Here is a 113,215-nt window from a genome sequence, read left to right as displayed (position 1 = left end):
CCGTGCTCAAAGCGCCGCCGCCGATTTTGGATGCTGCACCCGCCACCTTGCTGCCGACACCGAGGACGGTAGAACCCACTTTGGACTGGCTGACGGTCTGCCATGCATTGGACAGCCCATTTCCAATGACCGTCTTTCCTGCACCGAGGAAATTTTTCACTCCACCGGCCATACCTCCAAGGTCAAGACCGTTCGGTCCTGCAATGCCGGAAAGAATCTGTCCCGCAACACCGCCGGTCTTGGCGATAAATCGTCCAACCGGATTGCCGCTTCCGAACCCCACCAGAGCATTTTTCAGACCGCCCAGCGATTGCCCGACATTGGAAACATACCTACCGGAGCCGGAGTTTTTCAGCACGCCCAGCAGGCCACCGTTCGTGCTAGCTTCCAGCACATCATTTACAAAACCGGTGTTTCCTTTCTTGGTTCCGCTTCGCAGGCCCTTGAAATTTTTCAGTGTTGCCCAGATGCCGACACCAGCGCCGTCCAACGTCTGCCCAATTTTTCCAAGGCGCGTTGTGGGCTGCTGCGCTCCGGCACCGGCCATCTGAACGCCGTACTTTGCATTTTCAGCAAACATTCCGGCATTCGATTCTACAAAGGATGCGCCACCAACTGCCCGTTGGATCAGGCTTGTGGGTGTCAGTGCGCCCATCAGATTTCGGACAGTGATGCCTCCGAATGTTCCGCCTGGGGCACCGCTCGGTTTTCCGCCGATTGCAATGTTCCCGATGGTGTTCAGCAGCGAGGAACCTGTGCTATAAGCCGTCGGTGCAAAGCTCATAGCTCCGAACGCCGCGACTATGGCAGCAATGGCCCCTGCCACTTCCGGCCCATGCTCTGCAGTGTAGTCGATGCCCTTCTGGATCCACGGCAATGCCTCCTGCGCCGCATTGCCAATTCCAAGCAGCGCGGAGTGCAACATCGGCAGAATGCCATTGACGATGTTGCACAGATCTGGCAAGCTCTCGGTGATACCGTTTGCTATGTCGATCCACATGGATGTCAGTTCTTTCTTTGCCGGAAGGAACTGATTGCCCACATTGATAAGCAGGCGGTCTGTCGCATTACTTGCCATCTGGCTTACCGCTTCGCTGGTGTCCAGACGAACAAGCAATTCTTTCTCCATGCTGCCGCTGTATGCGCTGGTATCACCAGCCATAAGCAAGGCATTCTGGAACGCAGGCAAGTTGCCCACAATTTTTGAAACGCCCTCAATGGCCCACTGTCCAAACAGTGTCTTGATGGTCGCAGTCTGCTGGTACTTGTCCTGTTTCGAGATCGCCTCAAAGACTTTGTACAGAGTGCTTGCTGCACCATCTTCTCCGTTCGGCCCGGTGGACTGCATATCCTTTGCAATCTGCACAGGATCAAAACCGAGTTTGTTCCATGCGCCCACCTGCGCATCCGTTGCACTGTTGCCAAGGGTGATGTTTGTAAACACACGGTTCAGGCTTGTTCCAGCCTTTCCCTCATTAACGCCCATAGCCAGCATGGTGGCTGCCAGCGCAGAGGTCGTGTGCAGGTCAACGCCGGCTGTCTGGCCGACACCGCCGGACGTATTCACCACGCTGGCGATTTCCGCCGCCGTGGTAGCCATGTGGCCGCCCAGATAGTTGATGGAATCTGCAATGTCGATAATCTGGTTGTGGGTCTTACCAAAAGCGGTTTCCCACTTTGCCATATAATCGGCCGCAGACTTTGCATCAATGTCCCACGCGGCAGCTAGCCGGGCCGTATCGTACAGGTAGCTTTTTTCTCCGGTTTGCTGGTTATCCAGAAAGATTTGCTCATAGCTCTTACCGGACTGTCCCAGCGATGCGGCGATCTGCGCCATCTCGTCCCGTTTGATTGGGACCTGCGTGGTCATCTTGAGGATCGCGTCCTTCATGGTGGCACGCTTTTCCGGGTCAATGCTGCCGTCATCGTTCATGATGCCGCCAACATACTTGACTGCATCTGCCGCCTGGGCTTGGTATTCCTCTGCCATGGAGGTTGTCTTTTTAATCATGACAGCGGACGCAGTTATCAGCGTCGCCATGATTCCCAGTCCGGTTTTCCCGATTACGCCCAGAGTGTTTGCTACCGTGCTGCCCAGTGACTTGGTTCCCGTCAATGCGTTTGCCAGATCACCGGTCAGCCCCTTCGTCTGCTTTATTGCAGTTACAAGGGACGGGTCCACCTTGCCCATGATGCGGATGCTGAGGTCTAGTGCTCCATTTCCCGCCATACGTCTGCCACCTCGTTACACAGATCCACCAGCTCCCGCCGGGGCAGGTGCAGCAGATCCGTCATGTTGGAATGCGTGGCAATGGATAGCTGGATAGCCGCTTTCCGAAGTCCTTTTGCCCCGCCTTTTACTCGAAAAAATCAGAGTTTACAGCATCACGCAGCTTAACCGCCTCGCACAGCGGCAGACCAGCAAAGAAGTCCACCGGGTAGCCGGTGCCCATGCTGGCGATGATGCAGCAGTACAGGTAGTTGCGATGCGTATTCACCGGTGCAAATCCGCCCGCAGCCATACGGTTTTCTGCCATGGATTCGCTCATAGTGTTCAGTTCGCCCACGCCGGACAGGTCGATGCCGTCAAAGGTCTTGCCCTTCAGTTCCGCCTTTTCGCTGCCCTCGTAGGTGTAGGGCGCTGCAAACTTCAGGGTGTGAGATTCCAGCTGCTTTTTCACTTCATCGGCGTTCTCGCTGTTATCCATGCCCTTGATAACCGCTGCCTGCACTTTCTTGATCTTGCCGCGGGGCATGAGCTTGAAGAACTCCACCGGCTTTCCAGTAGCCTTAACAGCCATTTCCTGTGCAAAGGAAGTGGTCATTTCCATCGCGTACATGGCCGCCGTCTCGTTGCCGATGCTTTTCTGAATGTCGATCAAGTCCTGCACGGTCATCTTCTCCATGCCGGACAGATCCAGGCTGTCGTATTCCTTGCCCTCGAACTTATAGGGTTTATCGAACTTCACGATATTGTCCATTGCTGTTTCCTTTCTCAAAAGAGAATCAGCCGCCCCACGTCCGGGACGGCTGACTTCTTCATGTATCGGGTTTAGATAAGAGCGTTGATCTCGGCACGCATATCCTCGCCATCAACATAGTAGCGACCCGCAAACTTGTCGATGTCGATAACGGTAGTGCCGTCAACCTCCATCAGGTAACGGGTGACTTCCAGCGTGGTGGTGCTGCCCATGGTGTCGGCACGCTTCAGCTTGCCGGGATCCAGCTCCTTGGGACGACCACCCAGGACGACGCGCAGGCCCTTGTAGGTGTAGCCGCCGTTCTTGTTGTCGTTCTGCATAGCAGCACGCAGGGTAATCTGGATGTTCTTGTTGGGGTTCATCATCTTGGTGGCGTAGCTGTACATGGTGTTCCAGTTCAGCGTTGCCTCCATGGATTCAAACTGACCGGGCACGGGAGAATCGACTTCGCCCGCAATGCCCATGCCGGACACGGAGGTGGTCTTGTTCTTGATCTTGGGCAGGGTGACTTCATCTGCCAGACCAATGAGCAGGTCATCTTCCGTATACGCATTGTAGTCATTGATGACCTGGGGAACCAGGTCGCTGGAAATATTCAGAGCCATATGTCATTCCTCCTGCTTACAGAGACAGAGCGGAGGTCAGCGCGCCGGCCTCGTACTCCATGGTGTTATTGATCTGCTTAAAAGGCGGGAACGGCGTGCAGAACTGATAGAAGGAGTAGTGGCCTGCAACCAGTTCAGCGGTCGTGTTGCGGTCGGGGTCTGCCTTCATGCTGTAGCTGGCGCATACCTCGGTAGAGACATAGACACTGCCCTTCATGTTCTCGCTGTCGATGATGGACTGAAGGCGCTTCTTGTTCATGGGCTTATCCAGCTTGCTCATGTTGTCCAGAACAAAGCTGGTCCAGGAGTGGTTGAAGAAGCGGCGGACACAAAGGAAAGCGTCCTTCGGGTCGGTGTTTTTCGGGTAGCAGCAGGTCTCATTGCCCCACACAACAAAGTCGCCGGATCGGATGAAGGTCGCCACGCCCTGCTCATTCAGCACATTGCCCTGCTCCTGATCCATCAGGACTTCGGTGCCATCTTCCAGGCAGGCGGAGGAAATGGGTACGCTGACATTGGATGGGCTGGCATTGGGCGTGTCGTTATACAGGCTGTCGTTGTAGACTGCCGCAGCAGCAGCCAGAGAGCTGCCGCTGTAGATGGTGCTGCCGATCTTGCCGTACAGCCACAGGGCATATGCTTCACGAGAAGTTGCCCCCTGCTTCACCTTCTGGTTTGCAACGTCGGTGTACTTGCGTGCACCGGAAGCAGAACTGTCAATGTCAACAAAGCACACAGCATCGAAAACGCCGTTGATCTTGCGGCACTTTGCCTGAAGTGCAGCACACACCATAGGATCCTTGGAGAAGCGGGGTGCCAGCAGAATGCCAGGAACCATGCCCAGCTTGGGGAATACCTGTCTTACCACTTCCAGGCCGGTCTCTGCTCCGGTGGCCGCATTCACGCCGCCCACGATGTCGGCAGCGGTGATCTTGGCCGGGTCCAGAATGGAGCCGGAAACAGTCAGGGACGTTGCGCCGTCGCCTTTGCCGCCGTTGACCAGGGCGATGCTCACAGTGCCATCATCATTGAAGCTGGCCGAATAGTCCTCGTCCGCCGTGAGCACGGTCTGCTCCTTCTTCACGACCAGCTTTTTCAGCAGGATGCCGGTCTCGTCAATCTCTGCAATGCCGTCATTCACCTGAACGGTCTTGTTGGACAGTTCAGTGATGTGCTTTGCATTCGCAGGATCCAGGACATTGACCACGACGATAGGGGAAATGCCCATCACCTGAAAACTGGCGCTCACTGCCTCACACAGGGTATACTTTGCAAAATCGTCGGAATAGCCCACTGCGGCGGCGGCTTCTTTGAAGGTATTCACCAGCAGCGGCGTGTTCACCGCTGCTTCCGGGTCATCCAGCATATTAACGGGGGCCGTACCCACAACGATCTGCAGGCCGGAGTTGACCGTTACCGGAGCGGTGACGCTGGTCGCTGCTTCGGTCTTGTTAAAGCCATGCGAAATAGCCATCTGTCATATCCTCCTTACTTCATCAGGGCAGCAGCCTTGTTGCAGAGAATATTTTCTCTGGTGCCGTCCTGTTCCAGTTTCACCCGCATTTCAGCGAGTTTGTCCAGCGGAACGATCAGTGCTTTCAGAAGCGGCACCTGTTCCACTTTTTCTTTCAGCTTGTCGGGCAGGCCGTCCACGAAAACCGTGTACTGCGGTGCGATGCCCTTGATGGTCGGGCCGCAATATGCCACGGGAACCTGCACCTGCGCTACGGTCTGTTCAGGCTGATTTTCCTGAACTTCTGCCGCTGCTTTCTTTTCAGTGCCCATATTAAATCAACGCCTCCACTTCTTCATTTTTCAGTGCGTTCGGGGTCTTGCAGATCAGATTCACAATTCCCCAGTAGTAGTGATCCATGTCATCGTCTGAAAGCTCCCACTTTCTGGGATAGCCAACCTCAAACGCTCCACCGAAAACCGGCTTGCGCTTGAAGTGCTGCATAATCGCTTCCTTGATGTTCACGGTCTCCACATACCCCTGCCGATCAATTCCACGGTCATAGCTGCAAATAACCAGCTGCATGAGAACCAGCTGCGGATCATGGTCATTATCGACCTCGCCGCTCGATTCGATTACGATGATGCAGGGGTACATGGCATCGTTTGTGTCAATGTCATCATCGTTGTCCGTCTGGGTAGGCAAAAACTGCTTATAGATCTTGAGGGGCTTTTCCCCTTCCTGCCCGGTGAACATCATGCCCCGGAACAGTTCTTCCAGCTCGTCCATCATGGCTTGCTGGCACATTTCGCTGGTATAGCCGGTGATTTTCTCGGCCATATCAGATCACGCCCTTTCGCTTTGCATTGGCAATCAGCTGCCGGATGCGCCGTTCGGTGTTGTCCTGAAGCATCTGTTCCACGGTCGTTTCCTGCATTTCCCACACAGTGCGGTGCATCGCAGAGCCGGAAGGGCTGGACATCGTGACCAGCTTTTCGTTCGGCTTCCAGCGTTCTTTTCCACTCTCGGTGTAGTCTTTGTCAGCAGGTACGCCCAACTGGCGCTGCACCATGCCGATGTGCTTCGACTTAAACTGAACCAGGAAGCCCTTGCTCTTTTCACTGGTTCCGCTCAGGCCGATCATCGGGTTTCCTTTCAGAACGTGTGCCTGAAAAACAGGCGGCGCATTTCGGACAGACGGACCCATGAAGGGCTTTGTGGGGCTGGTTCTGAAATAGCCCAGGTCTGCCCGGAATGCGCCGGGGTCGTTCTTCATGATGGCGAGGATAGCCGTCGGGTGGCGGTTGGTCGCTCTCTGCCGCTGACGCAGATCTTCGATCATACGCCTGCCAGCCGCGTTGAGGTCATAACGGTTCTTAACCTCGGTCAGCATCAGCTTTCGCGTCTGTCTGGCCGTGGTGTTGACCGCCACCTTCAGCGCTGCCGGGGTCTTGTTCGACAACACGCCAAGGGCACGGGACACTTCTTCGTCATTGACGGAAACCGTCATGGTGGAAGCGTCGTAGTTGGTATGGAAGTATGCCACCTTACCTCACCCTTTCCAATTCCATCCGGTAAACTCCCGCCTTCAGGGAGCAGGACTTGATTTTGTAGTCCCGCTTCTTATCCAGTGTGATCTGCTTACCGTTCTTTGGCATCGGGCCGTAGTCTTTCTGTTTCACGAACAGCAGCAGATCGGCCTTATACATTCCCTGGTCAAAGGACTGTTTTGCTCCGCCCTCCCAGTGCGCCGCACGTTCATTTACGCCGGGGTGCTGGGTAATGCAGAGCATCTGCTTATCATCTATGTAGCGTTCTTCTGCAAACTCGTTCAGGTTGAAGAACACCGTTTCCACATCCTGCGCCACATAGTCTTTGAACGTAGGGAGCGGCTTCGGGGTGTCCGGTTCGCCGTAATTCTGGTCAACGTCCAGCATATCAGCAAACCTCAGCTACCAGCCAGGAATCTACCTTATCAGGGATCAGCAGCGGGTGGCTCTGAAGCTCAATGAAGCGACGGTCGGGACGATGCTCCACATAGGTGCGCAGCAGACGGTCGCCCTCAAAGCTGTGCCAGTTGCCGCCATCATCCAGATAGTTGCACAGGCCGTAGGCACGCATGAAGTTTGCGTTGCTGGGGATCATCAGCACCATGTTATCGGGAATCAGCGGCTTGGTCTCGCCGGTCGCGTCATCCAGATAAACTTCGTCGTAGCCGTAAACGTCCACACCGGGCAGGTTCAGGTGACCGTAATAGGTCAGGCCACCTTCCAGCTCTTTGGGTGCCATGGAACCGATGTCGAAGCGGCGCTTGTCCATCAGTTCCAGAATCTTACCGTCAGCCATGAAATTGTCGGCTGCAACCTTGCCCATGACGACCATATCTGCGTTGGCAAAGCCGTTACGGCTCACCAGCTGCTTCCAGTCGCGCAGATTGCCCCAGGGGTCAGCGGCGGACTTGCCCCACTGCTTCGTGCCTTCAAGAGTGATCTTGTTGCCAAAGCCGAAGTCGATGACTTCATCCACTCCCTTGCCCTTGACCTTCAGCTTGCCGGTGGTAAGCACCTGTGCGGCCATCCACTCTTCGCGGCGGGTGGTCATGTCGTTCAGCTGGTTGTATTCCTCAATCAGCTTTTCTGCTGCACGGTCTGCCGGGGTGCGGCCAGAGAACAGATCTTCACCGGGCAGGCGTTCCATGTACTGGTCTGCCGTGCTGATGGTCGCCGGGTTGATAAGGGGCGGTGCATAGGATTTGGTCTCGTAGCCCTCGCTCTGCACGATCTCGCCGCCAACCAGCGGATGGATGAATGCAGCCATCTTGCGATTGCCCTTGACAATATCAATGTCAACGCGGCGGGTCGGGAAGGTTTTCACGTTGGAGAAAAAGCGATCCCGCAGAAACGTGCGGATCGGCGGGGTGGTGCGAACAACCTCGATCAGGTGCCGAGGCTCATAAATGCTTACTTCATTAGCCATAAATGTTGTCCTCCTTACTTCAGGAAAATGCCAAGATTGCGCAGAGGAACTTCAACGTCGTCTACGCTCACGTTCTTCGGCAGCACAAGGCCAGCAGCGAAAAACTCACCGGTCAGATAAATCGGCACTTCTTTGTCTGCCTCTGCACTGTCAGCGGTAATACCATACAGGCCGGTAAGAGCCGCCTGACCTGCACCGGCTGCATCTGCAACCGGCTTCACTTTGCCGCCCTCGATCAGAACAGGGGCGTGCGCCTCGACCGCCGCACTGGCCGTCTTGGTTGCCTTTGCGATACCAATGTCCACGCCAGCAATGAAATACTTCGGCGCGGTGCTGAAATCTTTTCTTGCAAGATCCATGCTCATGGTTCTTTCCTCCTTACTTCACACCGTTTGCCTTGCGGATCGCGGCCAGGAAAACGTTTGCTTCCGCGTCCTTCGGATCCGGGTCAGCGGGCGGCGGATTGGTGATGTTGTTCGCGCCGGAAGTCTGGGCGTTGGCCTTTGCCTTGTCCAGATAATCCTTGCTCTGCTTCTGCTGCTTTGCCTTCATGCTGGCAATGACGGCCTTCGCAAAGGATGCGGAATCAATGGGCTTCACAAACTTCGCCTCATTCGCTTCATCCTCTGCGCCGGGCAGAGTGGCGTTTTCGATCTCCTGAATGCGGGTGCGCTCGGCATTGATAGCCTCGGTCTCGATCTTGGCTACCATATCCGGGCACGCCTTGCGGAGATCGTCCACGGTCTTGATGTCCTTAATGTCCATGTCTGTTACCTCCCCATGGGTTTTGTTCCCCGGCTGATCCGCCTGGGGTGTATTTTCAGGCTGGGCCGTGGTCTTATCCACCACCCGGCTTCTGACAAAGTTCGGTGCTTTGTTGAACGGGGTGTTCATACTGATGCTGTTGACGAACAGGATGCCGTTGCGGTTCTCCACAACAGAATCGTCCGCTTCGTCGTCCACCTCGTCCACAAAGCCCTTCTCCTTGGCTTCCGTTGCCGTCCACCAGTTCGTTTCATCCATCCACTTGGCGCATTCGTCCTCGGTCTTGCCGGACTTCTTGGCGTACAGGGTGACGATGCTGCTGCGGATGGTTTCCAGTGCTTTCAGGCAGTTGTTGAGATCCTCTGCGGTCAGGTAATCGCAGACACCCATACTGACCGGATGCACCATGTAGCTGCTGTCTGCCGCCGCCACCACCTTGTCTGCATGGCAGGCAACAATGGTTGCTGCACTGGCACACAGGCCGTCGATGTGGGCGGTCACGGTGGCCGCGTTGCGTTCCAGCATATTGCCAATGGCCTGTGCTGCAAACACATCACCGCCACCGGAGTTGATGTACACGGTGATTTCTTTCACATCGCCCAGGGCGGCAAGGTCATCCGCAAACCGTTTCGGGGTCGCGGCATCTTCCCACCAGCTGCGCTCGGAAATATCGCCGTAAAGCAGAAGTTCCGCCTTCTGGTCATCACCGGCCAGATTGCGGAACTGCCAAAACTTATCATTTGTCATCTTCTGGTTCGTCCGGGAATTGGGTTTGCTCATTTAGCCCTACCTCCTTCATTTTTTCCATTTCGCTCTTGCGCTGCCTCATGTTTGCCCGCCAGTTTCCACCGGTCATCTGTGCAGTTTCCTGCTCATTTGTGCTGATGCCCTGCTGAACACGCAGAATCGCCGCCTCGATTTCTTTCTTGGCATCCAGATTGGTGCGTGCAGGACCGTTCCATGTGCAGCCCATGTAGGCTTTCGCCACAGCCTGGTCGTCAAAGAAGCCGGGCGCATTGATGCGCCCACGGGCTACTGCCTCGGCAAACCATTTTTCGTAGGCCGGCTGGCAGAAGTCCGCTGCAAAGCTATCCCGCAGCACACCGCAGGTTCGCCAAAACTCGTTCAGTGCGCCGCGGCTTGCGGAATAGTTGGAACTGAATTTCTTGTAAAGCACCTCACTTGGGATCTCTACGCCGGTCGCTACCTGATTGGACATGGCCGACATGAAGCCGTCAAAGGTCGTGGTCGGATGCTTCGGGTCGAACGTATCCGTGCTCTCTCCCGGTGCAAGGTCGAACACCGCGCTCGGTGCAAGGTCGATGCCCAGTTCATCGGGCGGGGTGTTCGGGTCCTCCGCCTTATCCGCCGGTTCCTCGCCGAACGGTGCCTGACTGGTCGGGTTTTCATGCTTGATAAACAGCGTGATGGACGATGCCACGATAGCCGCCGCCAGCTCTGCTTCTGTGTATCTGCCCATCTGTTTCAGCGTGGGCAGCACCGGAGCCAGCAAGGGCACGCCGCGCCGCTGCCCGGCACGCTCCCTCTGTGTGACGCACAGAATGTTCGGCTCTCCCGTTTCGGGGTTGCGGGCTTCTACCCGCGTCCATGTCAGCGGCACCGTGCTGTCGTAAGCCAGCGGATGCCGACTTGCTATCCAGTACGCCACCACCGCGCCGTCCCGGTTCGTTTCCACGCCCTGCACGATCTGGAACACGTCATGCTTGTCTATCGTGCATGGTGCCATTATGTCCGTGCGGTCAGGGCTGCAAATCAGATCAGCCTCGATCAGGCGCAGCCGCAGAGCATACGGCCAGTGCGGATGTTCGTCGAACTGCACCACCGCAAACACATCGCCGTTCATCAGGAAACTGGTGAACGCCAGCGTCTGCAACCGCCAGAAGTTATCCATGCCAGCAGCATCGCAAAGGGTGCTGTCCGCCCAAAGTTCAAATTCGCGGGAGATCTGCGCCTGCAATCTGTCTGCCTGTTCCTCGTTCAAGTGCAGATAGTCCGCATCCACCTGCGGGGTCGGCACAAGGCCGCTGCCCACCACGTTGGTGCGCAGGGTCTTGATGGCACCCGTTGCCAGAGGGATGCCCATATAAGCATCCCGGCTCCGTTTGCGCAGAATATCAAGATTATCTTCGATATCCTCTTTTGCGCTGCCGCCGCCAACGTGCCAGCTTCGCATAGCGCGGGAAATGCGGCTTGCTCCATAGTTTCCGTAGCCGGTACCGTTGTTTATGACAGACAGCGCCGTGCGGGCCACAGCGCGGCGATACCCCTTTTCGGGGGAGATTGCCGCAATGGCCTTATCAAGGAAATTCGCCATGTGCTCCACCTTCCTTACACGTCATGCGGAGAGAAGTGGTAGATCCGGTTTCTGCCCCGGCCCCTTTCCTCCGCTTCCGCTTCAGCCACTTTCTTTTCCCAGAAAGCAATGCTTTCCCGGATCTGTTTCAGGCTGGCGCGGGTCAAGACCATCTGCTCGATCTGGTAGCTCTGCCCGGTCGATACGGCAGCCTCAGCTTCCAGCCACATATCAAGGTGCCGCTGGGCGGTCTCTTTTGAAATAACAGGCATTGGTTAGATACCTCCCGATCTCCTTCTGCGGTACTGGCGCTGTTGTGCAGGACGCTGTGCATCCTCACCGGGGATTTCCAGACCGGGCGGGTTGCTGATTTCCAGCGCAGCCGTCGCGTAGTTCCGCACGTCAAATGCTTCGTTACGTTTCTGCGCCGGATCCTTCAGCTCCCACCGTTCCACTTTGCGGCCAGACTTCCAGCGTGTGACCTTGTGTTCCGCAGTAAGCATCTTGAAATAATTTTCGTCATACCCGGCATCTTCTGCCGCCGGGAAGTGGCAGTAGTTTGGGCCTTTGATAAGCACTTTCAGCCGGGCAAGGACGTGGTTCTTGCCGGTATCAACGCCCAGCGTAAACAGCTCGCCGCCTACGCGGTTGTTCTTTGTGGGGTTGCGCAGGTATGGTACGTCCATACCGCCACGGCCTTTGATGGGCCAGATGTGCCGTTCCTCGCGCTCTTTGCAGAACCGTATGACCTGATCCGGGAAGTGGCCGCCGCTGTCCATGCAGACACACCGCAGGGACAGTTCCGTGCCGTCCTTCTTTTTCCAAGTCTTTGATAGGAAATCGTCCAGATCTGCCCAGACCTGCCCACGTTTCAGGTCGCCGTAGATGCGCTGATACCGGATGCCCCAGCTTTCCTTGCCGATGCCCCAGCCCACGACTTCGGCCTCGAAGCGGTTATCCTGGGTATCGACACCAGCCGTCAGGTACACTACGCCGTCCGGGACTTCGGCCTCGTAGAACTCGCGGCGGTCCAGCAGGTTGTTTGCCTCCACCGCTTCGCCCGGTTCCTCCCACGGCAAGCCCAGGTCGGTGTTCACAAAGACCTGCATCTTCTCGTAATCGCCGCGCTGTGCATCCAGGTCAGCGGCAATAAAGTCCTCCACGATCTTGTCCCACCCGCAGAGGGTCGAGCCTATCTTGTTCATGTGGAAGCCCCGCACCGCCCGTTCCGGGTGCTCTGCGTGCCACTTGCCTTTCAGGCTGTTCTTCTTCCAGCGGTATTCGTTGTCAAGGCAGCCGCACTCGGCGCAGCGGTATTGCACGCCGCCTTCCGGCCACTTGTCTTTATCGAATACCATGTTGTCCCAAACAAAGGGCTGATAAAAGCCGCAGTTCGGGCAAGGCACCGTCCATTCCTCTTGGGTGGATGCGTTGAACTCGTCCAAAATGCGGCTGTTGTTTTTGTCGGTGGGGGTCGATACCAGCACCGTCTTGTAATCCCAGTAGGTCGTTTGACGCTGCTCGGCCAGCATGACCGGGTCGCCTTCTTTGCCGGCGCTGGCTTTGTAAGCGTCCACCTCGTCCGCCAGCAGCACCTTGATGGGGCGGCCGCGCAGATCGGTCGGGGCGTTTGCGCCAACGATGGTCAGTTGACCACCGGCGAAGTTCTTTTTCATGATCGTGTTGCCGGAGTAGCGGCTCTTGTTATCCACAAGGCCCCGAAGCACCGGAGTGTCCCGGATCATGGTAGCCAGACGGTCTTTGCTGAAGCTCTCGCCCAGGTTCACCGTAGGCTGCACGATCATGATAGGGGCCGGGTAGTAGCTCATGTAGTACCCGATGGTATTCAGGATCAGGCCGTCGGTCTTGCCGGACTGGGCGCACATCATGGCTACCACCTTGCGGATATGGACATCCCCGATGGCATCCATGATCTCCCGCTGGAAAGGTGCGTTGTCCGTATTCCAACGGCCTTGTGCTGCGGATGCTTCCGCCGACAAGCGGCGGTAGTTATCTGCCCACTGACTAAGGGTCAGGTTCGGGGGCGGCTTCAGCGCACCCAGCGCTCGGCTGAACATCTGTGCAGTCTGCGGTTCCAGGTGGATCATCGCCATTGCTGCCGCCGCCTTTCTTCACACAGCCGCCGAACGGGCAGAACTGCTGGATCTCATTCATCCGGGTGCCCCAGACACAGCCCCGGCATTTATTCTTCCTGCTCATCTTCGGGTTCCTCCCCCGCTGGTGCTGCCAGCGCAATTTCGGGGTCACTCAATTCCACAAGTGCTTCCTGCACTGCTTTTTGCAGAATGTCGTGGGCTTCCGCCGGGTCGGTCAGCTGGGCCATGGTACTTGCGTACTTAGTCGGGATGGTTTCCAGCCGGTTCTTGAAATTTGCAAAGATGGTTTTCAGGGCGCGTTCCACGTCCTCGGTGCGGTGCAGGTCGCCTTGGGCTTCCTCCATCCGCATTTTCTCGATCTTGCCGCGGGTTTCCTCCCTCTCGGCACGGGCAGCAACAAGGCGGGCTTGATCGTCTTTGTTGCCGATCTTGAAGTTCAGGTATTGCCGGACGCAGACCTTCATGTCAAAGACACCGGGCCGGACTTCGGACAGCACGCCCTGATCCCGCAGGTTCCGCACCTGACGGTCAGTGATGCCCAGCCATTCGCCAACGGCCTTACTCGTGTACAGCATCTTTGTCACCGTCCCCCGGTTCTCCGATCTCGCCGGTCGCCCGGATGCGCAGCAGTTCAAGCCGCTGCTGTTCAGTTTCCAGGTGCAGCTTGTCCATTTCGTTTTTCTGCATCTGGGCCGCCGCAGACAGGATGCGGCCATGAATTTTGTTCAAGGCTTCCTGCAGCTGCAAGATACGCTGTGCCGGGGTCTCCTTCTGATACATACCGATCTGCTGGTTTGCGCCGTCCCGCTTCCGCTTGCCACGTCCGCCGGGTACTCGCATATCCATGACGCTGGATGTAATCATCTGGTCAGGCGGTAAAGCCTGATACTCTTTGATCTTGTCCAGAATGTACTTTTCCCGGAGCAGCAGTACACCGATTTCGTGGGAAGTCAGCTCGGTGCTGTTCCGGGGCGCATTCTCTACGATCTGTTTTTCTTCCGGGGTGAGCTTGTCAAAGAAGATGGTCGCATAGGCTCCATCCTTCATTGCATTCTCATTCCCGACAGGTGCCCCGCCGCCGGGGTTGCCCACGGCGTTTTTGTTTCCCGGCTGTCCGCCGGGCTTCCGGGGTGCGGGCGGGTCCCACCCGTCCTTTGCCTTCCAGCGGCGGACCGTATCATATTTAAGATGGAGATCGTCCGCCAGCTGCCGAAGATTCACTTCTCCGTCTTTCTCCATCCGGGCAATGTACTCAGCGCGGGCGGCATCGCGCTCATCGCTTCGCCTTGCCATTTGGTTTTCCTCCAATAAAAAATGCCCCGTCTGGCAAATCATCCAGGCAGAGCATTCAGTTTCGCCGCCGGTCCTGCGGCATTTCTTCGGGTCGCTTACAACTTGTAAGCAACAGTGTATGAAAAAGGCCCCTCGGTTCGCCGCCGTGGGGCCTCTCTCCATAATTCCACTGTACTAAGTATAGCACCAAAACCGTCTTATAACGTCTTATCTTTTGGCGGTCGGGGCTTTCAAATGTAAACACTTTATGACATAGCCACCATTTTGCCAGCCCCGGCAAGATGGTCTATCCCGATTTTGTTGACCTCAACAAGATCACGCCGGAATGATTTGTTGACACCGGCAAAACGTGAGTTACTTACAAATTGTAAGCGTCCACCATCCCGGTGACGTTACCGCCATGTTTGCCCCGGACTTACAATTTTTTGACCTGTACCCCCTTTTTCGGGTGTCAAAACGCGGAAGCCCTTCAAAAAATTTTGAACCTAGAAATATTTTGGGGCTTCGGAACCCGCACCGCGCCCGCCGGCGGGGGGCAGTACCTTTCCGGCGGCGGGGCCGGACGGGGCGACAGCAGGCCGGGCCGGTGCCGGGCCGCCGGTGGGCGGTGCCCAGGGCAGCGGCAGGCCGTCGAGGCGGAGAAGGAAGGGGGCAGGGGGTTAGATAAGGCGGCTATAGCCTAGCTATTGGCTATACTGCAAAGGCCATATGCCGGTCAGGTAAAGAATCTGACCCCTCCGGCGGCGGGCTGCGGTGGGTGTTTTTTGGCTGTTGGCGGGGTGATCTGCTGCGGCAGGTGGGCGGCAGGGCTGGCGGGGTGCGGTGTCGGTAGGTGCTGGCGGTGGGCTGCTGGCTGCTGTGAGGTCTGGCAGGGTGTGCAGGCTGTGCAGCTTGTGGGCTGCGGGGTCATCGGTGCGGCGCTGGCGGTGCTGTTGGTGTCGGTCTCCTTCTGGCTGGCGGTGCGGGTGGGCGGGGTGATCTGCTGCGGCGGCGGGGTGCCGGCGTGGTCATCGACCGGGCCGGGCCGTCACTGATCCGCACCGATCCGGCAGGCGATCCGGTGCAGCGGGCAGGCAGCAGGGCCAGCGGCGGGAAGATGGGCAAAAGAAAAAGGCCAGGGCAGACGGCGCGGCGTGCGCTGCTGCTCTGGCCTTTGGTCTGCACTGGTGGCAATGGTTCCGGCGGGGTGCGTCCCGGTGCCGGTGGCGGGGCTGATCTGCTGGCGGTGCCGGTGGGCATGGTCAGCGCTGGCACCGTTCCCGCTGTCGGCGTTCCAGCGTCACGGCTGGCGCTGGCGGTGCTCCATCCGGGTCAATTTTGCCGTTTGCCGGAGGGGTCAGATTCTCCACCTAACGGGAGTGAGAAGCAGGTGTAGGGCTTTAACCTAGCAGGCTAGAACTCTCCCCCAGTAACCCCCTATAGTCCCCCTTCTTCCCCGGATTCCGCCGGGTCGATCTCTAACGGCTGCCCTTCCTGCTGCATCTTGGCATTGAGTGCATCAAGTATATAATTTTGCAAACTTTTTCCGCTGGCAACAGCTGCGGCACGGATTGCCGCGCCCTTGCTCCGTTCCGGGCGAATCGTGATACTGTCCCGGCTTGCGTTATATTTATAGCTTGCCTTTTTGTGTGCTTCTGAAACGGCCATTTTATCACCTCTCTTGTTTATTTTATTATATATTATAAGGCGAAAACCGTCTACGGTCATCTTGCACAATGCGCCGGGCTGAACCGTCTACGGTTTTTATGAGTTTCTACAAATTGGCCGAAAGGGGCTTGACTTCGTAACCGTCGACGGTTAGACTAAAGCCACAGCAAGCGAGCCGGACAACAGTCGGACGGTTGCGAGTAAGCCGAAAGGAGAGCCGACACATGAGCATTGAATTTTTCAAGCTCCCCGCCGCTTTGAAAAAAGCGATCTGGGCCGCCTACCTGGCAGAGTGGAAAAAGAAGCAGGCAGCAAAAAAGCCCGCCACCCACTAAAGCAGGTGACAGGCTTGCAAGATGAATTTTCCACAACGCATCTTGTAAGCCAGTTTACCACCGAAAGGCGGTAAAGTCAAGCGGATGCCCTGGCAGGGTCGCACCGCTCAAACAAAGCGGCCCCGCCCCATAGCCCCGGCAGCCCGCCGGGGCAAACCTGAAAAGCAAAGGAGCAAAGAACATGAAACTTTTGAACGCTGCAAAGAAGATCACCACCGCCGCCGCACTGGCGGCCGCACTGCTGGCAGGCACCGCACCAAAGGCTGCGGCGCAATGCCCCTACACCGTCGGCCCCCTGGGCCGCTACATCGCCCCGGCCATTGTGCAGGGCATGACCGCCACCGATGACGGCGCGGTTGAAGTCTGGTGCACCGACGCGCTGGACGGTGACGACTGGTTTTTTACCGTCGATGCAAAAACCGATCTGCGGATTTATGACCGGGTGCAGCTGGTAGTTGATGCCAACGGCACCCCGGACAATTTCGCAGATGACAGAGTGGTTGACGCTCTGTTTTGCCATGACTGCACCGAAGATTGAAAGGAGCCCGCGCCATGATGACACTTGAACAGATCCGCCAGCGCAACAAGGCAGAGAACGCCGCAGCCCAGCGCCTGCAGGCCGCCGGGTATCGGCTGGAAGGATGGGACCCCCGCACCGGGCAGCGGATCGCCGCCCAGATCACCGGCGAGAACACCAACGACGAACGCCGCACGTTCTACAGCTTTCCCACCTGGCAGGATGCCGCGGCCGCGCTTCTGGGCTGAATGCCCACCGGATGCCCTGGCAGAGCCGCACCGGACAAAGCGGCTCCGCCCCACTACCCCGGCAGCCGCCGGGAGATCATCCCGAACATCAACCACAACGAACAAAGGAGAACGAACCATGAAAGGCATGACCAACAATCAGATCATCATGAACGAAGCCGCGAAGCTGGACCCCGCCACCCTGCACGCCATCGCCACCGCGCACCACACCCCGGAGCAGATCGCCGCAATGGCTGCAAACGCAGTCACCACCGACGAGAACGGCGACGAACAGCCCGCCACCATCGCAGACGTTGAAATCATCCTTGCAGCGGCAGAGCTGCACACCTTCGATCACTGGAAGAAAGAAGGCAAGAGCGTCAAGAAGGGCGAAACGCATTTGATCGAATGCTACCTGTGGAAGTACACCACCCGCCCCAGCAAGGCCCAGCGGGAAGCCGCTGAAGCCGAAGGCAAGGAAGCAGCCCCCGCGCCGCATTTCTACCCCACGAAATCGCACCTGTTCAGCTGCTTGCAGGTACACGACGCAAAGCAGGCCCCCGCCGGCCGCTTCGGATCTGTCGCCGCCATTATGGAGTATAACAAAAAGCTGGCCGCAGAACGCAAGGCCGCAAAGGCAGCAGCAGAGCAGACCGCCAGCACCCCGGCCCCCATCATCACCGAAGAACACCACGAATTGCCGGAGCTTGTGCACGTCGATCCGCTGCCCACGAAAAAGGCCAGCAAGCCCGCTGCCACGAAAAAGCCCGCCCCGGATGTGCTCCGCAAGGCAGAGCGGGAAGCAAAGGCCGCTTTCCTGGCTGTCCCCGAAACCGACCGCAAGGGTCAGGCCGCCGCGCTGGATGCCTGGCGCAAGACCCGGAAGGCCGTAGAGGACGCAAAGCAGGCCCCCGCCGCCGTAGCCGCGCCGGATGAAGCACCCGTGAAACAGCTGGACTTTGAAAGCATCGCCGCCGGGCTGCTGGCATGACCCACCACCACGAAACCGGATATTTTGGCAGGGCTGCACCGGGCAAAGCAACCCCGCCCCACTACCCCGGCAGCGCACCGGGCACGAAAAACAGAACGAAAACGAAAAGGAGTTTTTGCAATATGAAAAGAGCAACCAGCACCCCCGCCGGGCTGAACGTGAAGAAGATCACCGCCTATCTGAAAGGGCAGGCAAAAAGCCGCAACGCCGTTCGGATCACCTGCCAGAGCGGCAGCGTGTACATCATCACCGGCTATGCAGCGTTCAAGCTGCCCGCCATCCTTTACCGGGATGTTATCCAGCCCGTGACCATGCAGGACGCACCCGCCGACGGCGTGACCATCGTTTCCAGCGATGCCGGGTTTGTGGTCAACGATCCGCACCAGCTGACCGCCGCGCAGATGTTCCAGAAGTTCAGCGCCTGCAAAGAAGAAGTCAAACGCACTTCGATCTTGCAGGAAGTCGAAGCAAAGGGCAAAGTCTGGGGCATGTTCCGGATGTTCCGCAACGGATCCCGGCCCATCATGATAAATTCGGAGTATGACGCTTTTGTGGATCATCACGAATTTGTTTACCACAGCAGCAACAGCCCGTTTGCGCCCATCCTGGCAACGGACACCGTAGACCCGAAGAAAGCCGCCGTTTCCGTGCTCATTGCCCCGATGAAGGCGAACGACGAAATACAGCAGGTATGCAACCGCCTGTTTGCATGATACGAAAGGAGAACGAAATCATGAAGAAGTTTGACAACATCTTTGAACAGGCCCGCGAGATCATCCGTCAGCAGTGGACACTGCAAGACCTGCGCCGGGAAGCCCAGTGCACCGGCAGGCCCGAAGCGGTCCGCCAGCAGATCGCCGCCGCCCGGCTCCGCCTCATCTGTGCCCGCCGCGGCTACCAGCTCAACGCCTGACACGAAACCGGATGCCCTGGTAGGGCCGCACCGGACAAAGCGGCCCTACCCCACCGCCCAGCATTCCGCCGGGCATATCACGAAACACGAAAAGAGGTTTACACCATGACCACCCCAAACGATTCCCTGGACTTCTACCCCACGCCGGACAGCCTGGCCTTTGATATGGTTTTCTCCCTGCGGGAAGTAAAATCCGGGTTCACCACCTACCCGAAACCCATCCTTGAACCGTCCGCCGGTGATGGAGCACTTGCGCGTCAGGTCCATGCCCTGGCGTTCAACGTCCACCACGACTATAAGACCGGCGAGGTTGACCGCTACGACAAGGAAAAGGCACGAAGCGCAGAGCTTGACTGCATCGAGCTTTCCAGCGACTTCCGCGCCGTGCTGAAGAAAGACGGTTTTCGGGTGGTGCATGATAACTTTCTGACCTTCCGCCCCACCACGAAATACGCCGCAATCGTCATGAATCCGCCTTTCTCCGCTGGTGCCGCGCACCTACTCAAAGCGCTGGATGTCATGCAGGACGGCGGCAAGGTGCGGTGCCTGCTGAACGCCGAAACCCTGCGCAACCCCTGCACCAACGAACGGAAGGAGCTGGCCGCAAAGCTGGAAGAGCTGCACGCCACGGTAAAATATATCCCGGATGCGTTCAAGAACGCCCGCCGCGCCGCCCGCGTGGAGGTGGCGCTTGTGTCGGTGGACATTCCCGACCGGGAGCCGGTGAGCCGGATCCGGCTGGATCTGAAAAACGAAACCGCAGAGCGTTTGAAAGAAAACCCGGAGTTTGCCGCCCTGGTATCTTCCGACCCCATCACGGCAGCCATTGAGCGGTACAACGCCGCCGCAGAGGGTGTGCGCCGGATCTATGAAGAGTACAACGGAATCAAGTCGTTGTTTTCCTCTGCCGGCGCTGGTAAGAAAGAAAACCCTGTGATGGCTTTCACGAAATCTTATAACGACGCTATCCGGGAACTGCGCGGGATGTACTGGAAACAGCTGTTTGAAATGCCGCAGCTGTTCGATGCGATGACCTACGAAATGCAGCAGGATTACCAGAAGCGAATCAAAGAGCTTGAAGGCTATGACTTCAGCGCGTACAACATTCTGACCGTCCGGGAAGAAATTTCACGAAATCTTCTTTCCAGCATCGACCACGAAATTATAAAGCTGTTCGACGACTGGACGAACCTGCATTATAACGACGAGTACAGCAAGAACGTGCATTATTACAACGGCTGGTGCACGAACTCCGCGTACAAGATCAACCGCAAGGTGATTTTCCGCTGCAACGCCTTTGATACATACGATGGGCGTTTCTGCCCCCGGTACAACGCAACAGGCCATGTTGCCCAGATCGAGCGGGTGCTGCACTTCCTGGACACGAACGGCAAGCCCTACAATGGGGACGAACTCCGCGCCGTGCTGGATGCCGCCGAAAAGAGCGGCCAGACCCAGAAGATCCAGCTGCACTATTTCACCGCCACGTTTTACAAGAAAGGCACCTGCCACATCGAGTTTACGAACACGGACGTTTTGAAGTCCTTCAACCTCTACGCTGGACAGCGCAAAGGCTGGCTGCCGCCCACCTACGGCAAAAAGAGCTATCACGATATGGCCGCCGCAGACCGCCGGGTGGTTGACAGCTACGAGGGAGAGGCCAGCTACACCGACACCCTCACCCGGCACCTGATCCCCACGCAGAGCACGTTTTTACAGCTGAACGCTTAACACGAAACCGGATATTTTGGCAGGGCTGCACCGGGCAAAGCAACCCCGCCCCATCTTCCCGACATTTACGTCGGGAACATCACGAAACAGAAAGGAGGTATTTTCATGGTTCGATGTTGGATATACTCCGCCGGGCCGGATCAATGCCAATGCTACAACGTGGATGACGAAAACTTGGCTGATCTGGCAGCACAGGCGCAATTCCTAGAGGACTTCCGCGCCCAGCGTGCAGCAAACCCGGCTTTATACCGGCAACTGCTCAATATGCTGGTGCCCGCCGCCGATGCCATTCCCATGCGCAACTATACCGGCCTGCCGTTCTGACAGCCAGCCCCGGCAGCCGCCGGGAGTATCGCGAAATCCAGTATCACGAAAAGGAGCAGCAACCATGAAGAACCAGAGCACCAGTGCCCGGAACCGGTGACAGAACGTCACCACTTGACCGTGCCCCGCCTCTCCGACCTGGTAGCTCTGCCCACCGTCCACGTCTGAGCGCAGACCCGGAAGCTCTGGCAGGGCAGGCACCGTAAAGTAGCCCCGCCCCATCTTCCCGGCAGCCCGCCGGGGTCATTCTGGTGCCTCTGCACGAAATCTTCTTGCCTTTTATTGCTTTTGTTTTCGTTTTGTTCTATCATGACAGTAACGAAACACGAAAAGGAGGTTTCCCGTTATGACTATGATTCCCGCCTTCGGCCCCTGGACAGAGCATCCCGCAGACACTGACGAAGAAAAGCGCCTTGCCAGCGCCCAGCAGAGCAAGACCAGCCCGCTTTCCGTGGACAAGGAACACGAAACCGGGGTTTTCTATGGATCCGGTAAAGAGCCGTACCAGACCAGCCTTGCAAGCTGCACCTGTAACGATTTTGTAAAGCGCAAAAAGCCCTGCAAGCACATTTTCCGGCTGGCTATGGAGCTTGGTATCATTGATGCAGCCTATAAGACGGGCCGCAGCACCGGCGAACGAAACGAGGCGCAAATCAGCTTTGCAGACAGTGTTGCTCTGGTGGAGCAGCTTTCCGACGCGGCACAGAACGCAATCAAAGATATGCTGTATTACACCAGTGAGCGCATCGACGACCGCCAGAAGCCTGTAACCTGTCACGATCTGGATCTCGTGCCGGAGCTGCGCACGTCGCCCCTGCTGCACGAAAACCCTTACCCGCTGGCAGAGGTATTGAACGATCTGCCCAAACCGCTGGTTGTGCAGATTTTGAATGCAGTCCACCGGGACGACAAGCCCAAGCGAAACGCCGCAAAGGCTGCGATCGTGGAATGGCTGGTGCGGAATGTGCCCATGCTGGCAACGGAACTGCCGCCGTGCGCTTCCTTCTCCTTTGTTGAGGTGTTCGACAAGGCCCAGAGGGACGTTTACAAGTATCTTCACCGCAAGTATGACATGGAAACGGATTGGTATTCCGGTGTTCAGTACCCCGCCGGGTCTGGTCTGTTGAGCGAAAACGAACTTGTTTTCTACTTCCCGGATGACCGGATCACCGCCGCGCTCACGAAACGCGGTTTCAATCGCTGCCTGAATGGGTACATCCCCACGAAATCAAAATAGAAAGTTTTGTGTTCAAAATATCATATCTTGTTTGCAGATTATGATTTTTCGTACACGAAATTCACTTTTTTGTGAATGAATTGGACTTTTCCGTGCTCAAAACTTCAACTCATTCACGAAAATCGCACGAAATGGAGCATTTTCATGGACGAAGCTGAATTTTTTGCCCCTTGGCGGCTGGTCGCTGCCTTTGCTGATGGCTCCCGGCTCTTGTTCGACGGATTGACTGAAGAACAGGCACGGGAAGCGATGGAAGCTGCCCAGGAGCAGCACGGAGACATTGGTTACTGGAACCGGGTCACGGATCAGAACTATGAGGACGGCAGATACTACAAAACCATCCCCGAACCGCCCTGCGTGAACGTCGTTGACTTCACCGGTTACGATGGGCCGCTCGACGAAAACGGTTTTCCTGTCGGCCTGATGGACGAAATCGCCCAGAACGCCAAAGAGGAAGGCCGGGATCCGAACGAACCGCAGATCATCTTCAAGCGCAACGCTCCGCCGGATGACCAGCCGCCACACGAAAAGTAAATCACGAAATCCAAAAAGCCCGCCAGGTCGATGACCTGACGGGCTTATGGTGTTGAAAGGATGGTTTGTATGAAGTTAAACATGGATTGCGTCCGCGCTGTTATGCTCTGCGTGGAAGAACACACGGATTTTGACCACTATTGCTACTTCATTCGCTATGCAAGGGCCGATATTCTTGATATGCTTTGCGAAGATCCTACTGATCCGCCCGCTTATCAAATCGAGCTTGAATCCAGATTTGACAATGACGACATTCTTTATTCCGTGAAATACTGTGCCGAATCTGGGCTTATCGCCCTTTGTGCTGGCTCTCACCCGGAGCAATACCGTGTCAATGTCCGGGAATTGACCCCCGCCGGGCATAACTTTCTTGAAAATATCCGGTCTGACACAAATTGGTCGAAGGTCAAAAGCGTTGCCAAAAAAGCCGGCGCTCTCAGCGTCGATGTGATAACCTCCATCGCAAAAGACGTAGCTGTGGAAGCGGCCAAACATTTTTTAGCCAACACCTGACCAGCCTGCCCACCCCAGCATCGTCAAACTCGTGCCGGATTGCTTCCTCGTTATACCACGTCTGTTTCTCTTTGATCCCGGTCTTTACGATTTCTTTCGTGATGGTTCTGACGGCATATTCCCGCAGGCTTATCATGTCTCCTTCAAGCTCGATTTTGATTTTCATTTTGCTCTCCTTTGCACAAAACCCGGTAGGCCAACTGCCCGCCGGGTTATTTCTATGCCTGTTTTCAGATTTTCGGGGTAGTCGTGTTTGTTTTTCTGCGGATGATGGACACGATTTTGCGGAAGCGCCTGCACATGATGTTCCGCAGGCCGCCTTGCCTATAAGATAATATCGCCCTCCGCCCAGGCATCCGCCCGGCAGCGTTCCTCGCGCGTGTTTAACGCACGCGATAATAAAGCGGCGCACTCCGGGAGCCGTTCCAGGTTCCTTCCCAGCTGTGCAAGAGCGACGTTTCGCAGGTACTTCAAGTGCTGCACACTGTATGGAACTTTCTGCTGTACTTCGTGCCATTTTTTGTGGCTGATGTAGAACTCCGTTAAAATCAGATTGTGGCCACTGTCCAGCCGGTTCATTTGTCCTCGGATAATGTTCTGATCTTCCAGCAACACAGCCCGCTGCCGTTCCAGCTGACGCAGTTGGTCTCCAATGCCCAGTTCATCCATCCGGCAGGCCATCGCCGCCGTGCTGTCCCCAGGTGTTCCGCCGCGGGGCATTCCATCGGTGCCCATGCCCTGCATGGGGTCCACTTCATCGCTCAGTGCGGTACACTGACGGCGGATGATCTCTATCCGCTGCGGGATGTCCGCATAATATTTCAAGATTGCCTCCGCCTCGTGTACTTTCACTGCTCAGTCCTCCCAAAAAATCAAAAATCTTTCTTGAAAAGGGGTTCTTCGAAAACGGGTTCTTCACCCTTGACGCGCTCAACCATGGCACCCACGCCGTAAATGTCCTCAATGACACGGCGCAGACGATCATAGGCAACTTCTTCTCCGCCATCGTCCACCCAGCCGAGGAACTGCTGGTAATTTTTCTTGATTTCTTCCTTCACGGTCTCAATTTGTTCAGGGGTGTACTCCATTTCTTCCAGCGATTCCACAAAGAAACGAACGATCATCTTTGCCGCGTCCCGGCGTTCAGCCAGAACACGCAGCTTTTTTTCAGAGCCTACCAGACCACCCGCCGGGAGCCAAAATTCTTCCGGCATCAGGTGGGCAGTGCGTGCTTCCAGCCGCTTGAGGGCTTCCGGTGCACCGTACTTGTCGTGATCCATGATATACCTGGATGCAGCATTGTTCATCTTCAAGGTCAGGAGCGTAGATTCTTTCTCGCCCCAGTCCCAGAGATCATGTGCCGCGGCAACTGCGCAGTACGAAACGACCTGCCCGATTGCCTCACGGTTCAGCGTCGTGCGGTGCTTCGACTTGCCGATGTTGATTTGCTGATTCACTGCATTCTGGATGCTCTGCCGGTAGAATGCTGGCATCCTTGCCCTGCTTTTTCCCATGATGAATCCTTTCCCGCCTGTTCGGCCAGGCGCTTCCACTTTCTGATTTCTTCCGCCGTATCTGGCGTGATATGCTCAATAAACCGCCAGTGCTGCGGTTCTGCCACAAGATCGATAAACATACGGCGGCGGTGGATGTAATCACGCTGCTGCCGCCGGGTGAATTTGCTTTTCACTTCCACCACCTCAACCGTGCCATCAGCATAGGTCAGCACAAAATCCGGGGTATAGTGCGCCGCCGGGAGCTTCACATTGCCGTATTCTTTTTCCGGCAGCATAGTAAACCTGCGGTGCAGCTCTACCTTCACGACCTCGCCACTCTGGACTTTGGGCAGAACAGTTCCCATGTAGTAGTCATACTCGCCCCGGCTGTCAAACTCGTGTCCGGTCGATCTGGCGGCATTCACAGCGGCTTCCAACGATGCAGGTGCAGCTTTGCCCCCGCACCTTCTCTGTGCAAGCTGCTTTTCCGCCTGCGCACGGTAGCGCGGCGGCAGGTCGTCCAGTTCCAGTCTGGCGCTCATGGCTGGTTCCTCCTGTTCTTCCACCGGGTGTCCGGCTTCTTTTTCAGTTTCACGATCAGGTGCTTGGTGTTGTTTCCCGTGATGTGCTGTTCGCACTCGCGCAGGGTATAACCGGGGTATTTTTTCTCCCAGTATTCACGATCATCCGGCAAAGCAAACGCTTCGTCAAAGCGCTTGCGGCTCCATCTGGTGTCGTTCGGACGCGGGGTTTTCGGCTTTTGCAGCCCTTGGCTCTGTCGCCAGCGCCGGATACGGGCGCGGGCTTTCGTCATGTAGGTTGTCAAGCGTTCAAAGCTGGAACAGGTCAGATCGATAGGTTCAACTTTCACAAGCCCCATCGGCCGCCCGGTGCTGTCCCGCCACAAGTCCTTGATCTCCTGCCATGTCAGATTGCCTTGCAGGATCGCATGATGGTGGTGTCTGCCGGTAACTTTCCCGTCCTCATCCATCACGCTGTACTCTGCAACCTGCATCCACTTGGATGCTTCTCGACCCATCTTTTTGCAGAAGCGCTTCAAGCGGCGAGTAAAATTCGTCCAGTCCCGGTCTACTTGGTCAAAATCTCCGGGTGCTGGCTGGTGGTTGTGGTCGTATGTAAACGTGACTGCCCAGTCGCTTTCCCCGAAATTCGTATAGGCCAGCTGGCAGAAATACCGCCTTGCTATCATGTCGTTATACTTCTGCTGCGCAATGGAGGTTGCCAGCTCTCTTTTGCGGCGGGTGCTCGCGGTGTGTTCCTTGTCCGTTGTTTCAAAGAGATCCACTTCTGCATAATCGGATGTTCCGAGAATGTGTTTCTGCTCCCGAATGTACCATGCCCGCACCGTTCACTTCCTCCTTCCGCAAAGTTCTACTGGGATTTTCTTTTCTGTGGACCAAACACACACGGCTTCGCAGGGCAAGGGGGATACAACGCCGGGCAGGTCTTTCTAAGTTTCCTATTCCATCAAGCCCTACAGACCCGCCCTCGTTTTCTCCCCCTTGACCCCCGCTTTCCCCGGCTTGTGTTCTTCTGTGGTCGCTAGATTAAGTTACACATACAAGCCCCTTGCCGCCTCGTCAGGGCGGCAATTTAACGACGGGCTTGCTTAATTCTTGATTAGAGCTTGATTAGTTTACTTCGTAGTCACCGATGCTGTTTTCTTCCGTTCTGACTTCCCAGCACTCGCAGGTGTCCTCCGGGTCAGTGAAGTCGGCACGGTTCGGTGAATTGCCGTTGAAGCATACCCAGGTGTAGCCCTCATGCCAGCGGCAGGTGCAGCAGGTTCTTTCAGGTTCCATCATCCTGTGTTCCTTTCGTCACGGTTCTAGCAGTGTGTGGCAAATCGGACAGGCGTGCGGTTCCCAATCTGTCCTGTACCCGCATACCGGGCACTCATACCAGCCGTATGGAAACACACCGGTAGCGTCATAGAATTCACGCTGCCATTTAAGTGGTTTCGGCAGTGGGGTGCCGATCGCTTTCGCAAATTGGGCGGCCCGCATAGCAGTTGCAATGGCATCCCTTGCAGGTTTCAAAGAATCGTGTTCTTCCTTTTTCTGGGAGTTATCTGTCTTATCCTCCATGTCGGCCGCCTTCATAAAAACGATCCATCGTTTCGCGGTACACCTTGAAGCACTCCGGGCACAAGTCACCAACTCCAAAGAAGTCCCTCGTTTCAAGCGCCCACCCATCCAGTGCCTTCTGGTCAAACCGGCCATCATCAAACCGTTCTGCAAATACCTGCTTCCGGCAACGGTTGCAGATAAACATTGCTCCGTTCTGTCTCATTGCACTTTCTCCAACTTCATAACCTCAAAATCTTCAAGATTCGTGTGCAACTTCTTCCTCTCGATCCCGAACTTTGCCCTTGCTCAGTGCCAGAGGACCACGTTTGACGAATGGGCCAGATATGTTGTTCCGTTAATTTTGACCTGTAACTGGTCGCCTTCATAATCGTTCCAGCTATCCACCTTGCCCTCAATTACGGTTCCATCCGGCATTTTAATCTGTGCCTGCGAATATTCGTAGGTCAAATCAATTACCTGCTTGTTGCATCCCGTCATCAGCAAAACGCTTGCCGCCGCAGATGCTCCCACCATAAAAATCTTTCTCATTTCTTTGCCTCCTGCTTTTCATTGAGTTTTACTACCGGCTGCGGCTGGTCGCTGCGGTTCAGCGGCTTATCAAAGCACACATTCCATGGATCGCCCTCCGGCTTGTCATGCCATGCCAGGGCGTGGCGAATGGCAAGCCATACCTGTTCTGCCCGGTACGGCACCTTCATTACGTCTGAGGTCGGGGCCGGGAGAACGCATCTGCTGTACAGCCGTTCCATTTCTAGCAGCATGGTATTTCTGCGGCCTATCGCAACATTAAAAGCGTTTTTACGCTGTTCCTCGCTCTGAAACGCATTGTTTTCCGCGTCCGAGTAGAATTTTGCAAAGCACAAGTCTTCTGCCAGATCCCAAAACTGTCCCATGTGCAGCCGCAGATACCACTCGCAGGCAGTCTGCACAGCCTCCGCCACTGGGCGGCTCATGGTCAGCGTGATGGTCTCGATTTCGGTAGGTGCGTCATTCTTCTTCACCATAGTGCGGATCCTTTGCCCCCGGCCAGTGACGGCGCTGGCTGCGCTCAAACTTCCGGGCCATCGCTGCTGTCTGAATAGCTTCCACGGCCAGAGCAACAGCCCGGTCATATACACCCTTCGTGGAAATCTGCGGATTGTTGGAGTAAACATTCATCCACATTGCATTGAGTTCCTGACGCAGACCGTTCATTTCCTGCACAGCTTCCACGACTTCTTCTTGGATGATTCCCGCGCCCTCATGTGGCCCAGCAAACATCCGAAACTTCTTATTGGCAGCGGCCAACTCGATTTTGACCAGCCGCTTCACGTCATTTTTTACCGCATCCATGATTAGCCCTCCGTCCGGCTCTTGATTTCGGCCAGCAGGTCATCCAGCGGAACATCGGAAAGCGAAAACCCGGCCTCTCTTTCGTCCTCGACAGAGACCAAGAGTGCAGAGGAAAAGCACAAAACGGGGCGAACACCATAGGAGTAGTTGTACCAGTCGCCGCTGCTGGAGCCATCCGAATTGACGTACCAGACGTAGTCGGTGTAGTAGGTGTACGGAGAGCAATTCGGCGTACCGTAAGGCGTTGCCAACCACCACGGCGCATCTACCTTTGGGATCAGCCGCCAATATTTTCCGTACCCGCGCAGGGTCAACAGGCCAATCCTCACTTCAAAGATTCCGTATTCGTTCTGGCCGGTCGTGTCCTGAAGGTCGATTCTGAGCGGAATGAATGTACTCAGCGGAGTGCCGTTCTTTGTAAACTCTGCCAGGCAGTTACCCAGATATGGCATAATCTCGCTCCGGCGCAGATCGTTGGGGCATTCCGGGTCGTCGCCGTCGCGGAACGGCATTCTCGTCCAAATGTCCTTTGCCAGTACAAGGCAGCCGTGTTCGTCCGCATCCAGCTTCACAAACTCCTTGCCCAGCGCTCTGAAGATGCCACCATTTTTCACATCACCCAAGGTTACACTTTTCAAAATCTTGCTCATCGTTATTCCTCCACTAAAACCACATTGGCCCAGCTGGTCTCGTATGTTTTCCCGTCAATCGTGACTTTCACGATACGATCATTGTGTGCAAACGAACTTACCTTGTCCGCCCGTCCTTTGTCCAGTAAAGTGCCGTCCGGCAGGTAAACATATACCGTCTTGACCGGTTTTTCACCGCTTGCTGTGCCCTTGACTGCTTCACACCCAGTCAGTGTTACGCACAGCGCGGCAGTGCAGGTGGACAAAGCCAGCAGTTCCAAAGTCTTACGCATCGTTTTTGTCCTCCTGCTCGCTCAAGTCCTCTACATCGGCAACATCCTTTGTCTTTTTCACCATATCTGCAAGCTCACGCAACCCAGACTTTGCCAAAGGTTCCAGCTTTACAGGAAGTACCGCACCGCGCACCACCATACCGTCTTTGATAACATAGTAGCGGCTACCACTTGCCATCTTTCGGGCGCAGTATTTGAAATATCCGCTCTTTCGGATCTCGTCCGCCACCGGCATGATCTGCTTTGCATCCACAAAACCGACCGTTCCCGAAACAGGCTCGATCATTGGAACCAGTTCACACCCGCAGTACCGGATACCGATTCTTCCGGTCACGCAGTCCATTTCTCCGTCTGCCGTGTCGTCCAAATCCATCCCTTCGATGTGATGGAGATCATCCGGGCAGTCATTATCAAACTCGATGTCTGCCCATTCCTTTTTGCTGATGCCCAGGAGGGTTGCCAACTCACTTTCATTTTGTGCCTTCGGAAATCCGGTCAGCGGGAAGATTGCCGTTTTGGTTCCAATGTACAAATCATAGGTTCTGCAATCGTCATAGAACACTTTGTAGAGTTTACAGTACCCATCTGCCTTAATGAGCTTTGCGATTGCTGCCAGCTTCATTTGCTTCTCCTTTCAATTTCGATAGCCTGAACTTCAAACTTTTCGTACTCCGGGTAATGATTCTCGGCCTGCTCCTTGGCTTTTTCAACAGCCTGTTCGGCGCTGTCCGCATCCAGCCGGTACGGCAGCCAACCCGGCCACCCACCAGCACCGGTCGCTTTCAGCAAAATGTAGTACCTCTGCATCGGTGTGTTCTCCTTTCAGTTTTGGGCAATCCCGGAGTTGAACCGGGCCGGGCCTGTTCCCATGCTCACAAAAAAGGCCGCCGCAGCGGGCGGCCTGTGTCAGGAGTTGTGCGACCTTATTTTCAAAATTTTCTTTGCTTCCTCTGCGTGGAGAAGGACGCTGTCCCGGCAGGTCATACCCGGTTCTTGCAGCTCATAGAGTTTGCACTCTTTCGTGCATCCCTTACTGCCTTTTCAGGCCTGCTCATTACACGTTATAAATCGTTCGGACAGAATCCGTGTCAGCGTTTCATTGTCCATCATGCCACCAGATACAGCCAAAGGAATTTAATCAGTGCGGCCGGCACAAAGAAAATCAATGCTGCCCACAGTGCCACAGCCGCCAAAGCCATCAGAATGCCCAGCGTTTTTACAAGTCCTTCCATACTTTTCCTCCAATTACTCAAGTTCATCTCCCCACGCATCCCATCCGGTTGCGTGCTGGCGGGCAAACAGTTCGATTCTCGGCACATCGCCCAGCAATTCCACAATACGCTGTCTGGCTTCATCCGGTTTTACGCTGTGCGCTTGTATAGGGGATTCGATTACCTGGTGCACTGTATGGCTTTTGACCAATGCTTTTGCCTTGAATCCCGGCGTCACTCCCAACAAGCAAACCTCTGCATTTGCACGAGTGTAAGCACCCATTCCATAAAAGTTTCCGCCCGACTTGTATTTTTTGATCCAGACGAATGCCGCCGTTTTGTATGTAAAGCCCCATGCGTCCATAACCTTCAGCGCATCTGGGATGGTTGGGAATGTCGCCCACATGAACAGCGCGCATCCCTGCCCCCCCCCGCAAGCTGGCGAACGGGCAATGCGCAAATGTCCTCAACGGTCATTGTGTGGTAGTGCTGCGCTGCGTTCCCGCGGCTTTTTGGTCCAGTTCCATGCTGGCGGTAACTCCACGGCGGATCTGCGTAGATCACCGCGTACTTCTTTTCCGGCAGTTTCATTTCTGATTCTCCTTGAAGCATTTATCGCTTCGCAAAATGCAAGTCTGATCTGCAATCACTGCCCGATCATCCCAGTATTCGTTTGCCCCCACTTTTCTGGTGTCGTTCCTGAAGAACTCTTTCCAGGAAGGCAAGTTCTCGTTGACTGCATCAAAATGCAGTCCCCACCTTTCGCAGGCGGCAACGGCTTCTTCCAATTCTTTTCCTTGTCTGCAAGTCCAGAGGATCAGCCCGGCGCCCTTAGCTTGCTGTTTCTTGGCTTCGTCAATAATGTGCAGAATCGGCTTTCCGATGTTCGGGTACTCATTCGTGCATAAGCATCCATCAAAATCAATGGCGATTGCTTTCTGCATTTTTACTCCGCCTCCTGGATGATCCAAACTCTGTGCTGTCCGTAGCCATCCCAGTTCAGTGCATCTTTGTGGCTGCCGGAAACGGCAACATCCAGATGCTTTCCTTTTACGCTGGCTCCGGTATCCTGAACGATCCGCACTCCTACATCCTCGATATAGAGGACAGTCCCAAACGGGAACACGTCCGGGTCTGCCGCCACCGTCACATCAGCTTCCACGGGGGCACCGCTGGCTGTGATCCCGGTTCCTGTTCCGCAGATGTGCTCTCGCTTTTCGGTGCAATAGGCTGTACAGAGAAAATCTCCAGCATCTTCAACCAGCAGCTTCCCATCCAGCCGGTCCCGTGCTTTCAGAGAATCCCGCAAGGTATCTGCATACCCGGCAACTTCGCCTGCCGCGCCTTTCCAGTCCTCGTACATGGACTTGTAGATATCCCTCTGTGTTTCCAGATCCGTGATCCGGTTCTGCATCAGAGCGGCTTTCGTGCAGCTTGCAAGTTCCGCCGCAAGAAGCGCCGCAATGATTGCCTTGCTTATCGTTTCTACCTTCACGTCTTTTCGTTCCCTTCTGTTTTGTCGAATGTGATTGGTGCGTGCCCATGCTCTTGTGCTCGGAGTGTTCCGGTCATCCCATGCGTAACTTCCATGAAACCGCCGCCCTGGTCATTCAGCACCGTATTTCTTAACTCAAATAGCGTCTGATCTTGGTGCGTTGCCAATGTTGCCGAAAGTTCTTCTTGGACAAGCGGTCCCTTTCCTCCGCCGTCACATCCGCTGCGGATCTTCATTGTGTAGGCTTCCCGCTGCCTCCCCCCCCCGCAGGGTTTTGTTGCCACCATTCGATCATGCCATGAATAGCAGTCAGTAGTAAGTCCTGTAACTTCTTCCCCCTGCGGGATGCACGGTTCAAAATTCCATTCAGTGCCTTTTCGCTCAAAAACGACCACTCCGGCGGATTCTCTACGAGTATCGCAGACAGCATATACTCTGCGCCGGCGCTGGGGGATTCCCCACCATTGAGCATTGACAATTCGATAGGCAACAGCTCCGTAGTTTGCGAAGCCCCCCCACTTGCCATGTTGGAGAATAGACTGATCTGCTCTACCTCCGGCAAACTCTCTGAGGTGTAGTAATTCGTTGAGGACAACTTCAAAATCCTTTCCTTTGTTCGATGACAGGGCACCGGGCACATTTTCCCAGATGACGAACCGTGGATATTTTCCGCCGGTCGCCAGCAGCATTTCCCAGATAATGCGTATTGCCTCCCAGAACAATCCAGATTTGGCACCGTTAAGTCCGGCACGTTTTCCTGCAATGCTCAAGTCCTGACATGGGCTTCCGAACGTTATGATGTCAACCGGTTCAATCAGAAAGCCCTTGATGTCCGTAACGCTTCCAAGATGCTTCATGTTCGGCAGATGCGTCTTTGTAACAGCAATGGGGTACGGCTCTACCTCGCTTGCCCAGACCGGATGCCCGCCGCACATTGCGGCGCACAGCGGCATTGTTCCGCTTCCATCGAACAGGCTTCCCAGCTTTATTTCTCCGGGCGGCTTTCCCAGTTCGCGGAACGCGTTCTTTACAAAGAACAATGCGTTTGGTAGCGCCATTCCGTTGCCCCACATTGCGTACTCTGCCGCCCTGCTGTGCAGGCCATCATGCCAGCGCATCAGGGCACGCCTGCCTTCTTCGCTGTCTGCCTGCATCATCTTCCGGTTCGGCTTTTTCCCCTTGATCTCGCAGTCCTTTGTGTAGACCTCACGCCAGAACGGCAGTTCCCGCAAGTCGGTCAGTGGTTCAATTTCTGCCCATCCGTCCGGGAAGCCTTGCAGTCTGCCACACTCCATCGGAATCAGTCTGCGCACGATCCAGTCCGGCGTTTTTCTTTGGGCAACTTCCGGGCCGCTTGATGTGCCATCATTTTTCTTCGTGAGAGTAGCCGCAGTGTTTCCAATAACGGCTCCGTTGTAGAGGTCGATGCCGACCGTATTTTCAGGCAGCGGTTGGAGCACCGGATTTATGTAGTTCAAACTCCATCCTCCTTCTCCCTTTGCCTGAAGTGTTCCGCTGACCTCTCCACCAAGACAGTGATGTCTTGCATCGTAGGCAACGGCGTGCCGGTCCACCGTGTTCAGTGTGAACGAAGCGTTTTCTCTTACTCCGCATCCGTTCTGATTGGTATTCCGGTCAACGAAATTTCCAGCCATACAGTACGCCCCGGCCACGATAGGCGCTTCATGATCGCACGTTAGGCATGGGCAAGTTTCGTTCAGTGTGTCCGCCGATGCCTGACCGGATGCTCTGCAAATTACCGGCCCGCTTTCACAGATTTTCATTCTGCCCCCCCGCTGACCAGAATCGCCTGCGATCTCATAGCCGATGCACTGTTCAGCAGTGAGGGTGCCACACCATCCACGCTGTAAACTCTTGCACCTTGCGGAAATTCCGGTGTCAGACATTCAAGTTTCATTTCGCTTTCCTCACTTTTTCTTGCACGGACGACCAGCATCGAACTGGTACTCCTGCTCATGGGGGATTAGGTCAGAAGCAGGTTCATCCATTATGCGTCCGCATATCAATCCTGCCCGGCAAGAGAGTACCGGGCAGGGCGGCCGTTGCAGTGGCCTACCGCTTTTGTCCTGGGCGGATCAAACAGGGCATTTCTGCGCTCATGCTGCGGCGCACCCATTCCCGTCAGCTCCATGCGGGTGCGTCTTTCGCGGAAATGGCAGCCCGGTCTTTCACCGGGCTTGAACGGAAAGGAGGACGCTGCTGTACAGCACCATTCCGCTATGCCGGACGGCTGATTTCCTGACCGTACCGTCTTCCATGGAAAACTCAACTCGGCGCATACAGGGTCCGGCCCTGCTTGCAGCGCTCAATGCCTAGAAAAAGCGCCATGCGCCATATAAAAGCAGCCCCGCTTCTGCGGTGCAGGGCTGCTTATTTCACGGTTGAGAAGAACCATGCTTTGTATCAGCGGTATTGTTTTTCTCGTAGTGCTCGCACTCCACGTTGTAACCACTGCAAGGCGCGCACCGGGCTGTGGTTATCTTGAATGTGTGCTTGCACTGTTCTTCAGTACCCTTTTGTTTTCCCTTGTGCAGGGATACTCTGGTATGTGTACTTCTTGCCAAGCTCTTGATCTTCCTTGCTTTATATAAATAGATGTTTCGGCCCAAAGGCTTTGGGTTTCGACGCTTGTCCTGCACCGCTTCCCAGCGCACCGGTGGATTGAAGTTTTTCCGCAATTTCATCCAGATTTTGAAACTGCTGAAGTCGCTTTCCCATGTTCCGAATGTTTCATCCATCCACTTGAACATTTCTTTTACGGCTTCTGGCAATTCAAATTTTCCATCACATAGGGGTCCCGGCACTTCCTCAACATCCGGCATGGTTGTCGGCAGTTCTATTCGCTCACCATTCGGAAGATCATAGTAGGCGGTGCCTCTGCTCACTCTTCTACCTCCATGATGTGCGTTGCGATCATGTCAGCCATGTGCAGGCACAGGGCTTCCGGGCAGCGGTCGTATACTTTGCTGAGCGTTCCCCAGTCCTGCTCTCCGCTATATGCTCCCATGTGCCACCTGATTGCCAGGGCTTCCGTGTCGGTCAAGAAAATCCAGTCTTTGATAATGCTGACGGATGCTTCACCGTGTCCCATCAAGTGACTATCTTCATAACGGTAACTGCCATCCGGCTTTTTGATGTACTGCCCAGCCTTGCAAACGTCATGGAGTAACGCGGCGGTCAAGACTGCGCCCTTATTGCATTTTGCAAACTGCGGCATCTTGTCGCACAATTCCAGGGCAGCTCTTGCCACATTGAGAGAATGCAGCACCAGACCGCCGGGGACATTCAGGTGATGCTTCGCGCTGGCCGGGGAATTGTAAAAGTCCAGTTCTTCCAGCACCCGCATCAGTGCCATACCGCCGCGCCTACCCTCAATAGCCCGTACCAAAAGGCTGTTGAACTGGTCTTTCAGCGAGATTCTTGTTGCTTCATCCATAGGTCGTTCCCACCTCTCAATCCCAGTCCCGGACTTCATTGTTCCAGTCATAAGCCTTTTTGACCAAAGTGTCCAGCAACACCGGCACTGCCCATGCAACGGCAATGAGATCTGGGTTGTAATTGATTTTGAACAGCCAGCAGACACCCCAGATCAGGGTTGAAAAAATGCCATACAGCACGCCGAACACCAGCAGGCTTTCTCCCAGGTGCAGCGCATCGCGGCGAAAGCGTCGCCAGTTGAATGTCTTGTTGAAGTTGTTGATTGCTCTGTGAAGTTTTTCAAGAATCATTTTTCTTTCCCTCCATGTGAAACAGGCTTGTTTGACTTGTGTACTCAGAAAACCGTTCTTCTTCCAACTGGAAATAGAACGGATCAATTTCAAATCCGATAAAGCCAAGCCCTGCCTCATATGCCGCTATGCGGCTACTTCCGCTTCCGAGGTGGGTGTCAAGGATCTTCTGCCCTGGCTCTGCATAGTTTTTGAAAATCCAGTCATAAAGAGCAACCGGCTTCTGCGTTGGGTGGATTCGCTTTTCATTCAAGCTCTTGTTTCCCTGCATGGTGTCGCCTTCTGTGATGCTTTTTCCCTGCATCATGCCGGACCACATATACCGGAACATTCTCACTGAGGAAAACAAATTTGTCGCCGCAATCTCGCAATCTGAAAAGCTAGAATTTCCATTGCACTTGTCCCACACGATCCGTCCGGTAGCAAACTGGTAGTCAAAATAGTTGCATCCCCATACAATATAGTGGCGGCACACTCGAAACAGCTCCCTGAAATACTCCGGCTCTGGTTTACTCCAAGCAGGAGAGACGGGGTAGTCACGGTGTACGCCTATTTTGCTGACTTTGGATCCGTAAAAGCCTCTGCGTTCCGGGCCAGAGAAATACGGCGGATCCACAACCGCCAGATCAAAATAATTATCCGGGAACAGTTCCATTGCTGGCAGGCAGTCCACATTGTAGCAATGGTTCAGCTTGAACACTTCTCCCATGCCTTACTCCGCCTGGCAATCCGCCCGATACCTGAGCCGCTGCTTTGCGTTGTATAAGCGTTGCTGCCCAAGCTCTGCACTATACCCTGCGCGGCCATTGGCATCCATCTTTCCAGTGTCGCCGCGCTTCAGTTCCTTATAGATGGTGGAATAGTTGAAGCTCATCGCCCTGGCAATTCCGGCAACGCTCTGTCCAGCATTGTACCGAGCTTCCAGCGCCTTGCGGTCATCCTGCGTCATGTGTTTTGCCATTCCTGTTCCCTCGCTTTCCTGAAAAATGCGCAAAAAAAATAACGCAAGAGAATCCGCTAAGATTTCTCTTGCGTTTTCTCTTGCGTTTATTTTACAAATTCAGCGCGTTTTTATGCCAGAAGGTCCAGCATTGCGCACAGCCGGGCAAAGATGGCGGCGCTGGAATGTTCCGTGCTCACCTGCCCGTCCTGCAGCACCACAATGGTGTAGCGCGGCTGCTGCGCCGGGTAAAACCCTGCGAACCACAAGTTTTTGCGTTCCGTGCCATCCGGTGTGAACTGCCCGGTCTGAGCGGTACCGGTCTTGCCGCCAGCCCCTTCTTCCAGCCAGGCAGCATCCTGTGCGGTGCCCTCTTCCACCACCTGCTGCAGCATTTTACGCAGGAGCGCTGCATTTTCCGCACTCATCACCCGCCTTGACTGCGGATGTGCAAGCGTTTCCAGCGGCGTACCGTCAGTCTCATCCACCGAGCCACACACGAAGAAAGGCGTGCGGTACACCCCGCCGGAAGCAATTGTGTTCATCATGGCGGCGATCTGTACCGGTGATGCCAGCAGACCGCCCTGCCCAAAGCTGAAATTTGCCAGCTGGCCGCTCTGGGCAAGCTCCTCGGCAGACGGCAGCTTTCCGGCATCGGCGTGCAGCGCACCTGCCACCGGCACCTCCTGCCCGAAGCCAAGCTGCCGAGACATCTGCAAAAGCGTCTCTGCCCCCAGCTGCTGCCCCAGCCGGATAAAATAGCCGTTGCAGCTTTTTTCCAGAGCCGCAGTCATGTCCACCGTTCCGTGCGGAACACCGCCTGCGCAGCGGAAGATCTGTCCATCCACCACCACCGCACCGGTGCATTCGTACTCCGGCAGGATGCCCTGCTCCAGCGCTGCCGCAGCCAGCACCGGCTTGAACACTGAACCCACAGCATAGCTTTCCAGTGCGCGGTTCAGGAACGGACTGTCCGGTGCATCCAGACTTGCGGCAAGGTCATCCGGGTCATAGCCCGGTACGCTGACGCTGGCGCGAACCGCAGCAGTGGCCGTGTCCAGAACCAGAATGCAGCCGCTGGTCATGGTGTCTGCGGCCACCGCTTCGGCGGCACGCTGCACCGGGCGGGAGATCGTCAGCTGCACGCCAACCGCACTGCTGTCCTGCCGGGTGAGCTGCGGTGTTTCCCCGGCCCGCAGCCGTCCTTGTGCTGTGACCGCGCACACCAGCGTGTCATGCTCCTTTGTCCCGGCCAGCTGGCTGTCCAGCGCCTTTTCCAGCCCGGCAGTGCCGCGGCCTTCTGCATCCAGATAGCCGATCAGATGCTGGCACAGCGGAACTTCTGCGCAGCGCCGTGCCGTTGCAAAGCAGCGTATGCCGCGCCCGGAAAGGTCGCGGTCCACTTCCAGCAGAAACGGTGCGGAGCGGTTGCGGTTCCGGTACAAAAGTGCCTGCCCGGCACTGTCCGTAAATGCATACAGGCGTGTGTAGTTGTTTTCGCCCGGGAAGCAGAGGACAAGATACCGCGTTTCCAGCCCGGTGAGAAGCAGGCCGCTGTGATCGTAGAAACTGCCCCGCCGGGCAGGCAGCGAGAGCCGGACCGTGCTCTGCGCTTCGGCCCGGGCAGCATAGGTATGGTTCTCTGCCAGAAAATACAGGCGGCACAAAACCACCGCAAACCCCAGCAGAACAGCTGCATGCAACGCCAATACCCGTTTGCCGGACATCTGCTCACCCCTTTTTGATAGAGTGGGCTGCATCTGTGGTTTCTATACAAAAAGAGACGGGGTCTCCGAAGAGATCCCGTCTCCATAAGGTACTTATTGAGTAAGCACGTCTGCTGCTTAGTACATGCCGCCCATACCGCCCATGTCACCGCCTGCAGCAGCGGGTGCAGCAGGGGGTTCCGGCAGATCAGCGACCAAGCTTTCGGTGGTCAGCACCATCTCAGCGACGGAGGCTGCGTTCTCCAGAGCGGAACGGGTGACCTTGGTGGGGTCAACGATGCCAGCAGCGATCATATCGTCCACAAAGACCTCGTTCTGAGCATCAAAGCCGTAGTTGGGCTTGTTGGCAGAGATGATCTTGTCGATGATGACGCTGCCTTCCAGACCGGCATTCTTAGCGATCTGGCGCAGAGGAGCTTCCAGAGCCTTCAGAACGATCTTGGCACCGGTGCGCTCGTCGCCCTCCAGCGTGTCGCACAGCTCACGCACAGCGGGGATCGCATTGATAGGAGCAGTGCCGCCGCCAGCAACAACACCTTCCTGAACAGCAGCCTTGGTTGCGTTCAGAGCATCCTCGATGCGCAGCTTCTTGTCCTTCATCTCAACTTCGGTAGCAGCGCCGACCTTGATGACGGCCACGCCGCCAGCCAGCTTTGCCAGACGCTCCTGCAGCTTTTCACGGTCGAAATCGCTGGTAGCGGCCTCGATCTGGCTGCGGATCTGAGCGATGCGGGCTGCGATGGCGTCCTTATCGCCTGCACCGCCAACGATGGTGGTGTTCTCCTTGGAGACCTTCACCTGACGGGCATGGCCCAGCATCTGGACGGTAGCATCCTTCAGCTCATAGCCCAGATCGGAGGAGATCACGGTGCCGCCGGTCAGGGTTGCGATATCCTGCAGCATTTCCTTGCGGCGGTCACCAAAGCCGGGAGCCTTGACAGCGCAGACGTTCAGGGTGCCGCGCAGGCGGTTGACGATCAGAGTGGACAGAGCCTCGCCCTCAATGTCCTCAGCAACGATCAGCAGTTTCAGACCGTTCTGCATCACCTGCTCCAGCAGAGGGACCAGATCCTGAATCACGCTGATCTTCTTATCGGTAATCAGGATGGCGGCGTTGTCCAGATCAGCCACCATCTTGTCGGTATCGGTGACCATATACGGGGTGAGGTAGCCGCGGTCGAACTGCATGCCTTCCACGATCTCGTTGTAGGTCTCAGCGGTGGTCTTGTTCTCCTCAATGGTGATAACGCCATCGGAGGTGACCTTCTCCATAGCCTCGGCGATCAGACGGCCGATCTCGGGGTCGCCTGCAGAAATGGTGCCGACGCGGGCGATATCGTTGCTGTCCTTCACCTTCTGGCTGTGAGCCTTGATGGTCTCAACAGCCTTGGCAACAGCCTTGCTCATGCCGCGGCGGATATCCATGGGGTTTGCACCGGCGGTGACATTCTTCATGCCCTCGGTGACCATGGCCTGTGCCAGAACGGTTGCGGTGGTGGTGCCGTCGCCTGCTGCGTCGTTGGTCTTGGTAGCGACTTCACGCACCAGCTGTGCGCCCATGTTCTCGAACTCGTCCTTCAGCTCGATCTCCTTGGCAATGGTCACGCCATCGTTGGTGATGACCGGTGCACCGAACTTTTTGCTCAGCACCACATTGCGGCCCTTAGGGCCCAGGGTGATCTTAACGGTGTTTGCCAGGGTATCGATACCGGCACACAGTGCCTTGCGGGCATCCTCGCCCTGCTTGATCTGCTTAGCCATAATCAAATCGCTCCTTTAAAGCTCAATTTTCAAATATCAGAGGGGAAACCGCTCAGTCCTCAACGACTGCCAGGATATCGCCCTGACGGACGATGGTGCACTCTTCGCCGTCCACCTTGACCTCGGTACCGGAGTACTTGCTGGTGAGGACCTTGTCGCCGACCTTCACAGTCATCTTGACTTCCTTGCCGTCCACAACGCCGCCGGGGCCGACAGCGATGACCTCAGCCACCTGAGGCTTTTCCTTAGCACTGCCGGTCAGGATCAGACCGCCCTTGGTGGTCTCCTCAACCTCAACAGCCTTAATGACAACACGGTCTGCAAGAGGAATGATCTTCATAGTTCTTGCCCTCCTATAGTAAAAATATAATTTAAAACTTTGCTGTGTCCAAAGGGCCTCATGTTGGCTCTTTGATTCTTTAGCACTCCATTTCTCTGAGTGCTAAGTGTATTGTACTCATCTTGACCCGAAAAATCAAGACCTTTTTTGCTTCTTTTTGTTAAGAATTTATGACAGATGAAAAAATCAGCCGTACAGCGAAAAAGAGACAGCTTTCTTCTTGGACAAAAAAGCTGTCTCTTCTTCTGGTTTTTCATGTTCGGCCTGCACTCTGTGCCGTTCTCTGCGCTGCAAAGCGCTCAAAAGCAGGCTTTGGCAGAAGGATGCGCCCTGCCAGCGGCTGTACCTGTACAGTGATCTGCTCCTTGGGTGCGCATTCACCGTCTGCCGTGGCAACGATCGGCCCGCGGCCATCCGCAGCGCGCAGGCTCACCTGCTTTGCGCGGCGGTAAATGAAGTACGGCTCTGCAGCCCTGACGAGCTGACCGTTCTGGAAGTGCTTGCCGCTCTTGTACATTCCCAGCAGCTTTGCAATGGTCACGCGGCTCACCTTGCGGATGATATATACATCCAGCCAGCCGTCGTCGGGCTGTGCTTCCGGCGCTGCATAGAAGCCGCCGCCATAGGTGCGGCCATTGCAGATGGCACACATCAGGCAGTCCACATCCAGCGTTTCACCATCGATGGTGTACTCCACCCTGCGGCCAATGTGTCCGCACAGCTGTTCCACAATGGAAAGCACATAGGCCATCTCGCCGCCGCACAGCGGGATGCGCCGGAACTTCGGGATGCCGTAGGCAACCTGCGCATCCAGACCGGCAGCGCAGATGGTGGCCGAAAGGCCAAGGCTGGTCTGCATCAGATCGATGCTCACCGGCCCACCGGCCAGCTGGGCATCCAGATCCAGAAACTCTTCCTTTGTACCAAAGGTGCGCAGAAAATCGTTGCCGCTGCCAAAGGGCAGACAGCCCACGGCTGCATTTGTATAGCCATAGATCCCGGTGAGCGCTTCGTTGAAGGTGCCGTCGCCGCCGGCAGTGAAGACCCGCAGTTCTTCCCCGCTCTGCCGGGCCTGCTGCGCAGCGGCATTGGCCAGCTCCCGGGCATGACCGGCGTGATTTGTGACCTGAATGGTATACTCTTCCGGCGCAAGCCCTGCACGCGCGGCGGCAGCATTGAGCTGCTGCGGCAGCGTACGGGTGCAATCGGCCTTACCGGCAGTTGGGTTCAAAAGAAATAATGTGCGCATGGACTTCCTCCTGCAATTCTGTTGCTTCTATGATAACAGAAAACCAAAAGGATGCAAGAGCCAATCTCACAATGTCCCTGCCCCGTACGCACAAAAAAGGAGCGGATGTCTCCGCTCCCTTCGGGGGGATGTTTACTGTTTGGGGAATGCCTTATTCCATGTCTGGATGACCTTGAATTTCGGGGTCCATCTGTCGGGATCGAAATCCGCATCCAAATAGCCCTGCTCCACGCACCACTGTGCAGCTTTGGCTGTTTCGGGGTCCGTCATATTGGCAAAGGCAGAAGCATTTTCCGGTTCCGGAAAGCCCGCCGTCTGCCAGACCAGTTTTGCCAGCTGGGCCTGATTTTTGGGGATCGCCGCGCCCTCGGGCAGAAGATCCTGCAGCATCAGTTCCGTGATGATGGTGTAGCCGCCAAAGACAGCAGCACCTGCAACAGCTGCTGCCACAAGAGCCCCTGCGGCATCGGAGCTGTCACCGCCCGCACTGGAATCATCCGGGATGGGGTCCGAGATGTCCGGGATGATGGTCAGGCTCTCGTTCAGGCTTACGGCGGCATTTTCATAAGCAGGCGCTTCTTCCAGTTCTTCGCCGTCCAGCACCACAGTGTAGCCCGCGCCTTCGGCCTGCTTATAGGTCAGTTTTAGTTCCAGAGGAGAGTTCCCGGTTTTATTTTCCAGCCTCAGCGTACCGGCGCAATCCACATTCAGATCTGTTCTCCTCTCCTGGGAATCAATATCGACGCTTACATTGTTTGCACCGGAAATATGGACGGAATTTCCCAGTTCACCTTTGACCTTGATGTTCGGATTTTCGTTGCCTTTGAAATCCACCGGAATCTCAAGATCGCCCTTAAGATCGACCGTGTATGTCTTGCTTGCAGAGTCATAGGAAACGGTCATGTTTGACATGCCAGCCGGATCCTGCGGAGTATTATCCGGGGTAAGCAAACCGCTACCGGTGTAATATTCCCAGAACACCGTCGGTTCGCTGCCGGTGTAAAGTTCCCAATTCGCCGTCACTTCCACCGCATGGTCTGGCATGGTAAAGAAAAAGGCCGTATCTGTCGGGTCATCGGTAGTTTCTACGTCAGCCGGGAAAAACCAGCGGTTGAATTTCAGGCCCTTTTCTGGCCGGGAGCTTTTCACCCATACAGTTTCACCTTTGTAAAAGGTCGTGTTATTCTCAGAGTTATCGAGTTCTCCTCCATGCACTGTTACCGGGTAGGCAGGTGCTTTCCGGACGCTGATATAAGCTTCCGAAGGATACCAACTGCGCCATACGCAAGGATGGATACGGCTTTCAAACTGTTCCGTTTCTCTGTTGCTGCCGACATAAATCGCCTTTTCGCCACTACTAGAAGAAACGCAGACCGATATCCGATCACGGATCGCCTTGCCACCCTCACCCGTTGCGATCAGGGTCAGATCACCGCTGATATCGTCAATATCCGCTCGATCTGCCACCATGGTTTCACCGGTTATGGTCACGTTGTGTGCACCGGCCACGGTCAGTTTTCCGCCGACAGCTGCGCCGCTTTCTGTTTTCATCACTACATCAACTTCACCCGCAGCGGTAGGATTTACCTTAATCGTCAGATCGCCGGCAACTGCCTGCAGGATCGTCAGGGTGCTGGCATCCGTGCCGCTTGTAAACTGAATCGGGATATTATCGACCACGGTACTGTTGACAAGCACCCTCTGGCCGTTGACGGTGATACCGGTATCTCGCCCTTCATCTTCCTCGCTCAAAGCGGCAGTACCGTTCGTCAAATTTACCATATCTGCCGCAGCGGCATTGCCCGTTCCGTCCGGGGCCGCAGCCAATGTTGGCAGTGTCACCGACAGTATCATGGCCGAGGCCACAACTGCCGCCGAAGCGCGCTGGATAAGCTTGTGCAATTTCATACAGATTTCTCCTTTTTTGTTCCGTTTTATTTACGGGGGGGGGGTATGCTTTGAGGGAAGCATACCACATTTTAACAAAAAATGGAACAAAACCTGCGTGAATCGCGCCAAAAGCTGCGTGAATTGCTTCCGCCCGCCCCCTGCAGACAAAAAATACCGCCCCGGGTCTTGTAACTCAGGGCGGTCCTTTTGAGCTTCAGATGCTTTACAGTGTTGCGGTTTCGTCCTCCCGCAGGACGATAGCACCATCCGCCGAGCAGTCCGCTGTCCAGTGCTGGCCCACGCAGGCCGTGCCGGATGCGATCTGATCCGCAAGTGCCTGCTCCACTGCCCTGTCCACTGCGCGGCGCAGTTCTCTGGCCCCGTAGGCAGAGCGGGCCTTTGCTGCCAGCGCCTGCCCTACCCGCGGTGTGTGATGCAGCTGGTAGCCGCTGCGGGCGGCACGCTGCTCCAGCTGGCACAGCATTTTTTCGGCAATGGCGCACAGGCTGTCGTCGGCCAGCGGACGGAATACGATCATCTCGTCCAGACGGCCTGCCAGCTCTGGCCGGAACCACTTTTTTGCCTCCTCAATGGCCTGCGCAGACTGCTTTTCAAACACGGCTTCGCTGCCCGCCGCAAAGCCCAGCGGCGTGCTCTGACCCGCCAAAAAACGTGCGCCGAGGTTTGAGGTGAGCAGTACGATGGTGTTGCGGAAATCCGCCTTGCGGCCCATGGCATCGGTCAGCTGGCCATCTTCCAGTATCTGCAAAAGGATGTTCTGAATGTCCGGGTGTGCCTTTTCGATCTCGTCAAACAGCACCACACTGTAAGGGCGGCGGCGCACTGCTTCGGTCAGCTGTCCGCCCTCGTCATGGCCCAGATAGCCCGGCGGCGCACCCAGCAGCCGGGCAGCGGTGTGCTGCTCCTGATACTCCGACATATCAAATTTGAGCAGGGCTTTTTCGCTGCCGAACCAGCTGACCGCCAGCGCCCGGGCAAGAGCCGTTTTGCCCACTCCCGTGGGGCCAAGAAACAGCATGGCACCCATGGGCCGGCCCGGCTCGCCAAGACCGGTGCGGCTGCGCCGGATGGCACCTGCCACCGCAGCCACAGCCCGGCTCTGGCCCACGATCTCGGCGTTGAGACGTTCTTCCAGCTTGTCCAGTCGTTCCCGCTCCTGCTCACCTACCCGCTCCACCGGCACACCGCTGGCCTGCGCCACCACATGGGCGATATCGTCCGGCATCAGCGTGGGCTTTGACTGCTTTGCCTGCTCGGCCCGGATGCGTGCCGCCGCACAGGCTTCGTCCACAAGGTCGATGGCCTTATCCGGCAGAAAGCGCCCCGGCAGATACCGCACCGAAAGCTCCACCGCAGCCTGCAGCGCTTCCGGCGGAAGGCAGACATTGTGGTAGCGCTCATAGCGCGGCGCAAGCCCGTTGAGGATATCCAGCGCCTGCGCGGGCGTAGGCTCCTCTACCTGCACCTTGCCGAAACGGCGTTCCAGTGCGGCATCCTTCTGGATGTGGGTGCGGAACTCTTCGGTAGTGGTAGCGCCGATAATTTGTATCTCGCCCCGGGCCAGCACCGGTTTTAAGATGCTGGCTGCATCGATGGCACCCTCCGCTGCACCGGCACCCACGATGGTGTGGAACTCGTCCACGAACAGGATGGAGCTGCCGTCCCGCACCAGCTCTTCCAGCAGGTTCTTGAACCGCTCCTCAAAGTCACCGCGGTATTTGGTGCCCGCCACAAGGCTGGCCATATCCAGTGCCAGCAGACGGCGGCCCTTGAGCGCACGGGGCACACGATCCGTGGCAATGCGCTGGGCCAGCCCTTCGGCAAGGGCGGTCTTGCCCACGCCCGGCTCCCCCACAAGGCAGGGGTTGTTCTTCTGACGGCGGCATAAGATCTCCACCATGCGATCCAGCTCTGCTTCTCGGCAGAACACCGGGTCCAGTTCCCGTTCCGCAGCACGGCGGGTCAGATCCCGGCAGTACTTATCACTGGCGCGGCTGCCGCGCGGCGCACTGACCGTGGTCCGCGTCTGATACGGCAGTACGAACTGCCCGGACAGCTGGCGGCATTCCCGCACGGCATCTGTGAGCTGCACGCCCATGGATGCCAGCAGGATGCCTGCTGTGCAGCCGTCATCCTCCAGCATGGCGCAGAGCAGATGTTCCGGCTCGGCCCGGTTCAGGTGCGCGTTCTGTGCCCCGATGATGGCGTAATCCATGGTGCGCTTGAGGTCCGGCGCAAGAGCGTAGCGGTCCAGATGCAAAGCCGGTGCGCGGCGGCTCTCGGCCAGCTGACGGCGCACCTCTGGTTCCCGGATCTGCTTGCCCTCCAGAAACCGTGCTGCCGCCCCGTGATCCTGCTGCAGGATCGCCAGCAGCAGGTGGCCGGTATCGGCTTTTTCGCAGCCAAGGTTCCCGGCAAGCTCCACCGCACTGCGCAGCAGCTGATCCGACTCGTGCGAAAAGCCCTTGTACCCGCCAAAGCCAAGTTTTTCCCAAATACTCATTTGCCCGCTCCTTGCTGATGAAATTCGTTTTCACAAGAAGTATAGCCCCGAAGCACAGAAAAAAAACATCTCTTTCTGTCGGGATGGGAAAACAAAAAGGAGATACCCGCAGGCATCTCCCCTTCGCTGTTTGATTTTTCAGTCCATTTCGGCCAGAGCCTTTTTCAGGTTCTTGGCGATCTGATCCGGGCAGCTGGTATTGCGGAAACCGCAGAGCGTGCCCTCCATGCGGTCGATCACATCTTCGGCCTTCATGCCCTTGACCAGACGGCAGATGCCCTTCAGGTTGCCGTTGCAGCCGCCAATGACTTCCATAGACGCAATGGTGTGGTCATCGTTCAGCACAAAGTTGGTCTGCTTGGAACAGGTGCCGCTGTTCGGGAAGCTGAATTCCTTGCTCATAGTTCAAAATCCTCTCTTTTTGACAGAAATCCCGACGAAGATCGTCTGCTTCTATTATAGAGCAGCGTGTCGGAATGTCAATGTGACCGGGTCACACATCAATACCGCGGCGCTTGTGGGCCAGCTCCAGAATGCGGGCCACCTGATCGTCTGCCGTGGTACAGGTACCCACCGGGTGCGGCACCTTGTGGTTTGCACCGTGGAAGTCCGTACCGCCGGTATGGATCAGCCCATACTGCTCACACAGAGCAGCACACTCGGCCCTGTCCTCCGGGCTGTTGCGGGGGTGCTCCACCTCAATGCCGTCGATGATGCCCTCTTTGGCAAGCTGACGCACCAGCGGCATGCTCTTGTAAACGGTCGGGTGTGCAAATACCAGCACCGCACCGGCAGCTTTCGCCGTGGCGATCACTTCCTGCACCGAGGGATACTTTACCTGATGCAGCACCACGCCGCGCGGCTCCCAGCCAAAGAGATAACTGTACAGCTTGCCGTACACAGCATCGCACAGCCCCAGCTGGTGCAGCGCTTCCATAATGCCGCTTTTGAACAGCACACCGCTGTCCTTTGCGTATTCCAGCGCCTGTTCCGTGCGGAACTGCGGGTACAGCGCTTCGATCTCCTTTGCGCTTTGCAGGCCGCACTCGTTGCGGCGCTGGCGCAGGATGTCGCAGTGCTCCTTCAGTTCCCGGCTTTCCGGGTCCGGGAAGTAGCACAGCAGGTGCACGCGATGCCTATGCTCATGGTCATAGCCGGTCAGCTCGGTGGCCGGAAGCAGGCGCACGCCGTCCTGCACAGGGTGCTCATAGCAGTAGTTCACGCTGAGCAGGGTGTCGTGGTCGGAAATGGCCATGGTGTCCAGCCCCGCACGCGCCGCCATGAGCGGCAGGCGGTGGATGGGTACAGAGCCATCGGAACAGGTGGAATGGTTGTGAAGATCGCCGGGCATGGAAAACGAACCTCCCAAGAAAGCCAGAGAAAGGCTTCCCCCAAAGAGGAAGCCTTCTATCATATCAGTGCTTATAGAAATTGATCAGGCAGCCGTCGGCCAGGATCTTGCGCTCGTCGGCGGTCAGCGGGGCCATGTACAGGCTGAACTCTTTTGCAGTGTCGCCCAGCACATAGGCCTTGATGTCCTGCAGGTCGCCCTTGAGGGCCTCGCGGACATTCGGGATAAAGACATAGTCGCCCAGACCGAAGGGCGTTGCGCCCACCAGCTGCAGCGGCAGCATGCCCCAGTTGATGAGGTTGGAGCGGTAGCGCTTGGTGGCGTACTCGGTAACGATGTTGGCACCGGCCCCCAGCACACGCTGGCAGCTGGCCGCCTGCTCACGGGCAGAACCATCGCCGGGCTTGACGGCAAAGATGGTGGATGCGATCTGCACATCGTTCCAAGTCAGGTTTTCGCAGCCGGGCACCTTGTGCAGCTGGGCCAGCACCTCGGCGCTGCCCTCGCCTGCACGGCGGGCCTTTTCTTCGGCCTGCACGGCCTTGGCACGGCCCACATACTCCGGGTCCTTGCGGCTGAGGGTGAACTCGGCCAAGCCCAGAGGATTGGAACGGTAAGACGAAGTCTCACCGGAGGGGATCAGCTCGTCGGTGGTGGTGACAGGGTCGGTGATGTAAGATGCCACCTTCAGCAGCAGGTTATCGCCCAGCGGTGCAATTTCGGGCCAGTCCTTGATGTTGGGGCCAAGCTTGAGCAGGGCATCGTAATCGCCCTTGCCAAAGCCCTGATACACGCGGGTATCGTAGCTGGAAGGATCGTACTGATACTCCGGCACGGTGGGATCATAGTCGATATCGGTAGCCGGGGTCAGAATGCCGCCGTTGGCCGTGGTGGCCGCAATGCTGCGGGCATCCATCAGTGCCACACCGGAAAGCTGGCCGTTGCCGGGCTTGGAGCCTTCGCGGCTGGGGAAGTTGCGGGTGGTATGGCGGATAGACAGCGCGCCGTTGGCGGGCACGTCGCCTGCGCCGAAGCAGGGGCCGCAGAACGCAGTGCGGACGGTGGCACCGCTGGCCATCAGGTCGTGGATGACTCCGGTGCGCACCAGTTCCATCATGATGGGCTGGCTGCCGGGATACACGCTCAGGGCGTAGTCACCGCAGCCGCCGGTGTGGCCCTTGAGGATGGAGGCAGCTTCATAAATGCTGTCGTACAGACCGCCTGCACAGCCTGCGATCACGCCCTGATCCACACGCAGTTTACCGTTTTCGATCTTGCTGCACAGGTCAAGGCTGACATCCTTGCGGCCGATCAGCTTCTGCACATCCTGCTCGCAGGCATGGAGAATATCCTCAAGGTTTGCGTTCAGCTCTTCAATGGTAAATGCATTGGAGGGATGCATGGGCAGTGCGATCATGGGGCGGATGGCAGAAAGGTCTACCTCTACCACACCGTCGTAATAAGCAAGGTCGGCCGGAGCCAGCTTCTTATAGTCGGCGGCACGGCCATGCACCGCAAGGAATTTCTGCGTCGTTTCGTCGGTTTCCCAGATGGAGGACAGGCAGGTGGTCTCGGTGGTCATGGCATCGATGGCGTTGCGGGTATCCTGACGCAGGGACGCAACGCCGGGGCCGACAAACTCCATCACCTTGTTTTTGACATAGCCGCTCTTGAACAGCTTGCCCACCAGCGCAATGGCCACATCGTGCGGGCCGCAGCCTGCAGGCAGAGAGCCGGTGAGATAAATTGCAACAACACCCGGACGAGCCACATCGTAGGTGCGGCCCAGCAGCTGCTTTGCCAGCTCGCCGCCGCCCTCACCAATGGCCATGGTGCCCAGAGCACCGTAGCGGGTGTGGGAGTCCGAGCCAAGGATCATCTTGCCGCAGCCCGCAAACTTTTCGCGCATGTACTGGTGGATGACCGCCAGATGCGGGGGCACAAAAATGCCGCCGTATTTTTTGGCGGCGGACAGGCCGAAGCGGTGGTCGTCCTCATTGATGGTGCCGCCCACGGCGCAAAGGCTGTTGTGGCAGTTGGTGAGCACATACGGAATGGGGAATTTCTCCAGACCGGACGCACGGGCCGTCTGGATGATGCCCACAAAGGTGATGTCATGGCTGGCCATGGCATCGAACTTGATCTTCAGGTTTTCGGCATCGCCGCTGGTGTTGTGGGCCTGCAGAATGCTGTAGGCCATGGTGCCGGTCTTTGCGTTCTCGATGGCTGCGGCATCAAAGCCCTTTGCTGCCAGTGCGGCGCTTGCTTCGCCGTCTGCAGGCACCCATTCACCGCGGGCATAGTATGCGCCGCCGGTGCTGCACTTGATCATATCCAACATCTCGATTCGCCTCTCTTTTTGTATTTCCCGCCCGCCCTATCTTGCGGGCACTGCCCCAGCAGAGCGGTACGCTGCCCGCTCTGCCCTCTTCTGCCGCGCTGCCAAAGCACGCGGCTACGGCCCGGAAAACCGTATCTGAAGGTTATTATACCATGAAACCACGGAAAGAAAAAGCACTTTTTACAAATGAATCGTGAATGGAGGATGAAGAGACGGGCTCCGTGCTTTTTCTTGACAAAGAAGCCATTCTATTGTATTATTATTAGCGTTGTATGCCGCTGTGGTGAAATTGGCAGACACGAGGGACTTAAAATCCCTTTCTGGAGACAGAGTACGGGTTCAACCCCCGTCGGCGGCATAAAAAGACCCCCCCAAGCTTACGCTTGAGGGGCTTTTTATTTTGCTTATTTTACACCTTGCCGCCGTGCAGCTCTGCGTACATCTTGGAACGGCACTCGGCCACAGCCGGGGTCATGTTCACATAGTGCTTATGCGGGCACTCCAGACGCAGTTCGCTCTCCCAGGTCTCCTCGGTGAGCTGCTTTGCAATGTAGGCCTTCTTCTCTGCGATCGAAGGCAGCTCAATGGCCAGCTGACCATTCAGCACATGCGGCACCAGCAGCTTTTTGACCTTGGTGGGGGTAATGGTGACGGTGCGCTCGATGGCATCGGAGTCCAGATTGACCATCGTGACGGGCTTGCCCGCCTCGATGACTTCATCATCCATGGCGATCAGGTCACACTGGGCCTGACCATTTTCATCGTAGAGGCGCCACGGCATCTTCTTGCCCGGAATGATGGCCTTGCTGGCGGAATCCGAGCACTTCATCTTGGGAGTGTAGCTGCCGTCCGGCTGCTTGACCGCCACCAGCTTGTACACCCCGCCGAACACGGGGTCGGAAGCAGAGGTGATCAGGTTTTCGCCCACGCCGTAGGAGTCAAAATGAGCGTGCTCATACAGCTCCATGTTGGCGATCTTCTTTTCATCCAGACCATTGGAAGCCACCAGCTTGATGTAAGGCTTACCGGCCGCATCCAGTGCCTTGCGCAGGCGCTTGGAGCCGCGGGCCAGGTCGCCGGAGTCGATACGAGCGCTCTTGACGCGGCGGTTCGGGTCGTTGGGGTATTTCTCGATGAGGTAATCGTCCAGTTTAATGAGGTTGGGCAGACCGCTCTCCATGATATTATAGGTGTCCAGCAGCAGACTGACCGAATCCGGGTAGGTATCGGCAAAGGCCTTGAATGCATCAAACTCCGTGGGGAAGAACTCGATGAAGCTGTGCGCTACGGTGCCCACAGCCTTGACCTCCGCGCCGAACTTCATCTCGGCCAAACAGTTGGCAGTGCCCACGCAGCCGCCCAGAACAGCAGCATATGCACCATCGTTGCCAGCGCTTTCGCCCTGCGCACGGCGGGTGCCGAATTCCATCACGCTGCGGGGCGTGTGGGTGTTCAGGCCGGTGACGCGGGTAGCCTTGGTGGCGATCAGACTGTGGAAGTTCATGGTCTGCAGCAGGTAGGTCTCGATCAGAATTGCGCCCACGAGGTCGCACTCGATGCGCACCATCTGCACATGCGGGTATGCCACCGTGCCCTCGGGCAGAGCGTACATGTCGCCCTTCCACTGATAGGCGCGCAGATACTCGCAGAATTCCTCACTCATGCCCTTGGTGCGCAGCCACCAGATATCCTGTGCATTGAAGTGGTAGTTCAGCAGGAAGCGGGTCAGCTTGCGCTGACCGGCGCTGATGGAGTAGCCCTGAGCATCCGGGTTCTTGCGGAAGAACATATCAAACACCAGCGTGGTGTCCTTGAATCCGTGCAGGAACAGGCAGTTTGCCATTGTAAATTCATAAAAATCCACGACCATTGCGGGGTTGTCGTAGTCCTCATCTGGAATATAAGGCACAACCTTGATTTCGTCCATGAACAGTATCCTCTCTTCTTTACACCCGGCAAAGGCTCCTTGCTGTCCCCTGCCGTTCTGACCTGTGGGAAGGTTTGCGCGCCTGCCTGTCTTGACAGTGCGTTTCTATCATGATATCACCAAACGCAGAGCGGTGCAAGCATTTTTGGAAAATCCCGGTCGATTTCCGGTAAGAAAAAGCCGCCCATACACAAACAGCACGGGCGGCTTTCGGAACAAACGTGTTAACCGTTGATGATATTGGGGGTAGCATTCTTCAGCACAACGTCGTGGCTGCCGCCCTCAACGATGGAGGTAGAGGAAACCACGGTCAGCTTTGCTTTCTGCTGCAGCTCCGGGATGGACAGAGCGCCGCAGTTGCACATGGTGCTCTTGACCTTGTACAGAGTGGTCTGCACACCGTCAGCCAGAGGGCCGGCATAGGGCACGTAGCTGTCCACGCCTTCCTCAAAGCTCAGCTTGCTGGAACCGCCCAGATCGTAGCGCTGCCAGTTGCGGGCACGGTTGGAGCCTTCGCCCCAGTACTCCTTCATATACTGGCCGTTGATGCGCACCTTATTCGTGGGGCTTTCGTCAAAGCGGGCAAAGTAGCGGCCCAGCATCACAAAATCCGCACCCATGGCCAGTGCCAGCGTGATGTGGTAATCGTGGACGATGCCGCCGTCGGAGCAGATGGGCACGTAGATGCCGGTCTCCTTATAGTACTCATCGCGGGCCTTTGCCACCTCGATGACAGCGGTAGCCTGACCACGGCCAATGCCCTTGGTCTCGCGGGTGATGCAGATAGAACCGCCGCCAATGCCGATCTTCACGAAGTCTGCACCAGCCTCGGCCAGGAAGCGGAAGCCCTCGGCATCCACAACGTTGCCTGCGCCCACCTTGACGGTATCGCCGTAGTGCTCACGGATCCAGCCGATGGTGCGGCTCTGCCACTCGGAGTAACCCTCGGAAGAGTCGATGCACAGCACATCCACACCGGCATCCACCAGTGCGGGCACGCGCTCAGCGTAATCGCGGGTGTTGATGCCTGCGCCCACCACATAGCTCTTGTTCTTATCCAGCAGTTCGTTGGCGTTCTTCTTGTGGGAGTCGTAGTCCTTACGGAACACCATATACTTCAGGTTGCCCTCGGCATCCACCAGAGGCAGGGTGTTGATCTTGTTATCCCAGATGATGTTGTTGCAATCGTGCAGGGAGGTGTTCTCCGGTGCAGTGACCAGCTTTTCAATGGGAGTCATGAAGGTGGTGACAGGGGCATCATCCGGGGTGTGGTTGATGCGGTAGTCACGAGATGCAACAATGCCCAGCAGCTTGCCGCTCGGAGTGCCATCGGCAGTGATGGCAATGGTGGAGTGGCCGGTGCGTGCCTTCAGCTCCAGCACATCGTGCAGGGTGGCAGTGGGGGCCAGATTGGAATCGGACACGACATAACCGGCCTTGAAGCTCTTGACGCGGCGCACCATGGCAGCCTCGTTCTCAATGCTCTGAGAGCCGTAGATGAAGGACACGCCGCCCTGACGGGCCAGTGCAATGGCCAGCTTATCGCCAGAGACCGCCTGCATGATAGCGCTGATCATGGGAATATTCATCTGCAGGGGGCACTCCTCCTCGCCCTTGCGGTACTTGACCAGCGGGGTCTTGAGGCTGACAGCCGTGGGGATATTCTCTGCAGAGGAATAGCCGGGGATCAGCAGATATTCACCGAAAGTGCGGGAAGGTTCTTTATAGAAATAAGCCATGTTCAAACTCCTTTTCTCTTAACGCATCAACATCAATCGGATTCATGTTTGCAACCTGTAAATTGATTGTATATACTGTACCACAAAGCCAGCCGGAATACAAACCCCCGCCGCGCCAAACTTTGTAAATGTCCTTTGCAGAAAAACAGGCAAATTGCCCACCAAAATGGCGTAAGGTCATACTTTCCCGCATGAGAAGCCGGTTTTGCGTGATTTATGGATGCAAAAAAGCTCGTCCAGAACGGACGAGCTTTTTTGCACACGAAGCGGGATACCGCCTGTGCGGCACATGGATCACGACTGTGAAGGAGAACAGCCGGAGGAGGAGAACCTGTGCCCGATATCCCAAAAAACAAGAAGAAAAAGATTTCACACTCAGCAGGGTCGTTCACCCTTGCTGTAACCATATTGTAACTCTTTTGAAACCATTTTGCAATAGGGTTTTGTAATTTTTCTGTAATTTCTTTTGTTAACTTTTTGTAGACACATACAAAACCCCTGCCAGAAAATTTCCGGCAAGGGCTTTGCAGATCATTCTTTATTTCCTTAATAGCACTTTTTTGCAAGCAGTGAAGCCTTCCGCTTTTGCTTTCGATAATGTAACCTTTTCCGGGTCTTTCATATTGCTGCAGGTAGACTTGCTGTGATATTTTTTGCCGCCGTGCGTTGGGACCCAGACCATCTGCTCCGTCTTTTTGCCGGCAGAAATGGTCTGAACGGCTGCAGTGGACGGCTTGCAGACCGCAGTCTGTACACTGGCGGCAGATGCTGCCGGGCACAGCAGACTGAAGCACAGTGCCAGAACGGCCGCAAGGACTCGGAGATGTTTTTTCATTTGTTTTATCCTCCTTTGGACAACGAGAAGGTCCTTCTAATAAAAGAGTACTCCCTGTTCCTCAGAGGATGCAATTCTCAAAATGCGCCGTTTTTTCTGCACAGGTGACGTTTTTTGCATTGCTCGCTTATTTTCAGCTAAAAGCGGCGCAGCGGTTTTCTTGAGAGATCAACGATTTACACGTTTGTCTTTCCCACCTCCAGATAGCACTCAAAGCTGGTCTGGCCGTTGTGCTTTCCGATCACATACCAGCCATCCGCCGAAGGGGCATAAAACACCTCTGCCGTTTCTCCCATCGGGATCTCGCGGTGGTAGTTGATAGAAGCAAATGTCACGGGGCCTTTGCGCATCACTTCCAGCGGCAGCGCATCGCAGACAAGGTCCAGATAGAATGCGTTGTTCAAATGGCCGTTCAGATCGCACTGGGAATAATGCACCGTCCACTCCCCTGCGCTGGTCAGACCATCCTTGCACTTGTGCAGCTGCAAAGGCAGCTCGCCCTCCACCGTATCGTTCCAGAAATTCTCCACCGTCCAGCCCGGCTCCCGCAGGATACGGCCCTCGGCAAGGCTTGCCACGATCCAGCGGCAGTCCACCATAGCCACCTCTTTGCCCTCGGCATCGGTCAGGGTGGTGATGCGTTTGACGGAACCGTGTTTGCTGACCTGCGCCCGGGAGGTAAGGGTCAGCGTTTCGGCACGCTGGGGCACACGGTCAAATTTCAGGGCCTGCTTGCCCACCAGAAAGGTCACACCGCGATCTTTGAAGAACTGGTCATCCATACCAAAGGCGCGGGCGTGGTCTGTCGAAATCTGCTCCACATAGCGCAGCAGGGCGCTGGGCTTGAGCAGGCTGCGGAAGTCGGCATCTGCGTTCATGACTGTCATGGTCTCGGTGTAAAAGAACTGTTCCATGGTTTTTCCTTTCTATAAAAAGAGACCACTGCACGTTGTTCTGTGCAGCAGCCTCCTTTGCGTTTAATACTGATTGCGGTTGCGCCTGCGGACCTTGCGCCAGATGTTGAAGCAGGCCAGCGCCACCATGGCTGCCAGCAGCGCAAGGAACAGCAGACTGCTGCCACCCTCGTCGTAGCTCTTCATTTCGCTCCACTTCACGTCCAGCTCGCTGTTCACATCGTCGCTCAGGGCAGTGAACACCTTTTCCTTGGCGGCTTTCTCTTCGGACGGATAAGCGATCTCGCTCTCCTTCAGATCCTCGTCCAGCACCTCCCACACATCCTGCATGGGGGTGGTGTAGCCGATGTACTCGGCGTTTGCCTTGCCGATGTCCGTCTCACACATGAAGTTGATGAACATTTCCGCAGCTTCCTGATGTTCACTGGCAGCAGGAATGGTCATGCAGTCCACGGAAAGCACGCTGCCTTCCTCCGGGAACACCCATGCAAGGTCGGGATTATCGTCGATCATGGTGATGGCATCGCCGGAGTAGTACACACCGACGGCTGCCTCGCCGCCGATCATCTTATCAAAGATCTCATCCATGACGTAGGCCTGCACCAGCGGTTTCTGAGCCTTCAGCTCTTCCACCACCTCATCCACCTCTTCGGTGGACTGCGGGTTGATATCGTGGCCGCTCTTAAAAGCAGCAATGGCGTAGGCATCGCGGCTGTTGTTGAACATCAGGATATTGCCTGCGTACTGCTCGTCCCACAGGTCGGCCCAGCTGGCAGGCGCTTTGTCCACCATGGTGGTGTTATAAATGATGCCGGTGGTGCAGAGCATATAGGGCACGGTGTAGGCATTCTGCGGATCGTAATCCGGATCCACGTATTCCTGATTGATCTTTTTGAAGTTCGGGATATTGTCGTAGTTCAGAGGCTTGAGCATCCCCTCGGCAATCATTTTTGCCACCATGTAATCCGACGGAATGACCACATCGTAGTTGGCTGCACCGGACTTGAGCTTTGCGTACATGGACTCGTTGGAGTCGAAGGTGGTGTAGTTCACCTTGATGCCGGTGAGCTTTTCAAAGGCCGCCACCACGTCCACGCTGTCGTCCGAGCCGTTGGAGATGTACTCGCCCCAGTTATAGACATTGATGGCCATGTTCTGGCCCTTGAAGCGGGTCCAGTCGTAATCGTCCGACACCGAGACATCCTCGGTCACCTCAATGGTGCCGGCGGCAAAGGCGGGCATTGCACAGCAGACCGTCATTGCCAGCGCCAGCAGCAGCACAGCAAAACGTTTCATCACACGCCCTCCCCTCTCAGCGCCTTCTGGTCGCGGCGGTAGCTGCGGCTCTCCATTGCGTTGGAGATCAGAATGATGCACAGAATGACCACGAACATGATGGTGGACAGCGCATAGATCTCCGGGCTGACCTTTTTACGGGTCATGGAGTAGATGGCGATGGGCAGCGTTTCCACCGTGCCGCAGTTGAAATAGGAGATCATGAAGTCGTCGATGGAATAGGTCAGGCAGATGAGGAATGCCGACAGGATGGCCGGGCTGATCTCCGGCAGGATGACCTTGAAGAAGGCCTGCCTGGGGTCGCAGCCAAGGTCGAGCGCTGCCTCATACAGCTTGATATCCAATTGCTTGAGCTTGGGCGTGACGTTGAAGATGACATACGGCACATTGAACGCGATATGCGCAATGAGCAGCGTCGGGAAGCCCATGATGGTATCCGGCAGCCAGGAGACACCCCCGGCAAAGCGCTGGTAGGCCACGAACAGCAGCATGAGCGAGATGCCGGTGATGATCTCCGGGTTGACCACCGGGATATAGGTGATGTTGGTAACGACAAGGCGGCTCCCGCGGCCCATGGACGCAATGCCCAGACTTGCCGCTGTACCCAGCACAGTGGCAATGACCGCAGAGATCAGAGCCACTTCCAGCGAGACCAGCAGCGCATGCAGGATGGAGGAGTTATGCAGCAGGCTGGAGTACCACTTGAGGGTAAAGCCGGTGAAGAGCGAATAGCCCTTGGACTGGTTGAAGCTGAATACGATCATGTATGCAATGGGCAGGTACATGAAGCAGAAAAACAGCACGATATAGACGCGCTGCATCAGGCGCAGATGTTTCGTTTTCATCAGGACACGCCCTCCATTTCATCTTCATCAAAGCTGGAGGTGAAGCTCATGCACAGCAGCACAATGATCATCAGCACAAGGCTCATGGCAGAACCCACGTTCAGGTTGTAGCTGTTGCCAAGGAACTGCATCTCGATCAGATCGCCAATGAGCAGGTTGGAGCCGCCGCCCAGCATACGGCTGATAACAAAGGTGGACACCGCCGGGACGAACACCATGGTAATGCCGGTGCTGATGCCGGGCACGCTCATGGGAATGAGCACCCGGAGAAGGGTCTTGGTGGTGGAAGCGCCCAGATCCTGCGCAGCTTCCACCAGACTCTGGTCGATCTTGGTCATGCTGGTGTACAGCGGCAGGATCATATAGGGCACATAGTTATACACCATGCCCAGCACCACCGCACCGGAGGTGTTGAGCATATTGAAGGGGCCAAGGCCGAACACGCCCAGAACGGCGTTCACCGGGCCGTTGATGCTGAGCAGGCCCATCCATGCATAGGTGCGCAGCAGAAAGTTCATCCACATGGGCAGCATGACCAGCATGAGCATGATGTGCTGCTTGTTCACCCGCAGGCGGGAAAGAAAATAGCCCACCGGGAACGCAATGACCAGACAAATGACCGTGGCAATGAGGGCCAGCAGCAGGCTGCGGGCAAACACCGAGCCGTAGCCGCTGATGGAGGTGAGGTTATCCAGCGTGAAAGCTCCGTTTGCATCCGTAAATGCATAGTACACCACGATGATCAAAGGCACCACTGTGAACAGCGTCATCCATACAAAGTACGGATAGGCCAGCTTTTTATCGTAAATCTTCATCATTGCGGCTCACCCCTCTGAACGCGCCATAATGTGGATCTCGTTGGGGCCGATGCGCATACCAATGGTCTCACCGGGGGTGCAGGCGCGGGTGGAATGGATCAGCCATTCGCGGCCCTCGCACTCCACATGCATCTCAAAGTGGACACCCTTGAAGATGACATCGTTCACAACGCCGACAAGCTGGCCTTCCACAGGAGAGACCACCTCGATATCCTCGGGGCGCACCACTACCTGCACGCTCTGCTCGCGGGCAAAGCCGCGGTCCACACAGGGGAAGTCCACGCCGGAGAAGGACACCAGAAAATCCCGGTGCATCACGCCGTCCACAATGTTGGAATCGCCAATGAAGTCTGCAACAAAGGCATTCTTCGGCTCATTGTAAATATCCTCCGGCGTGCCGATCTGCTGCACCTTGCCGCCGTTCATGACCACGACGGTATCGGACATGGTAAGGGCTTCCTCCTGATCGTGGGTAACATAAATAAAGGTAATGTTCATTTCGCGCTGCAGGCGCTTCAGCTCCAGCTGCATCTCCTTGCGCAGCTTGAGGTCCAGTGCGCCAAGGGGTTCATCCAGCAGAAGGATCTCCGGCTCGTTCACCAGACTGCGGGCGATGGCCACGCGCTGCTGCTGGCCGCCGGACATCTGGCTGATGCTGCGGCGCTCGAAGCCTTTCAGGCCAACAACTTCCAGCATGTTGCGCACCTTGCGGCGGATGGTCTCTTCGTCCATCTTTTTGAGCCGCAGACCGAAGGCCACGTTCTCGAACACGTTCAGGTGCGGGAACAGTGCGTATTTCTGAAAAACGGTGTTCACCGGGCGCTTATAGGGCGGCACGCCGGTAATGTCCTCACCTTTCAGCAGCACTTTGCCGGAATTGGGTTCCAGAAAACCTGCAATCAGACGCAGGGTGGTGGTTTTGCCGCAGCCGGAAGGGCCCAGCAGCGTTACGAACTCTTTGTCATGGATGTCGAGGTTCAGCCCATCCAGAATGCGCTGACCGTCAAATTCCACTACGATATCCCGCAGTGAAACGATCACCGAGTTGTCCATTTTTTACTTTATCCTCCTTGTAACTCAGATACGAAAAAAGACAGGGCCATGCCCCATCCCTCGTACCAGGGCGACCCAGCCCCGCACAACATCCATGACGACCGGAGAACCTGCAAAAGCAGGCTCTTATATTGCGCAGTTATTCTGCCCTGTCTCGTCTATCTTAATCAATCTTTGCTGAAATGTCAATCACTCTGCCAATGTTTGCCGAAGCTTTACACGCCGCAACAAAAAAACATGCGCCGCAGCGGGCTTTCCGCATACGGCGCACAAAGGTTTTTATTCAGCTTTTAAGGCAGTGGCCGTTATCAGAAGGGCCTGCACAGTGTCAAGGTCAACCGCATAGACGGAACTGTCCCCCTCCACCATCATCCAGCAGCCGTCTGCATTTTCGGCGTAGTGGATGGTCACGGTCCCATCGGCAGAGGCGGCCCGCACCGTTGCAAGCGGTGCATCAAAGCCGTAGGCCGAAGGGTCGGCATCCGTGATTTGTGCGGTCACATAGCCTGCCAGAGCAGAGAGGATGCTCTGCACCTTGCTGTCGTCCAGATCGGCAGAGGGTTCATCGGCCAGCCGCCACACGGTCTGATAGGTAGTGGAATCGGCCGCACTTTCCGAGGAATCGCTCTCCGCTTCCGCAGGCTCAGAAACTGCATTCAGTGCAAGGGTGCCGCTGCCCGTCGTAATGGAAACACTTTCCAGCGCGGAGACTGTCAGTTCCGCCGGGTTGAACGTGCCAAAAATGTCTGCTTTGGTCAGCTCAAAGCAGGCCGCCTTGTTGCCAGAAACGGTGTACACGGCATCGTCCCCTGCCTTCTGCACATACAGATCTCCTGTGACCGGGTTCTCGGTGCCAAAGGCAAAGGTGTTCGTCTCGCCTGCCGCCGTCACTGTGACCGTAACAGCCGGATCGGCAAGGCCGTAGTCCTCGCCGGGCTGAGCCGTGAGCTGACGTTTGGCGTTCAGGGATGCCAGCGCCGTGACCATGGTATTGCAGGCAGATGCATCCAGATGATAGTCCGGGTCATCCGCCAGCGTCCAGCTGCCGGAATCGTAATTCAGGGCAAGCGTTTCGCCGCCATAGGCATACCGGATGCTGGTCACATCGCCCGCCGCAAAAGAAGAAAGCAGGATGCTGCCCTCTGCGGCGGCGCTGGAAGCAGCTTCTTCTGCGGCATTGCTGCGGCTGACAAACCACAGCAGCCCGCCCAGCACAAGCACCAGCACCAGAAGCACCGCAAGGGTGCGCTGTTTTGTTTTCATGGCAGTGCCCCCTTACCTGCGGCGGCGCAGCAGCACCACCACAGCACCTGCAATGAGCACTGCTGCGGGCAGCACGAATACGAACACCATGCCCAGCGTCATGGATGCGGAAGCCGGGACCGTGATGGGTGCAGCTTCCAGTGCTTTGGTGTCGATGAGCAGGCTCTGCCCTACCAGCGAAGCGGCACAGCCCTGCAGGAAGGTCAGGTTGCCCGGAATGGACTGGTACACCTGCTCGTTGTCCATGTTGGGGCAGCCGATCCAGATCACCTCGGCACCGGTGGATTCATTGCGCGCCCATACGGCCAGCGAGAACGGGCCGTCGGTATCGCCGGCTTCCTTTGCGGAAGAAGAGCTGGCATCAAAGTCCTGCTTGCTGTAGGCATCCTCAGTGGTATACAGCAGCGGTTCCGCCGTCACATCGTCTGTCTCGGTAATGGTGATGCCCTGTGCCACCGAGAGCATCACATGGGTGCTCTGGTTCACGCCGTCCAGCGCGGTGCTTTCGTCGGCGGCCGCGTAGTCCGGGAACAGCGAGTACGGGTAGCCGTACAGCGCGTGGCCCGCATCGCCCTCCACCACAAGGCCCGGCTCTCGCGCAAGGCCGAACTGTGCCATCACTGCATCCAGAGCGGGCGTTTCGGTATAGCCGCTGGTGGTCAGCAGCACCTTGCCGCCGTTTTCCAGATAGGCCTGCAGCTGCGCGATCTCATTCACAAGGCCGTCAGCTGCAAAATCCGAAGCGGGGTCGCTGATGATGAGCAGATCACAGTCCTCCGGAATGGTGCCGGTGAGCAGATCCAGCGGCTGGGCATCGATATTCTGCGCCTTGAGCGCCTCGGTCAGCGAGGAGGTAAGCGCCTGCTCGCCGTGGTTGGTGGTGTAGTAGGCATGACTTTCTGCTGCGGCAGTCAGCTTGTAGATGGCAGAGCTGATCTGCTTTTCGCCGCCAAAGGTCACATTGGCAGCGCCGGTGGTGTAGTAATCGGAGTAATCGTACTCGTAAAGTTCGGCGGCGTTCAGCACTTCGCTGTTCTCACCGCTGACCACGATCAGACTGCCGGTGGATGCATCCTCTGCGCCGTACTGCGCTGCAAAGGTCGGGTAAAGCGCCGGGTCCTTCTGCTCCCAGTGGAAGTGACCGCTCTCGTCGGCGTAGTGATCCAGCAGCTTGGTGATAATGGCATCCTCGCTGCCGGTCTCACAGAGATAATAAACGGTCACGTCCTGATCCAGGCTCTGCATCAGCTGCCTGGAGCTGTCGCCCAGCGTGTACATTTTGGCGGCAGAGAGGTCGAACTCGGTGTATTTTTTCGGGATGGCCCCCACCAGCAGATTGATCAGCACGGCCAACACGATGGCTGCTGCCAGAATGGCCGTGGAGTACAGCCCATTGCGGAACACCTTGCCGTTTGCGGAGGAAGAAAATTTGAAATTTTTCATGTTGTTCCCCTCCCCTCAGTTCCAGCGGCGCTTTTCCAGCCCCTGCGCCGTGAAGAACAAAAACAGCATGGTCACGGTCAGGTAGTACACCAGCGTCGGGATGGAAAAGCTGTTGTTGACAAACTCTTCAAACGGCGTGAACAGGCACAGCCCGCTGAGCACCGCGCTGAACGCTTCGGTCAGCCAGCTGCTCTGCAGCAGGAACAGTGCCGTCAGCACCACACAGCAGCCCGCAAAGGTCAGGCAGCCCAGCGTAAAGCTGCGGGTACGCAGGCCTGCCACCACACTGAGCACTGCCGCAATGGCGGTGAACAGGGCCAGCGCCACTGCGCTGCCTGCGGTGAACATGCTGCGCAGGCTGGGCATCATGTAGGCCAGCAGCAGTGCGGCAACACCTGCCACCGCAGCAATGATCTGATTCTCGGTCAGGCTGGAAAGAAACACGCCAATGGCAATGGCGGCGCAGCCCATGAGATAATAGCACAGCAGAGCGGCCAAGTTTGCCAGCGTGGCCGTGCCGGTGGCACCCAGTGCGGCCAGTACAAGGATCATGACCGCATCGGCAAGGCACGGCAGTGCAAAGATGACGCACAGGGCAAAGAATTTGCCCAGCACGATCTCCCACACAGACACCGGGCTGGTAAGCAGCAGCTGATCGGTGCGGGCGCGGCGTTCCTCTGCAAAGGAGCGCATGGTGAGCACCGGGATATACAAAAGCAGCACAAACGTGGTGCGGTAAAGCGTGTAATAGCCAAAATCCGTCAGGCCGTAGCCCAGATTCAGGGCAACAAAATAGATGGCCGTTGCCGCCAGCATAAAGGCGGTGAGCACATAGCCGATCATGCCATGAAAGCTGCTGCGGACTTCGCGTTTGAAAATGGCAGTCATTCCGTTTTCTCCTCCCCTTCATCCGATGGTGTTTCAGACTCGTTTTCGGTCAGTGCAAGGAACACTTCCTCCAGCGTCCTGTTTTCCGCTGCCAGCGCCAGCACCGTGCATCCGGCCTGCGAAAGGGCGCGGGACACCTCGGCGCGGCGGTCAGAAGCATCGGCACTTTCTGCGGTAAAGGTCACCTGTCCGTCGGCCTCGGATTCGATCTCCACCTTGCGGATGCCCGGAATGGAGCCGACTGTTTTCAGCACGGTCTTCCCCCCGCCCAGAACGGTAGCGCGCAGACGGCTGCCGGGGTTCAGCTTTTCGGCCAGCTGTTCCGGCGCACCCACCGCCACCAGATGCCCCTTGGAAAGGATCAGTACCTGACTGCACACTGCCTGCACCTCGCTGAGGATGTGGCTGGACAGGATGACCGTGTGGCTTTTCCCCAGCTCCCGGATCAGTCTGCGGATCTCGATGACCTGTGCAGGGTCAAGGCCCACGGTAGGCTCGTCCAGAATGATGAGCTGCGGTGCGCCCAGCAGTGCCTGCGCAATGCCCACGCGCTGGCGGTAGCCCTTGGACAGACTGCGGATGAGCCGGGGCAGCACCTCTTCCAGCCCGGTGCGGCGGGCAGCTTTGCGCACCTGTTCTTTGCGGTCGGCCTTCTTTTTGATGCCTTTCAGCTCTGCAGCAAAATCCAGATATTCCTGCACCGTCATTTCCGGGTAGAGCGGCGGCTGCTCGGGCAGATAGCCCACACAGGCCTTGGCCTGCTGGGCCTGCTCCGGCAGGCTGAAGCCCGCCACCTTCACTTCACCGGAGGTGGGGGCAAGGTAGCCGGTGAGGATATTCATGATCGTGGATTTGCCCGCGCCGTTGGGGCCGAGCAGGCCGAAGATCTGGCCGTCGCCCACCGTAAAGGACAAATCTTCAATGGCAGGGTGCGTGCCATACTTTTTGCTCAGATGCGATACTTCGATCACAGCAAACGCTCCTTTTTCATCTAGTTCAATGCTGGTATATTTTAGACGGAAAATGTGTAAAAATTAAGACAATCCTGTGGTGGGATGCAAAAAGAATTCTTAAGAATGATTAAGGCCGCCCTTTCATATGCCAAAAAGGCAGCAAAAAAGCACCGTCTCCCAAAGGAAACGGTGCTCAGAAAACCATAATTACTTACGGCCGAAACGCTTGTTGAAGCGCTCAACACGTCCGCCGGTGTCAACCAGCTTCTGCTTGCCAGTGTAGAAAGGATGGCACTTGGAGCAAACTTCGACGTGGATCTCAGGCTTGGTGGAACGAGTCTTAATGACGTTGCCGCATGCGCAGGTGATGGTGCAGTCAACGTAGTTCGGATGGATACCCTGTTTCATTCTTTTCACCTCATTTCTGGTTCTGACTTATTGGGGCCATATTATAAATGTATGTGCCCATCACAACCTTCAATATCGGCTACCCCGTCGAGCGGCCTTGGAAACGATTGCCTTACTATTATAGCACGATTCCGACAGAATGCAAGAGGGAAAATAAAGTTTTTAGCATACAAAAAGTCCCCTGCACTTTCATGCAGAGGACTTTAACGGTTTTACCTTACGCCGTCAGGCCATCAGTGGATGAACACAGGACCCAGCGGGTTGGTGATGGGGCTGACGTAGCCGCCCAGCAGCTTGGGGATCGCCAGGCTGATGTCGGGCACGAAGGTCAGCAGCAGCAGTGCAACGAACATGCACAGGTAGAACGGCAGGGTCGCCTTGACGACCTTTTCCATCGGGCGCTTTGCAACGGCAGAGCCGATGAACAGCACAGCGCCGACAGGAGGAGTCAGCAGGCCGATGCCGCAGTTCAGAACCACGATGATACCGAACTGGATGGGATCGATACCGATGGAGGTTGCGATGGGCAGCAGGATGGGAGTAGCGATCAGGATGATGGGAGCCATATCCATGATGCAGCCCAGAACCAGAATGATCAGGTCGATCAGCAGAGCGATGATGTAGGGGTTATCGGTGACGCTGGTAATGGCATTTGCAGCCAGATCCGGCACATGCAGCATGGTCAGGCAGTTGCCGAAGACTGCAGAGGTAGCGATCAGGATCAGCACGATGGACAGAGTGTTCACGCACTCATCCAGTGCATGCCAGACGCCCTTCCAGTCCAGACCCTTGTAGACGAACACCGACACGAACAGAGAGTAGATAACTGCAATAGCTGCAGATTCGGTAGCGGTGAACACACCGCCAACAACGCCGAACACAACGATGACAACAGCGGCCAGTGCCCAGATGGAAGTGCCCAGCTGCTTAACGAAGCCCTTGATGCTGAACGGAGAGCCCTTGGGGTAATTCTCCTTGACCGAGATGATGTAGGAACCGATCATCAGGACGATGGCCAGCAGAGCGCCGGGCAGATAACCTGCCAGGAACAGGCTGCCGACCGAGATGCCGCCGGCAGTGGTGGCATAAATGACCATGTTGTGGCTCGGAGGAACCAGCAGACCCTCGCAGGAGGAGGTGATGGTAACAGCAGTGGAGAAGTCGGCATCGTAGCCCTGATCGACCATCATGGGGATCATGATGGAGCCGATGGAAGCGGTATCTGCAGATGCAGAACCGGAAATACCGCCGAAGAAGTAGGAAGCAACGATGTTGACCATTGCCATGCCGCCGCGCATCCAGCCCACGCAGGCATCAGCCAGAGCGATCAGCTTTTCAGAAATGCCGCCGGAGCCCATGAGCACACCCATGGTGATGAAGAACGGCACGGCCATCAGGCTGAAGGAAGAGATGCCCTTGACCATCAGACGGCAGACATCGGTCAGTGCCTGACCCTGCACCATCATGCACAGCACGCTGGAAAGACCAACGGCGTATGCAATGGGGAAACGCAGGAAGATCATTACAAAGAAGCTGACAAGAAGGACAATGATTGCCAGTGTCTGAACTGTCATATTACACTTCCTCCTTTACAAAAATGCTCTTGATGTGGTTGTACAGTGCCTCGATCTCAAAGATGATCATGGCAACACCGGCCAGCGGCACCGGGAAGTACATCCAGAAGCGGCTCAGCCAGGGCATGGACACGTAGAAGCCGCGGCCGCCCAGAGTGGTGGCATAGTTCCAGCCGACCACCATCATGATGACACCCAGAATGCACACGGCAAGATCGGCCAGAATATCCAGCACCTTGACGGCGGTTTTGGGCAGATACACGTCAAACGCAGTCATGCGGATATGGGCACCGCGGCGGATGGCCAGAGCAGCACTCAGCACGGCCATGTAGCTCATGCAGGTCAGCACAACTTCTTCCGACCATGCCGGGTCCGGGATGAACGAGACGTAACGACCGATGACCGACATGGTAGTGATGAGGATATCTGCGATCAGCAGCAGCTTGCAGATAAACAGGACCACTTTGTAGGTGATGTCGTACGCCGGCTTGATCTTATCCAAAGTGGTAAAGATTTTCGGCATATGAATTCCTCCATATAAAAAACCCGGCAGGTCTGCGGGCGTATCCCGTAGTCCCCCGCCGGGCTATGTACTATCTCAGAACAGGAAAGGCTTTTTCAATTATGCCTTCATGTCCAGCAGCTGCTGATACAGCTCAGCCTGATCGGAGGTGTTCTCGCTGATGACCTTAGCGCAGGCCTCCTGCCAGGGTGCCTTGTCGTCAACATCCACAACGTTGCAGCCGGAGCTTCTCAGCTCCTCCAGAACCTTGTTCTCAGCGGTCTCGGACAGGTCTGCATTGAAGGCCTGCGTATCAGCACCAGCCTCCATGATGGCAGCCTGCTGGTTCTCGGTCAGCTTGCCCCATGCGTTATCGGTGATAACAGCCTGAATAGCGCCCAGAGTGTGGCCGTCCAGGATCAGGTTGTTGGCAACCTCGGGGAATGCATTGGACTTGTAGTTTGCGATGGGCTGCTCAGCACCATCCACAACGCCGGTCTGCAGTGCGCTGTACAGCTCACCGAAGGAAACGACGGTGGGGTTAGCGCCCAGACCCTCGACCATGCCGTTCATAACGGGGTCGTTGGACACGCGCAGCTTCAGGCCCTTGAAATCAGCGATGCCGGAGACCGGGTTGACCGTGAAGAAGTGACGGAAGCCCTCTTCGCCGTAGAAGACACCACGAACGGGCAGGCCCAGCTCCTGAGGCTCGTTCAGGAACTCAGGTGCCAGATCGCTGTTGGCGAAGTTCCAGAAGTGTGCGCGGTTCTCGAAAGTGAAGGGGATGGACAGCAGCTTGGACTTGTTGCAGCCGTAGCTGGTCAGTGCGAAAGCGGAGATACGGCTCATATCGATGGAGGTAGAACCGCCCAGAATTGCATCCAGAACGTCGTTCTCAGAACCCAGAACGCCGGAAGCCTGCACGTCGATGACGACGGAACCGCCAGTCAGCTCCTCGACCTTCTCCTTGAAGTGGGTAGCGGTCTGGCCAACGATGGTATCCAGCGGGTTGACCTCGGCGTAGACCAGAGTCACCTTGGGATCGTTTGCAGCAGCAGCAGCATCACCAGCAGCAGAAGCTGCGGTGGAAGAAGCTGCGGTAGAGGTGGAAGCAGCAGAATTGCTGGAGCCACCACATGCGGTCAGAGCCAGAGCAGCGGCGGAAACGCCGGCTGCTGCCAGAAAGCTGCGACGAGTGATCTTTTTCATAATAAATCGTCCTCCTTAAATCTCCCGAACGGCCCGGTCTGCACAGGGCCCTCATGCCGTTCATTTACTGTACACACTTTAGCAAATTTTTTTAACCGAAACAAGGGCTTTCAAAAAATGTCCTGTTTTTTGAAAAAATGTCAGAATTTCTTTTGTGAAAAATGCCAAGTACTTTACTTTTTGTTTGTGCACCTTCGCCTATCAGATGGATACATTTCTGTATTCCAGATAGGAGCAAAGCGCTGGATGCCCTTCCCTTTGGGGTTCAGAGCACACAGCGCTTTGCCGGTTCTTTTTTCTGTTTTCCTGATTTCTTTGCCCATCTTTTCCGGGCTTTGCTGTGGGGCTTATGCCTGCCGGATGCGGGCGATCAATTCGCCCTGCTGGGCAAACCGATCATACATCGGCTGCACAGCAGCACGGAACCTTGCCTTTTCTTCTTCGTCCAGCTCTGTCACCTCAATGCCTGCTGCACGCAGATCACTTTCCGATTCCGCCTCCTGCTGCGCCCAGAGCCTGCGCTCCACCTTGGCGCTCTCCCGGGCACACAGGCGGATGATCTCCGGGTAGCGCTCGTCCAGTGCGGCCAGCTTTTCCATCACAGCAGGGCTTGCAAGCTGCACCTCCGGCACGCGGGTGTGCTCGTCCTTTAAAAAGTAAGGTGCCACCTCGTAGTGACCCATGGCTTCGTAGCTGGGCCAGTTGTTCTCTGCGCCATCGATCTCACCGTTGTGCAGGGCGGCATACACCTTGCTGTACACTACCTTTACCGGCTTTGCGCCGAGGTCGGTGATCATTTCGCTCATCATGTCCGATTCCTGCACGCGGATGGCCAGGCCCTGCAGATCCGCAAGGCCTGTCACCTTCTGCCGGGTGTAGATGCTGCGCACACCGGCATCGAACCAGGAAAGGCCGGTCAGCTCCAGCGACTCCAGCGTGGAGAGGAACTCGTCGCCGATGGCCCCATCCAGCACGCGCCACATCTGGTCAGCGTCGGTGTAAAGGTACGGCAGCTGCAATACGCTCAGCGCCGGTTCGTACTCTGCCAGCTGGCTGAGGGACACGCGGGAGAAGTCAATGCCGCCAAACTGCATCTGCTGGATCACGCTCTGCTCCGCGCCCAGTTCTCCCCCGCTGTACACCAGCACTTTCACGCGGCCATCGGTGCGCTGGGCTACAAGGTCTGCAAAGGCCAGCGCTGCCTGCGTAGTAGGATAATCCTCCGGCTGGTTCTCCGCATAGCGCAGGATCAGCTCTGCCCCCGGCTCGTCCTGCACCGGCTGGTGGCCGCAGCCCGCCACCGGCAGCGCCAGCACGGCTGCACCAAACAGGGCGGTGAGCATCTGACGGCGGGTCACAGGCGGGCCTCCCGTGCAGCCTTGGCCGCTTCCCTGCGGTACTGAGTGGGGGTCATGCCGGTGCGTTTTTTAAAGGTGCGGGCAAAATAGCTGGAATCCTCGTAGCCCACCATGGAAGCCACCTCTGCTGCCGAACGGAACGGGTCGGTGAGCAGCTCCTTGGCAGCGTTGATACGCAGTTCGGTCAGGCAGTCCAGAAAGTTCATCTTCTGGTACTTCTTGAACTGTGCCGAGAGATACGCCGGGCTGATATGCAGGATCTCGCTCACACTGTCCAGCGAGAGGTCGAACATATAGTTATCCTCCATATACTTGCGCACATGGGCCATGACCAGTGCATTGCGGTCGTTCTCCCCTGCTTCGGCGGCATCGCTCTCCGGGTCAGCTTCCGGCTCCGGTTCCACCGGAGCCAGCTCTGCAAGGCGGCGGCCCGCCTCGATCTGACGGATAGCCTTGCGGATGGAAGCTTCCACTTCGTCCGGGTTCACCGGCTTGAGCAGATAATCGCAGGCACCCAGATGCATGGCCTCGTGGGCGTACTGGAACAGACTGTAGGCCGTAACAAAGATCACCTTGCACTCCGGGCGCTGTTCCAGCACGGCGCGGGCTGCATCCAGACCGTTCATACCGGGCATCTCAATGTCCATCAGGATCAGGTCTGCGCCCCACAGCACCGCCGTATCCGCTGCCTTGCGGCCGTTCTCGGCAGTCTCGATGGTCACTTCGTGCTCAAAGCGGTGGGCCACGATGTCCGCCAGCGTTTCCCGTTCCAGTGCTTCATCATCCGCGATCAATAGACGAATCATTCCTCAAACTCCTCCTCATTTTCCACCAATGGCAGATACAGCACCACCGCCGTACCGCGTCCCGGATGGGACCGTATCACAAAGCGGCTGTTCCGATCCAGCAGACGCAGGCGGGCCGCAACATTATAAATACCAATATGCTCCCAGCGCTCACCGGGCTGGCTGAGCGCCCTGCGCAGCTGTCGTAATTGATCCAGCTGGATGCCCACGCCGTTATCCACCACGCGGATGCACAGCAGTCCCTTCTCCCGCAGAGGGTTCACGCGGATGCGCACCACACCGCCCTCCTCTTTGGGGCAAATGCCGTGCTTGAAGGCATTTTCCACGATGGGCTGTAAAATAAAGGACGGCACCATGGTCTCGGTAAGATCCAGCGAATCGGAAATGCGCCACTCCATACGCACCCGCTCACCAAAGCGGACATGGTAGATGGAGTAATATTCATCCACGATGCGCACCTCACGGGAGAGCGGCACCTGTTCATCGTTGCTCATCAGGCTGTAGCGCAGCAGGTGCGAAAGCGCCATGATGAGTGCCTGCGTACGGTAGGCCGTCTCGGTGCCGGCGGTCTGCTGGATCACATTCAGGGTGTTGAACAGAAAGTGCGGGTCGATCTGGCTGCGCAGCTGCTGCAGCCGGCTGCGCTCCATGCGGTTCTGCAGCTCCAGTGCTTCGGTCTTCTGGCGGTGCAGCTCCCGCTCGATCTCGTTTTTCTCCTGCAGGGTGGTCACCTGCTGGGCCATGGAGTGCTTCATGATGTTGAAGGACTCGGCCAGCTGAGCGATCTCCGGCTGCTTGGGCAGCGGGATGTCCGGGGTGTCGAACTCACTTTTGCCAATGGCGCGGGAGGCAGCGATCATCTGCTGCACCGGCGTGAGCAGACGCATGACCATCAAACCGGTAACGCAGCCCAGCGCCACGCACAGCGCCACCACCACCGTCTGCAGCATGGTGATGCGCTCGTTCAGGGCCGAGATGGTGGTGTAGGTGGTCTGGGAATCCTGAATGGCGGTTTTCAGCAATTGCAGGGTGTACTGGCTCAGGTAATCGCCGCAGGGCACCACCTTTGCATAATACAGCTGGGAAGCTGCGGCATCGTTGCCGCTGAGCAGGTCGTTTTCCAGCTCATCCAGCAGGCCGGTGTAGGTCTGATAGACCGTATCCACTGCGCTGTAGAGCACCCGCTGCTCATCGCTGACGCTTTCCAGACTGTTCAGGCTGGTACCGATGCGCCAAAGCCATGCGTTGCAGGTGGAAGATGCCGACTGCAGCCGGTCAATGATCTCCTCCGGCTCGCTGTTCTCCCAGCGGTAGTTCTCCAGCACGGAAATAGAGCTTTCCACACCGCCCTGAAAGCGGCTGATGGCGTTGAAGCAGCCCATCTGCGCGTCCTGTACTGCCTGCACTGCTCTGGACTGGTAGCCATTGAGCGTGAGCTGCATGGCAAAGGCCGCAAAAAATGCTGCCAGACACAAGCCCATGCGCTGCTTGAGGGTGATCTGCCGCTTGCGGTGCTGCAAAGCCTGCCGCCTCCTTTCGTTTGGTAACGATTTATTGTACCACGCTTTGGGCCGGATTGGCAAGGTTTGCATGTTTTTCTCTTGCCTAAACCGCGCAATTGTGGTACGATGCCTATAAATACAAAGGAGGCGACTTTATGTCCCAGACCATCTCCGTTTCCACCACTATGGGTGAGCAGGGCTTCCGCGATTTTGCCGTGTTCGATGCATTCCATCACCGCAAAGCATGGCTGCGTCCCGCTGTTTTTGCCGCCATCATGCTGGCTTTTGCCGCCGTCTGCCTTTCGCAGCTGGGCAAGCGCCCGGGTGCCGGGCTGCTGGCTGCTGTGCTTGCCATTGTGGGCATCGGCCTGCCGGTGAGCTACTTTTACTCGTTCTTTCGCAGCGTTTCCCGGCAGATCAAACAGATGCACCTGCCGCGTGCCTTCTATCGTGTGGAGCTGGCCGACACCGGCATTGCTGTGTGGATGTACGGCCAGCAGGACAAGCCCGAACCCACCAGCCGCCACGCATGGGACAGCTTTTACTGCGCCTACCGCACGGACAATGCAGTGTACCTCTACGTAGAAAAAGAGAAAGCTTACTTACTGAATGACCGCATGGAAGTGGTGTGGAAGTTTCTGGCCGGCATCCTGCCCAAAGAAAAGCTGCACGACTGCAGAAAAGGGTAAGCCCAAAAAATATGCACACGCAAAAAAGAACTGCTGACATTTCGTTCAGCAGTTCTTTTCTTTTATAAAGACCCACACTGCGGCAAAGCAACGCGCAGCGTGGGTGCGAAGATAGCTTATGTGATTGCGTCAGCCGATCAACGGGCCAGCGTATACTTGTGCAGGGTCTTGCGCACAGCGCCGGGGCCTGCAAACAGCTCCTTGGCCATTGCCTCGGTCTTCTCGCCCAGACCAACAGCGTACAGATCTACGCCGAACACATCGGTGCGGCTGTAGAGCTGCTTCAGGCAGCTGAAGTCCTGCTCGCCTTCCTTGACCTCCAGCGGAGCCACGATGGCCTGCAGCTCAGCCAGCAGCGGATCGGTGGAAGGCTCAAAGGCCTGGCCGTTGTCATCGATGCCCTTCAGGTAGCGGGCGTAGCCTGCCAGCACCAGCGGGATCAGGATCAGGTTGCTCTTGTCCAGACCGCGTGCCTCGTAGGCCTTGATGGTCTCGCCAAAGCGGATGGCCAGCTTCTGGGAGGTATCGGTAGCGATACGCTGGGGAGCATCCGGCATGAAGGGGTTGGGCAGACGGCGGTTGATGACAGCACCGATGAACTCGTAGGGGTTCAGTACGCCGGGATCAACGACCACAGGCATAGCCTCGATGTAGCCGATCTTCTGGATGAAGGCACGCAGGTCTTCATCGGCCATCTCGGCGGAGATCAGGGTGTAGCCCAGCATGCAGCCATAGATGGACATTGCAGTGTGCAGCGGGTTCAGGCAGGTGCACACCTTCATCTTCTCGATCTTGTCCACGGTCTCGCGGTCGCAGTACAGCACACCGCCCAGCTCCAGCGGAGGACGGCCATTGGTGTAGTGATCCTCGATGCACAGGTACTGGGTCTCCTCGGCGTTAACGAAGGGAGCGGTGAAGGTGTGCTTCTCGGTGACGATGGTGTAGTTGTCCTCAAAGCCGTCGTCGGCCAGCATCTGCTGGACCTTGGCATCCGGGCGCGGGGTGATCTTGTCGATCATGCTCCAGGGGAAGGTGATCTTGGTCTCGTCCTGCACATAGGCCAGGAACTCGGCGGGCACCAGACCCTGCTCCACCCACTTTGCGGCGTATGCGTGGACAGCATTCTTGACCTTATCGCCGTTGTGGGAGCAGTTATCCATGCTCTGGACGGTCAGGGGCAGCTTGCCGGCCTTGAAGCGTTCGTACAGCAGAGCAGTGACCTTGCCCATGGCCAGCACGGGGGTCAGGCCGCGCTCCAGATCAGCAGGAGCAACGCCGTAGCCCTTCTCAGTGATGGTGAAGGAGATCATCTGCAGGCTGGGGTTCTGGAAGATCTCCACCAGACGTGCCCAGTCCTCGCCGAAGGAGTAGTCAGCCTTCAGGCTCTCGGTAACGGAAGCCACCACCTTCTTCTCGATCTCGCCGGTGGACTTCAGGCAGACCAGCAGGCTCATATTGTCGTAGGGACGATAAGCCTTGTCGATGATCTCGTAGTCAAAGCTCTCGGCCACGATGACACCGCGGTCATACTTGCCGGTGTTCAGCGCATCGTTCAGGATGGCAGCCGGGAATGCACGGAAGATATTGCCTGCGCCGAAGTGCACCCAGGTGGGTTCAGCGTGGGTCTTGGCCTTGACAGCCTCGATATCGAATTTGGGCAGCTCATAGCCCTTCTCTGCCCACTCGGCGGACAGATTGCCGTTTTTGATCTCAGACAGCTTCATATTTATCAGCCCTTCTTTTTCTCTTCATCCAGACGATCCAGCAGATCCCAGACACCCAGCATGTACTGAACGCCCAGAGCACGGTCATACTTGCCGTAACCGGGGCGGCAGCTGCCGGGGCCTTCCTCCCACAGCTGACGGCCGTGGTCGGGACGGATGTAGCCCTCAAAGCCGCAGTCATGGTAAGCACGCAGCACCTCGATGATGCCGGTCTCGCCGCAGCAGTCGCGGTGAGCAGCCTCGGAGAAGTCGCCGTTGGGGAAGTGGTGGATGTTGCGGATGTGACCAAAGGCAATGCGGTCGCAGTGCTTGCGCACGATCTCGGCACAGTTGTTGTTGGGGTTTGCGTTCAGGCTGCCGGTGCACAGGGTCAGGCAGTTGTACGGATCATCCACCATGCTCAGGAAGCGGTCGATGCTCTCAGCATCCACCAGCAGACGGGGCAGGCCGAAGATATCCCAAGGGGGATCATCCTGATGGATGGCCATTTTGATGCCGCACTCATGGCAGGTGGGCATCAGTGCTTCCAGAAAGTACTTCAGGTTTTCCCACAGCTTTTCCTTGGTGACAGGGGCGTAAGCCTTGAACAGCTCGTCCAGCTTTGCCATGCGCTCCGGCTCCCAGCCGGGGAAGGTCATGTTATACTTCTCAGTGAAGGACATGATGTACTCAGCCATAGCCTTGTAATCGCCCTTGATCTTGTCCTTCTCATAGAACAGTGCAGTGGAGCCGTCGCCCACGGGGTGGAACAGATCGGTACGGGTCCAGTCGAACACCGGCATGAAGTTGTAGCAGATGACCTTGACACCGAACTTGGACAGATTGCGGATGCACTGCTTGTAGTTCTCGATGTACTTGTCGCGGGTGGGCAGGCCGATCTTGATGTCATCGTGGACATTGACCGACTCGACCACGTCCATGTCGAAGCCGTAGGCGTGGATCTGATCGGCTACCTTCTGGATCTCGTCGATCTCCCAGATCTCGCCGGGCATCTTATCGTGCAGCGCCCAGACGATGCTGGTCACGCCGGGGATCTGCTTGATGTCGCTCAGGCTGATGGGATCGTTGCCCTCGCCATACCAGCGCCAACCCATTTTCATAGGCATAGGAAAATCCTCCTGTTTTATATTTTCTGCTTTGCATTTTCCGCGCAGCCGTGTGCCGCGCTCTTGTACTTATATTCTAGTATATCAGTTGCGTTTTTTCAATGGTCGCTTTGCCGGTTTTTAATGTTTGTTCTTGTATACTTTAGACAAAAAGAACAAAAATCCGTCGGACATCACCCGCCCGACGGATTTTTACGCGATTCAAAATGCCGGTTTCAGCGTTTCAGCTTCTGCCGAATGGACGGAGCCAGCACATCCTTGAAATATTCAAAGGTGTCCAATTCCAGAATGGCAGAGCCTGTCAGATAAATGCCCAGACCAACCACCACCTGAATGATCACCGTCAGCAGATCCGGCAGGTGCAGGAAAATGACCAGATACACGCACAGGCCTGCGCCCGCTGCCAGCAGCAGGGTCGGCAGGATATCGCGCATCTGTTCCAGATAGCCATAGTCGATCAGCTTTTTGCTGGGCTGTGCATCCAGGATCTGGGTCACGACATTCGTGATCAGCACACCATATGCAATGGCCTCGACGCTGATACGGAATGTTGCCAGCAGAAGAAGGATGCACACCGCTTCGTTCATAAGCTGACGCTTCAGGTAAAGATCGCTGCGGCCCACTGCCTTGGCTGCATTCAGGTTTGCCGTGATGATCGGCCAGCATATATAGCTCAGGCAGAACACCCTGAGGAACAGCACACAGGGCAGCCACTTCTCGGTGAGGATCAGGCGCACCAGCGGTTCGGCACAGAACGCAATGCTCATCATCACCGGCGCAATGATATAGGTGCTGGTCTTGATGGAGCGGCGGGTCATGTTCTTGACCTGCGCACGGTCATCCTGCAGTGAGGACATGACCGGGAACAAAACGCTCTCAATGGAAGTATCCACGCTTGACGCGATATTATAAGTCAGGTTATCGCCCTGATTGTAATACGCCAGATCCGCCGAGGTGTACATCTTGCCGATGATCAGGCTGCGCAGGTTGTTGTAGATGACGCTGCTCAGCGACGAGGCCAGCAGCTTCCAGCCATAAGAGAGCAGCCCTTTCAGGTGCTGCCACGAAAACTCCATCTTAGGCCGCCAGGAGGACAGCTTCCACAACACCAGCGTGTCCACCGTGATATTGGATACCTGCTGCACCACCAGCGCCCAGACTCCAAAGCCCATATAGGCAAGGCCCAGGCCCAGAACCGTGGATACGATCGCGCCCGCAAAGGCGGAATAGAAAAAATACTGGAACTTCATGTTCCGGGTCACATGCGCCTGCTGGATCGTTTTGATGCCGCAGACCGCCACTGTCAGGCTGATGCCGCGAAAGATTGGGGTCATGCTGGGGTCATTGTAGAAAGCAGCCAGATACGGTGCCGCCACGAACATTCCCCCATACAGCACAAAGCTGATCACAATGCTGAAAAAGAACGCCGACGAGTAATCCAGCTCGTCCACTTCCTTCTTCTGCACCAGCGCGGTGCCAATGCCGCAGTCCAGCAGGACATACATGATATTGTTGAACACCGTCACCAGTGCCACCTTGCCGTAATCATCGGGTGTAAGGATGCGCGCCAGAAGGATGGACACCACCGCTGAGATCAGCTGCACACCGCACCGCTCTGCAAAGCGCCAGAAAAAACCGTTTACAATAACATTTTCTTTTTTCTCGTTCATTCCTGCGTCCACTCAAATTCCTTTCAAAAAACCGGCCGGTCTGCACCCTGCGCAGAAATGCATTTCCGCCGTATCCTTATCATCTTCTTCCCTGCTGCCAAAACAACTGAGCAGAGATAGTTAGTTATATAGTATCACACCCATCCATGCATTTCAACCAACATATTCTTAAGGAATGACGGCCCGAAAATTTCATTTAAAAAGAGAAAAAGCGCTTGACTATCTGCCAGGAACGTGGTAATATATTCAAGCAGTCCGCATCACGGTCTTTCACCTCAGAGATTTCAGGGCTGCGAAAACAATACGGTATGCGAGGGTGGCGGAACTGGCAGACGCGCACGTTTGAGGTGCGTGTGGTTTATCCTTGGGGGTTCGAGTCCCCTCCCTCGCACCAAAAACCAGTACACATTGTGTGCTGGTTTTTCTTTTTGTGCGAGGGAGCAGACCTCGAACAACACTATTTATTATATAAGAAAGCGCGATGAATTCTGAGAACTCATCGCGCTTTTTCTCTTATGCGGGTAGTGGGGGTCGAACCCACACGCCTTGCGGCACAGGAACCTAAATCCTGCGCGTCTGCCAATTCCACCATACCCGCGTATTCTTCTATTCTACAGGTGCGGCCAAACCGCCTTAATATAGTATCAGTTCCGGCGGCAAAAGTCAATCACTGCATTGATATTTCCGCCCTTCACAGCGCATACTATCGCCGGACGATCGTATCATTTTCCATGGCGGAAAGGGGCTTTTTGCCGATGCGCAGATCAAAACTACGCCGCGCTGGCAGCATTGCGGCAACTTATCTTCTGGTGGCCGCGCTGGCGGTGCTGGGCTGGCTGTGGCACAGTCTGCCTGCTGAAATTTTGCTGGAACCCGGCCAGACCCTTACCCTGCCCCGTTTTGCCTATGTGCAGCCGCTGCGCACCGCTGGCTCCCGCAACGCGGCCAGCACGCAGGCTGCGGGCAGCTATCAGGCCACTTTGTCCATTGGCGGGTGGCTGCCCGTCAAGACTGTGCGCGCTCTGGTGGAAACACGTCCGGTGGTAACCGTGTGCGGTACGCCTTTCGGCGTTAAGATGTTCTCCGAGGGCGCGCTCATTGTGGGCTTTTCCGACCTGAACACCCCGGACGGCACCGCAAACCCCGCCAAGAAGGCCGGGCTGCGGCTGGGCGACCGGGTGGTGCGCATGGATGACGCTCTGACCGAGACGAACGACGCCGTGCACGATGCTCTGGAAACGGCCGCAGGCGCACCGGTGCAGGTGGTCTACATCCGCAATGGTGAGCAATTCCAGACCCGGCTGACCCCCGTGTGGGACAGCACCGCCGGGCAGTGGCGCGCCGGGATGTGGGTGCGGGATTCTTCCGCCGGGGTAGGCACCATGACCTTTGTGGACAATGCCGCCGGGGTGTTTGCCGGGCTTGGCCACCCCATCAGCGACAGCGACACCGGTGAGAGCGTGGCCCTGCGCAGCGGCGAGATCGTCCCCTGCCAGATCGTGGGGTGTACCAGCGGCACCGTGGGCAGCCCCGGTGAGCTGAAGGGCCGCTTTTTGAGCACCCATGCGCTTGGCAGCATCTGCATCAACAGCAAGACAGGGGTCTATGGCAGAACACGGGCTGCATTTTCCGGCCCGGAGCTGGAGATGGCTTTTGCGCAGGAGGTTGTGCCGGGCGATGCCGAGATCTGGACGACCGTGGACGGCGAGGTGCCCAAGGCATACCGCATCCGCATTGAAAAGGTAAACGACGCAGACCCCCACCGCAACATGATCCTGCGCGTGACCGACCGGCAGCTGCTTGCCAAAACCGGCGGCATCGTGCAGGGCATGAGCGGCAGTCCCATCCTGCAGAACGGCAGACTGGTGGGTGCAGTGACCCATGTGCTGGTAAACGACCCCACGCGGGGCTACGGCATTTTTGCTCAGACCATGCTCAAGCAGGCCCGCGCTGTTGAAAAGACAGACGATACAGCGCATACGCAGGCCCAAAACGCAAAATAATTTGCGGGTTTCGATTTTCTTTGCCAAAATTTGCCAATATAAACCGTTGAAAGTTCTGGAAAATTATGGTAAAATCCATGGTGTTAAGGGAACTGCACACATTGGAGGAAACAACCATGGACAAAGTTAGATTTTTGATGTCGGATACTGGTGCCCCGTTCACTGCCGCCTGCCGCGAAGCGCTGGAGCAGAAGGGCGTGGACGTGACCGTTGTGGAAAAGGACGGCAACAAGGTCCTGCAGAAAATGCTCACCGTGCGCCCGCAGGTGGTTCTGCTGGATGCTTTTATGCCCGGTCTGGATGCCCTTGCGGTAAAGCAGCGCTACAATGCCGCCGGTGAGCGGCACACCTCCTTCTTCGTGACCGGTGCCTTCCAGAGCGAAGAGATGGTTCAGGAGCTGCTGGACGAAGGCTTTGCCTACTACTTTGTAAAGCCCTTTGATGAGACCGTGCTTGCCGCACGGGTGCTCAAGGCGGCACTTGGCCCGGAAAAGCACATCCTGCACACCAGCGTGGACAGCGATGAGCTGACCGTTACCGAGATCCTGCATCAGATCGGCGTCCCTGCCCACATCAAGGGCTACCAGTTCCTGCGGGATGCCATCCTGCTCACCATGAACGAGCCGGAGTACATCAACGCCGTGACCAAGCGCCTGTACCCGGAAATCGCCAAGAAAAACGGCACCACCGCCAGCCGGGTGGAGCGCGCCATCCGCCACGCCATCGAGGTGGCATGGGACCGGGGAGACGTGGACACCCTCAACAGCTACTTCGGTTATACCATCCATAACCTGCGCGGCAAGCCCACCAACTCGGAGTTCATCGCGATGATTGCGGATAAGATGCGGCTGGATAAACGACAGAGGGTTGGGTAAACAGAGAAACGGTAAAACGTCTGAAATTGTTCCATAATATTCCAACGATGGGAGCTATACCAACCAGTATAGCGAAAAACGTTGTGGAAATATGGAACCAGACCAATAAATAGCTTAAATCTAAGGCAATAAATCTCCTGTATTTATTGGGTCATAGTCCCGGCAAATACAGGAGGTTATTTTTTATGCTTATCCGGGATGTGGAGATGTTCATTGAACACTGTGAAAACAAAGGGCTTGCAACAAAGACGATTGGAAGTTATGAACAAACGTTGCGGCTTTTGATGCTTTACCTTGATGAACAGGGAATCACACAGACAGAGAAAATCACGCACACGGTCATTCAGAACTATGTTAAACAGATAAAGGAGCGGGGCAAATACACAGTCACAAGCAATCCGAACAGCGGGAACTATCAGGAGCGGCGGTTGGATTTCGGCAAGAAAGTGTCAGATGTGACTATCAACAACTACCTGCGGAACATGAGCGCTTTCTTTGGCTGGTGTGTGGAAGAGGACTTGATTCTCCGTTCACCTGTCAAACGTAGCGATTACATCAAGGTGGAACGCCGCCCGCTTGAGTTTGTGTCGGATGAGGACTTCCGCAAACTACTGCGGAATATGAATACGGCCAGCTTTAGCGAGTACCGGGATTCTATCGTTATTCAGCTTTTGCTAGATACTGGCATGAGGGTCAACGAATGTCTACTGATTCAAGTAACGGATGTGAATTTGCAAAAACGGTACATCTATCTCCCGGCGGAGAACACCAAGGGTAAGAAAGGCCGCTATGTGTTCTTCTCTGACAAAATGGCAACGCAACTGCAACGGTGGATAAAGTATAAGGATAGATACCGGGACAGCGATTTTCTGTTCTGTACAAACAAAGGTAAATTTCTTGAGGTGAATAATTTTGAAGCCAATGTTCGCAAGTATGCCCAGCGGATAGGACTAAAGGACATTCACCCGCATGTTTTTCGAAACAACTTTGCAAAGCGCTTCCTTATGAGCGGCGGAGACATCTACACCTTGAGCCGCTTGCTAGGGCACAGCAGCGTTACCGTAACAGAGCAGGCCTATTTGGATGTGAACCAAGACGACCTTGCAGAGATGTACCGCAAGCACAGCCCGCTTAGTAAGATAATCTAAACAGAAGAGCCGCAGACAGGAATCACTTCCCCAGCTGCGGCTCTTTTAATGTAAATAATCGTATTACGGTTCGATTTTGATTTTGTCTTTGGCATATTCCAGCGCAAGACCAATAAGCTCATTTCGAGAGCGGTTTGTTTTCTGCGCCAAATCGTCGTAAAAGTCTACGATGGATTTATCAACCCGAATTGTGAACATAACAGGCTCAGTGCGCTTTGTTATCTTAAGTTCGTCCATAATTATCACCCTGTTTCTATTATGATGCACAGAATGATAGAAAGAAATGTTATGATTATGTTTACAATTAAACATAAAATGATATAATGAAACAAAGAAGCCAAAACAAGGAGGACTGTACAATGGAGTACTACTTTACGGGAACAGGCGGCTCACCAGACTTTACCCTTATTGCAGATGGCATTATTGATGGGACTGGGAAGTTTATTTTTTACACAGCTATCAAAAATATAAAGGTGACACGAAAGGGCGGAAAGGCAGCGCTAATAATCACCACAGCAGAAAGCGATATAAAAGAGCAGTGCGTTTATTTGGTAGACGGGAAAGATGAGACTGCATTAAAAGCAGCACTTTCAGAAATAGGAGTCATTTCCAAAGTAGACATCAAAAGGAGTTTCAAAAAACGGCTAAGGCGCTTCAAGAACTCAATTACCAAGAAAACTATTTTTGTGACGGCAGCGGTTGCAATTTTTCTAGGTGGCTGTCTGGGATGGTATATTAACAGGCAGATACAAGTTCGTAATGCTGCCAATTCGATTACCAGCATAGTAGAAGCTTGCGGGTTAAGTGACGTGACAGTTGATTTAAGAAGAATAAGTAATGACGGACGGAATCACCGGTATTATGCTGATGTGACTTGTTCAAACTGGGGAGAACTTAAACCAAGTAAAATGCTACAAACTTATCAAGAAATTGAAAATTCTGTTGGTTCCAAGATAAAAGTATGTAAGGAACGGGTATCGTTAGGAAATATCTACTCAGGAGATGATTGCTATAAGGTGTACACATTTGATAAAAGTGTGTATAAGAATAAAGACGTAATTTATAAAGGGTATGTTCCTAGCACGAGTGTGTCTAAGCATGGCTCTAGTTCTGCATCGAGTAAAACGGATGAAATACCGCAAGAAAGTAAAAATGCACTTTCAAGGGCAGAACGTTATTATCACGACATGGATTTGTCCAAATCGCAGGTTCGCAAGCAGCTTGAATATGAAGGCTATGAAAAAGACGCGATAGACTACGCTATGAAGAATCTAACCTAAGAGCAATCTAAGCACAAGACCGCAGACGGTACAAAAGCCGCTTGCGGCCTTTTTTGTTTGGTGTGTATTTTGTCAAAACAGAGTATACTTGCCTATTACATCCTCAAAGCCGCTATTTTTTGTAAAAACAGACTTTGTTTTAGATTTATTTTGCGAGATGTAAATAAAGTCATTGACTTCTTTTTTTACATAGAGGTACAATAGGGGTGGAGATAATCACAGGACGAAAGGACAGGCTTGCAATATGGCACACATTGCTTATGTACGAGTTTCCACCGCTGAACAGAATGAAGCGCGGCAGATTGAAGCCCTCAAGAAGCACGACATCGACAAGTGGTACACTGAAAAGGTCAGCGGTAAAAACATGAACCGCCCACAGCTTAAAGCTATGTTGGACTATGTGCGAGAAGGCGACACGGTTTATATTCACGACTTTAGCCGCCTTGCACGTTCTACAAAAGACCTTTTAGCTATTGTAGACCAGTTGCAGAAAAAAGGCGTACACCTTGTATCTAATAAGGAGAATCTTGATACAAGCACTTCAAACGGCAGATTGATGCTGACAATGATTGCAGCCATCAACGAGTTTGAACGTGAGAACCTGCTGGAACGTCAGCGGGAAGGAATTGCAATCGCTAGAGCAGCGGGCAAGTTCAAAGGCGGTCAGGTCAAGCGGATTGATGATAAGACCTTCTGTGCAGCGTATGACCGTTACCAGCACCGGGAACTGAACAAGACGCAACTTGCAGCAGAATTGAGAATCAGCCGCCCGACACTGAATAAGTTGCTAAAGGACAAAGGACTGTCTTAATACCACGCACCCCGCAAGGGGTGCTTTTTTGTCGGAAACATGCTCCCCCGCCCAAAAACAAACCCTGCACAAATTTTTGTTAAAATGACGTGGTAGCCGTTCAATCTGTATTCGGAGAAAAAATCATGACCGATTTAATTTATACCTGGTTTGTGTTCATAGCACAGAAAAAACAAAACGATATACGATATAATAATGATATGAATATATACAGCTGTCAAAGCCGGATTATTAACGAAAAATGAATTTTTCAAAAGTTCTTGACTTTAGAAAACAACAGGTGTAAAATCGAGTGCTGTATCTTTTGGCAAAGGTTCTATCATATCTTGATATGAAAAAACAACGAAAATAAATTGAATTTTTTCTTCAAAAGCCCTTGACTTTTCGGCGGCTCAGTGCTATGATGGTGCCACCAAGAGAGCCGAGGACAACGGCCATGGCATCTGAAAACTCTCTTGAAAATATTCACAAGAAAGGATGATTCCTATAATCAATATCATCGACAATATCATGGGCAAGGGCAAGAATAGTGCCGCCTTGCAGTACATCAATGACAACAAGGATAAGCGTTACCTGTATGTTGCTCCGTATCTATCGGAGTGTCAGCGAGTATAGATTGCTTGCCCGGATTTGCAGTTCAAAGAGCCATCAGACACAGGAGCACTCCCTACAAAATCCGCTGACCTTTTGCGCCTACTTTCTGAAGGGCAGAATGTAGCTCTGTCGCATGAACTGTTTAAGCTATTGAATGACACTGCGATAGACCGCATTAAAGAATTTGATTACACACTATTCTTAGATGAAGAAATAGAAGTGGTTGAATTATCAGATATTACACAAGACGATTTGAAAATTCTGAAAGAGCAGCGCCTTATAGAAATTGACCCGACATCTAAAAGAGTAAAGTGGCTTGATTCACAGTATCACGGTGACTTTGAACGGACAAAGCGCGAGATTCAGCAGAAAGCACTTTATGAAGTGGAACAGAATATAATTCTTTGGCAACTGCCGCCGGGAATATTTGAGGCTTTTCACCAAGTCTACATTATGACCTTTCTATTTCGTGGAAGTATGCTATTCCTGTATTTCCAGAAATATGGAATGTCCTTTCAATATTTGCACGTTGAAAAGGATTCTCAAGAAAAATATTATTTTTCACAGGGATATGAAGAAGTGTCAAAATTGGAGAAAGTCAGAATTAAATTCCTTTTAGATGTATATGAGGGAAGATTGAATACTAACTATTTGCCAGAATCTAAAAAGAAAAGGGATATTCAAGAATATTCTGGTCTTTCATCATCATGGCATCAAAATAGAAAGAACAAAAAATATATAAATGTTCTTAACCGTAACGCGGTGAACTATATCCAGAATTACAGACACGCGCCAAAGAACACAGTTATATGGACAACCTTCAAACCTGCTGCAAACAAATATGAAAACCGAAGAATGAAAGCTAATTGCAGATGGAACGGAAGAATCAGTTGTAGTGAATGTACGAGGCCGTGCGGGGTTAATTTTGTTTCATGCAATGCACGAGCCACAAATCGGTATGCGGACAGAACGACATTGATATATCTTTGTAATATATTTCCCGTTCCACCTGTGTTACAGTATCTTTCACAGGGTACAACAGCTGAATTTGATGCGGATTCGTACGCGCTGGCGCAGTTGATGCAATGGGTTTGGCGTTCTGCAATCAGAAATGACGAAGCAGTGTCATTATATCTGCCCAGTGCCAGAATGAGGAAGTTGTTGCTCGATTGGATGGGATAAAATTCTTTGGCACAAAAAGTGTGCTAAATCTTGATTTTAGCCCCTTGTTTTGTTGGGGTTTGGACACATTACCCTTAAAGAGAAAAAGAGATATTTTCAAAATCTAAAGAAGGATTATTTTTAGATTTTTTAAAATGTAATATTTTCATTTCACCGTATGCCCGCTTGCGTTCGCTTTATGGGCTACCGCTGCGGGCATACTTACAAGGTGGACATAGAAAGAAGGTGATAAAGCTTTGAGAAAATATTTGCGTTAGATTCAAGGCATGAAGTAGCCTTTTTATATGGTTTGACGTTCAAATTTTATAAAATTATGGAGGTTGAGAAATTATGTTGATTCATAATATTGAATATAAATATAATGAATAGGAAATAGATTTATCTGAATGGTTTGCGGTGCTTATGCCGAACAGATACGTAATTGTGCAGACTATTATTGACTGCAAGGCAAGTTATACCATTTATGATAAACAAAAAAAGAAAACAGTCATACCAGTCATAAATCATCGTGTATATCTAAGAGATGAAAATAATAACCGTCTCTCATACACGATGAAAGAGATTGTTCGTGAGGTCTATGATTTAGAATATTGTCTTGACAGTATTCCAGATTTGCCCGGAGAACAGTGGTTCTTTATTGGAAGTGAGTTTGATAAACGATTCAAAAACTACAACGGCACCTATCTAGTAAGTGACCGTGGCCGAGTGAAGAGCTATGCAGGTTACGAAGCTGCTTTAATGAAAGCAAAACCGTACACGCATGGTTATTACATGGTTACATTTCGATGTGATGGAAAGCGGCCAAGAATCAGACTCCATAGGATAGTGGCATATTATTTCTTGTTGTCTCAAATGCCGAAAGGAACGGACTTCTCTAAATGTGAAGTTCACCATTGGCGGGGCAAGGAGAATAATGCCGCTTGCAATCTATCAATCTGCTTAACCAAAAAGCAGCACGACCGATATGATAGAATCCGTAGGGGGATAATAGAATATCGTGCCCAACATCCAGTGTGTTGGTTTTTGGCGGATTTGGCAGCTTGATTTTACAAGGACTTCTACGCAAAAAGGCGCGGGAGTCTTTTCTCTTAGATTATAAAAAGAATCTATCCACCCGGCGGGATTGAACAGCCCCAGTCAAGCAGCAGCCAAAGACCCCGCCGGGTAGCAAGAAAGACCAGACAAACAAAAAATATATTTTATAGCGGGTTCAGCAGGGATTATGATAAAGGGCTGTTAGGCGTTCTAACAGACGTTTTGACAGCCTTTTTGTCTTAGATAATGAAAAGAGCTCGTATGAAAGGTTGATGCTCTGCAAGGCTTGCTAGAGCCTATTTTGATTCTGACAAGTGAATGAAGCACAGACGGTAGCGGACACAAAACGCCATCCGCTGCAATACAAACCGTAAAGAGAAGTTGCTTTTATAGATGGGATGAGGTATACTGGTAGCACAATAAAGCGTTCGAGACTATACCAACAAATAATAAGATTTTGACTTAGATTTATTGCCTACTCTGATACCGTCCCCGCCCACATCAAGGGCTACCAGTTCCTGCGGGATGCCATCCTGCTCACCATGAACGAGCCGGAGTACATCAACGCCGTGACCAAGCGCCTGTACCCGGAAATCGCCAAGAAAAACGGCACCACCGCCAGCCGGGTGGAGCGCGCCATCCGCCACGCCATCGAGGTGGCATGGGACCGGGGAGACGTGGACACCCTCAACAGCTACTTTGGCTACACCATCCATAACCTGCGCGGAAAACCCACTAACTCGGAGTTCATCGCAATGATCGCCGACAAGATGCGGCTGGATAAACGGCAGAGAGTGGGGTAATTTTTTTCATAGAATCCGCCGTCGTTCATATTCTGATAAGAGCAAACCAAACAGACAAAGGAGGTTTTGCTCTTGAAGCTTGCAGAATATCTCGCACGGCGCAGGCGGGCCAGAGTTGCGGCCGTGATGCTGTTCGCCCTCATTATGGGGTTTGTATCTGCTGCGCCGCCGGTCGTCACCGGATGTCAGGCGCAGGATCTTACCCCGGCACCGGACACTTCGATGCTCTCCCCCGCCGTTTCGGCTCTGGCACAGGAGCAGCAGGAACCTGCTGCCCAGCCGCTGCCGGAAAAGTGGGTCTGCCTGACCTTTGACGACGGCCCCAGCAAGACCACACCGGATGTGCTCAGCGCGCTGAACGCGGCCGGAGTGCACGCCACATTTTTTGTGGTGGCTACCGGTTACAACGAGAAGTATCTGCCCCTGCTCACCGAAGCGGTCAGCGCCGGGCACCAGATCGCGCTGCACTCTGCTTCCCACGAGTACAGCGATATCTACCGCAGCAGCGACGCTTATTGGGAGGACATTGCCCTTTTAAAGGAGCGCATTGCGCCCTATGTGGATGCCGAGAGCATCCGGTATCTACGGTTTCCGGGCGGCAGCACCAACACCGTCAGTCGGCGCTACGGCGGCAAAGGCCTGATGAAGCAGCTGAAAGCCGAAGTAGAGCAGAAAGGCTGGCATTGGGTGGACTGGAACGTGTGCGCCGAGGATGCCGTGGGCGGGCACCCAAGCGCGGGCACCATTTACCGCAATGTGGTGCACGAGACCGGGCAGCAGACGAACTGCATCGTATTGATGCACGATTCTTCCTCCACACACACCACCGCCGAAGCACTGCCGGACATCATCCGGTGGTATGCGGACAACGGCTACACCTTTCTGACGGTGGCCGAAGCCTTGCCGGTAAGATGAAAAAGAACTCCCCCAGTCACCTTCGGTGACAGCCCCCTCGGGGATGGGGCCATTGGCAAAACTGGAAAGTTTACCTCTTTGCCAAAGGCTTCCTCCTTGAGGGAACTGTCAAGCCCGATAGGGGTTGACTGAGGGAGTTTGCTTTTTCAATTAGTCCGCGTTCTGGCAGAACAGTGCAAAGGTGCGGTAAGCCATGTACAGGTCGGTCTTATGGATGACCTCGAAGGGCGAGTGCATGGACAGCACCGGCACGCCGATGTCCAGCACCGGGATGCCGCGGTTGGCCACGTACTTGGCAATGGTGCCGCCGCCGCCCAGATCCAGACGGCCCAGCTCACCGATCTGCCATGCCACGCCGTTGGCATCCAGCAGGCGGGTGATGTCCCCTACCAGCTCAGCGGAAGCATCGCTGGCAGAGCTCTTGCCGCGGCTGCCGGTGTACTTGAAGAAGGCCACGCCGCGGCCTGCGTAAGTACCGTTCTGCGGCTCGAAGGCATTTGCCCAGGAGGGGTCGTAGGCGGCGGTCACATCGGCGGAGAGACACACGCTGTTCTGGAAGGCAAGGATGTCGTCCTGACCGGCGGCGCGGCACAGCAGATGCATAAAGTGGAATACATACATGCTCTGCATGCCGGTCACACCGTCGGAGCCGATCTCTTCCTTATCGGTCAGCACGCAGACGGTGGTGTGCACAGGATCTTTCGTCTCGATCTCGGCCATAAGGGCGGGGTATGCGTCCACCCGGTCATCGTGACCGTAGCCGCCCACCATGGAGCGGTCAAAGCCCACGTCCCGGGCCTTATGGGCGGGCACCACCTCGATCTCAGCGCGGGTGAAGTCCCGCTCGGTGATGCCGTACTTTTCGTGCAGCAGCATCAGGGTGTTCAGCTTGACGGCCTCCTTGATGTCGGCATCCTCCACAGCGTCGGAGCCGATGAGCACGTTCAGCTCTTCGGCCTTGATGCCCTCGCTGAGCTTGCGGTCGTTCTGCTCGGCACCCAGATGGGGCAGCAGGTCGGTGATGCAGAACACGGGGTCATTCTCGTCCTCACCCACTGCAAAGGACACGCTGGAGCCATCAGCACGGGTGAACACGCCGTGGATGGCCAGCGGCATGGTGCCCCACTGGTACTTGCGGATGCCGCCGTAATAGTGGGTCTTGAAGTAGCTGAGGTGGTTTGCTTCGTACAGCGGGTTCGGGCGCAGGTCCAGACGGGGGCTGTCGATGTGGGCGATCACCAGACGGAAGCCCTCCTCAAAAGATTTCCGGCCGATGGTAGCGGCCACCACCGCCTTGTGCTCCTGCACAAAGTAGATCTTCTGGCCGGGGGCATAGGTCTTTTTCGGCTCAAACTTTTCGTAACCGGCCTCCAGCAGCAGCTTTTCGCTGGCGGCGGCAGCTTCGCGCTCGGTCTTGGCAGCGTTCAGGAAGGCTTTGTAGCCTTCGGCAAAGGCTGCAGCCTTCTCCTTCACGTCGGCGCTCTTGTCGGCAGCGTACTCCGGCTTGTAAAGCAGCTGTTCGGCAGCCTGCTTTGCGGTAAGTTTCTCGCTCATGTTCCTTATCTCCTCTCAGCTTTCTGCATAGATACGCTGATACCGCGCATAGCAGGAAGTGATCTTTTTTACGTAATGGTTCATCTGGTTATAGGGAAAGCCCTGCAGCGTTTCGCCGTCTGCGGAGTGCTCTTCCATCTGTAAAAGAGCATCTACCGTGCCCCACCCGCTGTGATAAGCGGCAGCGGCAGTGGCAACATCGCCGTTGTAGCGCTCCATGCACAGGTGCAGGTAATAGCATCCGAACCGGATGCTGATCTCCGGGTCGTAGAGATTTGCAAAGAGCAGTCCTTCGTCCGGTGCGATCTTGCTGCGCAGCCAGATAAAGGTCTCCTCGGTCATCTGCATCAGGCCCCGGGCATCCACAGTGGAGGTGGCCTGCGGGTCAAAGCCGCTTTCGGTGCGGATGAAGGCATCCACCAGAAGCGGGTCAAGGCCGTAAGTCTCCGCCCACTGGTCCACCAGCACTTCGTACTTGCGGGGGTATAAAAGCCGTTCTGCCCTGCCCCACAAGTTGGGCACCAGCACAAACAGCAGGATCAGCGCCATGCCCAGCAGGAACAGCCTGCGGCTGCGCATTTTTTTGCGGCGGCGTGCCTTCTGGGCGCGGAGAGCGCGGCGGATGCGGGCCGTCTCCGGGTCGTACTGCGGTGCAGAATCTTGTTCGTTATATCGTTTGTTCAAAATTCTTTTCCCGCACCTCCTTCTGCCAGAAGCTTTGTGCAGAGCTGCTCTGCCGCAGCCTGCAGATGTGCAAGGCTGGAATCGTTGCGCAGCACATAGTCTGCCTGCGCGGTGAGGGTGCTTTCCGGTGTCTGGGCGTTCAGGCGGCGGGCGGCCATCTCGGCCGAGATGCCGTCCCGGGCCACGATGCGGGCCACACTGGTCTCAAACGGTGCCGTGACCACGCACAGGCGGTCACACTCGGCCTGCGCCGCAGTCCCCACGATGACCGCGCCATCCAGCACGAACAGTGGTGCACCGGCATCCTGTGCTGCCTGCTTTGCCGCACGGATGCGGCGCACGATCTCCGGGTGGGTCAGGCTGTCCAGCGCCGCCTTGCCTTCCGGGGTGGCAAAAGCGCGGTCAGCCAGCAGGCGGCGGTCCAATGTGCCGTCCTGTTTTAAAATGTCCGCGCCGAACCGCTGGGCCAGCCGGGGCAGCAGCGGCGAGCCGGGCAGTAAAATCTCGCGGCTGATCTGGTCGGCATCGGCCAGCGGCACACCGTGGGCCGAAAACACCGCCGTGACCGTGGATTTGCCGCAGCCGCTGCGGCCCGTGATGCCAAGCGCGATCATAGCTTGATCACCCGGAAGGCCGCAGCGCGGATCAGGCGGTTGTACACCGCCATGGAAAGGCCGTCCTTCTGCGGGCAGCGGGCGTAGACCACCGCATCGCCCTGCTCATCCAGCGCGCGCAGGCAGCGGAAGATGTGCTTTGCCTGATCGGCACCGTCGCCCTCGCGTCCATACTCCACGCAGGGCACACCCAGCTTTTCCGCCTCGCCGGTAAAGCACAGGCAGCTGGGATCCTGCTCGGCGTGGGCATCCACATAGGCTTTGAACTGCTCAAAGGTGCCGTCCAGCAAGGTCACATCCGCCTTGGGGGCGTAGTGCTTGTACTTCATGCCGGGGCTGCGCACCACAGCACCCTCCGGCAGCTTTTCGAGGATGGCTTTGGACACTTCCACCTCTTCGCCGAGGGCGCGTTCGAGGTCTTCCAGCGTGATGTGGCCCGGACGGAACAGAGTGGGCTTTTCGCCCACCACCGACACCACAGTGCTTTCTACGCCCACGTCGCACTCGCCGCCGTCCAAAATCAGCGGCAGGCGGCCGTCCATATCGGTGAACACATCCTGCGCGTTGGTGGGGCTGGGCTTGCCGGAAAGATTGGCGCTGGGGGCAGCAAAGGCGCAGCCGCTCTTTTCAATGACGGCGCGGGCCACCGGGTGGCTGGGCATCCGGATGCCCACGGTGTCCAGACCGGCACAGCACTCCGCTGCCACCTCCGGGCCGCGGGGCATGATGATGGTGAGCGGGCCGGGGCAGAACGCAGCCATCAGCAGCTGGGCGCGCTCCGGCACCTCGCTGACAAGGCCGGGCAGCATTTCCGGTCCGGTGACGTGGACGATCAGGGGATTGTCCTGCGGGCGGCCCTTGGCCACAAAGATCTTCTTCACAGCCTCGCCGTTGCGGGCATCGGCAGCAATGCCGTAAACCGTCTCGGTGGGCAGGGCCACCAGCTCACCGTTCTGCAGCAGGGCAGCGGCTTTTTCAATGCTCTTTTCGTCCGATGCGGGCAAAATTTCAGTTTTCATTTCCATACGGATCATCGTTCTTTCTATCTGTAAAGTATTTGTGCTTTTCAGCATTTATCGACGGGATATCGTTTTATTTTCAAAACCGCATTTCAGCCCTGCTCGTTGAGCTTTTGCAGCTTTTCGGCCTGTTCGCGGGTGGCCAGTGCGTCGATCACCTCGTCCAGATTGCCGTCCATGATCTTGGAAAGATTGTGCACGGTCAGGCCGATGCGGTGGTCGGTGCAGCGGTCCTGCGGGAAGTTGTAGGTGCGGATCTTTTCGCTGCGGTCGCCGGTGCCCACCTGCCCCTGACGGCTGGCGTTGATGGCATCCTGCTGCTGTTTCTGCTTCTGTGCCAGCAGGCGGCTGCGCAGGATCTCCAGTGCCTTGTCCTTGTTCTGGAACTGGCTGCGCTCGTTCTGGCATTCTACCACCATGCCGGTGGGGAGATGTGTCACACGGATGGCGCTGGAGGTTTTGTTGATGTGCTGACCGCCCGCGCCGGAGGAGCGGAAGGTGTCGATGCGCAGGTCCTTCATATCCAGCGCAAAGTCCACCTCTTCGGCCTGCGGCATCACAGCTACCGTGGCCGTGGAGGTGTGGATGCGGCCCTGCGTCTCGGTCTCCGGCACACGCTGCACACGGTGTACACCGCTCTCGTACTTGAGGCGGTTGTAGGCCCCGGCACCGTCCACCGAAAAGATGGCCTCCTTCACGCCGCCAAGCTCCGTCTCGTTGAGGTTGAGCATTTCCAGCTGCCAGCCCTTGCTTTGCACATACATGGTGTACATGCGCAGCAGGCTGTGGGCAAACAGGGCAGCTTCCTCCCCTCCTGCGCCGCCGCGGATCTCCACAATGACATTTTTGCCATCGTTCACATCCTTGGGCAGCAGCAGAATTTTGAGATTATTTTCCAGCTTTGCCACATCTTGACTTTTTTCGCTGATTTCCTGCTGTATCATCTGCTTGAAGTCCGGGTCAAGTGCGCCCGGTTCTTCCAGCAGAGCTTTGGCCTGTGCCAGATGATCCTGTGCGGTCTGCCACGCGCGGTAGGCCTGCACCACAGGTTCTGCATCGTGGTACTCCCGCATCAGCCTGCGGAAAAGCGCAGGGTCTGCGGCGGTATCCGGCTGGTTCAGGCGGATGGAAAGCTCTTCAAAGCGGTGGCAGACAGCATCCATCTGGGTAAACATGTTCGGCATAATTCCGGCAGTTCTCCTTACAAACTCAGATTCATGTTCGTGCAGCTGAACGGCTCCGGGGCCTTTCCGCCCCGGATGCGTGCTGCGCCGGGCGCTAGGCCTGCCCGGGTTTTACCACCTTTTTGATGTTCTTTTCAATTTTAGCACGCGGCAGCATCACCTCGCGCCCACAGCCGGTACACCGGATCTTAAAATCCATGCCGACGCGCAGCACCTCGAAGCTGGACGCTCCGCAGGGGTGCTTTTTGCGGGTGAGGATGGTATCGCCTACAGCAATGTCCATAGCTCTGCTTCTCCCTTCTGCCTGCCCAAAACAGCAGGCGGTGTGTGCGCAAAGCCCGGCGTGCCGGTTTGCTGCGCATACAGATATAGTATAATGCAAAGCCGCACAAAATGCAAATATCCGCCCATGCGGATGCATAAGTTTTAACAGAAAGGCCGCTGCCGTTCCAAGCACGGCCTAAAAAGCAGAGAAAGAGGAATGAAAGATGATGCAAGCTTACCGTACCGAAGGCAACTACCGTTCTGCTGCGCGCCTGTCCCCCGCTGAACTGCGCGCCGCCATGGCAAACCGCGAGATCCTGCAGGCCACTGCTCTGGCCTTTGATACCCAGCGCCAGCTGCGGTTCGAGATCGGCGGGGTGAGAGCCGTGATGCCCTTTGCCCAGTGCGCCGATGGTGCCGCAAACGGCACCGTGCGGGACATTGCGGTGCTGACGAGGGTGGGCCGCCCCACCTGCTTTGTGATCGAAGCGCTGGACACCGACGAGAACGGTCAGCCCTTCTACCGGCTCTCCCGCGCGCTGGCGCAGCAGATGTGCAAGGCCGACTATCTGGACACCCTGCAGCCCGGCGATATCCTGCCCTGCACCGTGACCCATATCGAGCCGTTTGGCGCGTTCTGTGATGTGGGCTGCGGCATCAGTGCCCTGCTGCCCATCGACTGCATGTCGGTGAGCCGCATCTCTTCCCCCGCCGACCGGGTGAGCGTGGGCCAGCAGATCTTGTGCGCCGTCAAGAACCGGGATGTACAGGGCCGCTTTGTGCTGACCATCCGGGAACTGCTGGGCACATGGGAGGAAAATGCGGCCGGGTTCACCGTGGGTGAGACCGTGGTGGGCATCGTGCGCAGTGTGGAGGAATACGGCACCTTTATCGAGATCGCGCCCAACCTCGCGGGCCTTGCCGAGAGCTGCACCGACCTTGTGCCCGGGCAGGCGGTGAGCGTCTACATCAAGAACATCCTGCCGGAAAAAATGAAGATCAAGCTGGTGATCGTGAACCACGCCCTGAGCCAGCGCCACCGGTTCGAGCTGAAGTATTTCATCACCGAGGGCCATCTGGACCACTGGGTGTACTCCACGCCGGAAAGCCCCAAGCGCATTGAGACAGATTTTGCCGCTGCGGCTTGCAATCCGGCGTGAAAGCCTTTATACTATAAAAGAAAAGGAATGCAAGGGGGATGTATGGAACGATGGCCGTCAATGATGCTTTTACTGCCGGTGTACGTCCCGGCGGGTTGACCAGCAGCACCGAGATCCGGCTGCTGCTGTGCTATCTGGTCAAAAATGCCGGACCCATTACCCGGCAGGAGATCGAAAACGCCCTGATGGAAGAAGCGCTGGTGAACTATTTCGAGATCGGCTCGTGTCTGGACGATATCACCAGGCAGCAGCTCGTCACCCTGACAAAGGGCAGCTACACCATCACCGAGAAGGGCCGCAAAGTGGCGCAGGAGCTTGCCTACGACCTGCCCCGCAGTGTGCGGGAGCGCGCTGTGGCCGCTGTGCTGCGCTGCCAGACATGGGCCCGCAAGGAAGCCAAGTACAGTGCCAGCATTACCGAAAAAGAGGACGGCCACTGCACCATCCGCTGCACGGTGAAAGGGCTGGACAGTGAGCTGTTCTGTCTGGATCTCGGCACACCGGACCGGCTGACCGCCGAGCTGGTAAAAAAGCAGTTCATCCTCAAGGGCAACGAGATCTACCAAATGCTCATCAATAAGCTGACCGAAGAAGAAAAGTGAACAAATAAAGAGGGAGGCACCCGCGCGGCGCTTCCCTCTTCTGTTTTGTAGCGGTCAGATCAGAATGCAGATGAGCCCGGTGCAGCCCTCATTGATGACCCGTTCCAGCGTTTCCTGCAGGCGGGTGCGGGCCTCCTGCGGCATGTGCAGCAGCTTGTTCTGCAGCCCTTCGTTCACCAGCTCGTGCAGGCTCTTGCCAAAGATGTTGGATTCCCACAGCTTTTCCGGGTCGTCCTCAAAGCCGGCCAGCAGGCTGCGGGCAAGGTCCTCGCTCTGCTTTTCGGTGCCCACGATGGGGCTGATCTCGGTGTGGATGGTGGCCTTCATCATCTGGATGGAGGGCGCGCAGGCTTCCAGCCGCACGCCGTAGTTCGTGCCCTGCCGCACGATCTGGGGCTGTTCCAGTTTCAGCTCGCTGACCGTGGGCATCACGATGCCGTAGCCGGTGGCTTCCACCTGCTCAAGGGCGCTGCGCACCTTCTCGTACTCCCGTTTGGCCTTCGCCAGCTCCATGATGCAGGGCATCAGGCCCGCTTCGTCGCCAATGGCAAGGCCGGTCTGCTCGCTCAGCACCTGATAGAAAATTTCCGGCTTCAGCTCCACCGTAATGCGCACACTGCCGTTTGCAAGGTCGATGCCGCTGATGGCCGAGCGCTGCACTGCGTCACATTCCAGCGCAGGTGCGTCTGTTCCGGAGGGCACATCCTTCATGCGGGAGACCTTTGCCGCCAGCTGCATGGCCGCATCGTACACCTGCGTCTGCAGCCAGTGGCCGTTTTCCAGCATCGTGACCCAGCGCGGCAGGGCAAAATCCAGCTCCTGCACCGGGAACTCGTACAACACCTGCCGCAGGATGCTGCCGAGTGCCTCCGCGTCCAGATCCACGCAGCTCACCGGCAGCACGGTGTGGTCGTAGTCCCGGGCCATGCCCTCGGCCAGCTGCTTCGTCTCCGGCGCATCCGGGTGGGTGCTGTTGAGCAGGATGATGTAGGGCTTGCCCAGCGCATCCAGTTCTTCCACGATGCGCTTCTCGGTTCTGGCATAGCCCTCCCGCGGGATGTCACTCACAGAGCCGTCGGTGGTGACCACGATGCCGATGGTGGAATGTTCACAGATCACCTTGCGGGTGCCGGTCTCGGCGGCAAGGTCGAAGGGCACCTCGTGGTCGAACCACGGGCTTTTGACCATGCGGGGCTTGTCGTTCTCCTCGTGGCCCATAGCCCCCTCCACCATGTAACCCACGCAGTCGATGAGCCGCACCCGGCACTCGCCGCCGCCCTCCAACTGCAGGGGCACGGCTGCTTCCGGGATGAATTTTGGTTCCGTGGTCATGATGGTGCGGCCCGCTGCCGACTGGGGCAGCTCGTCCCGGGCACGCTCCCGCGCAGCCGCCGGGCCGATGGCGGGCAGCACCAGCTGTTCCATGAAACGCTTGATAAAGGTGGATTTGCCGCTGCGCACCGGGCCAACCACCCCAATGTAGATATCTCCGCCGGTGCGTGCGCCGATCTCGCGGCAGATGCTCTTCTGTTCCTGATTTGCCAAATTGCTCTCCCCTTCCCGTTTGCGCTGTGCACCGGACAGGATTCCGGTCCGCTTGTTGTAATCGTATGTTGGGGAAAGGCCGGATATGACAAAAGGCTCCCATGCCAGCAGCACAGGAGCCTTTACAAACATTTTTACAATTACGGGGTCAGACGGTTGGGGCCGCGGAACAGGAACTCGGCATCCTTGATGGTCAGGCCGCACAGCAGCATGGTCAGGCGGTCGATGCCCAGACCGAAACCGCCGTGGGGCGGGCAGCCGTACTGGAAGAACTCCAGATAGAACTTGACATCATCGGCCAGACCCTTTTCCTCGGCCTGCTTCTTCAGCACCTCGTAGCGGTGCTCGCGCTGGGCACCGGTGGTGATCTCAACACCACGCCAGATCAGGTCGTAGCCCTGGGGCACGCCGTTCTCGTCGCGCATGTGGTAGAACGCACGCTTCTCGGCAGAGTAATCGGTGATGAAGAGGAACTCGTGGCCGTAATGCTTCTTCACCCACTCATAGCTCAGGCGCTCGGCCTCAGTGGTCAGGTCGCCCTTCTCGCTCTCATCGACGGTGTAGCCGAACTCTTCTTCCAGACCCTTGTACAGGTCAGCCAGCTTGACCACCGGGAACGGAGTGGTGGGAACGATCACTTCCTGCCCGAACAGCTCCTTGATCTGGTCGCCATAGTTGTCCTTGACGGCCTGCAGACCGGCAGTCAGCAGCTCTTCTTCCATCTTCATCACGTCTTTATAGGAAGTGATGTAGCTGAACTCCAGGTCGAAGCCGGAGAACTCGGTGGAGTGCTTGTTGGTGTAGCTCTTCTCGGCGCGGAACACAGGGCCGGTCTCGAAGATGCGCTCAAAGCCTGCAGCCATGGCCATCTGCTTGTAGAACTGAGGGCTTTGTGCCAGATAGGCGTTGCGGTCAAAGTAGTCCACCTTGAACACCTCAGAGCCGCTCTCGCTGGCAGCAGCGATCAGCTTGGGGGTGTGGATCTCGATGAAGTTACGGTCCAGCAGGAACTTGCGCATGGCGTTCACAAAGCAGCTCTGTGCCTTGAACATGAGCTGGTTCTCGTCGGTGCGCAGGTCGATCCAGCGGTAATCAATGCGCTGGTCGATGCTGGAGCGCTCCACAGCCTTCTTTTTCTTGGTGGCTGCGATCTCCTTGCGGACGATGGGCAGAGCGTTGGCGATGCTCTCGATCTCGATGCTCTCGGGGATCATCTCCACGCCGCCCATCTTGACGTAGTCGTTCTCCACCACCTTGCCGGTGACGGTGATGACGGAATCCGGGGTGAGCTGATCGATGGTACCCACCAGATCGGGGTGATCTTCCTTTTCCACCGTGATCTGCAGCTTGCCGGTAATATCCTTCAGCACGATAAAAGCCATATACTTGCTGTTGCGCAGGTTTTCGATAAAGCCCTGCACCTTGACCGTGCCGCCGATGGCCTTTTGAGCCTCGTTGATATAGGTGCGTTCCATAATACAGGAATCCTCCTTTGACGTCTTGTGTACTGTTTTATTATACGCTTTTCCGGGGATAAATCAAGAGATATGGCGATTTAGAATGGCCTCCGCTGCGCTCTGGCCATCTTCTGCGGAAGAATTATTTTTATTTTGTGTTTGTCGCGGCCTGCGGGCCGCTCCAAGCACCTTTTCACAAATCAGGACAAATCAGCAAAAATGCAGTTTCTGGTCACAGCCCCTCCGTGAAAAAAACAGTTCTGGAAAATCCGCAGATTTTCCAGAACTGCAAACATAAAATCTTTTTCTGCTAAGAATGGCAGAGCAAAGCGGAGCCATTTTTAATGATCCCGCTTTTCCTCTTCGTGCAGAGTGCCGGTGCCGCCCTCCACCACGCCGTCGTGCTTAAGCACCGCGGCAATGGTGCCGAAGAAGCATTTCACATCCAGCCCAAAGCTCAGATGCTCCACATACCAGCCGTCCAGTTTGGCCTTCTCCGCGATCTCCAGCTCGTCGCGGCCGTGGATCTGTGCCCAGCCGGTCAGGCCCGGGCGCACATCGTTTGCATGGTACTTGTCGCGCTCTGCCAGCAGATCATACTGGTTCCACAAAGCAGGCCGCGGGCCGATGACCGCCATATCACCTACAAAGATGTTCCACAGCTGGGGCAGCTCGTCCAGACTGGTCTTGCGCAGGAAATGACCCATGCGGGTGATATACTGGTCCGGGTCGTGCAGCAGATGGGTGGGCATATCGTGGGGCGTGTCGATGCGCATGGTGCGGAACTTTAAAATGTAAAAGTGCTTTTTGCCAATGCCCACACGCTTCTGTTTGAAGAACACCGGGCCGGGCGAGTCCAGCTTGATGGCGACGGCCAGAATGAGAAAAAGCCAGGACAGGCAGATCATGCCGCACAGCGACAGCACCACCGCCAGCAGGCGCTTGATTCCATTGCGATACATGGGTTTCCTCCATTTTCCGATTCAAAGTAGCAGTTCCAGTATAACAGTATGGGCCGGAATTTGCAATTGCATCCGCCGCCTGCCGCCGATATTTTTATGCTTTGGCTGCGTTCTGCCGGTTTTGTGGCAAAAAAGTGCCGGTTTTGTCTCTTGTTTTGCAGCGCGGCCCGGGGTAAGATAAAGAAAATGAGAAGTCAGCTCCCCCAGTCTCGCTTTCGCTCGACAGCCCCCTCGGAGATGGGGCCTTTGGCAAAACCTCTCACTTTGAGCGAGGTGGCACGCCGAAAGGCGTGACGGAGAGGGCAAGGATGCTACAAGGAGGTCCCCTATGATCCAGCGTTTCCGTTTTGGCCTGCCCCTGCCCACCGACAGTGTGGTGCAGGAGATCCCAGTTTCCGCCGGGCCGGTTCCCTTCCTCACAGCCGAAGAAGACGGCTGGGCCTACCGGATGGCTCCGGATGCCATCGTGTACGGCCTGGGCGAAATGCCCCGCGGCATCAACAAGCGCGGCTGGCACTACGTGACCAACAACACCGATGAAGCCCGCCACAGCGAGGATAAGCTTTCCTACTATGGTGCGCACAATTTTCTGCTCATTGACGGCGGCGCAGGCCGTGAATGCTTTGGTGTGTTCATCGATTTCCCGGGCAAAGTGCGTTACGATATCGGCTACACCGAATACGATGCCCTGCGCTTTGCCACCGAAGAGCCGGATCATGAGCTTTACATCATTACCGGCGACGACCTGAACGATATCAGCCGCCAGTTCCGGCAGCTCATCGGCCGCAGCTATATCCCGCCCAAGTGGGCCTTTGGTCTGGCACAGAGCCGCTTTGGCTACAAGACCGCTGAGGACGTGCGGGAGGTGGCCCGCCAGTACAAAGAGAACGATCTGCCGCTGGATATGATTTGCATGGACATCGATTACATGCAGGACTACGCGGATTTTACCGTAAACAAGCAGCGCTTCCCGGACCTTGCCGCCCTGAGCGCTGAACTGAAGGCACAGGGCATCCGGCTGGTGCCCATCATCGATGCGGGTGTGCGCATCGACCCGGAAAACCCCGTCTGTGCCGAGGGCCTTGCAAACGGTTACTTCTGCACCAAAGCCGACGGCACCCCCTTTGTGGCGGCGGTGTGGCCCGGCAAGGCTTACTTTGCGGACTTCCTGCGCCCGGAGGTGCGGGAGTGGTTCGGCCGGCAGTACAAGGCACTGACCGACTGCGGCATCGAGGGCTTCTGGAACGATATGAACGAGCCTGCGCTGTTTTACTCACCCGAGCGGCTCAAGGCTTTCTTTGAGAGCATGGACGAACTGAGCCGGAAGGACAACATCGTGCAGGATGAATTCTTTGGCAAGGTGGTGGGCGGTGCGCTGGGCCTGATGAACGCCCCGGAGGACTACGCCAGCTTCTACCACGATGTGGACGGCCAGCGGGTGCGCCATGACAGGGTGCACAACCTCTACGGCGGCAATATGACCCGTGCGGCAGGCGAAGCCTTTGCCCGCCTGCGGCCCGGCAGACGCACACTGCTCTACAGCCGTTCCAGCTTCATCGGCAGCCACCGCTACGGCGGCATCTGGCTGGGTGACAACGCTTCCACATGGGCACAGCTTCTGGCCAATATCCAGATGATGCCCAACGTGCAGCTGTGCGGCTTTCTTTATACCGGTGCCGACCTGTGCGGTTTTTCCTACGATACTACGCCCGATCTGGCTCTGCGCTGGCTGGAGTTCGGCCTGTTCACGCCGCTGATGCGCAACCACGCCACCAACGGCTCCCGGATGCAGGAATACTACCGCTTTGCGGATATGCTGCCTGCCCTGCGGAAGATGCTCCGGCTGCGGTATGCCCTGCTGCCCTACCTTTATAGTACCTTCATGAAGGCGGCATTGGAAAATACCAGCTACTTCCGGCCCTTGGGCTTTGATTTTCCCGCTGACCCGGATGCCCGCGAGGTGCAGGACCAGCTGCTGCTGGGCGAGGGTGTGATGGTAGCGCCTGTCTACACCCAGAACGCCAGCGGACGGCATGTCTACCTGCCGGAAGCAATGAAGCTCTACCGCATCCGCAGTGTGGACGACTACGACACCGAGCTTCTGCCCGCCGGGCACCGCTACGTCCGCTGCGCACTGGACGAAGTGCTGCTGTTCATCCGCCCGGGCCATGCGGTGCCGGTGGCAAGACCCGCCAGCTGCACCGCCCAGCTGGACGAGACCAGCCTGACCCTGTGGGCATGCCCGGACGAAAATGGCAGCGCCCGCTGCCGGATGTACACCGATGACGGCGAGACGAGCGATTTTGCCGCACCGGAGCACTGGAAGACGCTTGAATTGAACTGAAAAGCCGTTTTCCTGTGGCATTGCCGGAAAAAAACTGTCTTTTTTCGGCGGTGCCACTTGTATTTTTCTGCGCCGCGCGTTATAATATGCCTTCGGTTCCCTTTATTTACGAAAAATTTACATCTCAGATGCTGTCCTTCTAAGCAGTGTGCAATGCTTCGGAAAACAGCTTCTCCGCGTAAACGATAAAAAGGAGGCACTCTTCTCATGGCTCAGACAAGCCGCTCCGCTGACCTGACCAGCGGCCCGATGCTCCAAAAGATCATCCTGTTCTCCATCCCGCTGGCAGCTTCCAGCATTCTGCAGCTGCTGTTCAACGCTGCGGACGTAGTGGTCGTGGGCCGCTTTGCGGGCAGCACCGCACTGGCCGCCGTCGGCTCCAACGGCTCCCTCATCAACCTGCTGGTGAACCTGTTCGTAGGGCTTTCGCTGGGCGCAAACGTGGTGGCGGCCCGCTGCTTTGGCGCAAAGGATGACCACGGCGTACAGGACACGGTGCAGACCTCGGTGACGCTGGGCCTTGTCAGCGGCGTGCTGCTGGCTGTGGTGGGGTTCTTTGCAGCCCGGGGGCTGCTGGAGCTGATGAGCTGCCCGGAGGATGTGATCGACCTCTCTGCGCTGTACCTTAAAATTTATTTCATCGGGATGCCCATGACCATGCTGTACAACTTCAGCAGTGCGCTGCTGCGCGCTGTGGGCGACACCAAGCGCCCGCTGTACTGTCTGGCAGCAGCCGGTCTCATCAACGTGGTGCTGAACCTTGTGTTCGTCATTGGCTTTTCCATGAGCGTGGCAGGCGTGGCGCTGGCTACCATCATCAGTCAGACCGTTTCCGCCTGCATGGTGACGCGGATGCTGATGAAGGAGGAGGGCGCGCTGCATCTGGATCTGCATCATCTGGGCTTCCACATGGGTGCCCTGAAGCAGATTTTGCTCATCGGCCTGCCTGCCGGTCTGCAGAGCACCGTGTTCAGCCTGTCCAACGTGGTCATCCAGTCTGCCATCAACTCCTTCGGCTCCACGGTGGTGGCAGGCAGTTCGGCCTCCGCCAATCTGGAGGGCTTCGTCTATACCGCCATGAACGCCTTTTCGCAGGCTGCCGTCACCTTTACCAGCCAGAACATGGGCGCGCGCAAGTATCAGAACCTGAACCGTGTTGTCCTCAACTGCCTGCTGTGCGCCATCGTGACCGGCGTGGTGCTGGGCGGCGGTGCGGTGCTGGCAGGCACCCAGCTGCTGCACTTCTACTCCTCGGATGCGGCGGTGATCGCTGCCGGATACGAGCGCCTGCGGGTGATCTGCGGCACCTACCTGCTGTGCGGCATCATGGATACGCTGGCCAGCAGCCTGCGCGGCCTTGGCTACAGCGTGCTGCCCATGGTGGTGAGCCTTGTGGGCAGCTGCCTGCTGCGGCTGGTGTGGATCGCCACCATCTTCCAGCTGAACCGCACACCGTTCATGCTGTACATCAGCTACCCCATCAGCTGGGTGCTGACGGCTGCCGTGCACCTGGCCTGCCTGCTGGTGGTGCGGCACAAGATGCGCCAGAGAGGTCAGACACTACAGGCGGCGTAAAGAGAAGCCCTGCGCCCTTGACAATCCCTGAAAAAAGCACTATACTACAAACAGAAAAGGCGCTGTCCGCAATGGTCAGCTCCTTGCCCGTTTAGTCAAGAAAAGATTGACCGCACGAGTTGGTAGCTGGGCGGTCAGTCTTTTTTGCTATCATCGGCTTTGTGCTTGGAAAACATTGTCATGACCTCAACGGCCAGACGGATCACGTCCACGATCAGACCCAACAGTGTGAGAATGAAGGTGAGCAGTGCGAGGGTTTCCAACAGAGTCACCGGATATCCCTCCCTTCGCCTTCAAGGCTCCGGGAAGTTTCATTTTGCAAAAAAGTTCCACTCCCGGAACCTCTGCTTCGTTCTATGTAGAAAGAGCAGCGATAACGGGCAGGAAGCATGACCACCTGCGCTTGCAGACAGCACCTTAACGCCACCCTTCGGGGTGGCGTTTTTAGTTTAACATACTTTTTGACGAATTACAACTTTTTACAGCTCCTTTGCCAGCAGGTAGCGGTCGTGGCCGCCGTACATTTCCCGCCGGGAGACGATGGCAAAACCGGACGCAAGGGCGTTGTGCAGGCTGTACTGGTTCTGCGGGCTGACGGTAGCACCGATGTGGGTGATTTTTTTCGGGAAAAGCGGCAGCGCTGCTTCCAGCATGAGCCGTTGCAGGCCGTTGCCGCGAAAGTCTGCGTGGACGATGGCGCTGTCCGCATTGGCCCAGTGCTCCCACTCGGTGCGCGGCACATCCATGAAGGCCGCATAGTTGTGTGCGCTGCGCCCGCAGAAGCGCACGATGAGATACCCGCCAAGGCGGCTGCCCTGCCATGCGCCGATGCACAGGTCATTGCGGACATAGGCCGTGATGTTTTCCAGCGTGTCCGGCACGAACTGCTCCGGGTCCGGCATGGCGGCGCGCACCTCGTTTTGCAAGGCGTACACCGCCGGGGCCTGTTCCGGCGTGCAGCGGCGCAGCTGCATGGACACCGGCGGCTGCACCGGCTGGCCGCAGATCTTGTGCAGAAAAACTTCCATCTTGCGTTTCCCTCCAAAATAAAATCATACTTTTTCGCTGTTTCCAGTATAAATGCCGCTTTTATAAATGTCAATTTATGTTATAATAAAGTATAAAGGGGTCTGCGGCGTATGGCGTGGTCACAAAGGTGCCGTGCGGCGCAGGCTTCAAGTCCCGGCGGGGAGCATCCCCTGCCCGTGAACGGAGGAACCGAACCATGAAGGAATCTGCACTTACCTCTTCCAACCGATTGGGCGGTGCTGTGATCAGCGACCGCATCGTTGCCAGTCTGCTGGAAGAGCTGCGCACCGGACGCTATGCCCGGGCCGACCGTCTGCCCGCCGAGGTAGATCTTGCCGCTGAGCTGGGCGTGAGCCGCACCGTCATCCGCGATGCTTTGAGCGAGATGGAGCGCGCAGGCTATGTGGAGCGCGTGCGCGGCATTGGCACGGTGGTGAACCGCGCTGTGCTGGGCCTGCGCAGCCGGCTGGACCAGAAGCTGGAATACTACCCGCTGATCCGCAGCTTTGGCAGCTACCCCCACGCCGACGGCATTCAGGTATTTCCCATCCGTGCCGGTGAAGAGCTGGCCCGCGATCTGGAAATTGAGCCGGGCGACGACGTGATCTGCATCAAAAAGCGCATTCTGGCCGATACCACCCCGGTGATCTACTCCATCGACTACCTGCCCAGAGCACTGTTCGGTGCCAGAGACTACACCCGCATCGACCTGACCGGCGGCGTGTTCGATATTCTGGAACGGGAGTGCCACCAGCAGATCTCCTCCAACGTCGCCCACCTGAAGGCAAGCTGCGGCGACGATGCCATCCGCTCCGCCATGCGCCTTGCTCCGGGCGAGGCCATGCTGCTGCTGGACGAAGTGTGTTTCAATCGTTTGTGCCGCCCGGTGATGCGCTCGCTGAGCTACTACACAAACTTCTTTGATTTTTCCATTTTACGCAAGCTGCTCTAAACCAAAAAACTGACGGAGGTATGCACCCATGCGACATCTGATCGACCCGTTGGATTTTACCCAGCAGGAAATTTCCACTCTGCTCGACCTGGCCGACCGCATCCATGACGACCCGGCCGCGTATCAGGAGGTGGCCCGGCATAAAAAGCTGGCTACCCTGTTCTACGAGCCTTCCACCCGCACCCGCCTCTCCTTTGAGGCAGCCATGCTGAACCTTGGCGGCCATGTTCTGGGCTTTCCCAGTGAGAACGTGTCCAGCGCAAGCAAGGGCGAAAGCGTTGCCGACACCATCCGCGTGGTGTCCTGCTATGCGGACATCGTGGCCATGCGCCACCCCAAAGAGGGCGCACCGCTGCGCGCTTCCCGCTACTCCCGCATCCCGGTGATCAACGCGGGCGACGGCGGCCACCAGCACCCCACCCAGACCCTGACGGACCTCATGACCATCCGCCGCCGCATGGGACGGCTGGATGACCTGACCATCGGCCTGTGCGGCGACCTGAAATTCGGCCGCACCGTGCACTCCCTCATCAAGACCATGGCCCGCTGCAAGAACATCCGGTTCGTGCTTATCAGCCCGGAAGAGCTGCGCGTGCCGGACTACATCGTAAAGGACGTGCTGGAGGCCAACGGCATCCCCTACAAGGAGACCCGCAGTCTGGAGGAATCCATGTCGGAGCTGGACATCCTGTACATGACCCGCGTGCAGAAGGAGCGCTTCTTCAACGAGGAGGACTACATCCGCCTGAAGAACAGCTACATCCTCACCAAGGAAAAGATGGGCCTTGCAAAGCCGGATATGGCTGTGCTGCATCCCCTGCCCCGCGTCAACGAGATCGCACTGGACGTGGACGACGACCCGCGTGCCGCCTACTTTGAGCAGGTGCAGAACGGCGTGTATGTGCGTATGGCACTGATCATGACCCTGCTGGGCCTGCGCGACCCCAAGGCACCTAAGGAGGAAAACTGATATGCTGAACATCGATGAAATTCAGAACGGTATCGTGATCGACCACATCAAGGCAGGCACTGCCATTGGCCTGATGGACCTGCTGGGCATTGCGGGCAACCGCACCGCCAGCGTGGCGCTGATCCAGAATGCACGCAGCAGCAAGACCGCCAGCGGCCGCAAGGACATCATCAAGGTGGAGGGCGATGCTTCCTGGCTGAACCTGGATGTGCTGGCCTACCTTGACCCGGGCATCAGCGTGACCATCATTGAAAACGGCAAGGCCGTGCGCAAGGAAAAGCCGATGCCCCCCAAGCGCCTTGTGAACATTGTAAAATGCCGCAACCCCCGCTGCATCTCCTCCATTGAGGAAGAGTGCGACCAGATCTTTGAGCTGAGCTCCAACGGCAAATACCGCTGCATCTACTGCGAGCAGGAGCTGCAGGTAAAGCCGGAATAACGACACAGAAAAAGAGCTGCTGTATCAGGCAATTTTGCCGTACAGCAGCTCTTTTTTTGCAATAAAAAAATCTGACGGAACTCTCACCGACGCAAATGCCCTGTGCGGCAGATGCTCCATTCCCACAAGCAGCACCTGCCGGACAGAAATGCGACGTACCGAGTGACTTTATCAGCAGCAAACCCCAAAGTTCGCCGTTGAAAGCCCCGCCAGATGAGCTGCGCAGCGCACAAGGACTGCACAGCGAAGAGCAAAGGGAAAGCAGGGCAGCTTAACACGCACCGCTGCCCGGATCACTGCACAGGGGGCAAAGCATCACCAAGGTTTCCTTTGGCCGCAAATCCGCCCTGCCCCGGCAGGAGGTCACCTTTACTGGCCTTAGTATAGCATTGTTGCGTGCCTGTTGCACAGAACATGTCATAAATTGTCGGTGCTCATGTCATGAACTGCGCACGGGATGGCGCAGGTAAACCGGAACCACCGGTCGCGGCAGCTCACGGTGTACTCGGCACCGTACTTGCGCAGCACGTCCTGCACGTTGGCAAGGCCCATGCCGTGGCCGCTCTCCTTTTTGGTGGTGCCGGGCAGCTTGCCCTCCTCCAGCAGCAGGTCTTCCTGCACGCGGTTGCGCACCGAGATCAGGTATTCTTCCGGCGTTTTGCGGATGCGCACATGCACCTCCGGCGGCAGGGCCTGCGCTGCGGCGCGGGTGGCGTTGTCCAGAAGGTTGGAGAGCACGATGACCATATCCATGCTGTCGAAGGGCATCCGCTTGAGATCGCACAGGTCAAAGTAAATGTTCACGCCAACTTTTGCCGCTTCTTCGTATTTTTTGCTCAGAATGGAATCCAGCAGCGGGTTGTGGGTATCCATGATGGTGGTGCCCGCCGCCACCGTTTTGCTCACGCTGGCAATGTAGGCCTGTGCGCCTTTCAGATCTCCCTGATCCAGCAGGGCGGTAAGGGCTGTCATGTGGTTGGTGAACTCGTGGGTCAGGCGGCGCTGTTCCGTGTAGGAATCCAGCAGGGCTTCGGCACGCTGCTGTTCCAGCTGAGCACGGTAGCGGGAGTTCTGCCGCTGCACCACCTGATCGTTGAACATCTGCACGATGGCGATATGCACCAGCACCGCCACGCTCATGCCAAAGGTGAGCAGCATGGTCATCCGGGTAGCGGGCTGCTGGGTCCCTGTGACCATCAGCACAATGTTCAGCACCACAGCCACCCCGGGGAAAAAGGACATCACCAGCGCCTGCAGCGGCTGCAGAGCACACTTCTGGTTCCAGCTGTACAGGGAATGCGCAACTGCTGCACCCACGATAAGGTTCGCGGCGCACAGCGCGATCAGGCAGCCGGGGTGCTGCCATGCTTCGCCGGTGCGTACTCCGGTGAACCAGGAGTAGGTATAGTTGACCGTGTTCTCCACCAGCAGGCACATGGTGCCGTTGATCAGGCAGGCGGTGAGCTTATCGGCAAAGGTTCCGCCAAACAGCTGCGCCGTAACAAAAAGGTACAGCACATTGAGCAGGACGCTCTGCACATTGAAAAATGACATTCCTGTTGCGAGTGACAGGCCCAGCTGCCCCATACACAGCAGCTCTGCCCACAGAACCGGCCAGCGCAGTTTTCCCCTGCCCAGATAGGCCCACTCCACCAGAATAAAGGCGTTCCCCTGGACCAGACACACCAGATGCCCCAGCATCATTTCCGCAAATGCATCACTCATCCACATACTGCCCCTTCCATTCCAGATATGCGTTCTGGATGGCCGCATAGCCTGCGCGGCTCACGCTCAGCTCCACCCCGTTTTTCAGCAGGGCGCGGTAGCTGCGGATGCTGCGCACATATTTCATGTTCACCACATCGCTGCGGCTCACCTGCAAAAAGCCGTTCTCGTAGAGCATGGGCGGCAGGTCGGCGATCTTGCCGTAGTAGGTGCAGATGGGCCGGCGGGCAATGTCGCCGTAGACGTTGATCTGGCGCAGGTCGCTTTCCAGATAATAGATCTGATCCAGCGGAATTTCCGTTTCGGTGCGGTTGTGGTGCACCGTCAGGGTCTTGCGCTGGTCGGTCAGGGCGGCAAGCAGGTCGTCCAGACACTTGGGCAGGGTGCGCGCAATGTCCCGCTTGAGCAGGTAGCGGTAGGCGTTCACCGTGTAGCCTTCCAGCGCAAATTCCAGATAGGCCGAAACATACACCAGCATCAGGCCGGGGCACTTCTGCTTGAGCTGACGGCCCAGCACCATGCCGTTTGCACCGGGCATGTCCACGTCCAGAAACGCCAGCTGATACAGCTCCAGCCCCGGCGTTGCAAGCACCTCGGCTGCGCTGGTGCAGACGGCGGTGTGCACCTGCACGCTGCGGGCGGTAAAGTAGACGGTGACATATTCTGCCATGCGCGCGCCGAACGCCGCATCGTCGTCACAGATCAGGATATGCATGGAAGGTTCCTTTCTGCCGCAAAAGGCCCCTCTTGCAGTAAGAGGGGCCAAAGTAACTATCAGAGAAATTTATCGTAGAGGCCAAAGGCAAAGATGAACAGCACGATCACCGGCAGCACGCAGGTCAGGTAACCGCGCATCCAGTCGTGCATCTTGAGGCCCTTGCCGGTGTTGACTTCCTTTTTATAGTTGTCCCAGCCCCAGCCGTACTTGGTAACGCAGAACAGCAGGTACACCAAGCTGCCCAGCGGCAGGAACAGGTTGCTCACGAGGAAGTCCTCCAAATCCAGCACAGCGCCGCCGAACACGGCAAAGCCGTCCCATGCCCACACGTTGTAGCCCAGCACGCAGGGCAGCGAAAGCAGAGTGATGAGCACGAAGTTCACCAGACTGGACTTCTTGCGGCTGCAGCCGGTCAGCTCCATGCCGCAGCAGATGATGTTCTCGAACACGGCCAGCACGGTGGAAAGCGCCGCAAAGGCCATGAACAGGAAGAACAGGGAGCCCCACAACCGGCCCATGGCCATGTTGGCAAAGATGTTGGGCAGGGTAATGAAGATCAGGCTGGGGCCGCTGGTCTGGTCTACACCGTAGGTGAAGCAGGCCGGGAAGATGATGAGACCGGCGGTGATGGCCACGAAGGTATCCAGCACCACGATGCGGGCGGACTCGCCCAGCAGGGAGTGCTCCTTGCCGATGTAGCTGCCAAAGATGGACATTGCGCCAATGCCAAGGCTCAGGGTGAAGAAGGCCTGATTCATGGCGGACACCAGCGTGTTGACCACGCCCACCTCTTTCATGCGCCCGAAGTCGGGCACGAGGAAGAAGCTCAGGCCTTCCTTTGCGCCGGGCATGAACAGGCTGTTGACGGCCAGCACCACCATGATCACCAGCAGGGCGATCATCATGGCCTTGGTCACGCGCTCAAGGCCGTTCTGCAGGCCCTTGGCGCATACAAAGATGCCCAGTGCCACCACGAACACCATCCAGAAGGTCATCACGCCGGGGTCTGCCAGCATTTCGGTAAACTTGCCAGCCACCTGATCGGCGTTCAGGCCTGCCAGCTTACCGGTGGCGGTCATGTAGAAATAGTGCAGCATCCAGCCTGCCACGGTGGTGTAGAACATCATGAGCAGATAGCAGCCAATGAGGGTGAGGTAGCCGTGGATGTGCCACTTCTGGCCCGGCTTTTCCAGTGCCTGATAGGCCCGCACCGGGCTTTTGCGGGAAGCGCGGCCCACTGCAAACTCCATGGTCATGATGGGCAGGCCCAGAATGATGAGGAAGATCAGGTAGAACAGCACGAATGCGCCGCCGCCGCCCTGACCGGCAATATAAGGGAACTTCCACACGTTGCCAATGCCGATGGCACAGCCCGCCGAAAGCAGAATGAAGCCCAGACGGGACTTCAGTTTTTCTCTTTCCATGATTCCAAACTCCTTGTTTTCCGTTCTGCTCTGCCCTGCCCTTTGCGGGGCCGGGCGAAGCGTTGCTTTTGTATTATAGCACAAATTTGGTCGAAGAACAGGGGCGCTTCAGCGAGATGAACTTTTGTTGTCAAAAGTGTTCTTTGTCTTTCCCGCGTGCACAGCCCGTCCTGCCGCAGGGCCGTACCGCAATTTTCGTTGCAGATGCGTCCGTTTTCGGTGTATTTGCGGCGGGCTGAAATTTTTCTCACCTGAAAGGTGAAGAGCTGACAGTTATTCACTTATATAAAAATGCCTTGCATAACAGCCGAGAACCATCTCTTGACAAACCAACAAAAAGAAACTATACTACAAATAGAGAAGGTGCTGTCCGCAATGGTCAGCTTCCTCCGGCTAATTGGTCAATAAGAAGAATGACCGCTCACCGTTTGGAGACTGGGGCGGTCATTTCTTATTGTTATGGATCTCTTTGAAGATTGCCCATGCGATCTGAAATGTAATCCCAACTGTGCCGCCAACAATGACGAACAGCTGCAGAACATCGTTCAACACCATGATGCATCCCCCCTTCCGCGTTTGCGAACGGGGGAACAAACAATAAGCTTTTACGTCCCCCGGACGCTTGCCGGAGGAAAGCATGACCACCTGCGCTTGCAGACAGCACCGAATCACCGCCTTTTCGGGCGGCATCTTTATGATATCATAAAAAATAACATTTTACAATAAAGAAAGCACCCGCTGTACAGGTGCTTTCTTTTCGTTTATATAGGTATATAGGCTTACTTCCGCTTTTTGGGGGCAGTACCCTTGCCCACCGGGCCGCGGGGGCGGCGCTCGGCAGCCTTGGACTGCACTGCGGCGCTGCGGGTCTGGGCGCGGCCCTTGGCGGCAGCGGCACGCAGACCGTTGATCTCTGCCTTGGTCAGCTCACGGTAGGTGCCGGGCTTGAGCATTCCCAGCTTCACCACGCCCTCGGCGTTGCGCTTCAGGCGCACCACCTCAAGGCCCACGGTCTCGCACATGCGGCGGATCTCGCGGTTCTTGCCCTCTTTCAGGGTCATTTCCATCACGGTGCGGCCCGGCTCGTCGGTAACAACGTTGATGGCACAGGGCATGGTCTTGGTGCCGTCGTCCAGCACAACGCCGCTGCTCAGCTTCAGGATCTGGCTTTCATCGGCGCGGGGCTGCACGGTGACGCGGTACAGCTTGGAGATGCCGCCCGACGGATGGGTGACGGCCTGCGCAAACGCGCCGTCGTTGGTCATGAGCAGCAGGCCCTCGCTGTCCTTATCCAGACGGCCCACCGGGTACAGGCGGGCGGGGATATCGCTCACCAGCTCCATCACGGTCTTGCGGCCCAGCTCGTCGCTGGCGGTGGTCACATAGCCGCGGGGCTTGTACAGGGCCAGATAGTACATCTGCTGATCCTTGCGGATATAGATGCGCTCGTCGTCCACGTGCAGCACGTCGCGGTTGGGGTCCATCTTGTCGCCCACCTTGACGGGGTGGCCGTTGACCTTCACGCGGCCCTCGGCAATGATCTGTTCTGCCGCACGGCGGGAGCACAGACCCTGTTCAGCCATGATCTTTTGAATACGTTCTTCTGCCATAATAAAACTCCTTGTGCGCCTCCCGGCGCTCAAAATGCGCACCTCTCCCCTGTTTTGGGGTGCGGGTGCGCCTGTATCAAAACTGTGAGTTGGAAGCTCACAGTTACGGCTTGTATAAAAAGGGATAGGTAATAGACCGACAGAACAGCCTCGCCCTCTCCGTCACGGCTTATGCCGTGCCACCTCTCCCAAAGTGAGAGGCCTTGGCAGTACGGTAAACTTTCCGGTTTTGCCAAAGGCTCCCCCTTTGGGGGAGCTGGCGAACAAAGTGAGCCTGAGAGGGCGAGCTCGTCAGTCCTTTGGAGAAGTCCTAGCGCACCGTATCACTTTTCAGCAGGTGCGGCTTCCGGGGCCTTTTCGTCCTTCTTGATGAGGGCGGCAACCTTGTCCACCAGCTCCGGCAGCATGGTCAGGGCACGGTTGATGGTGTCGGCGTTGTCCGACAGCTGGATGGTGCGCACGCAGCCGTCCTTTACCACGAGGAAGGCCACCGGCTGGATGTTCACACCCGCACCGGAGCCGCCGCCGAACAGGTCCTTGTTGGCGGCGTTCTTGCCGTCAAAGTCGGTGCCGCCGGAGGCAAAGCCAAAGCTCACCTTGGAAACCGGCAGGATGGTGGTGCCGTCCTCGGTGATGATGGGCTTGCCAATGATGGTGTTGGAGTCCACCATCTGGTGGATCTTCTCCATGGTAACGTTCATCAGGCCCTGAATGGGATGCTCAGCCATAAAACAGCTCTCCTTTATCGGTTTGATTCGGGCAAAGGCCCGTTGTCTGCAGATCCGGATACCCTTATAGTGTACCACATTATAGGAAGATGTCCAATACTTTTTTGCGCCAGAACTCGTACAGCACCCGCACCGCCGCAAGGACGATGAACAGTGCCTGCGCGCTCACCCGGCAGGACACCCGGTCCTCCACGGTGGGCTGCCCGCTGCCAAAGTCCGGCAGGATGCGCAGCTCATCGAACTGCAGCCAGAGAAAGCGGTCCAGCACGCCCAGCACCGGGTACAGCCACGCCTGCAGCTTGCCGTAGCTGCGGGCAGCGGCGGCGGGGTCCTCCCCGCGCACACCAAGGCGCACCTGTATTTTTGTGATGCGCAGCGCACCGAACACAGCTTTGGTCAAAGTGCCCGCACCTTTGAGCATGGTGCAGAGGATCTCCAGCGTGATCTTTGCTTTTTTGCGGGGCTGGGCGGGCTTGTTTGCCTTGGCGGCAGCGGCGGCGGCCTTTTTGCGGGCCTTCTCCTCTGCCTTTTTCCGCTTGCGCTCAGCGCGCCATGCAGCAAATTTTGCTTTCACTTTGCCAAAGCCTTTGGGTGGGGCCGGGTTTTCCGGTGCGGGCGGCGGCTCCGGCTTCGGGTACTGGAACACCGGGAAGGTGATGCCCAGCGCACCGGCCTTTACGGTGAGCACACCGTGCTCCCAGCACAGGTCTGCGCAGAAGGGGCACAGCAGCAACAGCACCAGTAAGATCAGCACCACCAGCAGCAGAATGCCGACCACCCGGAGGATGAACAGCAGCACTGCGCCCAGCGCGGCGAGGAATGCTCCCATGCGTTACCCCTCACTTTCTGTCGGTGATGCGTTCGTTTCCGTCTCTTGTCCGTGCACCGGCGGCAGGTCGGCCAGAGAAGAAAGGCCGAACACCCGCAAAAAGGTGTCGGTGGTGCGGAAGCTCACCGGCCTGCCCGGCAGGTCAAGGCGGCCGGCTTCCTCAATGAGGCCCTTTTCCAGCAGGCCCGACACGCTGGACGAGGAATCCACGCCGCGCACCTGCTCGATGAAGGCGCGGGACACCGGCTGGTTGTAGGCGATCACGGTCAGGGTCTCCATGGCGGCGGGGCCAAGGGGCACTGCGCGGCGGCTGTCCAGCAGGCGGCGGATGCAGTCGGCCCACTCGGTCTTGGTGGCAAGCTGCCAGCGGGTGTTCAGGTGCAGCAGGCACAGGCCGCTGTCCTCCCGGGCGTAGCGCTCCCGCAGGGCTTCCAGCGCGGCTTCCACGCTGAGCTGCGGCAGCTGCACCGCCTGGGCCAGCTTGTCGGCACCAATGGGGTCGCCGCTGGCAAACAGCATGGCTTCCACGGCTGCACGGATCTGTTTCTGGTTCATTCCTTCTCCTTATCACGTTGGATGCGGCCCCGCTGCATGGTCAGCCGGCCCTCGTCGTCCAGCTTTACGCGGCCGCCGCGCACCAGCTCCAGCAAGGCCAGAAAGGTGGCCACGTTGGTGCTGCGGGTCTGCTGGCGGCTGAACAGCTGGCTCATTTTTGCCGCTGTGCCGCTGATCAGGTGCCGCAGAATG

120 protein-coding genes, 3 tRNA genes and 2 pseudogenes (2 of these 125 running past the window's edge) are annotated in these 113,215 nt (G+C 56.4%); 30 read left to right on the top strand and 95 right to left on the bottom strand.

All coding sequences use genetic code 11. The features are described 5' to 3' along the window. The 16 genes from MTP41_RS15350 to terS all read right to left on the bottom strand — a co-directional run. Positions 1-2,230, bottom strand: the 5' portion of a protein-coding gene (locus MTP41_RS15350) for a phage tail tape measure protein (protein ID WP_249235893.1). Its footprint begins 1,763 nt before the window's first position; only the first 2,230 of its 3,993 coding nucleotides appear in the window; the start codon lies at positions 2,228-2,230; the stop codon falls past the left edge of the window. A 127-nt stretch (positions 2,231-2,357) separates the two neighbouring features. Further along, a complete protein-coding gene (locus MTP41_RS15345; RefSeq protein ID WP_112148807.1) occupies positions 2,358-2,981 on the bottom strand; it encodes a phage tail assembly protein in 624 nt (207 codons plus the stop codon). Positions 2,982-3,052: 71 nt separating this feature from the next. Continuing rightward, the gene (locus tag MTP41_RS15340; RefSeq protein WP_158401305.1) at positions 3,053-3,586 is read right to left on the bottom strand and encodes a phage major tail tube protein; all 534 of its coding nucleotides are present in this window, start codon (positions 3,584-3,586) and stop codon (positions 3,053-3,055) included. Positions 3,587-3,602: 16 nt separating this feature from the next. Next, positions 3,603-5,060, bottom strand: a complete 1,458-nt coding sequence (locus MTP41_RS15335; RefSeq protein ID WP_249235892.1) for a phage tail sheath subtilisin-like domain-containing protein — start codon at positions 5,058-5,060, stop codon at positions 3,603-3,605. A gap of 14 nt (positions 5,061-5,074) precedes the next feature. Next, a complete protein-coding gene (locus MTP41_RS15330) occupies positions 5,075-5,371 on the bottom strand; it encodes a hypothetical protein (protein ID WP_249235891.1) in 297 nt (98 codons plus the stop codon). 1 nt (position 5,372) lies between these two features. Further along, positions 5,373-5,879 carry a hypothetical protein gene (locus tag MTP41_RS15325; protein WP_249235890.1) on the bottom strand — a complete coding sequence of 169 codons (507 nt, stop codon included), beginning with the start codon at positions 5,877-5,879 and terminating at the stop codon, positions 5,373-5,375. Position 5,880: 1 nt separating this feature from the next. After that, positions 5,881-6,585 carry a hypothetical protein gene (locus tag MTP41_RS15320; RefSeq protein ID WP_249235889.1) on the bottom strand — a complete coding sequence of 235 codons (705 nt, stop codon included), beginning with the start codon at positions 6,583-6,585 and terminating at the stop codon, positions 5,881-5,883. A 1-nt stretch (position 6,586) separates the two neighbouring features. Next, a complete protein-coding gene (locus MTP41_RS15315; RefSeq protein WP_249235888.1) occupies positions 6,587-6,976 on the bottom strand; it encodes a hypothetical protein in 390 nt (129 codons plus the stop codon). 1 nt (position 6,977) lies between these two features. Continuing rightward, the gene (locus tag MTP41_RS15310) at positions 6,978-8,015 is read right to left on the bottom strand and encodes a major capsid protein (RefSeq protein WP_249235887.1); all 1,038 of its coding nucleotides are present in this window, start codon (positions 8,013-8,015) and stop codon (positions 6,978-6,980) included. Between the two features lie 14 nt (positions 8,016-8,029). Continuing rightward, on the bottom strand, positions 8,030-8,380 hold the full coding sequence (locus MTP41_RS15305; protein WP_249235886.1) for a hypothetical protein: 351 nt from the start codon (positions 8,378-8,380) through the stop codon (positions 8,030-8,032). A gap of 13 nt (positions 8,381-8,393) precedes the next feature. Then, positions 8,394-9,560, bottom strand: a complete 1,167-nt coding sequence (locus tag MTP41_RS15300) for a head maturation protease, ClpP-related (protein ID WP_112148798.1) — start codon at positions 9,558-9,560, stop codon at positions 8,394-8,396. Continuing rightward, on the bottom strand, positions 9,517-11,115 hold the full coding sequence (locus tag MTP41_RS15295; RefSeq protein WP_249235885.1) for a phage portal protein: 1,599 nt from the start codon (positions 11,113-11,115) through the stop codon (positions 9,517-9,519). The genes MTP41_RS15300 and MTP41_RS15295 overlap by 44 nt, the downstream gene beginning before the upstream one ends. 14 nt (positions 11,116-11,129) lie before the next feature. Next, positions 11,130-11,366, bottom strand: a complete 237-nt coding sequence (locus tag MTP41_RS15290; RefSeq protein WP_120081094.1) for a DUF6148 family protein — start codon at positions 11,364-11,366, stop codon at positions 11,130-11,132. A 3-nt stretch (positions 11,367-11,369) separates the two neighbouring features. Beyond that, on the bottom strand, positions 11,370-13,208 hold the full coding sequence (locus MTP41_RS15285; protein ID WP_249235884.1) for a phage terminase large subunit family protein: 1,839 nt from the start codon (positions 13,206-13,208) through the stop codon (positions 11,370-11,372). Positions 13,209-13,297: 89 nt separating this feature from the next. Next, positions 13,298-13,786 (bottom strand): hypothetical protein, encoded by a 489-nt coding sequence (locus MTP41_RS15280; protein WP_120081099.1) that lies wholly within the window; start codon positions 13,784-13,786, stop codon positions 13,298-13,300. Next, entirely contained in the window at positions 13,770-14,504 is a 735-nt protein-coding gene (gene terS, locus MTP41_RS15275) for a phage terminase small subunit (RefSeq protein ID WP_249235883.1), read from the bottom strand. The genes MTP41_RS15280 and terS overlap by 17 nt, the downstream gene beginning before the upstream one ends. Positions 14,505-15,268: 764 nt before the next feature. Between terS and MTP41_RS15270 the strand changes: the two genes are divergently transcribed. After that, positions 15,269-15,538, top strand: a complete 270-nt coding sequence (locus tag MTP41_RS15270) for a hypothetical protein (RefSeq protein WP_249235882.1) — start codon at positions 15,269-15,271, stop codon at positions 15,536-15,538. Between the two features lie 382 nt (positions 15,539-15,920). On the opposite strand, the gene MTP41_RS15265 is transcribed toward MTP41_RS15270, so the two are convergent. After that, the gene (locus MTP41_RS15265) at positions 15,921-16,151 is read right to left on the bottom strand and encodes a hypothetical protein (RefSeq protein WP_249235881.1); all 231 of its coding nucleotides are present in this window, start codon (positions 16,149-16,151) and stop codon (positions 15,921-15,923) included. A 516-nt stretch (positions 16,152-16,667) separates the two neighbouring features. On the opposite strand from MTP41_RS15265, the gene MTP41_RS15260 reads away from it, so the two are divergent. The 10 genes from MTP41_RS15260 (at position 16,668) to MTP41_RS15215 (ending at position 23,473) form a co-directional block, all read left to right on the top strand. Further along, positions 16,668-17,024: a hypothetical protein gene (locus tag MTP41_RS15260; protein ID WP_249235880.1), complete on the top strand. Its 357-nt coding sequence runs from the start codon at positions 16,668-16,670 to the stop codon at positions 17,022-17,024. Between the two features lie 14 nt (positions 17,025-17,038). Then, positions 17,039-17,251 (top strand): hypothetical protein, encoded by a 213-nt coding sequence (locus MTP41_RS15255; protein WP_249235879.1) that lies wholly within the window; start codon positions 17,039-17,041, stop codon positions 17,249-17,251. Positions 17,252-17,369: 118 nt separating this feature from the next. After that, the gene (locus MTP41_RS15250; RefSeq protein ID WP_249235878.1) at positions 17,370-18,221 is read left to right on the top strand and encodes a hypothetical protein; all 852 of its coding nucleotides are present in this window, start codon (positions 17,370-17,372) and stop codon (positions 18,219-18,221) included. Positions 18,222-18,343: 122 nt separating this feature from the next. After that, positions 18,344-18,934 (top strand): hypothetical protein, encoded by a 591-nt coding sequence (locus MTP41_RS15245; protein WP_249235877.1) that lies wholly within the window; start codon positions 18,344-18,346, stop codon positions 18,932-18,934. A gap of 20 nt (positions 18,935-18,954) precedes the next feature. Beyond that, positions 18,955-19,134, top strand: coding sequence for a hypothetical protein (locus MTP41_RS15240; RefSeq protein WP_249235876.1), 180 nt, complete (start codon positions 18,955-18,957; stop codon positions 19,132-19,134). Positions 19,135-19,239: 105 nt separating this feature from the next. Next, a complete protein-coding gene (locus MTP41_RS15235; RefSeq protein ID WP_249235875.1) occupies positions 19,240-20,865 on the top strand; it encodes a DUF4942 domain-containing protein in 1,626 nt (541 codons plus the stop codon). Between the two features lie 174 nt (positions 20,866-21,039). After that, positions 21,040-21,189, top strand: a complete 150-nt coding sequence (locus MTP41_RS15230) for a hypothetical protein (protein ID WP_207665845.1) — start codon at positions 21,040-21,042, stop codon at positions 21,187-21,189. A 346-nt stretch (positions 21,190-21,535) separates the two neighbouring features. Further along, a complete protein-coding gene (locus MTP41_RS15225) occupies positions 21,536-22,426 on the top strand; it encodes an SWIM zinc finger family protein (RefSeq protein WP_249235874.1) in 891 nt (296 codons plus the stop codon). Between the two features lie 144 nt (positions 22,427-22,570). Continuing rightward, on the top strand, positions 22,571-22,960 hold the full coding sequence (locus tag MTP41_RS15220) for a hypothetical protein (protein WP_249235873.1): 390 nt from the start codon (positions 22,571-22,573) through the stop codon (positions 22,958-22,960). Positions 22,961-23,029: 69 nt separating this feature from the next. After that, positions 23,030-23,473 carry a DUF2513 domain-containing protein gene (locus tag MTP41_RS15215; protein ID WP_249235872.1) on the top strand — a complete coding sequence of 148 codons (444 nt, stop codon included), beginning with the start codon at positions 23,030-23,032 and terminating at the stop codon, positions 23,471-23,473. A 324-nt stretch (positions 23,474-23,797) separates the two neighbouring features. Here MTP41_RS15215 and MTP41_RS15210 read toward each other — a convergent pair whose 3' ends face one another. The 34 genes and pseudogenes from MTP41_RS15210 to MTP41_RS15050 form a co-directional block, all read right to left on the bottom strand. After that, positions 23,798-24,325, bottom strand: coding sequence for a hypothetical protein (locus MTP41_RS15210; RefSeq protein ID WP_249235871.1), 528 nt, complete (start codon positions 24,323-24,325; stop codon positions 23,798-23,800). 20 nt (positions 24,326-24,345) lie between these two features. Then, positions 24,346-24,966 (bottom strand): hypothetical protein, encoded by a 621-nt coding sequence (locus MTP41_RS15205; protein ID WP_249235870.1) that lies wholly within the window; start codon positions 24,964-24,966, stop codon positions 24,346-24,348. Beyond that, positions 24,927-25,511, bottom strand: coding sequence for a DUF1064 domain-containing protein (locus MTP41_RS15200; RefSeq protein ID WP_112148782.1), 585 nt, complete (start codon positions 25,509-25,511; stop codon positions 24,927-24,929). Before MTP41_RS15200 ends, MTP41_RS15205 begins: the two co-directional genes overlap by 40 nt. Further along, on the bottom strand, positions 25,508-26,335 hold the full coding sequence (locus MTP41_RS15195; RefSeq protein WP_249235869.1) for a rolling circle replication-associated protein: 828 nt from the start codon (positions 26,333-26,335) through the stop codon (positions 25,508-25,510). The genes MTP41_RS15200 and MTP41_RS15195 overlap by 4 nt, the downstream gene beginning before the upstream one ends. 286 nt (positions 26,336-26,621) lie before the next feature. Then, entirely contained in the window at positions 26,622-26,795 is a 174-nt protein-coding gene (locus tag MTP41_RS15190) for a hypothetical protein (RefSeq protein WP_165852610.1), read from the bottom strand. Positions 26,796-26,810: 15 nt separating this feature from the next. Beyond that, positions 26,811-27,077: a hypothetical protein gene (locus MTP41_RS15185; RefSeq protein ID WP_249235868.1), complete on the bottom strand. Its 267-nt coding sequence runs from the start codon at positions 27,075-27,077 to the stop codon at positions 26,811-26,813. Continuing rightward, positions 27,067-27,282 carry a hypothetical protein gene (locus MTP41_RS15180; RefSeq protein WP_249235867.1) on the bottom strand — a complete coding sequence of 72 codons (216 nt, stop codon included), beginning with the start codon at positions 27,280-27,282 and terminating at the stop codon, positions 27,067-27,069. The genes MTP41_RS15185 and MTP41_RS15180 overlap by 11 nt, the downstream gene beginning before the upstream one ends. 83 nt (positions 27,283-27,365) lie before the next feature. Then, positions 27,366-27,608 carry a hypothetical protein gene (locus MTP41_RS15175; RefSeq protein WP_158401832.1) on the bottom strand — a complete coding sequence of 81 codons (243 nt, stop codon included), beginning with the start codon at positions 27,606-27,608 and terminating at the stop codon, positions 27,366-27,368. After that, positions 27,605-28,084, bottom strand: a complete 480-nt coding sequence (locus MTP41_RS15170) for a hypothetical protein (protein WP_249235866.1) — start codon at positions 28,082-28,084, stop codon at positions 27,605-27,607. Before MTP41_RS15170 ends, MTP41_RS15175 begins: the two co-directional genes overlap by 4 nt. Further along, complete coding sequence (locus tag MTP41_RS15165; RefSeq protein ID WP_158401834.1) at positions 28,068-28,412, bottom strand: hypothetical protein; 345 nt, start codon at positions 28,410-28,412, stop codon at positions 28,068-28,070. The genes MTP41_RS15170 and MTP41_RS15165 overlap by 17 nt, the downstream gene beginning before the upstream one ends. Before the next feature lie 2 nt (positions 28,413-28,414). Beyond that, positions 28,415-29,062 carry a DUF6273 domain-containing protein gene (locus MTP41_RS15160; RefSeq protein WP_249235865.1) on the bottom strand — a complete coding sequence of 216 codons (648 nt, stop codon included), beginning with the start codon at positions 29,060-29,062 and terminating at the stop codon, positions 28,415-28,417. A 2-nt stretch (positions 29,063-29,064) separates the two neighbouring features. After that, positions 29,065-29,334, bottom strand: coding sequence for a hypothetical protein (locus MTP41_RS15155; protein WP_120081136.1), 270 nt, complete (start codon positions 29,332-29,334; stop codon positions 29,065-29,067). Beyond that, positions 29,327-29,956, bottom strand: coding sequence for a hypothetical protein (locus MTP41_RS15150; protein ID WP_249235864.1), 630 nt, complete (start codon positions 29,954-29,956; stop codon positions 29,327-29,329). The genes MTP41_RS15155 and MTP41_RS15150 overlap by 8 nt, the downstream gene beginning before the upstream one ends. Continuing rightward, complete coding sequence (locus MTP41_RS15145) at positions 29,953-30,141, bottom strand: hypothetical protein (protein ID WP_112148771.1); 189 nt, start codon at positions 30,139-30,141, stop codon at positions 29,953-29,955. Before MTP41_RS15145 ends, MTP41_RS15150 begins: the two co-directional genes overlap by 4 nt. A gap of 299 nt (positions 30,142-30,440) precedes the next feature. Further along, the gene (locus MTP41_RS15610) at positions 30,441-30,566 is read right to left on the bottom strand and encodes a hypothetical protein (RefSeq protein WP_256466453.1); all 126 of its coding nucleotides are present in this window, start codon (positions 30,564-30,566) and stop codon (positions 30,441-30,443) included. A 13-nt stretch (positions 30,567-30,579) separates the two neighbouring features. Continuing rightward, positions 30,580-31,136: pseudogene (locus tag MTP41_RS15140) on the bottom strand (MT-A70 family methyltransferase). Further along, positions 31,133-31,489, bottom strand: coding sequence for a hypothetical protein (locus MTP41_RS15135; RefSeq protein ID WP_158401838.1), 357 nt, complete (start codon positions 31,487-31,489; stop codon positions 31,133-31,135). Before MTP41_RS15135 ends, MTP41_RS15140 begins: the two are co-directional and overlap by 4 nt. 2 nt (positions 31,490-31,491) lie before the next feature. Further along, a complete protein-coding gene (locus MTP41_RS15130; protein ID WP_249235863.1) occupies positions 31,492-32,040 on the bottom strand; it encodes a 3D domain-containing protein in 549 nt (182 codons plus the stop codon). Then, positions 32,037-33,518: a DNA cytosine methyltransferase gene (locus tag MTP41_RS15125; protein WP_249235862.1), complete on the bottom strand. Its 1,482-nt coding sequence runs from the start codon at positions 33,516-33,518 to the stop codon at positions 32,037-32,039. Before MTP41_RS15125 ends, MTP41_RS15130 begins: the two co-directional genes overlap by 4 nt. A gap of 302 nt (positions 33,519-33,820) precedes the next feature. After that, on the bottom strand, positions 33,821-33,958 hold the full coding sequence (locus MTP41_RS15120) for a hypothetical protein (RefSeq protein WP_249235861.1): 138 nt from the start codon (positions 33,956-33,958) through the stop codon (positions 33,821-33,823). A 478-nt stretch (positions 33,959-34,436) separates the two neighbouring features. Further along, positions 34,437-34,946: a hypothetical protein gene (locus MTP41_RS15115; RefSeq protein WP_112148769.1), complete on the bottom strand. Its 510-nt coding sequence runs from the start codon at positions 34,944-34,946 to the stop codon at positions 34,437-34,439. Next, the gene (locus MTP41_RS15110; RefSeq protein ID WP_112148768.1) at positions 34,943-35,497 is read right to left on the bottom strand and encodes an HD domain-containing protein; all 555 of its coding nucleotides are present in this window, start codon (positions 35,495-35,497) and stop codon (positions 34,943-34,945) included. Before MTP41_RS15110 ends, MTP41_RS15115 begins: the two co-directional genes overlap by 4 nt. 16 nt (positions 35,498-35,513) lie before the next feature. Then, positions 35,514-35,789: a hypothetical protein gene (locus MTP41_RS15105; protein WP_112148767.1), complete on the bottom strand. Its 276-nt coding sequence runs from the start codon at positions 35,787-35,789 to the stop codon at positions 35,514-35,516. Continuing rightward, a complete protein-coding gene (locus tag MTP41_RS15100) occupies positions 35,779-36,498 on the bottom strand; it encodes a DNA methyltransferase (protein ID WP_249235860.1) in 720 nt (239 codons plus the stop codon). The genes MTP41_RS15105 and MTP41_RS15100 overlap by 11 nt, the downstream gene beginning before the upstream one ends. Before the next feature lie 3 nt (positions 36,499-36,501). Beyond that, entirely contained in the window at positions 36,502-36,750 is a 249-nt protein-coding gene (locus MTP41_RS15095; protein ID WP_249235859.1) for a helix-turn-helix domain-containing protein, read from the bottom strand. A gap of 110 nt (positions 36,751-36,860) precedes the next feature. Then, entirely contained in the window at positions 36,861-38,456 is a 1,596-nt protein-coding gene (locus MTP41_RS15090; RefSeq protein WP_249235858.1) for a peptidoglycan D,D-transpeptidase FtsI family protein, read from the bottom strand. Between the two features lie 117 nt (positions 38,457-38,573). Further along, positions 38,574-40,217, bottom strand: a complete 1,644-nt coding sequence (gene groL, locus MTP41_RS15085; protein ID WP_097777868.1) for a chaperonin GroEL — start codon at positions 40,215-40,217, stop codon at positions 38,574-38,576. 52 nt (positions 40,218-40,269) lie between these two features. Further along, positions 40,270-40,557, bottom strand: a complete 288-nt coding sequence (locus MTP41_RS15080; protein WP_005937287.1) for a co-chaperone GroES — start codon at positions 40,555-40,557, stop codon at positions 40,270-40,272. Positions 40,558-40,810: 253 nt separating this feature from the next. After that, on the bottom strand, positions 40,811-41,806 hold the full coding sequence (locus MTP41_RS15075; RefSeq protein WP_249235857.1) for a diacylglycerol/lipid kinase family protein: 996 nt from the start codon (positions 41,804-41,806) through the stop codon (positions 40,811-40,813). A 132-nt stretch (positions 41,807-41,938) separates the two neighbouring features. Then, on the bottom strand, positions 41,939-43,714 hold the full coding sequence (locus MTP41_RS15070; protein WP_249235856.1) for an InlB B-repeat-containing protein: 1,776 nt from the start codon (positions 43,712-43,714) through the stop codon (positions 41,939-41,941). A 205-nt stretch (positions 43,715-43,919) separates the two neighbouring features. Further along, entirely contained in the window at positions 43,920-46,220 is a 2,301-nt protein-coding gene (locus tag MTP41_RS15065) for an ATP-dependent Clp protease ATP-binding subunit (RefSeq protein ID WP_249235855.1), read from the bottom strand. A gap of 138 nt (positions 46,221-46,358) precedes the next feature. Continuing rightward, positions 46,359-46,622 (bottom strand): TIGR03905 family TSCPD domain-containing protein, encoded by a 264-nt coding sequence (locus MTP41_RS15060; protein ID WP_005937268.1) that lies wholly within the window; start codon positions 46,620-46,622, stop codon positions 46,359-46,361. A 91-nt stretch (positions 46,623-46,713) separates the two neighbouring features. Beyond that, positions 46,714-47,571 carry a PHP domain-containing protein gene (locus MTP41_RS15055; RefSeq protein ID WP_118526966.1) on the bottom strand — a complete coding sequence of 286 codons (858 nt, stop codon included), beginning with the start codon at positions 47,569-47,571 and terminating at the stop codon, positions 46,714-46,716. 64 nt (positions 47,572-47,635) lie between these two features. Continuing rightward, the gene (locus MTP41_RS15050) at positions 47,636-49,903 is read right to left on the bottom strand and encodes a hydratase (RefSeq protein ID WP_371288191.1); all 2,268 of its coding nucleotides are present in this window, start codon (positions 49,901-49,903) and stop codon (positions 47,636-47,638) included. A gap of 283 nt (positions 49,904-50,186) precedes the next feature. Between MTP41_RS15050 and MTP41_RS15045 the strand changes: the two genes are divergently transcribed. Further along, a tRNA-Leu gene (locus MTP41_RS15045) sits at positions 50,187-50,270 on the top strand. Positions 50,271-50,321: 51 nt separating this feature from the next. Here the strand turns inward: MTP41_RS15045 and MTP41_RS15040 are convergent. The 20 genes from MTP41_RS15040 to MTP41_RS14945 form a co-directional block, all read right to left on the bottom strand. Beyond that, positions 50,322-51,839, bottom strand: coding sequence for a nicotinate phosphoribosyltransferase (locus MTP41_RS15040; RefSeq protein WP_249235854.1), 1,518 nt, complete (start codon positions 51,837-51,839; stop codon positions 50,322-50,324). A gap of 224 nt (positions 51,840-52,063) precedes the next feature. Next, positions 52,064-53,578 carry an IMP dehydrogenase gene (locus tag MTP41_RS15035; protein ID WP_005937254.1) on the bottom strand — a complete coding sequence of 505 codons (1,515 nt, stop codon included), beginning with the start codon at positions 53,576-53,578 and terminating at the stop codon, positions 52,064-52,066. A 32-nt stretch (positions 53,579-53,610) separates the two neighbouring features. Then, positions 53,611-54,144, bottom strand: a complete 534-nt coding sequence (locus tag MTP41_RS15030) for a hypothetical protein (RefSeq protein WP_249235853.1) — start codon at positions 54,142-54,144, stop codon at positions 53,611-53,613. Then, on the bottom strand, positions 54,117-54,413 hold the full coding sequence (locus MTP41_RS15025) for a hypothetical protein (protein ID WP_249235852.1): 297 nt from the start codon (positions 54,411-54,413) through the stop codon (positions 54,117-54,119). The genes MTP41_RS15030 and MTP41_RS15025 overlap by 28 nt, the downstream gene beginning before the upstream one ends. Positions 54,414-54,589: 176 nt before the next feature. Next, entirely contained in the window at positions 54,590-55,327 is a 738-nt protein-coding gene (locus MTP41_RS15020) for an acyl-[acyl-carrier-protein] thioesterase (protein ID WP_249235851.1), read from the bottom strand. A 63-nt stretch (positions 55,328-55,390) separates the two neighbouring features. Beyond that, a complete protein-coding gene (locus tag MTP41_RS15015; RefSeq protein WP_097777879.1) occupies positions 55,391-56,623 on the bottom strand; it encodes an ABC transporter substrate-binding protein in 1,233 nt (410 codons plus the stop codon). After that, positions 56,623-57,468 (bottom strand): ABC transporter permease, encoded by an 846-nt coding sequence (locus tag MTP41_RS15010; RefSeq protein WP_120019816.1) that lies wholly within the window; start codon positions 57,466-57,468, stop codon positions 56,623-56,625. The genes MTP41_RS15015 and MTP41_RS15010 overlap by 1 nt, the downstream gene beginning before the upstream one ends. Continuing rightward, entirely contained in the window at positions 57,468-58,283 is an 816-nt protein-coding gene (locus tag MTP41_RS15005; protein WP_044953212.1) for an ABC transporter permease, read from the bottom strand. The genes MTP41_RS15010 and MTP41_RS15005 overlap by 1 nt, the downstream gene beginning before the upstream one ends. 9 nt (positions 58,284-58,292) lie before the next feature. Further along, entirely contained in the window at positions 58,293-59,339 is a 1,047-nt protein-coding gene (gene potA, locus MTP41_RS15000) for a spermidine/putrescine ABC transporter ATP-binding protein (protein ID WP_097774916.1), read from the bottom strand. A 279-nt stretch (positions 59,340-59,618) separates the two neighbouring features. Next, positions 59,619-60,602, bottom strand: a complete 984-nt coding sequence (locus MTP41_RS14995; protein ID WP_249235850.1) for a DUF4340 domain-containing protein — start codon at positions 60,600-60,602, stop codon at positions 59,619-59,621. Between the two features lie 12 nt (positions 60,603-60,614). Beyond that, positions 60,615-62,045, bottom strand: a complete 1,431-nt coding sequence (locus MTP41_RS14990) for a Gldg family protein (RefSeq protein WP_249235849.1) — start codon at positions 62,043-62,045, stop codon at positions 60,615-60,617. Between the two features lie 15 nt (positions 62,046-62,060). Beyond that, the gene (locus MTP41_RS14985) at positions 62,061-62,933 is read right to left on the bottom strand and encodes an ABC transporter permease (RefSeq protein ID WP_249235848.1); all 873 of its coding nucleotides are present in this window, start codon (positions 62,931-62,933) and stop codon (positions 62,061-62,063) included. Next, complete coding sequence (locus MTP41_RS14980) at positions 62,930-63,904, bottom strand: ABC transporter ATP-binding protein (RefSeq protein WP_223387787.1); 975 nt, start codon at positions 63,902-63,904, stop codon at positions 62,930-62,932. The genes MTP41_RS14985 and MTP41_RS14980 overlap by 4 nt, the downstream gene beginning before the upstream one ends. Before the next feature lie 189 nt (positions 63,905-64,093). Continuing rightward, positions 64,094-64,294, bottom strand: a complete 201-nt coding sequence (gene rpmE / locus MTP41_RS14975; protein ID WP_005926533.1) for a 50S ribosomal protein L31 — start codon at positions 64,292-64,294, stop codon at positions 64,094-64,096. A gap of 233 nt (positions 64,295-64,527) precedes the next feature. Next, a complete protein-coding gene (locus MTP41_RS14970; RefSeq protein ID WP_249235847.1) occupies positions 64,528-65,868 on the bottom strand; it encodes a TRAP transporter large permease in 1,341 nt (446 codons plus the stop codon). Position 65,869: 1 nt separating this feature from the next. Continuing rightward, on the bottom strand, positions 65,870-66,391 hold the full coding sequence (locus MTP41_RS14965) for a TRAP transporter small permease (RefSeq protein WP_120119997.1): 522 nt from the start codon (positions 66,389-66,391) through the stop codon (positions 65,870-65,872). 99 nt (positions 66,392-66,490) lie between these two features. After that, positions 66,491-67,579, bottom strand: coding sequence for a TRAP transporter substrate-binding protein (locus tag MTP41_RS14960; RefSeq protein WP_097777887.1), 1,089 nt, complete (start codon positions 67,577-67,579; stop codon positions 66,491-66,493). Between the two features lie 347 nt (positions 67,580-67,926). After that, positions 67,927-68,937: a TRAP transporter substrate-binding protein gene (locus tag MTP41_RS14955; protein ID WP_249235846.1), complete on the bottom strand. Its 1,011-nt coding sequence runs from the start codon at positions 68,935-68,937 to the stop codon at positions 67,927-67,929. Next, positions 68,934-69,743: a response regulator transcription factor gene (locus MTP41_RS14950; protein WP_249235845.1), complete on the bottom strand. Its 810-nt coding sequence runs from the start codon at positions 69,741-69,743 to the stop codon at positions 68,934-68,936. Before MTP41_RS14950 ends, MTP41_RS14955 begins: the two co-directional genes overlap by 4 nt. After that, on the bottom strand, positions 69,740-71,263 hold the full coding sequence (locus MTP41_RS14945; RefSeq protein ID WP_249235844.1) for a sensor histidine kinase: 1,524 nt from the start codon (positions 71,261-71,263) through the stop codon (positions 69,740-69,742). Before MTP41_RS14945 ends, MTP41_RS14950 begins: the two co-directional genes overlap by 4 nt. Before the next feature lie 137 nt (positions 71,264-71,400). Here MTP41_RS14945 and MTP41_RS14940 point away from each other — a divergent pair, with 137 nt between their 5' ends. Then, positions 71,401-71,934, top strand: coding sequence for a hypothetical protein (locus MTP41_RS14940; RefSeq protein ID WP_005937189.1), 534 nt, complete (start codon positions 71,401-71,403; stop codon positions 71,932-71,934). A gap of 137 nt (positions 71,935-72,071) precedes the next feature. Here MTP41_RS14940 and MTP41_RS14935 read toward each other — a convergent pair whose 3' ends face one another. From MTP41_RS14935 to MTP41_RS14925, 3 genes are all read right to left on the bottom strand, one after another. Then, on the bottom strand, positions 72,072-73,658 hold the full coding sequence (locus MTP41_RS14935) for a mannitol dehydrogenase family protein (protein WP_249235843.1): 1,587 nt from the start codon (positions 73,656-73,658) through the stop codon (positions 72,072-72,074). A gap of 5 nt (positions 73,659-73,663) precedes the next feature. Then, positions 73,664-74,764, bottom strand: a complete 1,101-nt coding sequence (gene uxuA / locus MTP41_RS14930) for a mannonate dehydratase (protein WP_097777891.1) — start codon at positions 74,762-74,764, stop codon at positions 73,664-73,666. 215 nt (positions 74,765-74,979) lie between these two features. Beyond that, positions 74,980-76,434: a lipopolysaccharide biosynthesis protein gene (locus tag MTP41_RS14925; RefSeq protein ID WP_249235842.1), complete on the bottom strand. Its 1,455-nt coding sequence runs from the start codon at positions 76,432-76,434 to the stop codon at positions 74,980-74,982. A 310-nt stretch (positions 76,435-76,744) separates the two neighbouring features. On the opposite strand from MTP41_RS14925, the gene MTP41_RS14920 reads away from it, so the two are divergent. After that, a tRNA-Leu gene (locus MTP41_RS14920) sits at positions 76,745-76,828 on the top strand. Between the two features lie 122 nt (positions 76,829-76,950). Here MTP41_RS14920 and MTP41_RS14915 read toward each other — a convergent pair. Continuing rightward, a tRNA-Leu gene (locus tag MTP41_RS14915) sits at positions 76,951-77,032 on the bottom strand. 157 nt (positions 77,033-77,189) lie between these two features. On the opposite strand from MTP41_RS14915, the gene spoIVB reads away from it, so the two are divergent. The 3 genes from spoIVB to MTP41_RS14900 all read left to right on the top strand — a co-directional run bounded on the left by spoIVB (position 77,190) and on the right by MTP41_RS14900 (position 80,460). After that, positions 77,190-78,437, top strand: coding sequence for a SpoIVB peptidase (spoIVB, locus tag MTP41_RS14910; protein ID WP_249235841.1), 1,248 nt, complete (start codon positions 77,190-77,192; stop codon positions 78,435-78,437). A 116-nt stretch (positions 78,438-78,553) separates the two neighbouring features. Then, entirely contained in the window at positions 78,554-79,312 is a 759-nt protein-coding gene (gene spo0A, locus MTP41_RS14905) for a sporulation transcription factor Spo0A (RefSeq protein WP_044953592.1), read from the top strand. 185 nt (positions 79,313-79,497) lie between these two features. Beyond that, positions 79,498-80,460 (top strand): tyrosine-type recombinase/integrase, encoded by a 963-nt coding sequence (locus MTP41_RS14900; RefSeq protein ID WP_249235840.1) that lies wholly within the window; start codon positions 79,498-79,500, stop codon positions 80,458-80,460. Between the two features lie 63 nt (positions 80,461-80,523). Here the strand turns inward: MTP41_RS14900 and MTP41_RS14895 are convergent, their stop codons facing one another. Next, positions 80,524-80,697 (bottom strand): ribbon-helix-helix domain-containing protein, encoded by a 174-nt coding sequence (locus MTP41_RS14895; protein ID WP_097777894.1) that lies wholly within the window; start codon positions 80,695-80,697, stop codon positions 80,524-80,526. A gap of 122 nt (positions 80,698-80,819) precedes the next feature. On the opposite strand from MTP41_RS14895, the gene MTP41_RS14890 reads away from it, so the two are divergent. The 6 genes and pseudogenes from MTP41_RS14890 to MTP41_RS14865 all read left to right on the top strand — a co-directional run bounded on the left by MTP41_RS14890 (position 80,820) and on the right by MTP41_RS14865 (position 87,080). After that, positions 80,820-81,740: an Ltp family lipoprotein gene (locus MTP41_RS14890; protein WP_249235839.1), complete on the top strand. Its 921-nt coding sequence runs from the start codon at positions 80,820-80,822 to the stop codon at positions 81,738-81,740. Positions 81,741-81,984: 244 nt separating this feature from the next. Next, the gene (locus tag MTP41_RS14885; RefSeq protein WP_249235838.1) at positions 81,985-82,551 is read left to right on the top strand and encodes a recombinase family protein; all 567 of its coding nucleotides are present in this window, start codon (positions 81,985-81,987) and stop codon (positions 82,549-82,551) included. Between the two features lie 630 nt (positions 82,552-83,181). After that, the gene (locus tag MTP41_RS14880; protein WP_249235837.1) at positions 83,182-84,327 is read left to right on the top strand and encodes a hypothetical protein; all 1,146 of its coding nucleotides are present in this window, start codon (positions 83,182-83,184) and stop codon (positions 84,325-84,327) included. A gap of 423 nt (positions 84,328-84,750) precedes the next feature. After that, a complete protein-coding gene (locus tag MTP41_RS14875) occupies positions 84,751-85,371 on the top strand; it encodes an NUMOD4 domain-containing protein (RefSeq protein ID WP_249235836.1) in 621 nt (206 codons plus the stop codon). 479 nt (positions 85,372-85,850) lie between these two features. Then, positions 85,851-86,165 (top strand): annotated as a pseudogene (locus MTP41_RS14870) (sporulation initiation factor Spo0A C-terminal domain-containing protein); the annotation flags it as partial. A gap of 72 nt (positions 86,166-86,237) precedes the next feature. Then, on the top strand, positions 86,238-87,080 hold the full coding sequence (locus MTP41_RS14865) for a polysaccharide deacetylase family protein (protein ID WP_249235835.1): 843 nt from the start codon (positions 86,238-86,240) through the stop codon (positions 87,078-87,080). Positions 87,081-87,230: 150 nt separating this feature from the next. Here MTP41_RS14865 and MTP41_RS14860 read toward each other — a convergent pair whose 3' ends face one another. The 6 genes from MTP41_RS14860 to MTP41_RS14835 form a co-directional block, all read right to left on the bottom strand. After that, complete coding sequence (locus tag MTP41_RS14860) at positions 87,231-88,634, bottom strand: aminopeptidase (protein WP_249235834.1); 1,404 nt, start codon at positions 88,632-88,634, stop codon at positions 87,231-87,233. Positions 88,635-88,649: 15 nt separating this feature from the next. After that, entirely contained in the window at positions 88,650-89,318 is a 669-nt protein-coding gene (locus MTP41_RS14855; protein ID WP_249235833.1) for a lytic transglycosylase domain-containing protein, read from the bottom strand. Next, positions 89,315-89,932, bottom strand: coding sequence for a dephospho-CoA kinase (coaE, locus tag MTP41_RS14850; RefSeq protein ID WP_249235832.1), 618 nt, complete (start codon positions 89,930-89,932; stop codon positions 89,315-89,317). Before coaE ends, MTP41_RS14855 begins: the two co-directional genes overlap by 4 nt. Beyond that, positions 89,929-90,957 (bottom strand): L-threonylcarbamoyladenylate synthase, encoded by a 1,029-nt coding sequence (locus tag MTP41_RS14845; protein ID WP_118528065.1) that lies wholly within the window; start codon positions 90,955-90,957, stop codon positions 89,929-89,931. The genes coaE and MTP41_RS14845 overlap by 4 nt, the downstream gene beginning before the upstream one ends. A gap of 86 nt (positions 90,958-91,043) precedes the next feature. Next, a complete protein-coding gene (gene prfA / locus MTP41_RS14840) occupies positions 91,044-92,135 on the bottom strand; it encodes a peptide chain release factor 1 (protein ID WP_249235831.1) in 1,092 nt (363 codons plus the stop codon). A gap of 94 nt (positions 92,136-92,229) precedes the next feature. After that, the gene (locus MTP41_RS14835; RefSeq protein WP_005941184.1) at positions 92,230-92,418 is read right to left on the bottom strand and encodes a DUF951 domain-containing protein; all 189 of its coding nucleotides are present in this window, start codon (positions 92,416-92,418) and stop codon (positions 92,230-92,232) included. 205 nt (positions 92,419-92,623) lie between these two features. Between MTP41_RS14835 and MTP41_RS14830 the strand changes: the two genes are divergently transcribed. Beyond that, complete coding sequence (locus MTP41_RS14830) at positions 92,624-93,559, top strand: S1 RNA-binding domain-containing protein (RefSeq protein ID WP_005941187.1); 936 nt, start codon at positions 92,624-92,626, stop codon at positions 93,557-93,559. Between the two features lie 50 nt (positions 93,560-93,609). Further along, positions 93,610-94,161 (top strand): DUF4364 family protein, encoded by a 552-nt coding sequence (locus tag MTP41_RS14825; protein WP_330221006.1) that lies wholly within the window; start codon positions 93,610-93,612, stop codon positions 94,159-94,161. 54 nt (positions 94,162-94,215) lie between these two features. On the opposite strand, the gene spoIVA is transcribed toward MTP41_RS14825, so the two are convergent. From spoIVA to MTP41_RS14810, 3 genes are all read right to left on the bottom strand, one after another. Next, entirely contained in the window at positions 94,216-95,706 is a 1,491-nt protein-coding gene (spoIVA, locus tag MTP41_RS14820; RefSeq protein WP_044953602.1) for a stage IV sporulation protein A, read from the bottom strand. 140 nt (positions 95,707-95,846) lie between these two features. Next, positions 95,847-97,181, bottom strand: a complete 1,335-nt coding sequence (gene aspS, locus MTP41_RS14815; RefSeq protein WP_249235829.1) for an aspartate--tRNA(Asn) ligase — start codon at positions 97,179-97,181, stop codon at positions 95,847-95,849. A gap of 323 nt (positions 97,182-97,504) precedes the next feature. Next, positions 97,505-98,125, bottom strand: a complete 621-nt coding sequence (locus MTP41_RS14810) for a sugar transferase (RefSeq protein ID WP_120019758.1) — start codon at positions 98,123-98,125, stop codon at positions 97,505-97,507. A gap of 328 nt (positions 98,126-98,453) precedes the next feature. On the opposite strand from MTP41_RS14810, the gene MTP41_RS14805 reads away from it, so the two are divergent. Together MTP41_RS14805 and MTP41_RS14800 are read left to right on the top strand one after the other, a co-directional pair. Next, complete coding sequence (locus tag MTP41_RS14805; RefSeq protein ID WP_249235828.1) at positions 98,454-100,469, top strand: glycoside hydrolase family 31 protein; 2,016 nt, start codon at positions 98,454-98,456, stop codon at positions 100,467-100,469. Between the two features lie 207 nt (positions 100,470-100,676). Then, positions 100,677-102,044, top strand: coding sequence for an MATE family efflux transporter (locus tag MTP41_RS14800; protein WP_154255425.1), 1,368 nt, complete (start codon positions 100,677-100,679; stop codon positions 102,042-102,044). 134 nt (positions 102,045-102,178) lie between these two features. Here the strand turns inward: MTP41_RS14800 and MTP41_RS14795 are convergent, their stop codons facing one another. Both MTP41_RS14795 and MTP41_RS14790 read right to left on the bottom strand, forming a co-directional pair. Beyond that, on the bottom strand, positions 102,179-102,316 hold the full coding sequence (locus tag MTP41_RS14795) for a hypothetical protein (RefSeq protein WP_154255424.1): 138 nt from the start codon (positions 102,314-102,316) through the stop codon (positions 102,179-102,181). Between the two features lie 207 nt (positions 102,317-102,523). Next, entirely contained in the window at positions 102,524-103,072 is a 549-nt protein-coding gene (locus MTP41_RS14790; protein ID WP_097774894.1) for a GNAT family N-acetyltransferase, read from the bottom strand. Positions 103,073-103,269: 197 nt separating this feature from the next. On the opposite strand from MTP41_RS14790, the gene MTP41_RS14785 reads away from it, so the two are divergent. From MTP41_RS14785 to MTP41_RS14775, 3 genes are read left to right on the top strand one after another with little or no spacing between them, the layout of a single operon-like run. Beyond that, positions 103,270-104,025: a GntR family transcriptional regulator gene (locus MTP41_RS14785; protein WP_249235827.1), complete on the top strand. Its 756-nt coding sequence runs from the start codon at positions 103,270-103,272 to the stop codon at positions 104,023-104,025. Between the two features lie 28 nt (positions 104,026-104,053). Further along, entirely contained in the window at positions 104,054-104,995 is a 942-nt protein-coding gene (gene pyrB / locus MTP41_RS14780) for an aspartate carbamoyltransferase (protein WP_120019753.1), read from the top strand. A gap of 1 nt (position 104,996) precedes the next feature. Further along, on the top strand, positions 104,997-105,434 hold the full coding sequence (locus MTP41_RS14775) for an aspartate carbamoyltransferase regulatory subunit (protein ID WP_005941235.1): 438 nt from the start codon (positions 104,997-104,999) through the stop codon (positions 105,432-105,434). A gap of 417 nt (positions 105,435-105,851) precedes the next feature. Here the strand turns inward: MTP41_RS14775 and MTP41_RS14770 are convergent, their stop codons facing one another. The 8 genes from MTP41_RS14770 to MTP41_RS14735 form a co-directional block, all read right to left on the bottom strand. Next, positions 105,852-107,159, bottom strand: coding sequence for a sensor histidine kinase (locus MTP41_RS14770; protein WP_044953604.1), 1,308 nt, complete (start codon positions 107,157-107,159; stop codon positions 105,852-105,854). Then, the gene (locus MTP41_RS14765; RefSeq protein WP_005941248.1) at positions 107,152-107,874 is read right to left on the bottom strand and encodes a LytR/AlgR family response regulator transcription factor; all 723 of its coding nucleotides are present in this window, start codon (positions 107,872-107,874) and stop codon (positions 107,152-107,154) included. Before MTP41_RS14765 ends, MTP41_RS14770 begins: the two co-directional genes overlap by 8 nt. A 59-nt stretch (positions 107,875-107,933) precedes the next feature. Then, the gene (locus MTP41_RS14760; protein WP_249235826.1) at positions 107,934-109,301 is read right to left on the bottom strand and encodes a sodium-dependent transporter; all 1,368 of its coding nucleotides are present in this window, start codon (positions 109,299-109,301) and stop codon (positions 107,934-107,936) included. Positions 109,302-110,080: 779 nt separating this feature from the next. Then, entirely contained in the window at positions 110,081-110,911 is an 831-nt protein-coding gene (locus MTP41_RS14755; RefSeq protein WP_005941260.1) for a pseudouridine synthase, read from the bottom strand. 323 nt (positions 110,912-111,234) lie between these two features. Then, positions 111,235-111,639 (bottom strand): GerW family sporulation protein, encoded by a 405-nt coding sequence (gene ytfJ / locus MTP41_RS14750; RefSeq protein ID WP_249235825.1) that lies wholly within the window; start codon positions 111,637-111,639, stop codon positions 111,235-111,237. 79 nt (positions 111,640-111,718) lie between these two features. Further along, complete coding sequence (locus MTP41_RS14745; RefSeq protein ID WP_120120058.1) at positions 111,719-112,468, bottom strand: DUF2953 domain-containing protein; 750 nt, start codon at positions 112,466-112,468, stop codon at positions 111,719-111,721. A gap of 3 nt (positions 112,469-112,471) precedes the next feature. Next, positions 112,472-113,023, bottom strand: coding sequence for an SMC-Scp complex subunit ScpB (scpB, locus tag MTP41_RS14740; RefSeq protein WP_005941268.1), 552 nt, complete (start codon positions 113,021-113,023; stop codon positions 112,472-112,474). Next, a protein-coding gene (locus tag MTP41_RS14735) for a segregation and condensation protein A (RefSeq protein WP_249235824.1) crosses the window boundary here: on the bottom strand, positions 113,020-113,215 show its 3' portion. The gene runs 527 nt beyond the window's last position; only the last 196 of its 723 coding nucleotides appear in the window; the start codon falls outside the window, past its right edge — the gene reads right to left on this strand; the stop codon is at positions 113,020-113,022. Before MTP41_RS14735 ends, scpB begins: the two co-directional genes overlap by 4 nt.

Origin of the sequence: Faecalibacterium sp. I4-3-84 (genome assembly GCF_023347255.1) — a bacterium.
Lineage (GTDB): Bacteria > Bacillota > Clostridia > Oscillospirales > Ruminococcaceae > Faecalibacterium > Faecalibacterium taiwanense.
Note: the sequence above shows the minus strand (reverse complement) of the source record. Positions and strands in the feature narration are given on the sequence as shown.

Coding starts and splice junctions, on each gene's coding strand:
- MTP41_RS15345 (WP_112148807.1), bottom strand. CDS start 2,981: ATGGACAATATCGTGAAGTTCGATAAACCCTATAAGTTCGAGGGCAAG.
- MTP41_RS15340 (WP_158401305.1), bottom strand. CDS start 3,586: ATGGCTCTGAATATTTCCAGCGACCTGGTTCCCCAGGTCATCAATGAC.
- MTP41_RS15335 (WP_249235892.1), bottom strand. CDS start 5,060: ATGGCTATTTCGCATGGCTTTAACAAGACCGAAGCAGCGACCAGCGTC.
- MTP41_RS15330 (WP_249235891.1), bottom strand. CDS start 5,371: ATGGGCACTGAAAAGAAAGCAGCGGCAGAAGTTCAGGAAAATCAGCCT.
- MTP41_RS15325 (WP_249235890.1), bottom strand. CDS start 5,879: ATGGCCGAGAAAATCACCGGCTATACCAGCGAAATGTGCCAGCAAGCC.
- MTP41_RS15315 (WP_249235888.1), bottom strand. CDS start 6,976: ATGCTGGACGTTGACCAGAATTACGGCGAACCGGACACCCCGAAGCCG.
- MTP41_RS15310 (WP_249235887.1), bottom strand. CDS start 8,015: ATGGCTAATGAAGTAAGCATTTATGAGCCTCGGCACCTGATCGAGGTT.
- MTP41_RS15305 (WP_249235886.1), bottom strand. CDS start 8,380: ATGAGCATGGATCTTGCAAGAAAAGATTTCAGCACCGCGCCGAAGTAT.
- MTP41_RS15300 (WP_112148798.1), bottom strand. CDS start 9,560: ATGAGCAAACCCAATTCCCGGACGAACCAGAAGATGACAAATGATAAG.
- MTP41_RS15295 (WP_249235885.1), bottom strand. CDS start 11,115: ATGGCGAATTTCCTTGATAAGGCCATTGCGGCAATCTCCCCCGAAAAG.
- MTP41_RS15290 (WP_120081094.1), bottom strand. CDS start 11,366: ATGCCTGTTATTTCAAAAGAGACCGCCCAGCGGCACCTTGATATGTGG.
- MTP41_RS15285 (WP_249235884.1), bottom strand. CDS start 13,208: ATGGCGATGATCCACCTGGAACCGCAGACTGCACAGATGTTCAGCCGA.
- MTP41_RS15280 (WP_120081099.1), bottom strand. CDS start 13,786: ATGCTGTACACGAGTAAGGCCGTTGGCGAATGGCTGGGCATCACTGAC.
- terS (WP_249235883.1), bottom strand. CDS start 14,504: ATGGCAAGGCGAAGCGATGAGCGCGATGCCGCCCGCGCTGAGTACATT.
- MTP41_RS15265 (WP_249235881.1), bottom strand. CDS start 16,151: ATGGCCGTTTCAGAAGCACACAAAAAGGCAAGCTATAAATATAACGCA.
- MTP41_RS15260 (WP_249235880.1), top strand. CDS start 16,668: ATGAAACTTTTGAACGCTGCAAAGAAGATCACCACCGCCGCCGCACTG.
- MTP41_RS15255 (WP_249235879.1), top strand. CDS start 17,039: ATGATGACACTTGAACAGATCCGCCAGCGCAACAAGGCAGAGAACGCC.
- MTP41_RS15250 (WP_249235878.1), top strand. CDS start 17,370: ATGAAAGGCATGACCAACAATCAGATCATCATGAACGAAGCCGCGAAG.
- MTP41_RS15245 (WP_249235877.1), top strand. CDS start 18,344: ATGAAAAGAGCAACCAGCACCCCCGCCGGGCTGAACGTGAAGAAGATC.
- MTP41_RS15240 (WP_249235876.1), top strand. CDS start 18,955: ATGAAGAAGTTTGACAACATCTTTGAACAGGCCCGCGAGATCATCCGT.
- MTP41_RS15235 (WP_249235875.1), top strand. CDS start 19,240: ATGACCACCCCAAACGATTCCCTGGACTTCTACCCCACGCCGGACAGC.
- MTP41_RS15225 (WP_249235874.1), top strand. CDS start 21,536: ATGACTATGATTCCCGCCTTCGGCCCCTGGACAGAGCATCCCGCAGAC.
- MTP41_RS15220 (WP_249235873.1), top strand. CDS start 22,571: ATGGACGAAGCTGAATTTTTTGCCCCTTGGCGGCTGGTCGCTGCCTTT.
- MTP41_RS15215 (WP_249235872.1), top strand. CDS start 23,030: ATGAAGTTAAACATGGATTGCGTCCGCGCTGTTATGCTCTGCGTGGAA.
- MTP41_RS15205 (WP_249235870.1), bottom strand. CDS start 24,966: ATGCCAGCATTCTACCGGCAGAGCATCCAGAATGCAGTGAATCAGCAA.
- MTP41_RS15200 (WP_112148782.1), bottom strand. CDS start 25,511: ATGAGCGCCAGACTGGAACTGGACGACCTGCCGCCGCGCTACCGTGCG.
- MTP41_RS15190 (WP_165852610.1), bottom strand. CDS start 26,795: ATGATGGAACCTGAAAGAACCTGCTGCACCTGCCGCTGGCATGAGGGC.
- MTP41_RS15185 (WP_249235868.1), bottom strand. CDS start 27,077: ATGGAGGATAAGACAGATAACTCCCAGAAAAAGGAAGAACACGATTCT.
- MTP41_RS15180 (WP_249235867.1), bottom strand. CDS start 27,282: ATGAGACAGAACGGAGCAATGTTTATCTGCAACCGTTGCCGGAAGCAG.
- MTP41_RS15175 (WP_158401832.1), bottom strand. CDS start 27,608: ATGAGAAAGATTTTTATGGTGGGAGCATCTGCGGCGGCAAGCGTTTTG.
- MTP41_RS15170 (WP_249235866.1), bottom strand. CDS start 28,084: ATGGTGAAGAAGAATGACGCACCTACCGAAATCGAGACCATCACGCTG.
- MTP41_RS15165 (WP_158401834.1), bottom strand. CDS start 28,412: ATGGATGCGGTAAAAAATGACGTGAAGCGGCTGGTCAAAATCGAGTTG.
- MTP41_RS15160 (WP_249235865.1), bottom strand. CDS start 29,062: ATGAGCAAGATTTTGAAAAGTGTAACCTTGGGTGATGTGAAAAATGGT.
- MTP41_RS15155 (WP_120081136.1), bottom strand. CDS start 29,334: ATGCGTAAGACTTTGGAACTGCTGGCTTTGTCCACCTGCACTGCCGCG.
- MTP41_RS15150 (WP_249235864.1), bottom strand. CDS start 29,956: ATGAAGCTGGCAGCAATCGCAAAGCTCATTAAGGCAGATGGGTACTGT.
- MTP41_RS15145 (WP_112148771.1), bottom strand. CDS start 30,141: ATGCAGAGGTACTACATTTTGCTGAAAGCGACCGGTGCTGGTGGGTGG.
- MTP41_RS15610 (WP_256466453.1), bottom strand. CDS start 30,566: ATGGAAGGACTTGTAAAAACGCTGGGCATTCTGATGGCTTTGGCGGCT.
- MTP41_RS15135 (WP_158401838.1), bottom strand. CDS start 31,489: ATGCAGAAAGCAATCGCCATTGATTTTGATGGATGCTTATGCACGAAT.
- MTP41_RS15120 (WP_249235861.1), bottom strand. CDS start 33,958: ATGAAACTTGAATGTCTGACACCGGAATTTCCGCAAGGTGCAAGAGTT.
- MTP41_RS15110 (WP_112148768.1), bottom strand. CDS start 35,497: ATGGATGAAGCAACAAGAATCTCGCTGAAAGACCAGTTCAACAGCCTT.
- MTP41_RS15105 (WP_112148767.1), bottom strand. CDS start 35,789: ATGATTCTTGAAAAACTTCACAGAGCAATCAACAACTTCAACAAGACA.
- MTP41_RS15100 (WP_249235860.1), bottom strand. CDS start 36,498: ATGGGAGAAGTGTTCAAGCTGAACCATTGCTACAATGTGGACTGCCTG.
- MTP41_RS15095 (WP_249235859.1), bottom strand. CDS start 36,750: ATGGCAAAACACATGACGCAGGATGACCGCAAGGCGCTGGAAGCTCGG.
- MTP41_RS15090 (WP_249235858.1), bottom strand. CDS start 38,456: ATGTCCGGCAAACGGGTATTGGCGTTGCATGCAGCTGTTCTGCTGGGG.
- groL (WP_097777868.1), bottom strand. CDS start 40,217: ATGGCTAAGCAGATCAAGCAGGGCGAGGATGCCCGCAAGGCACTGTGT.
- MTP41_RS15080 (WP_005937287.1), bottom strand. CDS start 40,557: ATGAAGATCATTCCTCTTGCAGACCGTGTTGTCATTAAGGCTGTTGAG.
- MTP41_RS15075 (WP_249235857.1), bottom strand. CDS start 41,806: ATGCGCACATTATTTCTTTTGAACCCAACTGCCGGTAAGGCCGATTGC.
- MTP41_RS15070 (WP_249235856.1), bottom strand. CDS start 43,714: ATGAAATTGCACAAGCTTATCCAGCGCGCTTCGGCGGCAGTTGTGGCC.
- MTP41_RS15065 (WP_249235855.1), bottom strand. CDS start 46,220: ATGAGTATTTGGGAAAAACTTGGCTTTGGCGGGTACAAGGGCTTTTCG.
- MTP41_RS15060 (WP_005937268.1), bottom strand. CDS start 46,622: ATGAGCAAGGAATTCAGCTTCCCGAACAGCGGCACCTGTTCCAAGCAG.
- MTP41_RS15055 (WP_118526966.1), bottom strand. CDS start 47,571: ATGCCCGGCGATCTTCACAACCATTCCACCTGTTCCGATGGCTCTGTA.
- MTP41_RS15050 (WP_371288191.1), bottom strand. CDS start 49,903: ATGATCAAGTGCAGCACCGGCGGCGCATACTATGCCCGCGGTGAATGG.
- MTP41_RS15040 (WP_249235854.1), bottom strand. CDS start 51,839: ATGGACGAAATCAAGGTTGTGCCTTATATTCCAGATGAGGACTACGAC.
- MTP41_RS15035 (WP_005937254.1), bottom strand. CDS start 53,578: ATGGCTTATTTCTATAAAGAACCTTCCCGCACTTTCGGTGAATATCTG.
- MTP41_RS15025 (WP_249235852.1), bottom strand. CDS start 54,413: ATGAAAAAACATCTCCGAGTCCTTGCGGCCGTTCTGGCACTGTGCTTC.
- MTP41_RS15020 (WP_249235851.1), bottom strand. CDS start 55,327: ATGGAACAGTTCTTTTACACCGAGACCATGACAGTCATGAACGCAGAT.
- MTP41_RS15015 (WP_097777879.1), bottom strand. CDS start 56,623: ATGAAACGTTTTGCTGTGCTGCTGCTGGCGCTGGCAATGACGGTCTGC.
- MTP41_RS15010 (WP_120019816.1), bottom strand. CDS start 57,468: ATGAAAACGAAACATCTGCGCCTGATGCAGCGCGTCTATATCGTGCTG.
- MTP41_RS15005 (WP_044953212.1), bottom strand. CDS start 58,283: ATGAAGATTTACGATAAAAAGCTGGCCTATCCGTACTTTGTATGGATG.
- potA (WP_097774916.1), bottom strand. CDS start 59,339: ATGGACAACTCGGTGATCGTTTCACTGCGGGATATCGTAGTGGAATTT.
- MTP41_RS14995 (WP_249235850.1), bottom strand. CDS start 60,602: ATGAAAACAAAACAGCGCACCCTTGCGGTGCTTCTGGTGCTGGTGCTT.
- MTP41_RS14990 (WP_249235849.1), bottom strand. CDS start 62,045: ATGAAAAATTTCAAATTTTCTTCCTCCGCAAACGGCAAGGTGTTCCGC.
- MTP41_RS14985 (WP_249235848.1), bottom strand. CDS start 62,933: ATGACTGCCATTTTCAAACGCGAAGTCCGCAGCAGCTTTCATGGCATG.
- rpmE (WP_005926533.1), bottom strand. CDS start 64,294: ATGAAACAGGGTATCCATCCGAACTACGTTGACTGCACCATCACCTGC.
- MTP41_RS14970 (WP_249235847.1), bottom strand. CDS start 65,868: ATGACAGTTCAGACACTGGCAATCATTGTCCTTCTTGTCAGCTTCTTT.
- MTP41_RS14965 (WP_120119997.1), bottom strand. CDS start 66,391: ATGCCGAAAATCTTTACCACTTTGGATAAGATCAAGCCGGCGTACGAC.
- MTP41_RS14960 (WP_097777887.1), bottom strand. CDS start 67,579: ATGAAAAAGATCACTCGTCGCAGCTTTCTGGCAGCAGCCGGCGTTTCC.
- MTP41_RS14950 (WP_249235845.1), bottom strand. CDS start 69,743: ATGATTCGTCTATTGATCGCGGATGATGAAGCACTGGAACGGGAAACG.
- MTP41_RS14940 (WP_005937189.1), top strand. CDS start 71,401: ATGTCCCAGACCATCTCCGTTTCCACCACTATGGGTGAGCAGGGCTTC.
- MTP41_RS14935 (WP_249235843.1), bottom strand. CDS start 73,658: ATGAAGCTGTCTGAGATCAAAAACGGCAATCTGTCCGCCGAGTGGGCA.
- uxuA (WP_097777891.1), bottom strand. CDS start 74,764: ATGCCTATGAAAATGGGTTGGCGCTGGTATGGCGAGGGCAACGATCCC.
- MTP41_RS14925 (WP_249235842.1), bottom strand. CDS start 76,434: ATGAACGAGAAAAAAGAAAATGTTATTGTAAACGGTTTTTTCTGGCGC.
- spoIVB (WP_249235841.1), top strand. CDS start 77,190: ATGCGCAGATCAAAACTACGCCGCGCTGGCAGCATTGCGGCAACTTAT.
- spo0A (WP_044953592.1), top strand. CDS start 78,554: ATGGACAAAGTTAGATTTTTGATGTCGGATACTGGTGCCCCGTTCACT.
- MTP41_RS14900 (WP_249235840.1), top strand. CDS start 79,498: ATGCTTATCCGGGATGTGGAGATGTTCATTGAACACTGTGAAAACAAA.
- MTP41_RS14895 (WP_097777894.1), bottom strand. CDS start 80,697: ATGGACGAACTTAAGATAACAAAGCGCACTGAGCCTGTTATGTTCACA.
- MTP41_RS14890 (WP_249235839.1), top strand. CDS start 80,820: ATGGAGTACTACTTTACGGGAACAGGCGGCTCACCAGACTTTACCCTT.
- MTP41_RS14885 (WP_249235838.1), top strand. CDS start 81,985: ATGGCACACATTGCTTATGTACGAGTTTCCACCGCTGAACAGAATGAA.
- MTP41_RS14860 (WP_249235834.1), bottom strand. CDS start 88,634: ATGAGCGAGAAACTTACCGCAAAGCAGGCTGCCGAACAGCTGCTTTAC.
- coaE (WP_249235832.1), bottom strand. CDS start 89,932: ATGATCGCGCTTGGCATCACGGGCCGCAGCGGCTGCGGCAAATCCACG.
- MTP41_RS14845 (WP_118528065.1), bottom strand. CDS start 90,957: ATGGAAATGAAAACTGAAATTTTGCCCGCATCGGACGAAAAGAGCATT.
- prfA (WP_249235831.1), bottom strand. CDS start 92,135: ATGCCGAACATGTTTACCCAGATGGATGCTGTCTGCCACCGCTTTGAA.
- MTP41_RS14835 (WP_005941184.1), bottom strand. CDS start 92,418: ATGGACATTGCTGTAGGCGATACCATCCTCACCCGCAAAAAGCACCCC.
- MTP41_RS14830 (WP_005941187.1), top strand. CDS start 92,624: ATGATGCAAGCTTACCGTACCGAAGGCAACTACCGTTCTGCTGCGCGC.
- MTP41_RS14825 (WP_330221006.1), top strand. CDS start 93,610: ATGGCCGTCAATGATGCTTTTACTGCCGGTGTACGTCCCGGCGGGTTG.
- aspS (WP_249235829.1), bottom strand. CDS start 97,181: ATGGAACGCACCTATATCAACGAGGCTCAAAAGGCCATCGGCGGCACG.
- MTP41_RS14810 (WP_120019758.1), bottom strand. CDS start 98,125: ATGTATCGCAATGGAATCAAGCGCCTGCTGGCGGTGGTGCTGTCGCTG.
- MTP41_RS14805 (WP_249235828.1), top strand. CDS start 98,454: ATGATCCAGCGTTTCCGTTTTGGCCTGCCCCTGCCCACCGACAGTGTG.
- MTP41_RS14800 (WP_154255425.1), top strand. CDS start 100,677: ATGGCTCAGACAAGCCGCTCCGCTGACCTGACCAGCGGCCCGATGCTC.
- MTP41_RS14790 (WP_097774894.1), bottom strand. CDS start 103,072: ATGGAAGTTTTTCTGCACAAGATCTGCGGCCAGCCGGTGCAGCCGCCG.
- MTP41_RS14785 (WP_249235827.1), top strand. CDS start 103,270: ATGAAGGAATCTGCACTTACCTCTTCCAACCGATTGGGCGGTGCTGTG.
- pyrB (WP_120019753.1), top strand. CDS start 104,054: ATGCGACATCTGATCGACCCGTTGGATTTTACCCAGCAGGAAATTTCC.
- MTP41_RS14775 (WP_005941235.1), top strand. CDS start 104,997: ATGCTGAACATCGATGAAATTCAGAACGGTATCGTGATCGACCACATC.
- MTP41_RS14770 (WP_044953604.1), bottom strand. CDS start 107,159: ATGAGTGATGCATTTGCGGAAATGATGCTGGGGCATCTGGTGTGTCTG.
- MTP41_RS14765 (WP_005941248.1), bottom strand. CDS start 107,874: ATGCATATCCTGATCTGTGACGACGATGCGGCGTTCGGCGCGCGCATG.
- MTP41_RS14760 (WP_249235826.1), bottom strand. CDS start 109,301: ATGGAAAGAGAAAAACTGAAGTCCCGTCTGGGCTTCATTCTGCTTTCG.
- MTP41_RS14755 (WP_005941260.1), bottom strand. CDS start 110,911: ATGGCAGAAGAACGTATTCAAAAGATCATGGCTGAACAGGGTCTGTGC.
- ytfJ (WP_249235825.1), bottom strand. CDS start 111,639: ATGGCTGAGCATCCCATTCAGGGCCTGATGAACGTTACCATGGAGAAG.
- MTP41_RS14745 (WP_120120058.1), bottom strand. CDS start 112,468: ATGGGAGCATTCCTCGCCGCGCTGGGCGCAGTGCTGCTGTTCATCCTC.
- scpB (WP_005941268.1), bottom strand. CDS start 113,023: ATGAACCAGAAACAGATCCGTGCAGCCGTGGAAGCCATGCTGTTTGCC.